Source organism: Bradyrhizobium sp. Unk1, from assembly GCF_059512345.1.
The window spans coordinates 57,672-170,420 of record NZ_JCAMOP010000017.1 but is presented as its reverse complement, the minus strand read 5'-3'; the positions used below and the strand labels follow the sequence as shown (position 1 = coordinate 170,420).

General features: G+C 64.3%; 102 protein-coding genes and 3 pseudogenes (2 of these 105 running past the window's edge). 53 read left to right on the top strand and 52 right to left on the bottom strand.

Features of this window, described 5'->3' with window-relative positions:
- Nucleotides 1-97 carry the 3' portion of a hypothetical protein gene (locus tag AC5ZFO_RS23060; protein WP_282520372.1) on the top strand. It extends 53 nt beyond the left edge of the window, so 97 of the gene's 150 nt are visible here — the last part of the coding sequence; the start codon falls outside the window, past its left edge; the stop codon is at nt 95-97.
- A 161-nt stretch (nt 98-258) separates the two neighbouring features.
- Nucleotides 259-2,418 carry a putative bifunctional diguanylate cyclase/phosphodiesterase gene (locus tag AC5ZFO_RS23055; RefSeq protein ID WP_282520373.1) on the top strand — a complete coding sequence of 720 codons (2,160 nt, stop codon included), beginning with the start codon at nt 259-261 and terminating at the stop codon, nt 2,416-2,418.
- A gap of 198 nt (nt 2,419-2,616) precedes the next feature.
- On the opposite strand, the gene AC5ZFO_RS23050 is transcribed toward AC5ZFO_RS23055, so the two are convergent.
- Entirely contained in the window at nt 2,617-3,768 is a 1,152-nt protein-coding gene (locus tag AC5ZFO_RS23050) for an acyl-CoA dehydrogenase family protein (RefSeq protein WP_282520374.1), read from the bottom strand.
- A 251-nt stretch (nt 3,769-4,019) separates the two neighbouring features.
- Here AC5ZFO_RS23050 and AC5ZFO_RS23045 point away from each other — a divergent pair, with 251 nt between their 5' ends.
- Complete coding sequence (locus tag AC5ZFO_RS23045; protein WP_282520375.1) at nt 4,020-4,709, top strand: aspartate/glutamate racemase family protein; 690 nt, start codon at nt 4,020-4,022, stop codon at nt 4,707-4,709.
- A 104-nt stretch (nt 4,710-4,813) separates the two neighbouring features.
- A complete protein-coding gene (locus AC5ZFO_RS23040; RefSeq protein WP_282520376.1) occupies nt 4,814-5,233 on the top strand; it encodes a RidA family protein in 420 nt (139 codons plus the stop codon).
- 135 nt (nt 5,234-5,368) lie between these two features.
- Here the strand turns inward: AC5ZFO_RS23040 and AC5ZFO_RS23035 are convergent, their stop codons facing one another.
- Both AC5ZFO_RS23035 and AC5ZFO_RS23030 read right to left on the bottom strand, forming a co-directional pair.
- Nucleotides 5,369-6,589 carry an MFS transporter gene (locus AC5ZFO_RS23035; protein ID WP_282520377.1) on the bottom strand — a complete coding sequence of 407 codons (1,221 nt, stop codon included), beginning with the start codon at nt 6,587-6,589 and terminating at the stop codon, nt 5,369-5,371.
- Between the two features lie 159 nt (nt 6,590-6,748).
- Complete coding sequence (locus tag AC5ZFO_RS23030) at nt 6,749-7,864, bottom strand: winged helix-turn-helix domain-containing protein (RefSeq protein ID WP_306664288.1); 1,116 nt, start codon at nt 7,862-7,864, stop codon at nt 6,749-6,751.
- Nucleotides 7,865-8,281: 417 nt separating this feature from the next.
- On the opposite strand from AC5ZFO_RS23030, the gene AC5ZFO_RS23025 reads away from it, so the two are divergent.
- The 3 genes from AC5ZFO_RS23025 to AC5ZFO_RS23015 are packed head-to-tail and all read left to right on the top strand — an operon-like array spanning nt 8,282 to nt 11,261.
- Nucleotides 8,282-9,199, top strand: coding sequence for a DUF1127 domain-containing protein (locus tag AC5ZFO_RS23025; protein ID WP_306664289.1), 918 nt, complete (start codon nt 8,282-8,284; stop codon nt 9,197-9,199).
- A gap of 46 nt (nt 9,200-9,245) precedes the next feature.
- Entirely contained in the window at nt 9,246-10,220 is a 975-nt protein-coding gene (locus AC5ZFO_RS23020) for a Bug family tripartite tricarboxylate transporter substrate binding protein (RefSeq protein ID WP_282520378.1), read from the top strand.
- 24 nt (nt 10,221-10,244) lie between these two features.
- Nucleotides 10,245-11,261, top strand: coding sequence for a methyltransferase (locus AC5ZFO_RS23015; protein ID WP_496122574.1), 1,017 nt, complete (start codon nt 10,245-10,247; stop codon nt 11,259-11,261).
- 59 nt (nt 11,262-11,320) lie between these two features.
- On the opposite strand, the gene AC5ZFO_RS23010 is transcribed toward AC5ZFO_RS23015, so the two are convergent.
- Nucleotides 11,321-11,611 (bottom strand): hypothetical protein, encoded by a 291-nt coding sequence (locus AC5ZFO_RS23010; RefSeq protein WP_282520380.1) that lies wholly within the window; start codon nt 11,609-11,611, stop codon nt 11,321-11,323.
- A gap of 84 nt (nt 11,612-11,695) precedes the next feature.
- Nucleotides 11,696-11,905, bottom strand: coding sequence for a hypothetical protein (locus tag AC5ZFO_RS23005; protein WP_282520381.1), 210 nt, complete (start codon nt 11,903-11,905; stop codon nt 11,696-11,698).
- A 308-nt stretch (nt 11,906-12,213) separates the two neighbouring features.
- Between AC5ZFO_RS23005 and AC5ZFO_RS23000 the strand changes: the two genes are divergently transcribed.
- A complete protein-coding gene (locus tag AC5ZFO_RS23000; protein ID WP_282520382.1) occupies nt 12,214-12,630 on the top strand; it encodes an SRPBCC family protein in 417 nt (138 codons plus the stop codon).
- Between the two features lie 203 nt (nt 12,631-12,833).
- Here AC5ZFO_RS23000 and AC5ZFO_RS22995 read toward each other — a convergent pair whose 3' ends face one another.
- Together AC5ZFO_RS22995 and AC5ZFO_RS22990 are read right to left on the bottom strand one after the other, a co-directional pair.
- Nucleotides 12,834-13,919, bottom strand: a complete 1,086-nt coding sequence (locus AC5ZFO_RS22995; RefSeq protein WP_496122581.1) for a heterodisulfide reductase-related iron-sulfur binding cluster — start codon at nt 13,917-13,919, stop codon at nt 12,834-12,836.
- Between the two features lie 33 nt (nt 13,920-13,952).
- Nucleotides 13,953-14,150, bottom strand: a pseudogene (locus AC5ZFO_RS22990) (4Fe-4S dicluster domain-containing protein); the annotation flags it as partial.
- A 475-nt stretch (nt 14,151-14,625) separates the two neighbouring features.
- On the opposite strand from AC5ZFO_RS22990, the gene AC5ZFO_RS22985 reads away from it, so the two are divergent.
- From AC5ZFO_RS22985 to AC5ZFO_RS22975, 3 genes are all read left to right on the top strand, one after another.
- On the top strand, nt 14,626-16,296 hold the full coding sequence (locus AC5ZFO_RS22985; RefSeq protein WP_282520384.1) for a glycoside hydrolase family 17 protein: 1,671 nt from the start codon (nt 14,626-14,628) through the stop codon (nt 16,294-16,296).
- A 320-nt stretch (nt 16,297-16,616) separates the two neighbouring features.
- Complete coding sequence (locus AC5ZFO_RS22980) at nt 16,617-16,835, top strand: DUF1127 domain-containing protein (protein WP_404979739.1); 219 nt, start codon at nt 16,617-16,619, stop codon at nt 16,833-16,835.
- A gap of 754 nt (nt 16,836-17,589) precedes the next feature.
- On the top strand, nt 17,590-18,126 hold the full coding sequence (locus AC5ZFO_RS22975) for a hypothetical protein (protein WP_282520385.1): 537 nt from the start codon (nt 17,590-17,592) through the stop codon (nt 18,124-18,126).
- Between the two features lie 184 nt (nt 18,127-18,310).
- Here AC5ZFO_RS22975 and AC5ZFO_RS22970 read toward each other — a convergent pair whose 3' ends face one another.
- Nucleotides 18,311-19,315, bottom strand: coding sequence for an ABC transporter substrate-binding protein (locus AC5ZFO_RS22970; protein WP_496122573.1), 1,005 nt, complete (start codon nt 19,313-19,315; stop codon nt 18,311-18,313).
- Nucleotides 19,316-19,653: 338 nt separating this feature from the next.
- On the opposite strand from AC5ZFO_RS22970, the gene AC5ZFO_RS22965 reads away from it, so the two are divergent.
- From AC5ZFO_RS22965 to AC5ZFO_RS22955, 3 genes are all read left to right on the top strand, one after another.
- Nucleotides 19,654-21,234, top strand: coding sequence for a winged helix-turn-helix domain-containing tetratricopeptide repeat protein (locus AC5ZFO_RS22965; protein WP_496122572.1), 1,581 nt, complete (start codon nt 19,654-19,656; stop codon nt 21,232-21,234).
- Nucleotides 21,235-21,782: 548 nt separating this feature from the next.
- Nucleotides 21,783-23,105 carry an epoxide hydrolase family protein gene (locus AC5ZFO_RS22960; RefSeq protein ID WP_496122571.1) on the top strand — a complete coding sequence of 441 codons (1,323 nt, stop codon included), beginning with the start codon at nt 21,783-21,785 and terminating at the stop codon, nt 23,103-23,105.
- A 656-nt stretch (nt 23,106-23,761) separates the two neighbouring features.
- Entirely contained in the window at nt 23,762-25,339 is a 1,578-nt protein-coding gene (locus tag AC5ZFO_RS22955; RefSeq protein ID WP_282520389.1) for a winged helix-turn-helix domain-containing tetratricopeptide repeat protein, read from the top strand.
- Between the two features lie 679 nt (nt 25,340-26,018).
- On the opposite strand, the gene lepA is transcribed toward AC5ZFO_RS22955, so the two are convergent.
- On the bottom strand, nt 26,019-27,830 hold the full coding sequence (lepA, locus tag AC5ZFO_RS22950; protein WP_071916919.1) for a translation elongation factor 4: 1,812 nt from the start codon (nt 27,828-27,830) through the stop codon (nt 26,019-26,021).
- Between the two features lie 126 nt (nt 27,831-27,956).
- Here lepA and AC5ZFO_RS22945 point away from each other — a divergent pair, with 126 nt between their 5' ends.
- A complete protein-coding gene (locus tag AC5ZFO_RS22945) occupies nt 27,957-29,582 on the top strand; it encodes a glycosyltransferase family 39 protein (protein WP_368860659.1) in 1,626 nt (541 codons plus the stop codon).
- A gap of 7 nt (nt 29,583-29,589) precedes the next feature.
- On the opposite strand, the gene AC5ZFO_RS22940 is transcribed toward AC5ZFO_RS22945, so the two are convergent.
- From AC5ZFO_RS22940 to AC5ZFO_RS22920, 5 genes are all read right to left on the bottom strand, one after another.
- The gene (locus tag AC5ZFO_RS22940) at nt 29,590-29,907 is read right to left on the bottom strand and encodes an HPr family phosphocarrier protein (RefSeq protein WP_014498546.1); all 318 of its coding nucleotides are present in this window, start codon (nt 29,905-29,907) and stop codon (nt 29,590-29,592) included.
- Nucleotides 29,904-30,305, bottom strand: coding sequence for a PTS sugar transporter subunit IIA (locus AC5ZFO_RS22935; RefSeq protein ID WP_007597752.1), 402 nt, complete (start codon nt 30,303-30,305; stop codon nt 29,904-29,906). Before AC5ZFO_RS22935 ends, AC5ZFO_RS22940 begins: the two co-directional genes overlap by 4 nt.
- Before the next feature lie 133 nt (nt 30,306-30,438).
- Nucleotides 30,439-30,963, bottom strand: coding sequence for an HPr kinase/phosphorylase (locus AC5ZFO_RS22930; RefSeq protein WP_282520391.1), 525 nt, complete (start codon nt 30,961-30,963; stop codon nt 30,439-30,441).
- Nucleotides 30,960-32,762, bottom strand: a complete 1,803-nt coding sequence (locus tag AC5ZFO_RS22925) for a sensor histidine kinase (protein ID WP_282520392.1) — start codon at nt 32,760-32,762, stop codon at nt 30,960-30,962. The genes AC5ZFO_RS22930 and AC5ZFO_RS22925 overlap by 4 nt, the downstream gene beginning before the upstream one ends.
- 117 nt (nt 32,763-32,879) lie before the next feature.
- Nucleotides 32,880-33,581, bottom strand: a complete 702-nt coding sequence (locus tag AC5ZFO_RS22920; protein WP_038952081.1) for a response regulator transcription factor — start codon at nt 33,579-33,581, stop codon at nt 32,880-32,882.
- A gap of 241 nt (nt 33,582-33,822) precedes the next feature.
- Between AC5ZFO_RS22920 and AC5ZFO_RS22915 the strand changes: the two genes are divergently transcribed.
- The 3 genes from AC5ZFO_RS22915 (at nt 33,823) to AC5ZFO_RS22905 (ending at nt 39,127) form a co-directional block, all read left to right on the top strand.
- The gene (locus AC5ZFO_RS22915; protein ID WP_496122570.1) at nt 33,823-34,557 is read left to right on the top strand and encodes a HugZ family pyridoxamine 5'-phosphate oxidase; all 735 of its coding nucleotides are present in this window, start codon (nt 33,823-33,825) and stop codon (nt 34,555-34,557) included.
- Nucleotides 34,558-34,635: 78 nt separating this feature from the next.
- A complete protein-coding gene (locus AC5ZFO_RS22910; RefSeq protein WP_282520394.1) occupies nt 34,636-37,227 on the top strand; it encodes a CHAT domain-containing tetratricopeptide repeat protein in 2,592 nt (863 codons plus the stop codon).
- 283 nt (nt 37,228-37,510) lie between these two features.
- Entirely contained in the window at nt 37,511-39,127 is a 1,617-nt protein-coding gene (locus AC5ZFO_RS22905) for a phosphoenolpyruvate carboxykinase (RefSeq protein WP_166345764.1), read from the top strand.
- A gap of 210 nt (nt 39,128-39,337) precedes the next feature.
- Here AC5ZFO_RS22905 and AC5ZFO_RS22900 read toward each other — a convergent pair whose 3' ends face one another.
- Together AC5ZFO_RS22900 and AC5ZFO_RS22895 are read right to left on the bottom strand one after the other, a co-directional pair.
- Nucleotides 39,338-40,153, bottom strand: coding sequence for an acyl-CoA thioesterase (locus AC5ZFO_RS22900; protein ID WP_496122569.1), 816 nt, complete (start codon nt 40,151-40,153; stop codon nt 39,338-39,340).
- 230 nt (nt 40,154-40,383) lie between these two features.
- Nucleotides 40,384-42,900 carry a glycogen/starch/alpha-glucan phosphorylase gene (locus AC5ZFO_RS22895; RefSeq protein WP_496122568.1) on the bottom strand — a complete coding sequence of 839 codons (2,517 nt, stop codon included), beginning with the start codon at nt 42,898-42,900 and terminating at the stop codon, nt 40,384-40,386.
- Between the two features lie 205 nt (nt 42,901-43,105).
- On the opposite strand from AC5ZFO_RS22895, the gene AC5ZFO_RS22890 reads away from it, so the two are divergent.
- Nucleotides 43,106-43,279: a hypothetical protein gene (locus tag AC5ZFO_RS22890; protein ID WP_496122567.1), complete on the top strand. Its 174-nt coding sequence runs from the start codon at nt 43,106-43,108 to the stop codon at nt 43,277-43,279.
- An 87-nt stretch (nt 43,280-43,366) separates the two neighbouring features.
- On the opposite strand, the gene AC5ZFO_RS22885 is transcribed toward AC5ZFO_RS22890, so the two are convergent.
- From AC5ZFO_RS22885 to AC5ZFO_RS22875, 3 genes are all read right to left on the bottom strand, one after another.
- Entirely contained in the window at nt 43,367-43,933 is a 567-nt protein-coding gene (locus AC5ZFO_RS22885) for a PAN domain-containing protein (RefSeq protein WP_496122566.1), read from the bottom strand.
- A 112-nt stretch (nt 43,934-44,045) separates the two neighbouring features.
- Nucleotides 44,046-45,416, bottom strand: a complete 1,371-nt coding sequence (locus AC5ZFO_RS22880; protein WP_038933719.1) for a glutamate--cysteine ligase — start codon at nt 45,414-45,416, stop codon at nt 44,046-44,048.
- Between the two features lie 101 nt (nt 45,417-45,517).
- Complete coding sequence (locus AC5ZFO_RS22875) at nt 45,518-46,012, bottom strand: MarR family winged helix-turn-helix transcriptional regulator (RefSeq protein ID WP_014498535.1); 495 nt, start codon at nt 46,010-46,012, stop codon at nt 45,518-45,520.
- 126 nt (nt 46,013-46,138) lie between these two features.
- Between AC5ZFO_RS22875 and gstA the strand changes: the two genes are divergently transcribed.
- Nucleotides 46,139-46,753, top strand: coding sequence for a glutathione transferase GstA (gene gstA, locus AC5ZFO_RS22870; protein ID WP_282520399.1), 615 nt, complete (start codon nt 46,139-46,141; stop codon nt 46,751-46,753).
- A gap of 230 nt (nt 46,754-46,983) precedes the next feature.
- Nucleotides 46,984-47,292 (top strand): hypothetical protein, encoded by a 309-nt coding sequence (locus AC5ZFO_RS22865; protein WP_166345746.1) that lies wholly within the window; start codon nt 46,984-46,986, stop codon nt 47,290-47,292.
- A gap of 537 nt (nt 47,293-47,829) precedes the next feature.
- Here the strand turns inward: AC5ZFO_RS22865 and AC5ZFO_RS22860 are convergent.
- The 4 genes from AC5ZFO_RS22860 to AC5ZFO_RS22845 form a co-directional block, all read right to left on the bottom strand.
- Entirely contained in the window at nt 47,830-50,043 is a 2,214-nt protein-coding gene (locus tag AC5ZFO_RS22860; RefSeq protein ID WP_496122565.1) for an FAD-dependent oxidoreductase, read from the bottom strand.
- Between the two features lie 203 nt (nt 50,044-50,246).
- Complete coding sequence (locus AC5ZFO_RS22855; protein ID WP_282520401.1) at nt 50,247-51,455, bottom strand: acetyl-CoA C-acetyltransferase; 1,209 nt, start codon at nt 51,453-51,455, stop codon at nt 50,247-50,249.
- Between the two features lie 69 nt (nt 51,456-51,524).
- A complete protein-coding gene (locus tag AC5ZFO_RS22850; RefSeq protein WP_282520402.1) occupies nt 51,525-53,315 on the bottom strand; it encodes an acyl-CoA dehydrogenase C-terminal domain-containing protein in 1,791 nt (596 codons plus the stop codon).
- A gap of 40 nt (nt 53,316-53,355) precedes the next feature.
- Entirely contained in the window at nt 53,356-53,742 is a 387-nt protein-coding gene (locus tag AC5ZFO_RS22845; RefSeq protein WP_282520403.1) for a nuclear transport factor 2 family protein, read from the bottom strand.
- 196 nt (nt 53,743-53,938) lie between these two features.
- Here AC5ZFO_RS22845 and AC5ZFO_RS22840 point away from each other — a divergent pair, with 196 nt between their 5' ends.
- Nucleotides 53,939-54,529 (top strand): PadR family transcriptional regulator, encoded by a 591-nt coding sequence (locus AC5ZFO_RS22840; RefSeq protein WP_282520404.1) that lies wholly within the window; start codon nt 53,939-53,941, stop codon nt 54,527-54,529.
- Nucleotides 54,530-54,542: 13 nt separating this feature from the next.
- Here AC5ZFO_RS22840 and AC5ZFO_RS22835 read toward each other — a convergent pair whose 3' ends face one another.
- On the bottom strand, nt 54,543-55,292 hold the full coding sequence (locus tag AC5ZFO_RS22835; protein ID WP_282520405.1) for an outer membrane protein: 750 nt from the start codon (nt 55,290-55,292) through the stop codon (nt 54,543-54,545).
- Between the two features lie 318 nt (nt 55,293-55,610).
- On the opposite strand from AC5ZFO_RS22835, the gene AC5ZFO_RS22830 reads away from it, so the two are divergent.
- From AC5ZFO_RS22830 to AC5ZFO_RS22820, 3 genes are all read left to right on the top strand, one after another.
- Nucleotides 55,611-59,108 carry a tetratricopeptide repeat protein gene (locus AC5ZFO_RS22830; protein ID WP_496122564.1) on the top strand — a complete coding sequence of 1,166 codons (3,498 nt, stop codon included), beginning with the start codon at nt 55,611-55,613 and terminating at the stop codon, nt 59,106-59,108.
- A gap of 320 nt (nt 59,109-59,428) precedes the next feature.
- A complete protein-coding gene (locus tag AC5ZFO_RS22825) occupies nt 59,429-60,346 on the top strand; it encodes a sulfite exporter TauE/SafE family protein (protein ID WP_071916904.1) in 918 nt (305 codons plus the stop codon).
- The gene (locus tag AC5ZFO_RS22820; protein ID WP_071916903.1) at nt 60,343-61,113 is read left to right on the top strand and encodes a TIGR02186 family protein; all 771 of its coding nucleotides are present in this window, start codon (nt 60,343-60,345) and stop codon (nt 61,111-61,113) included. Before AC5ZFO_RS22825 ends, AC5ZFO_RS22820 begins: the two co-directional genes overlap by 4 nt.
- Nucleotides 61,114-61,272: 159 nt before the next feature.
- On the opposite strand, the gene AC5ZFO_RS22815 is transcribed toward AC5ZFO_RS22820, so the two are convergent.
- Nucleotides 61,273-62,046, bottom strand: a complete 774-nt coding sequence (locus tag AC5ZFO_RS22815; RefSeq protein ID WP_496122563.1) for an MBL fold metallo-hydrolase — start codon at nt 62,044-62,046, stop codon at nt 61,273-61,275.
- Nucleotides 62,047-62,059: 13 nt separating this feature from the next.
- Entirely contained in the window at nt 62,060-62,971 is a 912-nt protein-coding gene (locus AC5ZFO_RS22810) for a DMT family transporter (protein ID WP_496122562.1), read from the bottom strand.
- Between the two features lie 98 nt (nt 62,972-63,069).
- Here AC5ZFO_RS22810 and AC5ZFO_RS22805 point away from each other — a divergent pair, with 98 nt between their 5' ends.
- Complete coding sequence (locus tag AC5ZFO_RS22805; RefSeq protein ID WP_063986047.1) at nt 63,070-63,933, top strand: LysR family transcriptional regulator; 864 nt, start codon at nt 63,070-63,072, stop codon at nt 63,931-63,933.
- On the opposite strand, the gene AC5ZFO_RS22800 is transcribed toward AC5ZFO_RS22805, so the two are convergent.
- The 5 genes from AC5ZFO_RS22800 to AC5ZFO_RS22780 all read right to left on the bottom strand — a co-directional run bounded on the left by AC5ZFO_RS22800 (nt 63,934) and on the right by AC5ZFO_RS22780 (nt 67,842).
- The gene (locus tag AC5ZFO_RS22800) at nt 63,934-64,500 is read right to left on the bottom strand and encodes a nucleotidyltransferase family protein (protein WP_282520408.1); all 567 of its coding nucleotides are present in this window, start codon (nt 64,498-64,500) and stop codon (nt 63,934-63,936) included. It abuts the gene before it with no gap.
- 12 nt (nt 64,501-64,512) lie between these two features.
- Nucleotides 64,513-64,854, bottom strand: coding sequence for an MmcQ/YjbR family DNA-binding protein (locus tag AC5ZFO_RS22795; RefSeq protein WP_282520409.1), 342 nt, complete (start codon nt 64,852-64,854; stop codon nt 64,513-64,515).
- Between the two features lie 133 nt (nt 64,855-64,987).
- Complete coding sequence (gene lepB, locus AC5ZFO_RS22790) at nt 64,988-65,764, bottom strand: signal peptidase I (protein WP_063980763.1); 777 nt, start codon at nt 65,762-65,764, stop codon at nt 64,988-64,990.
- The gene (gene tldD, locus AC5ZFO_RS22785; protein ID WP_282520410.1) at nt 65,761-67,188 is read right to left on the bottom strand and encodes a metalloprotease TldD; all 1,428 of its coding nucleotides are present in this window, start codon (nt 67,186-67,188) and stop codon (nt 65,761-65,763) included. Before tldD ends, lepB begins: the two co-directional genes overlap by 4 nt.
- Nucleotides 67,189-67,308: 120 nt before the next feature.
- A complete protein-coding gene (locus AC5ZFO_RS22780) occupies nt 67,309-67,842 on the bottom strand; it encodes an invasion associated locus B family protein (RefSeq protein ID WP_282520411.1) in 534 nt (177 codons plus the stop codon).
- Between the two features lie 447 nt (nt 67,843-68,289).
- Between AC5ZFO_RS22780 and coxB the strand changes: the two genes are divergently transcribed.
- The 9 genes from coxB (at nt 68,290) to AC5ZFO_RS22735 (ending at nt 75,503) form a co-directional block, all read left to right on the top strand.
- A complete protein-coding gene (gene coxB / locus AC5ZFO_RS22775) occupies nt 68,290-69,132 on the top strand; it encodes a cytochrome c oxidase subunit II (RefSeq protein ID WP_496122561.1) in 843 nt (280 codons plus the stop codon).
- Nucleotides 69,133-69,220: 88 nt separating this feature from the next.
- Nucleotides 69,221-70,846 carry a cytochrome c oxidase subunit I gene (gene ctaD, locus AC5ZFO_RS22770; protein ID WP_282520413.1) on the top strand — a complete coding sequence of 542 codons (1,626 nt, stop codon included), beginning with the start codon at nt 69,221-69,223 and terminating at the stop codon, nt 70,844-70,846.
- A gap of 61 nt (nt 70,847-70,907) precedes the next feature.
- Nucleotides 70,908-71,852 (top strand): heme o synthase, encoded by a 945-nt coding sequence (locus tag AC5ZFO_RS22765; RefSeq protein WP_282520414.1) that lies wholly within the window; start codon nt 70,908-70,910, stop codon nt 71,850-71,852.
- On the top strand, nt 71,849-72,025 hold the full coding sequence (locus AC5ZFO_RS22760; RefSeq protein ID WP_014498510.1) for a cytochrome c oxidase system small membrane protein: 177 nt from the start codon (nt 71,849-71,851) through the stop codon (nt 72,023-72,025). Before AC5ZFO_RS22765 ends, AC5ZFO_RS22760 begins: the two co-directional genes overlap by 4 nt.
- Nucleotides 72,026-72,030: 5 nt before the next feature.
- Entirely contained in the window at nt 72,031-72,693 is a 663-nt protein-coding gene (locus AC5ZFO_RS22755; protein ID WP_282520415.1) for a cytochrome c oxidase assembly protein, read from the top strand.
- 79 nt (nt 72,694-72,772) lie between these two features.
- Nucleotides 72,773-73,669: a cytochrome c oxidase subunit 3 gene (locus AC5ZFO_RS22750; protein ID WP_282520416.1), complete on the top strand. Its 897-nt coding sequence runs from the start codon at nt 72,773-72,775 to the stop codon at nt 73,667-73,669.
- Nucleotides 73,670-73,869: 200 nt separating this feature from the next.
- Nucleotides 73,870-74,271 (top strand): DUF983 domain-containing protein, encoded by a 402-nt coding sequence (locus AC5ZFO_RS22745; RefSeq protein ID WP_282520417.1) that lies wholly within the window; start codon nt 73,870-73,872, stop codon nt 74,269-74,271.
- On the top strand, nt 74,268-75,020 hold the full coding sequence (locus tag AC5ZFO_RS22740) for an SURF1 family protein (RefSeq protein WP_496122560.1): 753 nt from the start codon (nt 74,268-74,270) through the stop codon (nt 75,018-75,020). The genes AC5ZFO_RS22745 and AC5ZFO_RS22740 overlap by 4 nt, the downstream gene beginning before the upstream one ends.
- A 117-nt stretch (nt 75,021-75,137) precedes the next feature.
- A complete protein-coding gene (locus AC5ZFO_RS22735; RefSeq protein WP_282520419.1) occupies nt 75,138-75,503 on the top strand; it encodes a nuclear transport factor 2 family protein in 366 nt (121 codons plus the stop codon).
- On the opposite strand, the gene AC5ZFO_RS22730 is transcribed toward AC5ZFO_RS22735, so the two are convergent.
- The gene (locus AC5ZFO_RS22730; RefSeq protein WP_282520420.1) at nt 75,500-76,837 is read right to left on the bottom strand and encodes a histidine kinase; all 1,338 of its coding nucleotides are present in this window, start codon (nt 76,835-76,837) and stop codon (nt 75,500-75,502) included. The two genes, AC5ZFO_RS22735 and AC5ZFO_RS22730, sit on opposite strands and share 4 nt — an antisense overlap.
- 86 nt (nt 76,838-76,923) lie before the next feature.
- Between AC5ZFO_RS22730 and AC5ZFO_RS22725 the strand changes: the two genes are divergently transcribed.
- The 5 genes from AC5ZFO_RS22725 to AC5ZFO_RS22705 all read left to right on the top strand — a co-directional run bounded on the left by AC5ZFO_RS22725 (nt 76,924) and on the right by AC5ZFO_RS22705 (nt 82,252).
- Nucleotides 76,924-77,568: a response regulator transcription factor gene (locus tag AC5ZFO_RS22725; protein ID WP_014498503.1), complete on the top strand. Its 645-nt coding sequence runs from the start codon at nt 76,924-76,926 to the stop codon at nt 77,566-77,568.
- Nucleotides 77,569-78,144: 576 nt separating this feature from the next.
- Nucleotides 78,145-79,563 (top strand): threonine synthase, encoded by a 1,419-nt coding sequence (thrC, locus tag AC5ZFO_RS22720; protein WP_282520421.1) that lies wholly within the window; start codon nt 78,145-78,147, stop codon nt 79,561-79,563.
- On the top strand, nt 79,560-80,849 hold the full coding sequence (locus tag AC5ZFO_RS22715) for a M16 family metallopeptidase (protein ID WP_028148714.1): 1,290 nt from the start codon (nt 79,560-79,562) through the stop codon (nt 80,847-80,849). The genes thrC and AC5ZFO_RS22715 overlap by 4 nt, the downstream gene beginning before the upstream one ends.
- 39 nt (nt 80,850-80,888) lie before the next feature.
- Nucleotides 80,889-81,476 (top strand): GNAT family N-acetyltransferase, encoded by a 588-nt coding sequence (locus tag AC5ZFO_RS22710; protein ID WP_008139934.1) that lies wholly within the window; start codon nt 80,889-80,891, stop codon nt 81,474-81,476.
- Between the two features lie 119 nt (nt 81,477-81,595).
- Nucleotides 81,596-82,252 carry a hypothetical protein gene (locus AC5ZFO_RS22705; RefSeq protein ID WP_282520422.1) on the top strand — a complete coding sequence of 219 codons (657 nt, stop codon included), beginning with the start codon at nt 81,596-81,598 and terminating at the stop codon, nt 82,250-82,252.
- A gap of 217 nt (nt 82,253-82,469) precedes the next feature.
- Here the strand turns inward: AC5ZFO_RS22705 and AC5ZFO_RS22700 are convergent, their stop codons facing one another.
- The 5 genes from AC5ZFO_RS22700 to AC5ZFO_RS22680 form a co-directional block, all read right to left on the bottom strand.
- Nucleotides 82,470-82,955 carry a F0F1 ATP synthase subunit B family protein gene (locus AC5ZFO_RS22700; protein WP_282520423.1) on the bottom strand — a complete coding sequence of 162 codons (486 nt, stop codon included), beginning with the start codon at nt 82,953-82,955 and terminating at the stop codon, nt 82,470-82,472.
- A 5-nt stretch (nt 82,956-82,960) separates the two neighbouring features.
- Nucleotides 82,961-83,527, bottom strand: coding sequence for a F0F1 ATP synthase subunit B (locus AC5ZFO_RS22695; protein WP_282520424.1), 567 nt, complete (start codon nt 83,525-83,527; stop codon nt 82,961-82,963).
- A 60-nt stretch (nt 83,528-83,587) separates the two neighbouring features.
- Complete coding sequence (locus AC5ZFO_RS22690) at nt 83,588-83,815, bottom strand: F0F1 ATP synthase subunit C (RefSeq protein WP_092238250.1); 228 nt, start codon at nt 83,813-83,815, stop codon at nt 83,588-83,590.
- A 53-nt stretch (nt 83,816-83,868) separates the two neighbouring features.
- Nucleotides 83,869-84,618, bottom strand: coding sequence for a F0F1 ATP synthase subunit A (locus AC5ZFO_RS22685; RefSeq protein WP_282520425.1), 750 nt, complete (start codon nt 84,616-84,618; stop codon nt 83,869-83,871).
- Between the two features lie 111 nt (nt 84,619-84,729).
- Nucleotides 84,730-85,104, bottom strand: coding sequence for an AtpZ/AtpI family protein (locus AC5ZFO_RS22680; RefSeq protein WP_282520426.1), 375 nt, complete (start codon nt 85,102-85,104; stop codon nt 84,730-84,732).
- A gap of 75 nt (nt 85,105-85,179) precedes the next feature.
- Here AC5ZFO_RS22680 and AC5ZFO_RS22675 point away from each other — a divergent pair, with 75 nt between their 5' ends.
- The 3 genes from AC5ZFO_RS22675 to AC5ZFO_RS22665 all read left to right on the top strand — a co-directional run bounded on the left by AC5ZFO_RS22675 (nt 85,180) and on the right by AC5ZFO_RS22665 (nt 86,613).
- Nucleotides 85,180-85,422, top strand: coding sequence for a hypothetical protein (locus AC5ZFO_RS22675; RefSeq protein ID WP_496122559.1), 243 nt, complete (start codon nt 85,180-85,182; stop codon nt 85,420-85,422).
- Between the two features lie 41 nt (nt 85,423-85,463).
- Nucleotides 85,464-85,982: a hypothetical protein gene (locus AC5ZFO_RS22670; protein ID WP_282520428.1), complete on the top strand. Its 519-nt coding sequence runs from the start codon at nt 85,464-85,466 to the stop codon at nt 85,980-85,982.
- A gap of 157 nt (nt 85,983-86,139) precedes the next feature.
- Nucleotides 86,140-86,613, top strand: coding sequence for a secondary thiamine-phosphate synthase enzyme YjbQ (locus tag AC5ZFO_RS22665; protein ID WP_282520429.1), 474 nt, complete (start codon nt 86,140-86,142; stop codon nt 86,611-86,613).
- Nucleotides 86,614-86,678: 65 nt separating this feature from the next.
- Here AC5ZFO_RS22665 and AC5ZFO_RS22660 read toward each other — a convergent pair whose 3' ends face one another.
- Nucleotides 86,679-88,343, bottom strand: coding sequence for an MFS transporter (locus AC5ZFO_RS22660; protein ID WP_404979754.1), 1,665 nt, complete (start codon nt 88,341-88,343; stop codon nt 86,679-86,681).
- Nucleotides 88,344-88,687: 344 nt separating this feature from the next.
- Here AC5ZFO_RS22660 and AC5ZFO_RS22655 point away from each other — a divergent pair, with 344 nt between their 5' ends.
- Nucleotides 88,688-89,359, top strand: a complete 672-nt coding sequence (locus tag AC5ZFO_RS22655; protein WP_282520431.1) for a response regulator — start codon at nt 88,688-88,690, stop codon at nt 89,357-89,359.
- 146 nt (nt 89,360-89,505) lie between these two features.
- On the opposite strand, the gene AC5ZFO_RS22650 is transcribed toward AC5ZFO_RS22655, so the two are convergent.
- Nucleotides 89,506-92,361, bottom strand: coding sequence for an ATP-binding protein (locus AC5ZFO_RS22650; protein WP_496122558.1), 2,856 nt, complete (start codon nt 92,359-92,361; stop codon nt 89,506-89,508).
- A gap of 200 nt (nt 92,362-92,561) precedes the next feature.
- Here AC5ZFO_RS22650 and AC5ZFO_RS22645 point away from each other — a divergent pair, with 200 nt between their 5' ends.
- The 4 genes from AC5ZFO_RS22645 to AC5ZFO_RS22630 all read left to right on the top strand — a co-directional run bounded on the left by AC5ZFO_RS22645 (nt 92,562) and on the right by AC5ZFO_RS22630 (nt 95,523).
- On the top strand, nt 92,562-92,981 hold the full coding sequence (locus AC5ZFO_RS22645; protein ID WP_282520433.1) for an organic hydroperoxide resistance protein: 420 nt from the start codon (nt 92,562-92,564) through the stop codon (nt 92,979-92,981).
- Between the two features lie 35 nt (nt 92,982-93,016).
- Entirely contained in the window at nt 93,017-94,045 is a 1,029-nt protein-coding gene (locus AC5ZFO_RS22640; RefSeq protein WP_282520434.1) for an alpha/beta fold hydrolase, read from the top strand.
- A 72-nt stretch (nt 94,046-94,117) separates the two neighbouring features.
- A complete protein-coding gene (locus AC5ZFO_RS22635; RefSeq protein WP_282520435.1) occupies nt 94,118-94,681 on the top strand; it encodes a cytochrome P460 family protein in 564 nt (187 codons plus the stop codon).
- 17 nt (nt 94,682-94,698) lie between these two features.
- Nucleotides 94,699-95,523, top strand: a complete 825-nt coding sequence (locus tag AC5ZFO_RS22630) for an SDR family NAD(P)-dependent oxidoreductase (protein ID WP_282520436.1) — start codon at nt 94,699-94,701, stop codon at nt 95,521-95,523.
- A gap of 7 nt (nt 95,524-95,530) precedes the next feature.
- Here AC5ZFO_RS22630 and AC5ZFO_RS22625 read toward each other — a convergent pair whose 3' ends face one another.
- Together AC5ZFO_RS22625 and hemA are read right to left on the bottom strand one after the other, a co-directional pair.
- The gene (locus AC5ZFO_RS22625) at nt 95,531-99,040 is read right to left on the bottom strand and encodes a PAS domain-containing hybrid sensor histidine kinase/response regulator (RefSeq protein ID WP_282520437.1); all 3,510 of its coding nucleotides are present in this window, start codon (nt 99,038-99,040) and stop codon (nt 95,531-95,533) included.
- 360 nt (nt 99,041-99,400) lie between these two features.
- Nucleotides 99,401-100,630 (bottom strand): 5-aminolevulinate synthase, encoded by a 1,230-nt coding sequence (hemA, locus tag AC5ZFO_RS22620; RefSeq protein WP_282520438.1) that lies wholly within the window; start codon nt 100,628-100,630, stop codon nt 99,401-99,403.
- 288 nt (nt 100,631-100,918) lie between these two features.
- On the opposite strand from hemA, the gene aroQ reads away from it, so the two are divergent.
- Nucleotides 100,919-101,350: a type II 3-dehydroquinate dehydratase gene (gene aroQ / locus AC5ZFO_RS22615; RefSeq protein ID WP_212256176.1), complete on the top strand. Its 432-nt coding sequence runs from the start codon at nt 100,919-100,921 to the stop codon at nt 101,348-101,350.
- 59 nt (nt 101,351-101,409) lie between these two features.
- Here the strand turns inward: aroQ and AC5ZFO_RS22610 are convergent, their stop codons facing one another.
- From AC5ZFO_RS22610 to AC5ZFO_RS22595, 4 genes are all read right to left on the bottom strand, one after another.
- Nucleotides 101,410-102,471, bottom strand: coding sequence for an MBL fold metallo-hydrolase (locus tag AC5ZFO_RS22610; protein ID WP_282520439.1), 1,062 nt, complete (start codon nt 102,469-102,471; stop codon nt 101,410-101,412).
- Between the two features lie 193 nt (nt 102,472-102,664).
- Nucleotides 102,665-104,821, bottom strand: a complete 2,157-nt coding sequence (locus AC5ZFO_RS22605) for a methyl-accepting chemotaxis protein (protein ID WP_282520440.1) — start codon at nt 104,819-104,821, stop codon at nt 102,665-102,667.
- 165 nt (nt 104,822-104,986) lie between these two features.
- A complete protein-coding gene (locus AC5ZFO_RS22600) occupies nt 104,987-105,712 on the bottom strand; it encodes an outer membrane protein (RefSeq protein WP_282520441.1) in 726 nt (241 codons plus the stop codon).
- A gap of 224 nt (nt 105,713-105,936) precedes the next feature.
- Nucleotides 105,937-106,257: a hypothetical protein gene (locus AC5ZFO_RS22595; RefSeq protein WP_282520442.1), complete on the bottom strand. Its 321-nt coding sequence runs from the start codon at nt 106,255-106,257 to the stop codon at nt 105,937-105,939.
- Between the two features lie 119 nt (nt 106,258-106,376).
- On the opposite strand from AC5ZFO_RS22595, the gene AC5ZFO_RS22590 reads away from it, so the two are divergent.
- Both AC5ZFO_RS22590 and AC5ZFO_RS22585 read left to right on the top strand, forming a co-directional pair.
- Nucleotides 106,377-106,718 carry a hypothetical protein gene (locus tag AC5ZFO_RS22590; protein WP_282520443.1) on the top strand — a complete coding sequence of 114 codons (342 nt, stop codon included), beginning with the start codon at nt 106,377-106,379 and terminating at the stop codon, nt 106,716-106,718.
- 126 nt (nt 106,719-106,844) lie between these two features.
- The gene (locus AC5ZFO_RS22585; protein WP_282520444.1) at nt 106,845-107,132 is read left to right on the top strand and encodes a hypothetical protein; all 288 of its coding nucleotides are present in this window, start codon (nt 106,845-106,847) and stop codon (nt 107,130-107,132) included.
- Between the two features lie 31 nt (nt 107,133-107,163).
- Here AC5ZFO_RS22585 and AC5ZFO_RS22580 read toward each other — a convergent pair whose 3' ends face one another.
- The 3 genes from AC5ZFO_RS22580 to AC5ZFO_RS22570 form a co-directional block, all read right to left on the bottom strand.
- On the bottom strand, nt 107,164-108,099 hold the full coding sequence (locus AC5ZFO_RS22580) for an AEC family transporter (RefSeq protein ID WP_282520445.1): 936 nt from the start codon (nt 108,097-108,099) through the stop codon (nt 107,164-107,166).
- 104 nt (nt 108,100-108,203) lie between these two features.
- Nucleotides 108,204-108,413: a hypothetical protein gene (locus AC5ZFO_RS22575; protein ID WP_282520446.1), complete on the bottom strand. Its 210-nt coding sequence runs from the start codon at nt 108,411-108,413 to the stop codon at nt 108,204-108,206.
- Complete coding sequence (locus AC5ZFO_RS22570) at nt 108,410-108,610, bottom strand: hypothetical protein (protein ID WP_282520531.1); 201 nt, start codon at nt 108,608-108,610, stop codon at nt 108,410-108,412. Before AC5ZFO_RS22570 ends, AC5ZFO_RS22575 begins: the two co-directional genes overlap by 4 nt.
- Before the next feature lie 423 nt (nt 108,611-109,033).
- Between AC5ZFO_RS22570 and AC5ZFO_RS22565 the strand changes: the two genes are divergently transcribed.
- Nucleotides 109,034-109,306 (top strand): hypothetical protein, encoded by a 273-nt coding sequence (locus AC5ZFO_RS22565; RefSeq protein WP_282520448.1) that lies wholly within the window; start codon nt 109,034-109,036, stop codon nt 109,304-109,306.
- Nucleotides 109,307-109,338: 32 nt separating this feature from the next.
- Here AC5ZFO_RS22565 and AC5ZFO_RS22560 read toward each other — a convergent pair.
- From AC5ZFO_RS22560 to AC5ZFO_RS22550, 3 genes and pseudogenes are all read right to left on the bottom strand, one after another.
- Nucleotides 109,339-109,497 (bottom strand): annotated as a pseudogene (locus tag AC5ZFO_RS22560) (ABC transporter ATP-binding protein); the annotation flags it as partial.
- 40 nt (nt 109,498-109,537) lie between these two features.
- Nucleotides 109,538-110,292, bottom strand: a pseudogene (locus tag AC5ZFO_RS22555) (SDR family oxidoreductase).
- Nucleotides 110,293-110,344: 52 nt separating this feature from the next.
- Nucleotides 110,345-110,851 carry a DUF6130 family protein gene (locus AC5ZFO_RS22550; RefSeq protein WP_282520449.1) on the bottom strand — a complete coding sequence of 169 codons (507 nt, stop codon included), beginning with the start codon at nt 110,849-110,851 and terminating at the stop codon, nt 110,345-110,347.
- A 203-nt stretch (nt 110,852-111,054) separates the two neighbouring features.
- Between AC5ZFO_RS22550 and AC5ZFO_RS22545 the strand changes: the two genes are divergently transcribed.
- Nucleotides 111,055-111,942, top strand: coding sequence for a LysR family transcriptional regulator (locus AC5ZFO_RS22545; protein WP_282520450.1), 888 nt, complete (start codon nt 111,055-111,057; stop codon nt 111,940-111,942).
- Nucleotides 111,943-111,969: 27 nt separating this feature from the next.
- On the opposite strand, the gene AC5ZFO_RS22540 is transcribed toward AC5ZFO_RS22545, so the two are convergent.
- Nucleotides 111,970-112,749 carry the final stretch of an ABC transporter ATP-binding protein gene (locus tag AC5ZFO_RS22540; protein ID WP_282520526.1) on the bottom strand. Its footprint extends 840 nt past the window's final position, so only the last 780 of its 1,620 coding nucleotides appear in the window; the start codon falls outside the window, past its right edge; the stop codon is at nt 111,970-111,972.

The following is a 112,749-nucleotide window of genomic DNA, read 5'->3' as shown; positions in this document are numbered from 1 at the left end:
CAGCGCGCAATTTTGCGCCATCGCGTTCTTCGATGACGACGACGTGATGCGCTTGGCGCGCCCGGCGGCGCTGCCGCGCCTCGCAAATTGGCAATAAGGGCTGTTTTCCTGTGGCCACCAGACCGTGCGACCGACCGACAAGCCGCCCAAGATTACTTTTTTTTCAGACACTTGTCCCAAAACTTGCGGCCACTGGCGCGACTGGGACGGATCAAGTTGAGTTTGGGGTCTCGAAAAACAACAAAGCGAAAGGCAGGCGTGCTCGCCCGGGCTGGCCGACAGCCGCGCAAGCCGCGCTTCGCGCGCGCGCCTCGACCCGTTTCCGAACGCGACGAACTCCTGCGCAGCCGCGCCGAGGCGGAAGCCGCGATTGCCGAGGCCCGCAAATCCCATGAGCGCCTGCGCCAGGCCATCGACCTCCTGCCGCAGGGCATCGTGTTTCTCGATGCCGAAGGCCGTTACGTGCTCTGGAACAGGAAATACGCCGAGATCTACAGCAAGACCGCCGATCTGTTCGCGGAAGGCGCGCGCCTCGAGGACACGCTGCGCATCGGCGTCGCGCGTGGCGACTATCCCGAGGCGGCCGGCCACGAGGACGAGTGGATCGCCGAGCGGCTGCAAAAGCTCTATCAGCCCGGCGCGCGCCACGAGCAGATGCTCGCGGACGGCCGCGTCATCCTGATCGACGAGCGGCTGACCGACGATGGCGGCGTGGTCGGCCTGCGCGTCGACATCACCGAATTGAAGCAGCGCGAGGCCTCGTTCCGCCTGCTGTTCGACGGCAATCCGGTCCCCATGATCGTCTGTGCGCTCGACGACGAGCGCATCCTCGGCGTCAACGATGCCGCGATTTCCCATTACGGCTATAGCCGCGCCGAGTTCGAGAAGCTGAAGATCCGCTCGTTGCAGGCTTTCGACAGCGAGCCGCCCTGGACCACCGATCGGTCCAGCGAGGAGCAGGCCGCGCGCACCTGGAAGCACGTCAAGGCCGACGGCGCGCTGATCGACCTTGCGATCTATTCGCGCGAATTGACCTATGCCGATCGGCCCGCGATGCTGCTCGCGCTGATGGACATCACCGAGCGCAAGCGCGCCGAGGCGCGGCTCGCCTTCATGGCCCAGCATGACGGGCTGACCGGCCTGCCGAACCGCAATCTGCTGCGCCAGCAGGTCGACGAGATGCTGCTGCATATGCGGCGCAGTTCCGACAAGGTCGCGCTGCTGATGCTGGGGCTGGACAATTTCAAGGCGGTCAACGACACGCTGGGACACGCGGTCGGCGACAAGCTGCTGCGCGGCGTCGCCAAGCGGCTGCGCTCGACCTTGCGCGAGGAAGACGCGCTGGCGCGGCTCAACTCCGACGAGTTCGCCATCGTCCAGAGCGGCCTGACACGGCCCGAGGACGCGGTGATGCTGGCAAAACGCTTGCTGGAAGCCATCTCCGATCCCTATCTGCTCGACGGCCATTCGGTGGTGATCGGCGCCTCCATCGGCATCGCGATGGCGCCCGGCGACGGCGATGATTCCGAAAAGCTGCTCAAGAACGCCGACATGGCGCTGTCGCGCGCCAAGTCTGATGCGCGTGGCACTTTTGCGTTCTTCGAGGCCGCGCTCGATGCCAAGGCACAGAGCCGGCGCAAGATCGAGGTCGAGCTGCGCGACGCGATCCAGAACGACGTGCTGCGGCCGTACTACCAGCCGCTGGTCGACCTCCAGAGCGGCCGCATCACCGGCTTCGAGGCGCTGGTGCGCTGGCCGCATGCCGAGCGCGGCATGGTCTCGCCGGCCGAGTTCATTCCGGTCGCCGAGGAAACCGGCCTGATCAATCCGCTCGGCGGCCTGATGCTGCGCCGGGCGTGCCTGGACGCCGCGACCTGGCCCGACGATGTCCGCGTCGCCGTGAACCTGTCGCCGCTTCAGTTCCGCAGCGGCAACCTGCTCTCGGTGGTCACGGACGCGCTGAAGCATTCCGGCCTGCCGCCGCGGCGGCTCGAGCTCGAAATCACCGAGACGCTGCTGCTGGAGAAAAGCGCGCAGGTGCTGGCGACGCTGCATGCGCTGCGCACGCTCGGCGTCCGTATCTCGATGGACGATTTCGGCACCGGCTATTCCAGCCTCAGCTATCTGCGCAGCTTCCCCTTCGACAAGATCAAGATCGACCAGTCCTTCGTGCGCGATCTCGCCGCCAACCGCGAGGCCCAGGCGATCATCCGCTCCATCGTTAGCCTCGGCAAAGGCCTTGGCGTCACCATCACCGCCGAGGGCGTCGAGACCGAAGCCGAATTGAGCTGCCTCCGCGCTGAGGGCTGCGACGAGGGCCAGGGCTTTCTGTTCAGCAAGGCCCGGCCCAACGCCGAGATCATCAGCCTGCTCGCTGCCCAGCGCGGGATCGACGGCGAGACCGCGATGGTGGCGTAAGGCGGGCTGCCCCTTACCTCGCCCCGCTTGCGGGGAGAGGTCGGAATGCGCACGTAGCGCGGATTCCGGGTGAGGGGGTACAGGTCCCTCGATGATCTCATCTGTGGAGAGAGGCCCTCACCCTAACCCTCTCAGCGCGAGCGAAGCTCGTCGCGGCCCCGCGAAGGGCGGGGCGAGGGAGCGCATCGGCGCTCCGTGTCAGTTGCCCGCCAAAATCGCCTTCCCCACATCCTCATAATGCGTATCCCGCGCCTGGATCTGCTGCGCGATGGCGTGCATGTCGCGAAACCGCCGCTCGAACGGATTGTTGCGGAATACGGCGGTCGCGCCGGCCATGTGATAGGCGGTGTCGACCACCTTGGCCGATTGATGGATGGTCCAGGTCGCGGCGAGGCGAACGGCGCTGCGATGTGCGGCGCTGAATTGGCCGGTCGCGCAGAGGTCGTGCCACATCGCATGCGCCGTCGCATAGAGATAGGCGCGCGCAGCGCGTAAGTCCCCCTCGGTGCGGCCGATCAGGCCCTGGACCGCCTGGTTGTCGCGCATGGCGCTCGCTGCCAGCGACTGGTGCTTTGACCGCGACAAGGCGATGGCGGCATCCAGCGTCGCGCGCGCGACGCCCAACGAGACCGCGGCGAAGCCAAGACTGAAGGTCGAGCCGGTGCCGATCCTGTAGAGCGGGCCCGTCTCGCGTAGCGCGGACGGCACGTCACGAAACGCTGTGAAACGCTCGGGGATGAAGAGGTCGCTCACCTCATAGGAATCCGTGCCGGTGCCGGCGAGGCCGATGGCCTGCCAGACGTCATGCAGCACCGCGCTCGCAACGGGAAACAGGATAGTGCGAACCTCCGGCGAACCGTCGGCATTTTTCCGCGGCGTCCCGTCGGCTCCGACGATGCGAACATGCGCCCCCAGCCAGCTCGCCTGCCGCGAGCCCGAGGCGAAATCCCAGCGCGCCGTGACGCGATAGCCGCCCTCGACTGCCCGCGCCTCATGCGCGATCGCGCCCCAGGCGAGAATGCCGGGCGCGGTGTTGAAGATCTCATGCGCGGTGTGGTGGTCGAGCGAGGCTGCGATCATGGCGCAGACACTGCATTGGCCGAGACACCAGGCCGTCGAGGCATCTGCCTTCGCGATCTCCTCCAGCATCTGCATGAAGGTTTCGATGGGGGCTTCCGCACCGCCGAGGCTTTGCGGCAGCAGCGCGCGATAGAACCCATTTTCAATCAGTGCTGAGACGACAGCCGGCGTCAGTCGACGGGTGCGCTCGATCTCATCCGCCTCGCGCGCGATGAGCGGCGCGATGGCGCGGGCACGTTCGACGAGGTCAACTCCGGGAGTTGCGTCCATGCGCGTTTCCTCGCCCCTTCTGTCGTGAGCGGTCAGAGAGGCGATGGTGGGCCATTTGGCGGAGAGGATCAAGATCGCATGCGGGCGCGATCCGCATCCCGGTCCTGCAATTCCTCGTAGCCCGGATGGAGCGACGCGAAATCCGGGGCCTTTATGTCCGTGGCGACGAACCCGGATTGCGCTTCGATCGCGATGGCGGGCGTCGGCGTCTTCGTCTACGATTTGCGCGCGCAATTTGTGGAGATGCCGGAATGCAGACGATTGGCCTGATCGGAGGCATGAGCTGGGAGAGCACCGCGCTCTACTACAAGCTCATCAACGAGCGCGTCCGCGATCGCGTCGGCAAGCTGCATTCGGCCCCGTTGCTGATGTATTCCTACGACTTCCAGGCGATCAAGGAGATGCAATATGCCGGCCGCTGGGACGAGGCCGCGGCCAGCCTTGCCGAAGTCGCGCGGCGGCTCGAAAGCGGCGGTGCGCGCGCGATCGTGCTGTGCACGAACACGATGCACAAGCTTGCGCCCGACATCGTTGCGAAGCTGACCATTCCCTTCATTCACATCGGCGACGCAACGGCGGAACGCATCCGGTCAAGGGGATACCGGCGAGTCGGGCTTCTCGGCACGAAATTCACGATGGAGGAAGATTTCTACATCGACCGGCTGCGCGCCCACGGCCTCGATGTCCTCGTTCCGCCGGCGGATGCGCGGGCTGACGTGAACCGCATCATCTACGACGAGCTATGCCTCGGCAACGTCACCGCTTCCTCGCGCCGCCGCTATCAGGAGGTGATGGCCGCACTCGTCGCCGCGGGCGCCGAATGCATCATCCTCGGCTGCACCGAGATCACGATGCTGGTCGGCGCGCACGACACGTCGGTCGAGACGTTCGACACGACGGCGATCCATGCGGAGACGGCGGCCGATTTCGCGATCGGGTGAGGGTGGTCCCGGCGGACGCTCGACAGGTCGATTTTCTCCCTGCCGGCTTTCTGCTCTATTGGTGTCAGCGTCCGCTGACTGACGGGCTGGCCAAGGGAGCTCTCATGAGCCGAACGATGCATGTTCCTAGCGGAATCTTCGATAGCTTGCGCTACGGTTTCGCGCAGGTTGCTACCGTCCCCACACCGTTCGGTGACATCGTGTATGTGTCCGGCCAGGTTGCTTGGGACGCAGATCAGAACGTCGTTGGCGCCGGCGACGTCGGTCTTCAACTCGGCAAGAGCCTCGAAAATCTTGGCGTTGCGCTGGCGTCGGTTGGTGCGAAACTCGATCAGGTCGGTGCATTGCGGCTCTACATCAGGCAAAGCCACATGCACGAGGGCAAGGCCATCGGCGATGCTCTCAAAGCGGCGTTCGGCGATAACCCGCCGTGTACCACCTGGATTGGAGTGCCAAGCCTCGCCAGGGACGAGTTCCTCATCGAGGTGGAGCCTTCTGCGGTTTTCCTTGCGCGAAGCGGCTGATGGCAGTTCGCAGGATAGGCTTCGCTTCGCTCTGCCCATCCTACGAATTTTGGACCGGCGGCATCAGACGTCCTGCATCGGAAGCAGCTCGAGCGTCGCGGCCTGAGCGTTGCAGTGTGTTCCTGCGTGACCTCGTCAGGCCGCAGCGCGGCCAAGGTCGAACGGCTGCCTGCGTCTTGTCGGAAAACTCAGCGCCACCGCGACGGCGGCGAGCCCGATCGCGAAGGAGCCGGCGTGCAGCCATGTGTATTGCTGGAAATTGTCGAACACGAGCCCGCCGGCCCATGGACCGAGCGCCATGCCGAGGCTGGCAAAGGCCGACACCGCGCCGAACACGGTGCCCATGATGCGCGCGCCGAAGTACTCGCGGACCAGCACCGCATAGAGCGGCATCACCCCGCCATAGGCGAGGCCGAACACGACCGAGAGCGCGTAGAATTCGCCGAGTTGCGCCACCGCGAGATAGGTCGCGATGCACATCGCCTGCACGAACAGGCCGCCGACCAGCACGGGCTTGGCGCCGATGCGATCGGCAGCCGCGCCCAGCAGCAGCCGTCCGCCGAGCCCTGAGACGCCGGCGACGCTGTAGACCGTCACCGCGGTGAGCGGGGCGATGCCGCACACCATCGCATAGGACACCATGTGGAAGATCGGACCGGAATGCGCCGCGCAGCAGGCGAAATGCGCGGCTGCGAGCGCGATGAATTGCGGCGTGCGCAGCGCCTGCGCCGCGGTCAGCTCGATCGCCGGTGCCGCGTCGGTGCTTGCCGGGCCAGTCGCTTGCGGCGCCGGCCGCACCAGGAAGCAGGCCGGGATCAGCAGCGCCCATGCGGCGATGCCGATCACCAGCATCGCGGTGCGCCAGTCATAGGCCGTGATCAGCCAGCTTGCGGTCGGCGCGATCGTCACCGGCGACACGCCCATGCCGGCGGAGACCAGTGCCACCGCGAGGCTGCGGTTCTTTTCGATCCAGGCGCTCGCGAGTGCCATCATCGGCGCGTAGAAGCTGCCGGCGGCGACGCCGATCAGCACGCCGAAGAACAGCTGGAATTGCCACAGGCTGGTCGCCTGGCTCGCGGTGACGAGACCGAGGCCCAGCAGCAGGCTTCCGGCAAGCACCACGATGCGGGTGCCAAATCGATCCGACAGCGTGCCCCAGAAGAACGCGGCAACGCCCATGCAGAGGAAATCCAGCGTCGCCGCCGCCGACACGCCGGCGCGCGACCAGCCCATCGCTTCGGAGATCGGCTGCAGGAAGACCGCAAGCGACAGCATCGTGCCGAAGCCGACGCAGGTCATCAGCGCTCCCGCGGCGACCACGACCCAGCCATAGTCGAACCCTGACGGCTTGCTCATGCGTTTCCTCTGCGCTTTTGCTCTTGTTGATGGTGCGCGCGGGGATGGTGGCCCATCTGTCGGCGGAGGGCAAGGTTACGCGCAATGCGCGGGTACAGAGCTCGTTACCTTGCGGCGCCTTGAGCATTGGCGCGCGCCATGGGCCGCCGCAACGTCGACTTAGGAGGTGTTTTGTGCCGCAGTTTCGCTGCCCCCGCGTGCCAGGTCCATTTGCCCCGGCCACCCGTAAGCCGAGATCAGGCTCATATAGGCGTCAACATCCGTGCCGGTCATATTGAGGGAGCGGCTGCACTGTTGGAGGGCTTCCTCATATTGACGGAGGTGCAAGTGTGCGACGCAGAGAAGCCGCGCCGCGATGGTATCTTGCAGGACGGCCAGGTTTGCGAGGTCGCCGTCGAACCGATCCGACCAGATGTCGCGGGCGGTCTGAAGGTCGGTCAGAGATACGTTGACCCGCACCTGGTCTCCGTTGCGTCTCACCGCGCCCCGCACGGCCCAGCGGACGCGGAGATCCGTCCCGAGCTGCTGCAAATCGATCACCTTCTTCTTGTAGGTCAAGGCGGTGTCGCGTCCAACAACGAGAGTGGCGGGCGTTCGCGCGAGGTCAGTCGTCAAGCTTGTCGAGACGGAGTCGGCAAAGGAGTCCTGCGCCGGACCGTCGTTGAGGCTGGCGAAAGGCAACACCACGAGAGAGAGGCGAGGCGCGATCTCGGGCCTGACTGTCGGCTGTGCCTGGATATTTTGAGCTTCCCGTTGTGCGTCGGTACGGACCGTCTTCCAGGCATTCCAGTATCCGGCAACGCCACCGGCAATTGCGCCGATGGCGGCGACCGACGCCAGCACGCTGCCGACGAGCCTGAAACGGCCTCTGAGGTCCTCCAGCCGGCCGGCGGATCGCCGTTCGCCAACAGCGTTTGAAGCGGCAACCGGGACCGCAACTGCTGCCGCGGTTCCTGGTTGCCGATCCTCATCGTGCACGGCGCCCACGAAACGAAAGCCCTTTCGTGGAAATGTCTTGATAAGACGTTGTTGCTGACCGGAGTCACCGATCGCGCGCCGGACGGCGTTCAGCCGGGTCGTCAGCGCCGCATCGGATACGATCCGGCCATTCCAAATCGCGTTGACGAGATCGTCCTTGCTGACGACGCGATCCCTGCTGCGGATCAGATGTTCGAGCAGATCGAGAACCTGGGGTGTCGTGGGCACCACATCGAGCCCGCGCCGCAATTCGCGCCGCTCGGTGTCCAACGCACAGTCCTCGAAGAAATAGCGCATGGCACCATTCTCCAAGCCTGCCCTCTATCCTCCGAGGGCGCGGGGGCAATTATCCGTAGACAATAAGCCTTCGGTCGCGAAAATGTAAGCCGCGAACATCGATCCACCCCGTCAGGGGGTGGCAGAGCCGTGCTTTTCCGGAAGGCCCGCTCTCGCAGCGCATGATGCTACCGCGTCATAGCGGCCCGCCAGAAAATGCGCATCAGCCATGGCTCCCCGATCTGTGTCGAGCATGTAGTCATCAATGAGATGGCGCAACTTGCCACTCCTGCAGACACACATCCGCCGGATGACGCTGCCTCTGCACGGGTTGGGCCAAAAAAATAAGCCGTCGGTAAGGAAAATGTAAGCCGCACGTCAAGCGTGCGCGGCGAAGTCCTGACAGCCTGCCACCAGGAGAGGGAAGGGAAATCGCCGATGAGCATCATCTACGGCTCTACGCAGATGCGACGGACTGCCACATCCCTGCAGCAAGCCACCAGCCTTTTCCTGCGGGTCTGGAGCGCATGGCAGAAGCGCCGAAGACGGCTGAAGGTACAAACCGCTCTCTGTGCCCTCAGCGATCGGGAGCTGATGGATATCGGCGCGACGCGCGCCGAGATTGATTACATTGCCTTGCAGCAGGGCCGCGCAAAGCCCGATCGTCCGGCACCCTGGCGCATTGCTAGTGCGCTTGCGATCTGGTTGCTCGTCAACCTCTTCAGCTTGATTTCGGTCAATCGCACCGAGGCTCAATGCACGGCGCAGGATGTTTTGCGGAGACAGCTGGCGGTCAAGGTCGATCCGCCGGCTCCCAGATCGGAGATTCCGGTCAGCTCCGCTGCAGATATCCTGGTGTGGAAGACGATCCGGATAGGAACATTCACGGATACTTTCGCTCTTCGCAGCGCGATGAGTGCAATGGGATGCGGCCTCGGAAACGCGGCCGATGAGATACTCGCTCGACCGGCCTTTACCCTAAGTCGCAAGAGGGCGGAGGTTGAGCTTGTTGCCGTGTCGGTTGCCGAGCTCGGCTTTCAAGGCGAGGCTTCGCTGCGGTCGATCTATCTGCGTGCGCAACAGCTCGGTCTTGCGCTGGCGCCCGCCGAAATCGCGCCCCAGCTGAGGCTCCAGTATTTGGACCAGCCGATCGGTGAATTTCTCACCATCGGGATGGAGCCCATCGGGACGTGGGCGGGTGAAGCGGTCGTCCTGACGGTAGCGAACGGCGGAGCAGGCCTCATCCTGATCGGCCAGGATGGCCGTGAGGACGCGCAGATATCTGCGATATCCCGTTTCGTGTTCGTGCGGCCCAAGACATCCATGGCTCCGGAGACCGCAGCGATGGCCAGGTAGCATGCCGCGATCTCATTTGGTCTGGGCTCGATCAGGGAGACGGGTGATGATCACGCGTCGTGATGTGTTTTCGGCGGCCGCTGCCGCGTTCGCCGCTACGCATATTTCACCGCGGGCTCTCGCGCAGCCGATCGCGAGAACCGCGCATATCCTGACCGGCTTCACGCCCGGGCTGCAGGATGGGTTGGCGCGGCTCGTGGCCGGCCAGATGAGCGGCTATGCCGAAACCATCGTGGTCGAGACCCGGCCGGGCGCGGGCGGGCGCATCGCGGTGGAGGCGGTGAAGAGCGCCGACGCCGACGGGTCGGTCATGCTGTTCGCGCCGCTCGGCTTCATGATGTTCTTTCCGCACGTCTACAAGACGCTGAGATACCATCCGCGGGATTTCACACCTGTATCGACTGTCGCCTCGACCCCGACCTTGCTGACGGTCGGTCCCAGGGTACCGGCCGACGTCAAGACGCTGGCGGACTTCGTGGCCTGGTGCCGCGCCAATCCGAAGCAAGCCACCTTTGGCTCGCCGGGCGCCGGAACCACGCTGCATTTTCTCGGTGCGATGCTGGGCCGCACCGCTGGCTTCGATTTTCTTCACGTGTCCTATCAGGGCGGTGGTGCGATTCAGGATCTGGTCAAGGGCGTGATTGCCGCGACCGTCATGCCGATCGGCAGCTCGCTCGGACTCGTCCAGTCCGGCGATCTTCGCGCGCTGGCGACCACCGGACCGCGCCGCAGCCCGTTTGTTCCGGCGGTGCCGACGGTGCGGGAGGCCGGATATCCGTCGCTCGAGGACCTCACATGGTTTGCGTTCTACGTTCCGGCGAAGACGCCGGCGCCGATCGTCGATAAGCTCAACACCGCGATCCAGGCGGCCTTGCGCACTGACGAGGTCAAGGCCGGCATGGCAAAGCTGGCCGTCGAGCCCGACGCGATCGCCATGGAAGACTTCGCCCGGCTGATCGCATCCGAATCCGACCGGTGGAAGGCGATCGTGCAGGCAACGGGGTTCGTCCCGACCGATTGAAGTAGCATTGACAGGAGGCAACACATGAGCGGGCCGGCATCCGTGCATGATCTCGTGCAGTCGCATCGCATCACCGCGGTGATCTATGCGGCGGCGAAGCTCAATCTCGCCGAGACCATCGGCGATGAGGCGAAATCGGTGGCCGAGCTCGCCCGGCTGGTGTCCGCCGATGAAAGCGCGCTGCGCAGATTGCTGGTTGGCCTGACGACACTTGGCCTGTGCAGGCAGCCCGACCGCGACCGCTTTGCCATGACCGAGCTCGGCCGGCAGCTCGACGAGACCGCCGACCCCTCCTTCAAGGATTGGGTTCTCTTCGAGGGCGAGATGCTCGCGCAATCCTGGATCGGACTGGTCGAGTCGGTTCGCTCGGGCAAGAGCGCGGGCGAGCTGCGCGGCGATGGCGACGATCGCTATGCGGCGACGAGCAATGCGCCGGAATTCACCCGCCGCTTCAACGCCGCGATGGTCAGCCTGACGCGGAGCATCGTTCCAAGGATCGTCGCGGCCCACGACTTCGCGACCGCGCGCGTTGTCATGGATCTCGGTGGCGGTACCGGCGAATTGATCGGCGGCGTGCTCCAGCACAACCCGCATCTCGAGGGCATCGCCTTCGACCTCGCGCGCTGCGAGGCAGGAGCGTATGCGCATTTTGATCGGCTTGGCATCGCCGATCGCTGCCGGTTCGTCGCCGGCAGTTTCTTCGAGAAGATCCCGGGCGGCGCCGACACGATCCTGATGAAGAGCATCCTGCACAATTGGAAAGACGATCGTTGCGAGCTCATTCTGCGCAACTGCCGGGACGCGCTGCCGGCCAGCGGAACGTTGATCGTGATCGAACGGATCATGCCGGAACCCGCGACGACCGAGACTCAGGACCGGTCCTGCGTCATGAGCGACCTCAATATGCTGAGGGGACCTGGCGGCCGCGAGCGGACGGAAGCCGAGTACCGCAGGCTTGGCGTCCTGGCCGGCTTCGCCTTCGTCTGGACCAGCGGTATCGGCTCGTTCAGCCTGGTCGAATTCCGAAAGGTCGGACACTGACTGCCGTCCGTTGGGACGGCAGTCGAATCTGATCCCATCAGGCCTTGGCGCTGCTTCGATCAGCAGCCCCGGCAGACGCCGGAGATCTTGCGATCGACGTTGGCATCCTCTTGGTCGAGGAATTCCAGCGATCCCAAACCTGCCGAAGGCACGTCGGAGGCGTGGGGCTGGCGGTGACCGACCGGGGCCGTCCACGGCCTGGTGGTCGTTTCCTTTCCAGGCAGCGACGGGTGGAAGGGTTGCGCCGAAGCTGCGCCCATCGTCGATACGATCGTGACCACAATCAGCATCCTTGAGGTGATCATAGGTGTCTCCAAATGCATCCCGCCCTGCATGTGCGGTTCAGACATTCAGATTTGCATCGAGGACCTGCTATTCCCTGTCATCGCGCAGGCGTGATACCGCCGTGGTCGGGCCTTCCGGGACGACGTTGGTCAGACCGGCGCTTTCCTGCCGATCAGACCGAAGACGATCATGACGAGGCTGATGCCGCCGACAGCGCCCGAGATCTCTCCGACCGTGCGCATCAGGGCGGCAGGATCATTGGACCACGGCGTCATGTCCCGCATCGAGAGGAAGAACAGGACGGCGAGCACCAGCAGCACCGAGCCCGCGGCAATCAATCGCCAGTTTCGCTTTCGCATGACAGACACTCCCCCTTATCGCCCACGGATGGGCGGGGCGGTTCAGGACGCAGGGAGATAGTGTCGTCGAGCCCGGGTCGGGTTCAATCGAAACAGCGGGCTCTAGATCCAGCCGACAAATGTGACCCTCATCCCCGATTTGTTCGCGGCCGCTGGTGGGTGGCCAACAGACGTTTTGACTTTTTTGTGTTTTCAACGCTTTGACGGCTCGACCGTGTCGGCATGGACCAGTCTCGATCGTCCTTGGATCGACCCCGCACACGTCAGTGATGCCGTCACCTCGAAAATCGAACCAGGAGCTCATGTTCATGAGGATTACCGTCGAAACCACCGTCGCAGCCCCCATCGATCAGGTCTGGCGTGCCTATACGACACCTGCTGACATCGTGGAGTGGAACGCCCCGTCCGACGACTGGCATACGACCAAGGCGACGGTTGACCTGCGCGAAGGCGGGCTCTTCTCGTCGCGCATGGAGGCCAAGGACGGCAGCATGGGCTTTGACTTCGCCGGGACTTACACGACGATCGTCGAACACAAGCTGATCGAATATGCATTCGGCGATCGCAAGGCCGAAGTCGAGTTCGTGCCCGGGGCGAAGGGCGTCGTCGTCCGCGTCGTCTTCGATGCTGAAACGACGCACTCGGTCGAGCAGCAGCAGGGCGGCTGGCAGGCCATCCTCGACAAGTTCGCACAACACGTGCAGGCGAAGCAGAAGACGTCGTGAAGCCGTGCGGGGGCAGGAGATGGATGTCCCCGGCGGGCGTCGTCGGCTTTCCGCGCGGAGCATCTGACGGAAACTGAACAGTCAAGGAATAGCCGGCTTCGGGTGAGACCCCTCAGCCGGCGACCTCCGGTTTACACCGGGATCCGGACATGCCGCTGCGTTGCGCTCACCGACGCAACGGGCCAACAGGCGACGTCAAGCTGCTACGACGGCGCCACACCCCCCGCGCGCGTCTCTGGGGGCGCGCCACGCTTTAGGGGAAGCGGCTGGTCGCCAAGCAACACCCTCACCACCATGTCACGCGCATTGCCGGGATCAAGCGAGTGCTTTGCGATCAGGTCGCTACAGTCGGCGACGATCTGGTCGGCGTCCTGCAGGATCTTGAGCTCTTTGTAGCGATCGTGCCGATGCAGGCCCATGCTTTCGCCGACCACTTCAAGGATATTTACGATACGGAATGGCCAGTCGCGCTCGTGCGCGCACAGTTCGCGATGGTCGGAATGATAGACCGCGACCAGTGCATCGACACCTGCATCGCGCGCCGCCTCAAGCTCCATGAGTTGCAATTCGCGCTTGAAGTTTGGAAGCACGCCGACATCCACGCTCTGCAAACCCACCGCCGGCTGGTTCAGATCGATCAGTTCGATACCGGGTACCGCCGTCAAGATTTCAGCGGCGGCTTCCACGACGCCGGCCACGCCGGGATGCTTGTGCAGCGCGACCCGCATTTCGACCCTGCGCTGAAGGTGCGGCTTGAGCTGCGCCAGCCGGTCGTCGAGAAAGCGCATGAATGGGCTCATCTCGAACGGGCGCGACCCCTGCTGTCGCTCCACCGTTGGCAGGATGGTCTCCGTGTACTGGACGTAGCACGACGGGCACCAGGAGATCACATGCCCCGAGTTCGAGTGCGACAGCTTTTCCATCGTACTCGATCCCATGCGACCGGCCATCTCTGCGTCGCCAGACTTGAGCTGGAGAATGCCGCAACAATGGCTCGGTCCGCCCATCACCTGGTAACTGACGCCGAGCGCGTCCATGATATCGAGGGCAAGCAAGGCGATGTGCGGCGTCTTGAGCACATTGCAGCCGGTGTAAAACACGAAATCCGGCGTCTCAACGGGCGTGGCGACCGACGCCGAACTCTGACCCAGTCGTTCGAGCACGTCCGCGTCGAGTTGCAGGCGCGAAAGCACGTTCACACCACGACTGCCGTCGCGGTACTTCTCGACACCCCGCCGGCGCCGTTCGGCAAGCTCATTGTCCGACTTTGCGATGCCAAGCCGCGCCATGCTCAGCAGGAAGCGCGGATTGACGCCATAGGCGCACGCCTTGATGCATGCCCCGCTCCGCATGCAGGACTGCGCCCATTTGCGCGACGCTTCCGGGCCGTTGCCGGTACGGACCAGTTCGAGAATGCCGCCGATGATGTCTTCGGACTTTGTCGTCCTCGAGATGCCGGCCGGCTCGACACTCGGACAAGCCTCGACGCATTTCCCGCATCGCGTACAGGCGTCGAGCATGTTTCCGGCATATTCAGCCAGGGACGTCTCGAAGGGGACCTCGTTCATCGGCTGCATGACCAACTCCCAGGCCTGCTGGAGGATCAGCTATGTGCGGCACACGACAGCGCCGGAACCTAGCCCACAATTGGCGGGCTGTACACGAGCAGGCCGCAATCGGGATTTGTCGCCTTCGAGGCAACGCGTCTGCTACGCGCTGGGTGAGCCCGCTGTCGGTGTGCCCTTACTAACGGACCACCCGTGACCGACCTGGACTTCGTATTCGGGCCGACAGGCGACGTTCGTTGGCCGGCACGGCGACCGCCAGAGCAAGGCCGCTCTGCTGCCGGTCCCGGAAGGCCATCTCGGGAGATGGGGAAGATTATTTCTACCCGCCCTGCGGTAGCCCTAAGGCCCTCGTTGGATGTTGGCTCGCCTCTTGCGGCACGGACGCTCCGGCACCAGCTTTCACAGGTCAGGCAGGTACCGGCGGACGATGATTTCTGTTGTTGTCGGGTCACGACAACATGCCGGTGGACCGACGATCTCTACGTTGGAGGGTCGAACTATTTCGCCTCGCACGCCTCTGGCGCTTCTCATCATATCCCTGGGTGCGATCGCCGCGGTGTGGTGGTGGCTGGCCATACCGATCAACTTGGCGCGCGCACCGATCGATCCGAATGCCAAACTGCAATGCATATCCTACGCGCCCTTCCGCAACAACCAAACGTCGGAGTCGCCGACACCGGTGCCGCGGGACCAGATCGCGGAAGATCTCGCCCAACTTGCCAGGATAACCCACTGTATCCGTACCTATGCGACGGATCTTGGTCTCGATCAGATCCCCGAACTTGCGTCCACGGTGGGGCTGAAAGTCATTCAGGGAATTTGGCTCGATAGGGACCGACAGAAGAACGCGACGCAGATATCCACGGGCATACGCCTCGCCCGGCAATATCCGGAAACCATCACCGCACTCGTGGTCGGCAATGAGGTTCTGTTGCATCGGAAGATGACGCCTTCCGACCTTGCTGCCTTGATCCGCTCGGTCAAGGCACAAGTGCCGGTCCCCGTCACCTATTCCGACGTCTGGGAGTACTGGCTGCGCTATCGGGAGCTCGATGACGCGGTCGATTTCGTCACCGTTCATATCCTGCCATATTGGGAAAATGTCCCGGTCCCGGCGAAATCTGCCGCTGCTCACGTCGACGCCGTCCGAAAGCAGGTAGCGTCGGCGTTTCCGGGCAAGGAAATCCTGATTGGAGAAACAGGTTGGCCGAGCGAAGGGCGGATGCGCGATTCGGCGCTGCCATCGCGCACCAATCAGGCGCGAGTGATCTCTGAGGTCCTCGATCTTGCCCGGCGCGAGCATTTCCGCGTCAACCTGTTCGAGGCGTATGATGAATTGTGGAAGCATCAGTTCGAGGGCACCGTCGGCGGATCGTGGGGCTTATTCGATTCCGCGCAGCGCGCGCTGAAATATCCGCCCGGCATCCCCGTCAGCAATTATCCGCTCTGGAAACTGCAAATGAGCGGCGGAATGGCGCTCGCGATCCTGGTGTTCGGCGCTGCATGGCTGACCTCGCGCCGGAAGCTCTCGCCGCCCCGGCTCGTCTCATGGCTTGCGGTCGGAATATCGGCAACCACCGCCGGAGTCCTGTTTGGAGTGGCCGCTCAAAAGATGTTCTATGAAAGCAACGACGCGGGCAGCTGGCTTCTGTGGGGCGCACTTCTGGTGGCGGCAACTGCCTCGCCGCTGTTCGGCGCCAACGCCTTGATGTCCGGGCGCGCACCGCCCACATTTCTGGAATTGCTGGGTCCGAAGGACTACCGGACCCCATCGGGGCTGGCGATCATGCACGGATTGATCCTGATCGTAACCATCGTGATCGGCACGGCGACCGCGCTGGGCTTTATGTTCGACCCGCGCGAAAGGGATTTTCCCTTTGCGGCCCTCACTATGGCGGCGGTCCCTTTTGCGGCTATGACGCAGCTCAATCGCCCGAAGAAAGGAATCCGCCCCATGGCGGAAGCGATATTTGCCGGCGTATTCCTGGTGGCAGCCATCTATGCGGCGCTGAGCGAAGGACCGGCCAATTGGCAGTCGCTGTGGACTTGTGCCGCCTATATGCTGCTTGCGGTTACGCTGTGGCGGGCGCGCGCTTGAGAAAACCTGGCCGGCCGACTTCCGTTTTCGGTCAAAATGCGAAGAACTCGGAGTGCTCCTCAAAGTATGGGTGTCGAGCAGTAATACTGCCGTGAGCAAATCAAGTCCGCTCCGCCTCTGACAGGGGACCTCGGCAAGCCTCCCACAATTGTCGCGATGGGCCAACATCGGACTTCCCAAGAAGACATGACGCAAAGTGATTGCCAGCCGAAGCCGGGGCATCTCCGTTCCTCGGGCCAGAGATGCTACCCGCTGCTGACAGTATGCTGTCAGTAGCACAGCGATACAGTCCTCCCGAACTTATAGGGGGAGATAAAGCTGTGAAGTTTGCTTCAACACGCCTGATCTCCGCTGATATCGAGGCTCTCGTCAACCTCTACGAGGTTTGGGCCAGCGTTGGCGCGACCCTTCATCTCTGGCGGCAGCGTTATCGCGATCGCCGGGAACTCGCACGCTGGACCGAGCCCGACCTGCACGATATCCGCGTCTCCCGGAGCGACATCGCGCACGAGTTCGAAAAGCCGTTTTGGCGGGCCTAGCAACGGCAGCCGGGCCGGGTTAAGGGGATTCGAGGTTTAGCCGCCCCCATAAGGTACTGCCTGCACGTTCCCGAACCTGTTGAAGTTGTTCTCCGGATTATACCCGGAGTCGCGCAGGTTCTTGATGTACATGTCGCGGTCGTTGGAATTACCTGGGCCCACAGCATATGGGCTCAGCCCCCTCGACCCCTCGCTCGGCGACGGCGCAGGCGACGCGTGGCCATGATGGGTCCTCTGTGCGGCCAAAGCGCCAGAAGTAGAAATTGCGAGAATAGCAACGATGACAAGAATGCCTTTGGCCATAGATCAGCTCTTCGATAATCCACGGGACTGGCATGACCGGCACTCATCGGCCATGGTCGAGGGATGATTGCAATACCGTACCAGGGGCTCGCCCTGGCTCGCGTTTGACCATTGCGCCCTTCCGCCCAAGCAGGCGGCGCAAGCGCGGCAATCGCCAGTAGTCTGGTCTTTTCGTGGCTGGCGGTTTCTGATCACTATACGATGGGGACGACCGCTCCGTCTGGCAATACGAGGTCCTTCAAACTAGCGCGAGGACCAGTCGAGCCTAAGCCCAATGCCTGCGCGGCGAACGGGTGGTCCGGTCTGGGTCAAAATGCGAAGAACTCAGAGTGAGCAAAGTCAGTCCGCTCTACCCCAGCAAGCGGACCTCAATGAAAGGTGTCGCCACTTCGCTGATGGGTCAGAAGCGGACATTCCCGTTCGTAGCCTGAGTGTGCTAGCCTGAGGCACCATGCCCACACCTGCCGAAGCCGTAAGAACCTACATCTTGGCCAAGGACGGCAACCGACCGTTCTTGATGAGGCAGGCGTTCTCTGAAGACGTTGCACTCGAAATGGTGGTCAAGACCGACGCCATTTCGTTCCCCAACACGGCTTCCGGCTTGAACGCCGTGGAAGAAATTCTGGTGCGTCGTTTTGGGATCGAATACGAGAACATCTACACGTTCTGCCTGTCGCAGCCTTCCGAGACTGACCGAGCGCGCTTTCAGTGCCATTGGTTGGTGGGGATGTCCGCTAAGGCCAGCGGGCAACCGCTGCGCGTTGGGTGCGGGCGTTACGACTGGCATTTCAACGAGCACGGAAAAGTGGTGAGGCTGGTGATCACCATTGAAGTCATGAAAGTCTTATCGGGCGCCGAACTCGATGGCGTGATGCGCTGGCTATCTTCGCTTCCCTATCCGTGGTGCAGTCCGTCCCAGGCTCTCCTGTCATTTCCTCCGCAGAACGACCTGCGCGAGGTTGAAGCCTACTTGAGGCAGGTTCAGTAATCTTCGCGGTCGAACTACCATTGGCCAATAGGGGTTGACGTCCCGAAGTTGAAGCTTGCCGTATGTCGCCTTCGGGTCAATCGCGTATGCTATGGCCGCGTGCTGCTTTCTTCCGGTCTACCCCTGTGAACGGAAATCGTCAGACTGCACCGGCATGTCACCCGCGGGCCATAACCGGACCTGTTCACTCGATGACCTTGTCGGCACTGGCCGAGAGTGCAGGAGAGACGGAAAGGCCCAGCTGCCTGGCCGTCTTCAAGTTGATGGACAGATCGAATTTGGTCACTTGGTAGAATGGAATATCGCCAGCTTTTGCTCCGCGGAAAATTGCGTCGATGTTGTTGGCAGCGCGCTTATACAATTCGACTAGATCAAAGGAGTAGGCCATTAGGCCCCCGGCTTCGACGGATTCGGTGAACGCGAAAATCGCCGGAAGTCTCGCGTCGGTCAGCAACTTGGCGATCAAAGCGCTGTTTTGAAAAGTTTCAGGGGAGTCGACCACCATGACTGCATTTGCGCCTTCGCCGGAAAGGCTCGCTATCGCTGCCCGCCAGTCATTTTCTTGAGCACCAACATCCAGTAGCGACACCGCGATAGGTAGGCCAGCCTCCTGGGCCGCTGCGGGGATAGGCGAACCCTTGACGAGCCCGCTGTATTGGATGTGAAGAGCGAGCAAGCCAAGTTTTGATATTGAAGGAAAGATTTCGCGCAGCAGTGCAATTCGCTTTCCATGAATTGATGGACCGGCGTCGATGCTGGCTCCCGTGAAATTTCCGCCCGGGCGAGCCAGACTTTCGGCAATCCCCAGTCGAACGGGGTCGGCAGTTATTGTTACGATTGGAATACGCGATGTCAGTTTTTTGAAGATGAGTGCGCCAGGACCACCGAGGAGAATGACGTCCGGGTTGCTGCTAACGATTTCCATCGCCAAGGCCTCGAGGCCGGACGTGTTTTGCTCTCGTCCATAACTTTCGACTTTGAGGTTTTGTCCCTCGATCTGTCCCAACCGTCGCAGCTCGGCGAAGAGGGCTCGAGGATACCTTTTCCCGCTAAGCTCGTGCCAGTCCGCGCTCGGCTCTGACGGCACGAAAATAGCAAGACGTTTCTTCTTGGCGCTCTCCGCCGCCGCAGCCAGCCGCGGCAATGCTACCGCACCACAAACGGCACCGAGAAAAGCACGCCGCCTCATGTTCGCCCCCTAGCTAGAGTCTAGGTCAACGCATCTTAGCGTCTAAGAGGCGATACTGAAAATCAAAGGTGGCTCTGCGATGTCCGGGTTGGGTCAAAAGCGTCGGTTTGGCGCTCAGGGGCAAACTTCCGCTCTGCCGCCATCACCCGATATAGCTGCACCGCGTCAACGGAAGCGATGGGGCACGAGCGGAAGTGCCTAGCCGCTCCATATCGGCCGCCGTCGGTCATCTCTGAACGAACAGCTTACTTTTCTCTCGTCTCCGGCCTATTCTTGGCGTCGTTCTGCGATGAGCGTGTTTGCGATGAAATGAGGTCTATCGGGCGGAGAAGACGGCCGTGCGCTATCTCTTCGAGGATTACGCATTGGACACGGACCAGCGCGAGCTGCGCTGCGGAACCGAGCTGATTGCGACTGCGCCACAAACGTTTGACTTGCTCCTATACCTCATTCGCAACAGGGAGCGGGTTGTCAGCAAGGACGACCTCCTCGGTGCTGTCTGGAGTGGTCGCATCGTCTCGGATGCCGCGCTCACGACGCGCATGAATGCAGCTCGCAGCGCAATTGGCGACACGGGCGAGAAACAGCGCCTGATCAAGACGATGCCCCGCAAGGGTTTCCGCTTCGTTGGCGCGGTGCAGGAGGCGCAAAGGCCCATAACCGTCCCCCTTGGCGATGTGGCGCAGAACGATGATGCAGCACAGAGGTCGCTTTCACCACCTCGCCCTTCCATCGTTGTGTTGCCCTTCGTCAATCTCAGCAGCGCCCCCGAGCAGGACTACTTTGTCGATGGTGTAACCGGGAGCCTCACCACGGATTTGTCACGCATCAGTGGCTCATTTGTTATCGGCCAACACACCGCGTTCACCTACAAAGGCAAATCGGTCGATGTCAGGCAGATTGGTCGTGAGTTGAATGTTCGCTACGCGCTTGAAGGCTCGGTGCAGCGTTGTGATAATCGTCTCCGGGTGAATGTTCAATTGATCGACGCGACGACGGGCAATCATCTGTGGGCCGACCGCTTCGACAAGCCGTTCGCCGATCTGCTCGATATGCAGGACGAAATCGTAGCCAGGATTGCGCGGACCTTAGACAACCAGCTCATCGTGGCCGAGGCGCGTCGCGCGGCGAGAACGTTGAATCCCGATGCCATGGATCTCTATTTCCAAGGCCGCCATTCTTGCAATAGGGGGGTGACACTCGAGAATTTGACAGAAGCCCGCAATTCTTTTGAACGGGCTCTGGCGACTGATCCGCAAAATGTTGACGCCATGAGTTGGAGAGCGTTGGTCGAGACAGTGCTTGTCGCGGCGTTCTTGAAAGACAACGGGCCTCCGTATTTGGCAGCGGCAGAGACCATGGTGCTGGAGGCGCTCCGCCTCGCTCCGGACCATGCCTGGGCTCATTTCACCTTGGCCACGGTGCTCATCTATACGAACCGGACGGCCCAAGGCGTGGCTGAGTGCGAGCGAGCCTTGGCCCTGGATCGCAATTTGGCTGACGCTCACGAGATGATGGGTCAGGCCAAATTTTATATGGGTTGCGGTGCGGATACCGAGTTCCACGTCAACGAAGCACTGCGCCTTTCCCCTCGCGATATCTCCGCCTTCCGATGGATGAATACGGCGGGCTTTGCCAAGCTCCAGATCGCAGCAGACGCTGAAGCGGCCGCTTGGTGTGCCCGAGGAATCGAGGCCAACCGAAACTATCCGCTGCTGCATTTCGGGTACGCTGCAGCGCTCGCGCTTCTTGGGAGGCCGGACGAGGCGCAAGTGGCCGCCAAAACCGGACTTGCACTTGATCCAACATTTACGATCCGTCGCGTCAGAAACGTTCCAGTGCGCGGCGACGCGAATTTCGTTGCAGGAGCCAGGCGCTTGGTTAGGGGATTGTACATCGCCGGAGTACCGGAGGGGTGATGCCGGCGATGAGGCAAAAGGCGAAGAACTCAGAGTGAGCAAAGTCAGTCCGCTCCGCCCCACCAAGCGGACCTCAATGAAAGGTGTCGCCACTTCGCTGATGGGCCAGAACCGGACTTCCCGCGCGCCCCATGCTGGGTCCGCTTGGGCCAGAACCGAAAACGCGTTGCACGATACTTGAGATCAGTCCCGAAGCGACACTGCCGCTTAGGAAAGCGGGTGACTATTGAGTCTCCAAATACTCGACGTCATTTATTTGAGGCGACCATGCGTAACGCTTGGGTGGCCCAGCGCAGCCCAAGGCGGCAATCTCTTCGAAAGATATTGCCCCCAACGTCATCAGATGGTGGGTGGATTCTACTATATACTGCTTGTAGCACGGTCCCTGTTATATACCGTTCGTAGCACGGTCACTGGGCAGTATCATCCGAATAGTCGCTCATACGCTTGGCCCTAGGCACAGCTGCAATCATTTTTAAAGTTCGAAGCTGGCCGACGCATCGCAGTTCACTGGTCTAGGAGCGGGCTTGTAGACAAGGAGGCCTAACATGACTGCAATCTCCTCCTCACCCACCCGGCGAAGCCTCCTCGCAGGGTCAGCAGCAACTGGTGCCGTCAGCTTGCTTCCAATACATTTCGTCGCCGCACGCGCGCAATCGAAGCAAGGAGGGTCCCCGCTTGGTACGACCAAAGCCGACGCAATTCTTCCCTTCCGCATCAATGTCCGGGGTGAAGACCTCGCTAATCTCCGCCGGCGCCTCGCGTCCACGCGCTGGCCCACCAAAGAGCTCGTTGAGGATCGGTCGCAGGGTGTGCAGCTGGCGACGCTGCGAGCGCTCGCCCGCTACTGGTCGACTGAGTATGACTGGCGCAAGTGCGAGGCACGGCTGAACGCGCTGCCACAGTTCACGACCGTGATCGACGGGGTGAAGATCCATTTCATCCACGTCAAGTCCCGGCATGAGAACGCGCTGCCGCTGATCACGACGCACGGCTGGCCTGGCTCGGTCATCGAACTCCTCGATACCGTCGGTCCCCTGACTGACCCGACCAAGTATGGTGGCACTCCCGACGATGCATTTCACCTGGTGCTGCCGTCCTTGCCTGGCTACGGCTTCTCGGGTGAGCCGACCGAACTCGGCTGGGACACCGCCCGCATCGCGCGTGCGTGGGCGATGCTGATGGATCGCCTCGGCTACACGCGCTACGTCGCCCAGGGTGGCGACGTAGGAGCCGCAGTAACGGATGCGATGGGGCGCCAGGCACCCAAGGGACTTCTCGGCATCCACGTCAACTTGCTCGCGGGTGTGGCGGCAATGTCCGACAAGCTGCCCGCAGAATCCGAGAAGGAACGCGCGGCGCAGAAGGCAGCCGCGACGTTTAGGGCGAGTGGCTTTGGCTACTTCCTGGAGCAGTCGACGCGGCCACAGACGATCGGCTACTCCCTGCTGGATTCACCCCTCGGGCTCGCGAGCTGGATGCTCGACCATGACACGGACAGCTACTACAAGATTTCCCGAGCGTTCGTGGAGGGTATGCCCGCGGGCAGTCTCACCCGGGACAGCATCCTCGACAACATCACGCTGTACTGGCTGATGGGCACTGGGGCCTCGGCCGCACGGTGGTACTGGGAGGCCGGACAGGCCGCAATTCGTGCGGCCGGCAAGTCTCCTCCAGCGGTCGCGGTTCCCGTGGGATTTACGACGTTCCCCGGCGAAATCTTTGCTGCGCCCCGAAGTTGGGTCGAGATTATGTATCCCGGCCTCGCCTACTTCAGCGAGGTCGAACGTGGCGGACATTTCGCCGCCTGGGAGGAGCCGAAGCTGTTTTCAGATGAGGTATGCGCAGCCTTCCGATCATTGCGCAAATAACGGACCAGAGGCTCGACGCCGACGATGTTGAGCACGCGCGTCAGATTGTAGGTCAGCGCACACCGCGCCATCTCCGTGGCGACCTTCGGCAGCGTCTTGCACAGGAAGTTCGCCCGGCTAGGCGGCAGGAATGCATGTCTGCAGATTCTAACAGCGGACGTCCGGCTCAAGTCAACTGAAACAAGTTTGTTGCGGGGACTAGGGCGCGACGAAGTGAAGGGCAAAGGCAGCCGCGACACAGAGCGCGACGGCAATGGAGGCGGACCACCATTTAGCGGGGTAGCCACCGAATGTAATTCCAACCAAGGCTGCGCCTAACACCCATCTGATCAAGGCCACGGGGTTGCTCCGCGTCATATCCTATCAATATGCGCTTGGAGTCGCCCCGTTTCCAGCCCGTCCGGCTGCCATAATCAAACCGACCCACTACCCAAAAGCTGCCCTCAGCCGGTGCACTGCCCATCGTCAGCTTCGGGTCAAGCTCGGAAGTCGGCGGGTCCATGGTAGATGGTCTGCTCTGCCACTGTGAGCGGACATCACCGGATCCGCGGTTCAGGTCCGCGAAGGGCCCAACAGGCGACATCGCCTTACAGCACCCGATCATCTAGGATGTTTCAAACGCTGGACGGTCGGCGGCCACCCAAGGAATTGGCAGCTTGCGGTATCTGTTTGAGGAGTACACATTCGACACCAGCCTGCGCGAGCTGCGTCGCGGGGCCGAGGTCGTCTTCGTCGCGCCGCAGGTATTCGACGTGCTCGATTACCTGATCCGCAACAGGGAGCGCGTCGTTAGCAAAGACGACCTCATCAACGCCGTTTGGAACGGACGTATCGTTTCCGATTCCGCGCTGACAACCCGTCTGAATGCCGCTCGCAGCGCCATTGGCGACACGGGCGAGGAGCAGCGCCTGATCAAAACTTTGCCGCGCAAGGGCTTCCGCTTCATTGGTTCGGTCCAAGAAATGCGGGGGCCTGCAACCCACTTCGGCGTCCTGAGTGAGCACAGCCACAACCCGCCCACGTTAACTTCACCGCCTCGCCTTTCCATCGTTGTCTTGCCGTTCTCCAACCTGAGTGGCGATCAAGGGCAAGACTACTTCGTCGATGGTGTGACCGAGAGCCTGACCACGGACCTCTCCCGTATCAGCGGCTCGTTCGTCATTGGCCGACACACCGCGTTCACCTACAAGGGCAAGGCGGCTGACCTCAAACAAATCGGTCGCGAATTGAACGTTCGCTACGTGCTGGAAGGCTCTGTACAGCGCAGCAGCAATCGGCTTCGGGTCAACGTCCAACTTGTTGATACCGAAAGCGGTAATCACCTTTGGGCCGAACGCTTCGATAAGCCGATCGCCGATCTATTCGATATGCAAGACGAAATCGTGTCGCGGCTCGCCAATTCGCTGGACGCCCAACTCGTTGAGGCTGAGGCAAGACGGGCGGAACGTTCGCTACATCCCGACGCGATGGAGTTGTATTTCCAAGGCATGGCTTGCTTTAACAAGGGAAGGACCGCCGAATACACGACACGGGCGCGTGGCTTTTTTGAACGTGCCTTGGCGCTCGATCCCAAAAATGTCGAGGCGCTGGTCACCATGGCGGAGGTTGATGAAGCAACTGGTACCAGTTTTTTGGCCGATGACCGGGCCGCACGCTTCGCGGCGGCTGAGACGGCCTTGATCAAGGCTCTGTCGCTGGCTCCACAGCACGCGCGGGCCCACTGGCTCCTGGGACGCGTCAAGATGTTCACCAACCGCGCGGTCCAAGGCATTGCTGACTGCGAGCAGGCATTGGCGCTGGATCGAAACTTGGCCAACGCGCACGGGGAGATCGGTCACGCTAAGTATTTTCTTGGTCGCGGCGCGGAGACCGAGGCTCATGTCCAAGAGGCACTCCGCCTCAGTCCTCGCGATACGGACGCCTTTGTTTGGATGATGTTCGCGGGCCTCGCCAAGCTGCAGATAGGGGCCGACGACGAGGCGGTCGTGCGGTTTCTTCGCTCGGTCGAGATCAACCGAAATCATCCACGTACGCATTTCTTTCTCGCCGCCGCGCTGGCGCATCTCGGTCGGCTTGATGAGGCGCGGTCCGCGGTCCAAGCGGGGCTTACGCTTAATCCAAATTTCACCATCCGCCGCTTCCGCGCCGGCGCATTGGGTGACCATCCGACTTACCTCGCCGGGCGCGAGCGTACCTATGAGGGCCTGCGCATGGCCGGGGTGCCCAAGGGGTGATGTCCCAGATGGGTCAAGCTCGGAAGTCGGCGGGTCCATGGTAGATGGTCTGCTCTGCCACTGTGAGCGGACATCACCGGATCCGCGGTTCAGGTCCGCGAAGGGCCGATATTGTTGCAAAAGTCGATTTTCGCCGATGACCAATATTCTACGGGCCGTGGGCGCGAGTTTCGCGTACAAGATGCGAGGGACCTCACGGCCCAACGCAAAATTCACAGGCGACTTCGGTAACGCGATTGAGGTCATACGAATCAGCGATCGCTCGCTGCTTAGTATTTTCGCGAAAATTCTTGAGCCCTGCAACTTTCGACTTTTGCAACACAATCGGCCAAAAGCGGACTTCGAGGAGCAGTGCTTGGCAGGTCGGTTGACGGGCCAGAAGCCGACGCAAGCCGTCACCGACATGGCGCCTGGATATCGAATTCAGAGGTTGCCAACCGGTCGGCGGTCGAGATGGTGCGTCTTGATGGACGCCTGCTGCACACCCGCTGCCATGATGACATTCTGCCGGTGTTTTGCCCGACGGGTCAAATAGATTTCGTAAAATCGGAAAAGCCCAATGCCGACAAGGGCCCGGCTACTGTGCATGGGGTTGTTTTCGCGAATCTTGTTTGTCGGCCCCGGATATCCGGGCCGGGCCCCCGATCTCGTCGGGTCCGGAGTGGCCTGAGCATTCGCCTCAGCTGTCCACCTTCAGCGCGGCAATGAAGGCTTCCTGCGGGATGTCGACCTTGCCGAACTGCCGCATCTTCTTCTTGCCTTCCTTCTGCTTCTCCAGAAGTTTCCGCTTACGCGTGATGTCGCCGCCGTAGCACTTGGCGGTGACGTCCTTGCGCAGGGCGCGCACCGTCTCGCGCGCGATCACCTTGCCGCCGATCGCCGCCTGGATCGGGATCTGGAACATGTGCGGCGGGATCAGCTCCTTCATCTTCTCGACCATGGCGCGGCCGCGCCCCTCCGCGCGGGTGCGATGCACCAGCATCGACAGCGCATCGACCGGCTCGTTGTTGACCAGGATCTGCATCTTGACGAGATCGGCCACCTTGTAGTCGGTCAAGTGATAGTCGAACGAGGCGTAGCCTTTCGAGACTGATTTCAGGCGGTCGTAGAAGTCGAACACGACTTCGTTGAGCGGCAGATCGTACTTCACCATGGCGCGGGAGCCGACATAGGTCAGCTCCTTCTGCGCGCCGCGGCGGTCCTGGCACAGCTTCAAAACGCTGCCGAGATATTCGTCTGGAGTGAGGATGGTGGCCTCGATCCAGGGCTCCTCGATATCGGCGATCTTGACCACGTCGGGCATGTCGACGGGATTGTGGATCGAGATCTCCTGGCCGTCGGTCAGGTGCATCTTGTAGATCACGCTTGGCGCGGTCGCGATCAGGTTGAGGTCGAATTCGCGCGACAGCCGCTCCTGGATGATCTCGAGGTGCAACAGCCCGAGGAAGCCGCAGCGGAAGCCGAAGCCCAGCGCCGCCGAGGTTTCCATCTCGTAGGAGAAGCTCGCGTCGTTGAGGCGCAACTTGCCCATCGCCCCGCGCAGCGTTTCGAAGTCATTGGCGTCGGCCGGGAACAGGCCGCAGAACACCACCGGGATCGCCGGCTTGAAGCCCGGCAGCATTTCGGTGACGGGCTTCCTGTCGTCGGTGATGGTGTCGCCGACGCGGGTGTCGGCGACTTCCTTGATCGCCGCGGTGATGAAGCCGATCTCGCCGGGGCCGAGTTCGTCGACCTGCTCCATCTTCGGGGTGAAGAAGCCGACGCGCTCGACGTCATAGGCCGCGCCCGTGCCCATCATGCGGATGCGCTGGTTCTTCTTCATGACGCCGTCGACCACGCGGATCAGCACGACCACGCCGAGATAGACGTCGTACCAGCTGTCGACCAGCAGCGCCTTCAAGGTCGCGTCGCGGTCGCCCTTCGGCGGCGGCAGGCGGGTGACGATGGCTTCCAGCACGTCGGGGACGCCGAGGCCGGTCTTGGCCGAGATCATCACGGCGTCGGAGGCATCGATGCCGATGACGTCCTCGATCTGCTGCTTGATCTTCTCGGGTTCGGCCGCGGGAAGGTCGACCTTGTTCAGGACCGGGACGATCTCGTGATTGTTGTCGAGCGCCTGGTAGACGTTGGCGAGCGTCTGCGCTTCGACGCCCTGGCTGGCGTCGACCACCAGCAGGGAACCCTCGCAGGCCGCCAGCGACCGCGAGACTTCGTAGGCGAAGTCGACATGGCCGGGCGTGTCCATCAGGTTGAAGATGTAGTCCTTGCCGTCCTTGGCGTGGTAGGCGAGGCGCACCGTCTGCGCCTTGATGGTGATGCCGCGCTCGCGCTCGATGTCCATGGAATCGAGCACCTGCTCCTTGCCCGCCATTTCGCGGTCGGTGAGGCCGCCGGTCATCTGGATCAGGCGGTCGGCCAGCGTCGACTTGCCATGGTCGATATGGGCGACGATGGAGAAATTGCGGATGTTGGAAATGGGGACGGTCGTCATGGGCGCGGGATACCACTCACATCCCCGTGCGGCAACCATATTGCTGTATTTTCAGGGCCTTTCTTCACGCCAAGCTGATTCCACGAGGGCCCAAAACGCGCTACGCAACGGCCCATGTCCAGGCTCATGTCCACGACCTCGATCCCCTCCGCCCGAACACGCGTAAAAGCCCGGGTGAGCTTTAACCGCTTCCGGGCCTGGCTGGTCGCCTGCGCGATCCGCCCCGAAGCGCGGCTCTGGCTGGTGATCCAGCTCGCCATCCTGCATGCGGTGATCTGGACCTTCATCCTGATCAATCTCAAGGCAGCGCAGGACGTTCACATGGACGTCGCAGAAGCCTATGGCTGGGGCCAGCAATTCCTCTGGGGCTACGGCAAGCACCCGCCGCTGTCGGGCTGGGTCGCCGGCCTCTGGTTCAAGGTGTTCCCGGCGGCGGACTGGGCGACCTATGCGCTGGCGATGGCGACCGTCGGCGTCGGCATGGTGATCTGCTGGCTGCTGAGCTTGCGCGTCGTGGACGCGCGGCGCGCGTTCCTGGTCGTGGTGATGGTCGCGCTCTACCCGATCTTCAATTTCAAGGGTTTCAAGTACAACCCCGACCTGCTCCAGCTCGTCACGCTGCCGCTGCTCGTGCTCGCCTATCTCAACGCCTTCGAGAAGCGGACCTGGCAATCCGGCATCTGGTTCGGGCTCGCCGGCGCGCTGGCGCTGATGACCAAATACTGGGTGCTGACCATGATCGGCGCCATCGGCCTTGCCGCGCTGATCCATCCCGACCGGCTGCGATTCCTGCTGTCGCCGGCGCCGTGGGTGGCGATTGCGACGATGGCCGTGGCGATGATCCCGCACATCGTCTGGCTTGCGGGCGTGCATTTCGTGCCGCTGACCTATGCCGGCGATACCTACAGCCTCGATGACAGCCGCCAGGTCCATCAACTCGTGGCTGGCTACGCCCTGCATAATTTCGCGCTGCTGGCGCTGCCGGTGGCGCTGGCCGCGCTCGCAATGGCGCTGGTGCCGCATTGGTTCACCCTGCTGCTGCGCGCACCGATACGCATCGTCACGCGCGCCTGGGGGCGCGGCGCCAACGCGAGCGTCAATGTTGCGCAGGCGTTGAACGTCTGGATCATCCAGATCATCGTCGCGATCGGCCCGCCGCTCGGCGCGCTGGCCTTCAGCATCTACATGAAGACCGATTGGGGCATCTCGCTGTTCTTCCTGGTGCCCTTGGCGCTGGTCGCGATTCCGGCGCTGCGGGTGCAGAGTGCGGCCCTGTTCAACATCGCCGCGATCTGGCTCGTGCTCAGTGTCGCCACGCTCGCCGCCTCGCCCTGGATCGCCGCGCGCGAGATGGCGGCCAATGCCGGCAACACGGCGACCTACGGCGCGCGCTCGGAGCTGGCGCATGAATTGACGCAGGCCTGGCACACGCGTTTCGGCTCGCGTTGGGCGGTCGTCGCCGGCACCATGGAGTCGATCCAGCCGATGGTGTTCTACAGCCCGGATCATCCGGCCGCGCTGATGCCGCTCGAAGCCTGGGATTCCGGGCTGACGTCGCGCGACGATGCCAGGAAATACGGCTTCATCGGCGTGTTCGATCCAACCGATGGCCGCCTGCCGGCGTTCGAGAAATGGGTCGCGGAGATCGCGCCGAACGCTGAGCGCATCGTGATGACGACGCGCCGCTTCACCCACGGCAAGGCCGGCCCGGCGATGAGCTGGAACATCTACATCGCGCCGCCGGCGAAGTGACCGAGGATTAAATCCCTTCCTCGTTGAACTTGCTTTCAACGAGCTCGGTGATCGCCGCAAGCGCGGCTTCCGCTTCGGTGCCGGCGGCGGCGACCGTGATCGTCGTGCCGGGACCCGCGGCGAGCATCATCAGGCCCATGATCGAGGTGCCGCCGACGGTCTCGCCGCCGCGCGTCACCCACACCTGCGCGTCGAAGCGCTCGACCGCCTGCACGAACTTCGCGGAAGCCCGCGCATGCAGGCCGCGCTTGTTGATGATCAGGAGCTCCTTGGAGATCGCGCCCGCGGGCACGCCCGTCCCGGCTTGCGGCGCGTCGTCGCTCATTTGCCGGCGAGCACGCGGCTGGCAATGGTGACGTATTTGCGGCCCGCTTCCTGGGCCATCGCGATCGCGTCGGGCAGCGGACGCTCCTCGCGCACCTTGGCAAGCTTCACCAGCATGGGGAGGTTGATGCCCGCGAGCACCTCGACCTTCGGCCGGCTCATGCAGGATATTGCAAGGTTGGACGGCGTGCCGCCGAACATGTCGGTGAGGATCGCAACGCCGTCGCCGGAATCGACGCGGTTGACCGCCTCGATGATGTCGCTTCGGCAGAGATCGGAATCATCTTCGGCACCGATCGTGATCGCTTCGATTTGCTTTTGTGGGCCCATGACATGTTCAAGCGCTGCCTTGAATTCGTCGGCAAGGCGCCCGTGGGTCACAAGTACTAGACCAATCATCGGAAAACTCCTCGCGGGCGCTTTTGGTGCACCGCACGAACGCGCCACTTTGACCATCCAGAGCCCCCGCGCAAGAGGGGATGTTGCGTATCTCCCTGAATCTAGACGGATGGATGAGGGGAGCTGCGCCGGTCTATTCGGTCGCGATAGTGGGGTTCATATGGTTACCATTTCCCTTCAAACAATCGCCTGAAGGGTTAACGGAAGATGAACTCTTGGTAGTGGTCAAGGCCGCAACAACCAAAGGGAGGGGCGAATAGTCGCGCCCGACGGGGATTCGCGGTATTTCGACACCAGAAATGCTTGTTTTCAGCGATTCCGCCGCAGGCAGGCGTTCCGCGTCGGCGGCGTCCAGATCGACCACGAGACCGACGGTCGCATGCTCCACGAAGTCGCAGCGGCGGATTCCCAGTCCCCGAATCTCGATCAGGCCGGCCAACAGCGGCGCGGGGCGGACTTCAATTTCATCGCCGACTGTCGCCAGATGGACACGGTCATCGCCGACCAGAACGGCTCTTTCGACCACGCCGGCGCGCCCCGCCATGATCAAATCGAAGGCAAGGCGCGACTTGCCGGAGCCTGAGGGTCCGCGGATCAGCACCGCCAGAGTCCCGACCTTGACTGCGGAGGCGTGAACGCTGGGGCCACCGCCGCTCATAGCGCCGGCAGCCGCACCACGAAACGCGCGCCGACAACCGTAGGCGCGCCGTCCTCGTCCGCCGGGCCCGGGCGGTTCTCGGCCCAGATGCGTCCGCCATGGGCATCGACGATCTGCTTGGAGATCGACAGGCCGAGGCCGGAGTTCTGGCCAAAGCCCTGGTGCGGACGGTCGGTGTAGAAGCGCTCGAAGATGCGCTCCAGCGCGTCGTCGCGGATGCCGGGGCCGTCGTCGTCGACCACGATCTCGATCTCGGAGCGGACGCGGCGGCAGGTGAGGCGCACCTTGCTGCCGGGCTCGGAGAACGACTGCGCGTTGGAGAGCAGGTTGGAGACCACCTGCCCGAGCCGTGAATCGTGGCCCGTCACGGAGAACGCGTCGGTCGCGCTGCGGCCCTCGTAGCGGGTCTCGACCGCGACGTCATGGCCGAGCTTGGTTTCATTGGCGACCGATACGAGCGTCGTCAGCAGGCGGCGCAGGTCGACCCGGACCGCATCCTGGCGCTGCAATTCGGCGTCGAGCCGGCTGGCGTCGGAGATGTCGGAGATGAGGCGGTCGAGCCGCTTGACGTCATGCTCGATCACCTCGAGCAGGCGCGCGCGGCTGGTCTCGTTGCGCGCCAGCGGCAGCGTCTCGACCGCGGAGCGCAGCGAGGTCAGCGGGTTCTTCAGTTCATGCGCGACATCGGCGGCGAACATCTCGATCGCCTCGATGCGGCTGTAGAGCGCGCTGGTCATGTCGCGCAGGGCGCCGGAAAGGTGACCGATTTCGTCGCGGCGCCGGGTGAAGTCGGGAATCTCGATGCGCGCCTTGATACGGCGGCGGACACGCTCGGCGCTGTCGGCGAGCCGGCGCACCGGACCTGCGATCGTGCTGGCGAGCAGCAGCGACAGCATGATCATGACCGCGGCAGCGACGCCGCCGACCTTCAGGATCGCCAGGCGCTCGGCGGTGACCATCTGGTCGATGTCGTCGCCCTGCGTCGACAGCATCAGGGCGCCGTGGATGGCGCGCGAGCGCAGCACGGGGACTGCGACCGATACAATCACCTCGCCGCGCGAATTGACCCGCACCATCGAACGTTTCTGGCCCTGGAGCGCGTCGCCCACTTCCGCGTAGCCATTGCCGTTCTCGCGCCCGAGCTCGCGATACAGCGGCAGGTCACCGCGGTTGATCCAGAGGCGCACCGAGGTCAGGCCGCGCTCGATCACGCCGGGCTTCTGCGATGGCGGCGGCAACGGGAAGATCAGCACGTTCTCGAGGTCGCGGCTGTCGAGCAGCACCGTCCCGTTCGGATCGAATATCCGCGCGCGGGTCTTGGTCGGCGAGATCAGCGTGCGCAGCACGGGGGCGACGCGCTCTGGGCTGATCGGGAAGTTCAGCGCCGAATAATCGTCGGATTCGCCATAGCTGTCGCCGAGCTTCAGATCGAGCAGGCGGTCAGGATCGACCGTGATCGCGTTGGTCTGCACGGTCGCCGAGGCTCCGATGGCACCGGCGATGATCTCGGCCTGCACCAGCAGACTCTGCGCACGCGCGTCGATCAGGCCGGCGCGGAACTGCGAGAGATAGAGAATGCTCGCGACCAGCGCGACGAGGCCGGCGAGGTTGAGCGAGACGATGCGGCGGGTCAGGCTCGAGAAGGAGAGCGCGAAGAAATACTGACCGGCGCGCGTCAGCCAGGAGAACGGTCGCCAGCCTTGCGCGGACGGCTTGTCGTCGGCGACGTGCTCCGAAACGCCGTCGGATGCGACATCCCCGGCGTTCTGGTTCTCGTCAGGCTGCGTTCGGTCAAGCAATGCTTACGCCCGCGTTAGGACATCTCGTGCGAAGGGTCCCCGCATCCTAGAGCCATCCCGGTCCCGATGGAACGAGAACCGGCGATGCTCTCAGTCTTTCGTGAAGGCGCGTGAGCCTCAGGCTTCCTTGAAGCGGTAGCCGACGCCGTAGAGCGTCTCGATCATCTCGAACTCGTTGTCGGTCACCTTGAACTTCTTGCGCAGCCGCTTGATGTGGCTGTCGATGGTGCGGTCGTCGACATAGACCTGGTCGTCATAGGCGGCGTCCATCAGCGCGTTGCGGCTCTTCACCACGCCGGGCCGCGTCGCCAGCGCCTGGAGGATCAGGAATTCGGTGACGGTCAGCGTCACCGGCTCGTTCTTCCAGGTGCAGGTGTGCCGTTCGGGGTCCATGCGCAGCAGGCCGCGGTCGAGCGCCTTGGCATCGTTCTCCTTCGGCGCGACGGTCGGGTCCTTCGGCGCCGAGCGGCGCAGCACGGCCTTGACACGCTCGACCAGCAGGCGCTGCGAGAACGGTTTGCGGATGAAGTCGTCGGCGCCCATCTTGAGGCCGAACAGTTCGTCGATCTCTTCGTCCTTGGAGGTCAGGAAGATCACCGGCAGGTCGGACTTCTGCCTGAGACGGCGCAGCGTTTCCATGCCGTCCATGCGCGGCATCTTGATGTCGAGAATGGCAAGATCGGGCTGGGTGGTGCGGAAGCCGTCGAGCGCGGAGGCGCCGTCGGTGTAAGTCATGATGCGGTAGCCTTCGGCCTCCAGCGCGATCGAGACGGATGTGAGAATGTTGCGGTCGTCGTCGACCAAAGCGATTGTGGGCATGAGCCTCTGCTTTCTGCTTTCCGTTTGGGTCGTGGCTTGAAACGGCGAGCAATCCACTGATGCGCCGCATACATGGGTGCCGAAGTCGGCGGTCGAACCTTGTCACCGAGCAATGCAAGCTGGGCTGAAGTGTGACCAAGTTCCACGAAGCGCGGCAGATTCGCCGCGTTTCGACCCATAACCTGACCCCCGTTTACCCGAAAAAAGACCTCCCTTGCAACCACCTGACCCGAGAAAGCCGATGCAACCGACCCCCGATTTCGACCCCGGAACGCTCGCCAAATCGCTGCTCAGGCGCTCGCGCCAGGGGGCGCTGGCAACGCTGATGGCCGGCAGTGGCGATCCCTATTGCTCCCTGGTCAATCTGGCGAGCCACCCCGACGGCTCGCCGATCCTGCTGATCTCGGGCCTCGCCGTGCACACCAGGAACATCCTGGCAGATCACCGGGTCTCCCTGATGCTGGACGAACGCGCGGCCGGCGATCCGCTGGAGGGCGCCCGAATCATGCTGTCCGGCCGGGCGGAACAGGCCGATGCCGACAAGGATCTGCTCCAGCGGCGGTATCTCAATGCCCATCCATCGGCCGAGGCCTTTGTTTCGTTTCAGGATTTCTCTTTCTTCAGAATTCGGCCCACGGGAACCCATCTGGTGGCCGGCTTCGGCCGCATCGTCGATCTCAAGCCCGAGCAGTTCCTGACGGACCTTACCGGCGCCGAGGATCTGCTGGCGGCCGAGGAGGGGGCGGTCGCGCACATGAATGCCGACCACCGCGACGCCATGGGCCTCTATGCAACAAAACTCCTCGGCGCGGCGGAGGGCGACTGGCGCTGCACCGGCTGCGACCCCGAAGGCCTCGACATGCAGGATGGCCAGACTGCGCTGCGGCTGGACTTCCCGGAGCGGGTGACTGACGGCACGGCGCTGCGCAAGATGCTGGTCCGTCTTGCTGGCGAAGCGCGCGCGAAGGTGGACTAGCGCGCAACAATTTGAACGCCGCCCCCCATCGCTGCGACCCAAGACCGTAATGGTTCGAAGTCGGCAGCGAGAGGGTTCATGAGACGCCGTCGTTTGACGCTGGTTGCGGGTTTGGCGCTCGCGATCACCGCATCGCTTGCCACGCCCAGCTTTGCCCAGAAGGGTCTCGCCGCGGAGAGCGCGCGGATCAACGCACTCCGAAGCGCCGGCAAATATTCGGAGGCGCTGCCGCTGGCGCAGGCCATGGTGGCGTCTCTCGAGAAGACCACCAACAATCGTGATCTCGCGGGCGCGCTCAACAACCTCGCGCAGATCTACGCCGATCAGGGTCACGACGACCAGGCCGAGCCGCTCTACAAGCGCGCCATTGCACTGATGGAGAAGGGGACCGGTCTCGACAGCGTCGAGATCGCACCGGTGCTGAACAATCTCGCCGCGCTTTATCAGAGGCAGAGCCGCTTTGCAGAGGCCGAGCCGCTGTTCAAGCGTGCGCTCGCCGTTCGTGAGAAGGCGCTGTCGCGCGAGCATCCCGACGTCGGTCAGTCCCTCAACAATCTCGCCACATACTATGTCAAGCAGCAGCGTCAGGTCGAAGCCGAGCCGTTGTTTCAGCGCGCGCTTGCGATCTACCAGAAGGCCGGTGGCCCCGAGCATCCGGCGGTCGCGACGCTCCTGAACAATCTCGGCCAGCTCGATCGCGACCTCAACCGCGATGCGGATGCCGAGGCGCCGATCAGGCGCTCGCTCGCGATCCGCGAAAAGGTGCTGGGACCGGACCATCCCGACGTCGCGCGCTCGCTGAACAATCTCGCCGGTCTCTACGAGCACCAGCGGCGCTATGCCGATGCGGAGCCGCTGTATCGCCGTGCGCTGTCGATCCGCGAACGTGCGCTCGGTCCCGATCATCCTGATGTCGCGACCTCGACCAGCAATCTCGCTTATTTCCTCTACGTCTCCGGGCGGAACGCCGACGCGCTGCCGCTCGCGGAAAAGACGCTTGCGAGCAATCGCGCGCAGCTGCGCGTCGTGCTGCCGGTTCTGTTCGCCGCGCGAGAGCAATATCTGCTGGCTGACGACAAGGCGCTGGACGAGGCGCTCGCCGCGATCCAGCGCGGCACGCAATCCTCCGCCGCGTCCGCCGTGAACAAGCTGGCCGTGCGCCTTGCTGCCGGCAGCGACCGGCTCGCCGAGCTCGTGCGCCGGGACCAGGATCTTGCGGCCGAGTCCGAGGCGCTCGACAAGGCGATCATCGCCGCGGTGTCGAAGCAATCGGCCCAGCGCGACGTCGCGGCCGAGCAGCGCAGCCGGGTGCGGATCGCGGCGATAGCGAACGAGCGCACGGGCTTGCAGAAGACGCTCGCGGTCGAGTTTCCCGACTACGCGTCGCTCTCCAACCCCCTGCCGCTGGCGGTCAAGGATATCCAGCCCTTGCTGTCGCCCGACGAGGCGATGGTGCTCTACTCCGTCGTCGACAAGCAGAGCTATGTCGTCGCGATCACGCGCGAAGGCGTCGAATGGAAGGAGATTCCTCTCGGCGCGGATGCGCTGACGCAGAAGGTGACTGCCTTCCGCAAGGGGCTCGATGTCGGCAAGGCGCGCGATGCCTCCGGCAAATCAGGATTGTTCGATCTCGGGCTCGCCAACGAGCTCTATGTCGCGCTGCTCGGCCCGGTCGAAGCGCTGACGAAGGACAAGCGCAACCTGCTGGTGGTGCCGTCGGCCGCGCTGACGGCGTTGCCGTTTCATCTGCTCGTCACGGAGACGCCGCAAGCCGCGATCCCGGACACGCTCGAAGGCTATCGCAGCGCCGCCTGGCTGTTGCGGCGTCAGGCGGTGTCGGTGCTGCCCTCGGTGGTCAGCCTGAAATCGCTGCGTGCCGTCGCGCGTCGGGAGCAGGGCGTGAAGCCGATGACCGGCTTTGGCGATCCCGTGTTCAATCCCGCGCTGGAAGGGCCGGCCGATCGTCGCGCGGCAGGCGGCAAGGTCGCCGCACGCAACATTGCAACAATTGCCTATAGCGATTTTTGGCGCGGTGCCGGCGTCGACCGCGCGCGGCTTGCGCAGGCGCTGCCGCAACTGCCGGATACCGCGGACGAGTTGAACGCCGTGGCCAAGGATGTCGGCGCGGCCGAGGCCGACATCCATCTCGGCCGCGATGCCAGCGAAACGACGCTGAAGCGTGCAGCGCTTGCTCAATACAGCATCATCTACTTTGCCACCCACGGTCTCGTCGCCGGCGATATCAAGGGATTGGGCGAGCCCTCGCTTGCGCTCTCCATTCCCGATCGGCCGACCGAGCTGGATGACGGCTTGCTCACGGCAAGTGAAGTCGCTCAGCTCAAGCTCAACGCGGATTGGGTTGTGCTGTCGGCCTGTAACACCATCGCCGGCGACAAGCCCGGCGCCGAGGCCCTGTCGGGACTGGCGCGCTCGTTCTTCTACGCGGGTGCACGCGCGCTGCTGGTTTCGCATTGGGCCGTGGATTCGGAAGCTGCCACCCGCTTGACCATTTCGACTTTCGAACTGCTCAAGAACGAACCAAAAATCGGCCGTGCCGAAGCCTTGCGCCGCGCGATGTTAACGTACGTCGATGACACCTCGTCACCGCGCAACGCCTATCCCGCGATGTGGGGCCCGTTCGCGCTCATCGGCGAAGGCGAGGTACGATAGGACGGCCCTGCGATTGTGCGTCGCAATAACCACAGGAAACGCCGAATTGCGCATTTGGTTGCGCGATCATTCGTATTTTTTTGATGCGCTCGCTCAGAGCTGACATGCGCGACGTTTGGCGCGGTCCTTGAATAAACCAAATCCTGCGGGATCGGCTTGGCAACGCCAGCGTTCACCATTATTACGTCGTTCAACCGAGGCCGGACGGCCTATAATTCACGGTGACCGCGATGGCGCCAAAGCTTGGTCGCGCTGAGTGTCGCGGGTTCTAGGAGGATTTTTCGTGCAAGAGACGGGCGTGCGCAACGGTGCCTTCGGTGCCGACAAATTCGGCTTAAAGAATCTCAAACGGGTTCACTGGAACCTCGGCGCGCCGCAACTCTATCAATACTCGCTTTCCGCGGGCGAGGCGGTGCTGTCGGCAGACGGTTCGCTTTGCGCCGACACCGGTGAGTTCACCGGTCGCAGCCCGAAGGACAAGTTCACGGTGCGTGACGCCACCACCGACAAGAAGATGTGGTGGGCGGGCAACCAGTCGATCACCGCCGAACAGTTCGAGACGCTCTACCAGGACTTCCTCAAGCACGCTGAAGGCAAGAGCCTGTTCGCGCAGGATCTCTATGGCGGCGCCGATCCGGCCTACCGGATCAAGACCCGCGTCTTCACCGAGCTCGCCTGGCACTCGCTGTTCATCCGTACGCTGCTGATCCGCCCCGAGGCGGTCGAGCTGCCGAGCTTCACGCCGGAGCTCACCATCATCGATATGCCGAGCTTCCGCGCCGATCCGAAACGCCACGGCTGCAAGTCGGAGAACGTCGTCGCGATCGATTTCGCCCGCAAGATCGTCCTGATCGGCGGGTCTTATTATGCCGGCGAGATGAAGAAGTCGGTCTTCACCACGCTGAACTATTATCTGCCCGAGCGCGGCGTGATGCCGATGCACTGCTCGGCCAATGTCGGTGCCAATGGCGACACCGCGATCTTCTTCGGGCTATCAGGCACCGGCAAGACCACGCTGTCGGCCGATCCAAACCGCACGCTGATCGGTGACGACGAGCATGGCTGGGGCCCGAACGGCGTCTTCAACTTCGAAGGCGGCTGCTACGCCAAGTGCATCAAGCTCTCGCAGGAAGCCGAGCCCCAGATCTACGCGGCATCGACGCGCTTCGGCGCGGTGCTCGAGAACTGCGTGCTCGACGAGGATACCCGCGTAGTCGATTTCGACGACGGCTCCAAGACCGAGAACACGCGCTCCGCGTATCCGCTCGACTTCATCCCGAATGCTTCGCGCACCGGCCGCGCGCCGCAGCCGAAGAACGTGGTGATGCTCGCCGCCGACGCCTTCGGCGTATTGCCGCCGATCGCAAAACTCTCGCCGGCGCAGGCGATGTATCACTTCCTGTCCGGCTACACCGCCAAGGTCGCCGGCACCGAGCGCGGTCTCGGCAACGAGCCGCAGCCGGAATTCTCGACCTGCTTCGGCTCGCCGTTCCTGCCGCTCGATCCGAGCGTCTACGGCAACATGCTGCGCGACCTGATCGCCCAGCACAATGTCGATTGCTGGCTGGTCAACACCGGCTGGACCGGCGGCAAGTATGGCACAGGCTCGCGCATGCCGATCAAGGTGACGCGCGCGCTGCTCACCGCCGCGCTCGACGGCTCGCTTCGCAACGTCGAATTCCGCACCGACAAATATTTCGGCTTCGCGGTCCCGACCGCGCTGCCAGGCGTGCCGGCCGAGATCCTCAACCCGGTCAACACCTGGAAGGACAAGGACGAGTTCGACAAGACCGCCCGCGCGCTGGTCGGCATGTTCCAGAAGAACTTTGCCAAGTTCGAAGCCCAGGTCGACGCCGAGGTGCGCGCAGCCGCGCCGGACGTGAAGCTCGCGGCGGAGTAATCGCTCGCATCATTCGAAATGCAAAAGGGCGGCCGCGAGGCCGCCCTTTTTGTTTGTGGATCTCCGCCTCTCCCCGCGTGCGGGGAGAGGCCGACGCGCGTAGCGCGGCGGGTGAGGGGACTCTCCGCGAATCCGTCTCTCACCGGGCCCGCGGAAGCGGCCCCTCACCCCAACCCTCTCCCCGTAAGAACGGGGAGAGGGAGAAGAGAGTCACGCCTTGAAATACGCGATTTGCGTGGTGGTCGCGAGCAGCCTGCCGTTCGGCGACCACAGCTCCGCATTCTGATCGGCATAGCTCTTGTGCATGATTTTCGAATCGGCCGTCGCGAGCACGCGCGTGATGTCTTCGGCCGCGAGCTCCTCGCTGTCGGTATGAAAATACGTCGTCAGCGACACCGTGCCGAACGGCACCAGCTCGCGCCTGACGTGGAAGATGCGGCCGAAGAAGGCGTCCGACATCGACATCAGCGACAGCATGTCGAGCTTGCGCGGCGTGCGGTCGCCAATCCAGAGCTTGGAATAGGTGCCAGCGAGCTCGGTCTGCGGTGGGCCAATCCGCATCTCGCCCTCGACGAAGCGGAATTCATACTGGTTGGCCCAGGACGCCGCGATCTTGGGGAAGGGCAGCGTTGCCTCGAACGCCGTGGCGTCCGGATATTGCGCCACCCTGTGCTCCCAGGAGGGCCGGCGCTCGGCGAACACGGCGGTGGCGAGCGTTGCGACCTCTCCGCCGCCCTGCGACAGTTCGACGCTCCAGTGCTGGCTGGAGCGATTGGCCTTCACCAGCCGCACGTCCAGATCGAACGGCCCCTTGGCGATCGGCGCGCAGTAATTGACGGTCAGCGCCAGCGGATCGCCGGCACGCTGTGGATGGTCGATCAGCGCACGCAGGATGGTCGCGGCCGTGGCGCCGCCGAACGGGCCGACAAAGGCCCAGTAGTCGTCGCTGGTATGCCCCTGCCAGCTGGAGTCACCGGCGCTGATGCGGGTGGCGTCGTCGAACGGGTGCGGGAGCTTGGCGTGCATTGTTGGTCCTCGGTGTCTCCCCGTTCGTCATTGCGAGCGAAGCGACTTGTCCGCCGAAGCCTTGGCGAAGGCGGAAGCAATCCAGAGTCCTTCCGCAGAAAAAGTCTGGATTGCTTCGTCGCTGCGCTCCTCGCAATGACGAGCGGTGTGCGCTGACGGTCATCATATGACAGTCGGCACCGTCTTGTTCAATGACGTCGCAGATAATGGAAGTCCGCGCTACGGAAAAATCAACCCGCGACGTCGCGCAGATCCGGCAGCAACGGCGTGGTCGGATTGACCGGCACGTTCCAGATTTCCTCGGCATATTCGCGGATGGTGCGGTCCGAGGAGAACCAGGCCATGCGCGCGACATTGAGGATGGAGGCGCGCGTCCAGGCCGGCGCCACCTGCCAGCGTGCGTCGACGCTGCGCTGCGCTTCGTAATAGGAATCGAAATCGGCGGTGACCATGTAGTGGTCGAGATAGCGCAGCGCGTGCGCGATGGATTCGAAGCGGCCGGGATCGCCGGGCGAGAACTCGCCGGTGCCGATCGCATTGATGGCGCGCTGGAGCTTTGGCGAATTGCGGATCACGTCGGAGGCGTCCAGCCCCTGCTTGCGGCGGATCATCACGTCGCCGGCCTCCATGCCGAAGATCGCGATGTTCTCCGCGCCGACATGGTCGCGGATCTCGATGTTGGCGCCGTCGAGCGTGCCGATGGTGAGGGCGCCGTTCAGCGACAGCTTCATGTTGCCGGTGCCGGAGGCCTCCATGCCGGCGGTCGAGATCTGCTCGGACAGGTCGGCCGCGGGAATGATCACCTCCGCGAGGCTGACATTGTAGTCGGGCAGGAAGACGACCTTGAGCTTGCCGCCGATCGCGGGATCGTTGTTGACGACCTCCGCGACGTCGTTGATCAGCTTGATGATCAATTTTGCGTAGCGGTAGCTCGCCGCCGCCTTGCCGGCGAAGATCTTCACCCGCGGCACCCAATTGCCGTTCGGATCGTCCTTGATCGACTGGTACAGCGCGACCGTCTCGATGACGTTGAGGAGCTGGCGCTTGTATTCGTGAATGCGCTTGATCTGCACGTCGAACAGCGCGGTCGGATCGACCTTGATGCCGAGCCGCTCGCCGATCAGGCGTGCCAGCGCGGTCTTGTTGTGAAGCTTGACGCTGCGGAACTTCTTCTGGAATTCGACGTCACTGGCGCGGGCTTCGATCAGGCTGAGCTGGGTCGGATCGTCGAGCACGGCTTCGCCGCAGGTCTCGCGCAAGAGGTCGGTCAGCTTCGGATTCGCCAGCATCAGCCAGCGGCGGAAGGTGATGCCGTTGGTCTTGTTGGTGATGCGGCCGGGATAGAGATGGTTGAGATCGTGGAACACGGTCTCGCGCATCAGGTCCGAATGCATCGCCGAGACGCCGTTGATGCGGTGCGAGCCGACGAAGGCGAGCTGGCCCATGCGCACGCGGCGTCCGCTCCTCTCGTCGATCAGCGAAACCGAGGCACGGAAATCGATGTCGCCGGGCGCGCGCGCTTCGGCCAGCGCGAGATGCTGCACGTTGATGCGGTAGATGATCTCGAGATGGCGCGGCAACAGCCGTTCGAACAGTTCGACCGGCCAGGTCTCCAGCGCCTCGGGCAACAGCGTGTGGTTGGTGTAGGACAGCGTCGCGACCGTGATCTTCCAGGCCTCGTCCCAGCGGAAATTGTGCAGGTCGACCAGGATGCGCATCAGCTCGGTGACGGCGAGGCTCGGATGCGTGTCGTTGAGCTGGACCGCGACCTTCATCGCGAGGCTGCGAAGCTGGCCGTCGGAGGTCAGGTGGCGATTGACCAGGTCCTGCAGCGAGGCGGAGACGAAGAAATACTCCTGGCGCAGCCGCAGCTCGCGTCCCGCCGGGCTCTCGTCGTTCGGATAGAGGAATTTGCAGATCGCTTCCGCGCGCGACTGCTCGGCGCTGGCGCTGACATAGTCGCCCTTGTTGAAGGCGTCGAGCTTCAACGGATCGGGCGAGCGTGCCGACCACAGGCGGAGCGCGTTGACGTGCTGGCCGCGCCAGCCGACGATCGGCGTGTCATAGGCGATCGCCTGCACGGTCTCGGCCGGATGCCAGATTGCGCGGTCGCGGCCCTTGTCGTCGACATGCTCGACGCCACCGCCGAAATGGACGTGATAGATCACCTCGGGCCGCTGCAATTCCCAGGGATTGCCGAAGCTCAGCCATTCGTCCGGATATTCCTGCTGCCAGCCCTGATTGATGATCTGGCGGAACAGGCCGTAATCGTAGCGGATGCCGTAGCCGATCGCGGGGATCGAGAGCGTGGCCATGCTCTCCATGAAGCAGGCGGCGAGCCGTCCCAGGCCGCCATTGCCGAGCGCGGCATCCGGCTCGCATTTGCGGAGCTCAGGCAGCGACACGCCGAGATCGCCGAGCGCGACCTCGAAGATCTTGAGCAGCCCCATGTTGTTCAGCGCGTCGGTGAAGAGACGGCCGATCAGGAATTCGAGCGAGAGATAATAGACGCGCTTGCGTCCCGCATCGTAGCTGTGCTTCTCGGCCGTGAGCCAGCGATGCACGATGCGGTCGCGCAGCGCGAGCGCTGCGGCCTGGTACCAGTCGTGCTTGGTCGCCATGCCCGCATCCTTGCCGATGGCAAGGCGCAGCTTCGCCAGGATCGCGCCCTTGACGTCAGCCAGCGCGAGCTCGTCGATGGGCTGGCTGGAGGCCGGCAAACTTGGCTGGAACGATTGATCTTGCAAGGCCGTCACTTCCTGGTCGCGAGAACACCACTAACTCTACGCGTCTTGCCACGGCACCGGAACCATCGCTGGCGCGGCTGTGCACTGCGCTGGCGTAAATTTATGCAAGGAACGGGCCGATTTGGGAACCCGGAAGCGTACGGGGAGATGCGGATTCGGTGCTAGATTGAGGGCAGATTCAGCCCTCAGTGTGGAGGAAACGTCCATGAGACTGCTGATCGAAATCGCCGCCGCGGCCTTCCTCGTCATCTGCATCACCGCTTCCAGCGCCGCCTTTGCCGCCGGCAAGCCGGGCCGCAGTGCCGACGGCCTGAGCTGCCGCTTCAGCGTTCCGGAAAGTGTGTCTCCCGCGGTGCGCTGCGCCGCCATCAAGCGCTAGTGCGGCGGCAAGTTCTACGCGAATGCGTGCGGGGACAGGCTGGTGTCGGCGGCGAATTGAGGAGCGGGCCGCTGGCTTCGCTGTGCGCTATCTGATCACGCCCGACGTGAAGCCCGCCTTGCGGCGCGGCGGTTTGATTTCCTTTTTCAGGAAGCAGCGCGCTTCACGCCCGGTGTAGCCGGGACGGGAATAGGTGAAGGCGCGGCACTTGTTGTCGGCGGTGCAGGCGGCCTTGCAGGCCTCTTCGCCTTCGCCGTCCTTGATCTCGAAATTGCGCAAGTCGCCGCCGGGGCGGTCGATCGACGTTTCAACGCCTTCGATCCGCGGCTCGATCACGCCGGCGCCACGCACGCCGGAGATGCAGCAGCTGCCCGGGACGCGCGGCGGCACCGTGTTCTTGAGCCAGCACACTGCCGAGCCGCCTTCGACGTCGGGATAATTGAAGCTCCAGGAGCGGCAGCGGCGGTCGCGCTCGCAGAGCAGCGCACAATCCTCGGGGTCACCTGACGTCACCGGCGAGCTGAAATAGTCGCCGCCGGGCCGGTCGAACGCCGTCTGGGCGCGCGCAGGCACGCTCGCAAACACGAGCAAAAGCAACGTGGCGCAGGCCACGACGTTTGCCATGACGGCCCCACGCAGGCGGCCCTTCCCCATCGGAACAGCTTTCGAGTTATTGACGGCGCTCAGGTTTTTTCAGCCGGTCATTTGATCGCCGCAAACCTGTATGGGCGATGAACGGCTCCGGTCCTGGTCGTCGGCCTCTGGCCTAGAACGCGTATTCCGCGTAGGCCGGTTCCACGGAGCCGTTCCAGGCGCCGTTGAACTTCTCCAGCATCTCCTCGGCCGGCGTCCGGCCGGAATCGATGATGCGATCGAGCGGCTCCAGATGCCGGGTCTCGTCGCGGCCGAGCTGGTCGATCCGGCCGCGGCGGCGCAGGCCGGCATGGGCCAGAACGAGGCATTCCTTGGCGATCTCGAACAGATAGCGGTCCTTGATCCGCGCCTTGAAGCCGAACCGCGGCACGTCGTCGCGCAGGGCCTGGCGCTCATGCGCGGTCCAGTGCTTCACGAGGTCCCAGGCGGCATCGAGCGACACATCGTCGTAGAGCAGCCCGGCCCAGAACGCCGACAGCGCCGGCAGGCGGCCCCACGGGCCACCATCGGAGCCGCGCATCTCGAGATAGCGCTTGAGGCGCACTTCCGGGAAGATCGTCGAAAGATGATTGGCCCAGTCCGACAGCGTCGGACGTTCGCCGGGCAGATTGTTGTTGCGGCCGTCGAAGAAGGCGCGGAACGAGGAGCCCGAGACGTCGATGTAATCCTCGTCGCGCTTGACGAAATACATCGGCACGTCGAGCGCGTAGTCGACATAGCGCTCGAAACCCATGCCGTCCTCGAATGCCCACGGCATCATGCCCGAACGCGCATTGTCGGTGTCGCGCCAGATCTCGGAGCGGAACGACAGGAAGCCGTTCGGCTTGCCCTCGGTGAACGGCGAATTGGCAAACAGCGCGGTCGCGACCGGCTGCAGCGCGAGCGAGACGCGCAGCTTCTTGACCATGTCGGCTTCGGAGGAGAAGTCGAGATTGGTCTGCACCGTGCAGGTCCGGTACATCATGTCGAGGCCGTATTGGCCGACCTTCGGCATGTAATTGGTCATGATCTTGTAGCGGCCCTTGGGCATCACCGGGATGTCGGCGCGCGACCAGGACGGCGTCATGCCGAGCCCGAGGAAGCCGATGCCGAGCGGAGTCGCGATCTCGCGCACCTGCGCCAGATGCGCCATCAGCTCGCTCTGGGTCTGATGCACGTTCTCGACCGGCGCGCCGGAGAGTTCGAACTGTCCGCCGGGCTCGAGCGAGATGGCGCCGCCGCCGGTGACGTCGTAGAGGCCAATGATGTTGCCCTTCTCCATGATCGGCTCCCAGCCGAGCAGGAGCTTCATGCCTTCGAGCAGCGCGCCGATGCCCCGCGCACCCTCGTAAGGCACCGGACGGTGGCCTTCGAGCGTGAACGGCGTCTTCTCGTGCTCAGTGCCCATGCGGAATTCGGACGGGTCCTTGCAGCCGGCCTCGAACCACGCGACGAGTTCGTCGCGCGATTGCAGCGGCGTCATATCGATCTGGTCTCGCGCCATATCAAACTCTAATCAAAAAGGGCGCTTCGATCGAAGGCGCGCGGGTGACGGGGTGGTCCGCGAACCCAGGGGGTGCACGGACGAGCTGGTGTGCCGCACGATCATCGCGACGGCGTGGTTTCGTTGACGTGGACGGGCGGCAGTTTCATCTCGCCGCACGAGCAGCCGAGACGGTCGAGCAGACCGCTGAGCTTGACGGCATCCGCATCGGACAGTTTCGAGCCGACATACTTTTCGATCGCGGCCGAATAGGCGCCCCACATCCGCTTCTGCAACTCGCGGCCGGCTTCCGTGATCTCCACGAACTGGCCGCGCTTGTCGATCTTGCATTCGCGCCGGGAGGCGAGTCCCTCGTCGACCAGGCGGTCGATCAGGCGCGAGGTGGAGTATTGCGGGATCAGCATCTGCCGCTCGAGTTCCACCGGCCGCAGCTCACCCGAGGGCGCTCGCGACAATTCGAGCAGCGCGTCGTACCATGCCAGCGGCGGGAATCCCGCCTTCTTCAAGTCCTGCTCGACGCAATCGAGCACGCGGCTCTGCACCCGCATCAGGCGGATCCAGGCGGAAGTAGCCTCGGTCGATGGTTTGCGTTTCATGGTCCCGCTCAAGCTCGTCGCCCGTCTCTTACCCTACTCGATGCACCTGCATCAATCTTGACTATTGGATGCAGGCGCATGTAGTCGTTCTTTCGCCCTAACCAAGCGTCAAGAGGAGGAAATTCCATGAAACTCTATTACACGCCCGGCGCCTGCTCCCTGTCTCCCCACATCGCGCTCCTGGAAGCCGGCCTGCCCTATGAGCTGGTCAAGGTCGATATCCGGGCCAAGAAGCTCGAAAATGGTGAGGATTATCTGAAGCTGAACCCGAAGGGCCAGGTCCCTGCGCTCGGCCTCGACAGCGGCGAGATCGTGACCGAAGGCCCGGTCATTGTCCAGATGATCGCGGACCAGGCCGCCGCAAAGGCGCTGGCGCCCGCCCACGGCAGTTCCGAGCGCTACAAGCTGCTGGAGTGGCTGAACTTCCTCACCTCGGAGGTGCACAAGAGCTTCGGCCCGCTGTTCGCGCCGGCGCTGAACGACGAGGCCAAGGCCTTCTTCAAGGACCGCGTCATGGGCAAGCTGACATACATCGACAGCCAGCTCGCCGGCCGCGACTACCTCATGGGAAAGCAGTTCACGGTGGCCGATGGCTATCTCTTCACGATGCTGACCTGGGGCGACCGGATGAAGTTCGACCTCTCGGCCATGCCGAACCTGACCGCCTACAAGGCTCGCGTCGCAGCGCGGCCGCAGGTGCAGGAGGCGCTGAAGAAGGAAGGCCTTGCGCAGGCGAGGTAAGCGCATCGCAACGTGCAACACGCGATAGGCCGGATCGACGATCCGGCCCCTTCGTATTCTGCCCCGAGCGGGGTGGGTGCGAACCCATCTCGCCGGATCATCGTACCTATCATTAGACTTATGAACTACTGTTCGCCAAATGTAAGTAGTGCTGTCTTGTCAGTACCCGTAAAGCGCGCGAGCTTGGCGGAATTGTTAGAGGATTGTTTGTACTTTCATCGGAGTTGAACTTGACGATTGCCTTGGTCCTGATCGTCGCAAGTGCTTTGGTGGGAATAGCGACAGGTTATGTTTTCAGGATCTGGGCGCTGATATTGATTGCGCCGGCGATCGCAGTTTTCTCGGCAATCATTCTTCGCGTTTACGAATTCGGAATGATGGCGGGTGTGACCGTCATCGCCATCTGTCTTGCCGCCTGCCAGCTCGCCTACTTCGCGGCGGCCTACCTGCTGCACGCGCGGGGGGTCTCAGCCCATGACGAAGTCGACGGCGAGCCAGGCGAGGGAAGCCAGCATAAAATCCGCCGCCAGCACAAGTAACGCCAAAGCGGCCCAAAGCATCGGTCCCTTGCGGCGCAGGCGCGCCGGCTTCTGTTGCGGGGAGAGGCGGGGAGTGGCGGGTTCAACAGCATACTTCGCGGTGAGATCGCGACCGAGCGCGGTCTTCCGCAGCACCAAAGAGTTCATCAAGGATACTTTCTTATTTTGTCTTCAACCTGCCGATGGCTCGGCAAGTGTCCCGACCGGGTTCGTGGCCCTGACCCAGAGCAAGACTAGTGCCAGGGCCGAGCAAAAGAACGGCGCAGCTTTGACACGCCTATGACAATTGCGCGACGCTGCGGCAGCAGGGACTCTGGCACGGTTCCTACGCGAATTCTGTGACTGGTTCCACAAGCCGGGAACAAATCTGACGCAACCGTGATGATGTCTCCCCAAACAAAAAGGCCGGATCGACGATCCGGCCTTTCGGTTCCTGGATGCGTAGCCCGGATGGAGCGAAGCGTAATCCGGGGTCTTTGCATCTGGTGAGATCGTCCCGGATTTCGCTGCGCTCCATCCGGGCTACGAAGAAAGCGGTCAGGCCGCAGCCTTCTTCGGCGCGAATCGGCCGTAGAAGGTTTCTCCCTTGGCAGCCATCTCCTCGAGAAGCTTCGGCGGGGTGAAGCGCGAGCCGTACTTCGCCTCCAGCTTGTGGCAGAGCTCGACGAATTTCTTCGTTCCCATGAAGTCGATGTAGGACAGCGTGCCGCCGGTGAACGGCGCGAAGCCGAAGCCGAGGATCGAGCCGACATCCGCCTCGCGCGGGTCGGTGATGACGTGGTCTTCGACCGTGCGCGCGGCTTCCACCGCCTGCACCACCAGGAAACGCTGCTTCAGCTCTTCGATGTCGAGCGTATCGGGGTCGAGCTGCTTCGGCTGGAGCGCCGACAGCCCCGGCCACAGGCTCTTCTGGCCCTTGCCCTTCTCGGGGTAGTCGTAGAAGCCCTTGCTGTTCTTGCGGCCGAGACGGCCCTGCTTCTCGACCATCTCCACCATCAGCTTCTTCTGATCGGGATTGATGGCGTTCGGTCCGAGATCGGCTTCCGTCGCCTTCATGATCTTGAGGCCGAGGTCGAGTGCGACTTCGTCCGAGAGCGAGAGCGGGCCGACCGGCATGCCGGCCAACTTGGCGCAGTTCTCGATCATCGCAGGCGGCACGCCTTCCAGGAACATCTCGTTGCCTTCGGCGACGTAGCGGCCGACGCAGCGGTTGGCGAAGAAGCCGCGGCTGTCGTTGACGACGATCGGCGTCTTGCCGATCTGCCGGACGTAGTCGAGCGCGGTCGCGAGTGCGACATCGCCGGTGTTTCTGCCTTTGATGATCTCGACCAGCATCATCTTCTCGACCGGCGAGAAGAAGTGGATGCCGACGAATTTGCCCTGGTCCTTGAAACCTTCGGCCAGCGAGGTGATCGGCAGCGTCGACGTGTTCGACGCGAAGATCACGTCCGGCTTCAGATATTCCTGCGCCTTGGCGAAGGTCTCGGCCTTGACCTTGCGGTCCTCGAACACGGCCTCGATAACGAGGTCGACGTCCTTCAGCGCAGCGTAGTCCGCAGTCGGCGTAATGCGCGCGAGCAGCGCATCGGCGTCACCGGGCTTGGCGCGGCCCTTCTTGATCTGCTCCTCGATCACCTTCTGCGCATGCGCCTTGCCCTTGTCGGCACTCTCCTGGTCGCGGTCGATCAGGACGACGTCGAGGCCGGCACGGGCCGAGACGTAGCCGACGCTCGCACCCATGAAGCCGGCGCCGATCACCGCGATCTTCTTCACCTGGGTCGGGGCTACGTCCTTCGGACGGCGCGCGCCCTTGTTCAGCTCCTGCATCGACAGGAACAGGCTGCGGATCATCGCGGCCGCTTCCTTCGAACGCAGCACCGAGGTGAAGTAGCGCGACTCGACGCGCAGTGCCGCGTCGATCGGCAGCTGCAGGCCTTCATAGACGCAGCTCATGATCGCACGCGCGGCGGGATAATTGTCGTAGGTCTCGCGGCGATAGATCGCGTTGCCCGCCGGGAACATCATCATGCCGGCCTTGGAGAACACCGGACCGCCCGGCGGCTTGAAGCCCTTCTCGTCCCAGGGCGCGACGGCCTTGCCGCCGCCCTTGATCCAGTCTTTCGCTGCCTTGACGAGATCAGCCGCAGGGACGATGGCGTGAATGAGATTCAGCGCCTTGGCTTTCTCGACCGTGACCGGATCGCCCTTGAGCAGGATCGTCATCGCGTCCTGCGGCGGTACCAGGCGCGGCACGCGCTGCGTGCCGCCGGCGCCGGGGAACAGGCCGACCTTGACCTCGGGCAGGCCGAGGCGCGTCTTGGGATTTTCCGCCGCCACGCGGTAGTGGCAGCACAGCGTGATCTCGAAACCGCCGCCGAGCGCGAGGCCGTTGATCGCGGCCGCCCACGGCTTGCCGGAGGTCTCGATCGAGCGCAGCACCTGCGAGAAGCGCCGGCTCTGGTCGAACAGCATCTGGTTCGCGGCGGTCTCGTCCTGCTCCTTCAGGACCTTGGCGTAGGCCTGGTTCATGCCCTCGAGCATCGACAAATCGGCGCCGGCGCAGAACGCTTCCTTGGCGGAGGTGATGACGACGCCCTTCACCGCGGCGTCGGCCGTGGTTTCCTTGACGATCGCATCGAGCTCACTGGTCGAGGTCTCGTCGAGCACGTTCATCGAACGACCCGGGATGTCCCAGGTGACGAGCGCGATGCCGTCGGAATCGGTTTCAACCTTGAAGTTCTTGTAAGCCATGTTGGTTGCTCCTCGGTGCCGCAGCCGATCTCAGGCGCGGCGGTTGACTTGAGATCTCGTCTTACCCTCTCCCCTTGTGGGAGAGGGTCCGAGCGAAGCGAGGGGGTGAGGGGTCTGCATCCGCGGAGACAGACCCCTCACCCGGCTCGAACCCGCTCCGCGTGTTCGCGCCACCCTCTCCCACAAGGGGAGAGGGTAAGAAATCAGACCCGCTCGATGATGGTCGCGGTGCCCATGCCGCCGCCGATGCACAGCGTCACAAGGGCGGTGGACTTGTTGGTGCGCTCGAGCTCGTCGAGCACGGTGCCCAAAATCATCGCGCCGGTGGCGCCAAGCGGATGGCCGAGCGCGATCGCGCCGCCATTGACGTTGATCCTGGCGTTGTCGATGTCGAACGCCTGGATGTAGCGCAGCACCACCGAGGCAAAGGCTTCGTTGAGCTCGAACAGGTCGATGTCCGACTTCTTCATGCCCGAACGCGCGAACAGCTTTTCGGTGACGTCGACCGGACCGGTCAGCATCATCGCGGGCTCGGAGCCGACGTTGGCGAAGGCGCGGATTTTTGCGCGCGGCTTCAGGCCGTATTTCGCACCCGCTTCCTTGCTGCCGAGCAGCACGGCGCCGGCGCCGTCGACGATGCCCGACGAGTTGCCGGCGTGGTGCACGTAATTGACGCGCTCGATTTCCGGGTGCGACTGCACCGCGACGCCGTCAAAGCCGCCCATCTGCGCCATCATCGTGAACGACGGCTGGAGCTGTGCCAGCGACTGCATCGTCGTCGAGGGACGCATGTGCTCGTCCTTGGCGAGGATGGTGAGGCCGTTGATGTCCTTCACGGGCACGATGGACTTGTTGAACCGGCCCTCATCCCAGGCCTTGCCGGCGCGCTGCTGGCTCTGCACGGCATAGGCGTCGACGTCGTCGCGCGAGAAGCCATATTTCGTGGCGATCAGATCGGCCGAGACGCCCTGCGGCATGAAGTAGGCCGGCACCGCCATCGACGGGTCCATCGGCCAGGCGCCACCGGAGGCGCCGATGCCGACGCGGCTCATGGATTCGGCGCCGCCGCCGATCACGAGCTCATGCTGGCCGCTCATCACCTGGGCTGCGGCAAAATTCACGGCGTCGAGGCCGGAAGCGCAGAAGCGGCTGATCTGCACGCCGGGCACGGCTTCACCGAGGCCGGCCTTGAGCGCGGCGAAGCGCGCGATGTCGGAGCCGGCTTCGCCGACGGGGTCGACCACGCCGAGCACGACGTCGTCGACGGAATCTTCCGGCAAATTGTTGCGGTCCTTCAGCGCCTTCAGCGGCACGGTAGCGAGCGCGAGCGCCGTCACCTCGTGCAGCGCGCCGTCCGCCTTGCCGCGGCCGCGAGGGGTTCGGACGTGGTCGTAGATATAGGCATCTGCCATGGGAGCCTCCTGATTGCAGTTATTGGTTACGACCGCGGCGCGGTCGGATCATTGGCGAAGCGGGAAGCCTCAGAAAGCTTCCGCCGGCAGTTCCATGATGGTGGCGCAGCCGGCCTGGATGCGCGCGAGATTGGCGGCGGTCTCCGGCAGCATGCGCTCCATGAAGAAGCGGCCGGTGACGAGCTTGGTCGAGAGATAGGGCGTCGCTCCGCTCGCGGCAATCTTCGCCTGCGTCACCTTGGCCATCTTCGCCCACATGTAGCCGAGCGCGACGAAGCCGAAGAGATGCAGGTAATCGGTTGCGGCAGCACCGGCATTGTCCGGCTTCGCCATGGCATTCTGCATCAGCCACGTGGTGGCCTGCTGGAGATGGCCGAGCGAAGCCGAGAGCGGCGCGATGAAGGGTTTTAGTGCCTCGTCGCCGCCGTTCTCCTTGGCGAAGGCCATGACCTCGCCGAAGAAGGCCATGATGGCACGGCCGCCGTCGCGCGGCAGCTTGCGGCCGACCAGGTCGAGCGCCTGGATGCCGTTGGCGCCTTCATAGATCATCGCAATACGCGCATCGCGCACGAACTGCTCCATGCCCTGCTCGGCGATGTAGCCGTGGCCGCCATACATCTGCTGCGCCTGCACCGCGTTGGCAAAGCCGTAGTCGGTGAGGAAGCCTTTCAGTACCGGCGTCATCAGGCCCATGTGATCGTCGGCGGCCTGCCGGTCCTTGGGATCCTCGGAGCGATGGGCGACGTCGCTCTTCAGCGCGGTCCACATCACGAAGGCGCGCGCGGCCTCGTTGAAGGCGCGGATCGAGAGCAGGGTGCGGCGCACGTCGGGATGCACGATGATCGGGTCGGCCTGCTTGTCCGGCGCCTTGACGCCGGTCAGCGAGCGGCCCTGGATGCGGTCGCGGGCATAGGCGACCGCGTTCTGATAGGCGACCTCGGACTGCGCGAGACCTTGAACGGCGACGCCGAGGCGGGCCTCGTTCATCATCACGAACATGCCTTGCATGCCCTTGTTCTCTTCGCCGATCAGCCAGCCGGTGGCGCTGTCGTAGTTCATCACGCAGGTGGAATTGCCGTGAATGCCCATCTTGTGCTCGATCGAGCCGCACACCACGCCGTTGCGTGCGCCGACCGAACCATCGGCATTGACCAGGAATTTCGGCACCACGAACAGCGACACGCCCTTGATGCCGGCCGGTGCGCCCTCGATGCGGGCGAGCACGAGGTGGATGATGTTGGGGGCGAGGTCATGCTCACCTGCCGAGATGAAGATCTTCGTGCCCGTGATCTTGAAGCTGCCGTCGGGCTGGCGGATCGCCTTGGTGCGGAGCATGCCGAGATCGGTGCCGCAATGCGGCTCGGTCAGGTTCATGGTGCCGGTCCACTCACCCGCCACCATCTTCGGCACGTAGGTCTGCTTCTGCTCGGGCGAGCCGTGCACGATCAGCGCCGCGGTCGCGCCCATGGTGAGGCCGCCATACATCGAGAACGCCATGTTGGCGGAGATCTGGAATTCGTTGACCGCCTGGCTCAGCGTCACCGGCAGGCCCTGGCCGCCGAACTCGGTCGGCGCCGACAGGCCAAGCCAGCCACCCTCTGCCACTTGCTTGAAAGCGTCCTTGAAGCCCGTCGGCGTGGTGACGCTGCCGTCATCGGCGCGCTTGCAGCCTTCGAGATCGCCGACGCGGTTGAGCGGCTGCAGCACTTCTTCCGCGAGCTTCGCGGCTTCGCCGAGAATGGCTTCGCGCACGTCGCTCGACGCATCGGAGAAGCCGGCCAGATTGTCGTAGCGATCGATCTGGAAGACGTCGTTGAGCAGGAAGTTCACGTCTTCGACGGGGGCTTTATAGATCGGCATGGTGGTCTCCCGGCAGGCGGTCTGAAGTGATGATGTTGGCTTAGGATTGCGCGGCGGCCAACTGCTCCGCCATCAGGCGGTGCAGCATGTTGATCGCCTTGAGCGGACGCACCATCACCTTGAAATGGGTGATGCGTCCTTCGGCATCGAAGGTGATGATGTCGACACCGTTGATCTCGATGCCGTCGATGACATTCTTGAATTCGAGCACTGCGCCGTCAGCGCTTTTCCACTCGCCGACATAGGTGAAGCCGGGACCGCCGAGCACCTTCTCGGCACTGGTGAGATATTTGAAGGTGATGTCGCGGCCGCGCTGTGGCGAATGCACCACGGGGCTTTCGAACACGGCGTCAGGATGGAGCAGGTCCCAGAGCGCGGCGCGGTCGTGGGACTTCATAAAGGCGTACCAGGAATCGAGGCCGGTCATTCTCAGGTGCCTCCCTTGATCAAAGGCCTTCCTGATCGAAAGGCCTTGGCAAAAACGCGAAAACAACCCCATGCACAGTAGCGCGATGGCCGATAAGGGCGGGTCTGAAGCCCGCCTCATATGCACATTGACGCATATGCACCGATGCGCATAAAGTCAAGTCAATTGGTCGGGACCTCGAAAGGGAGCTGGTGTCATGGCGCTCGGCGACGCAATCCTCGCATGCCTGACGGAACGTCCGATGACGGGCTACGAGCTCGCCAAGACATTCGATTCCTCGATCGGCTTCTTCTGGAAAGCCGACCACCAGCAAATCTACCGCGAGCTCTCGAAGCTGCGCGACCGCGGCTTCATCCAGGGGCGCGAGGTCGTGCAATCGGGCAAGCCCAACAAACTGATTTATACGCTGACTCCCGAGGGCCGAACAGCGCTGCGGCACTGGGCCGCGCGGCCGAGCACACCGCCCTCGATCAAGGACGACCTGCTGGTGCGGCTGCACGCGCTCGACAGCATCGACATCGAGCCCATGCGCACCGATCTGATGGCCCGGCTGGAGCACCACCGCGACCGGCACGAGAACTACGAACGGATTCTCAAGAAACGATTCCCGGACGGCTCGGCGTCGGGCGTGCTCGACCTCGGCAATTTGCTGCTGCTTCAGCTCGGTGCCCGCCACGAGCAGATGGTGGCCGATTTCTGCGAAGAGGCGCTCCAGGCGCTATCGGCGATGAGCGGCAAGGGCACGGTCGTGCCGCTGGAGGACGGCAAGCGCGAGGGGAAAGGCTAGCTCGTCAGCGGCCCTAGTACTTCGTGACGACAGGCTTATCCCAGTTGAACCGGACATTGACGCCGGCGCGGACGATGTCGTCCGTCAGCCTGACGTCGCGCGTGACGGCGCCGCTGATCGGCGGATCGACATATCGTTTGCTGCCAAAATCGACGTGCACATATTCGAGCTTGAGGGTCACGGCGCCCCAGGTATCGACATAGGCCGCCCATTCACCACCGAGCCCGGCCGCCAGGCCGGTGCGGGTCTGGGAGCTGGTGACCTGCACCACTTGGTTGGACACGGTGACCTCGGTGCCGGCGAAGGCGATACCGGCCGTGCCATAGATCAGAAACTGATCGAGCGCGTAACCGACACGGCCGCGGAACATATCGATCCATTTTTCCCGCGTGCCGCTCGTCACCCCGACATTGAAGGGCGGCAGATCCTGCACCTTGCCGTGCTGGTTGGTCCATGACGCGTCGTTCTCGAAGCCGAGCACGGTCTTTTCGATCTGGAAATCGCAGCCGAAGACTCCGCCCGCGACGGCAGCGCCGCTGAGATTGAAAGTCCCTGTGATCGTCGGCCCTGAGGCGTCGCCGACGCGCCGGACATGCTCGCTCTTGCCCCAGTTGCCGCCGCCCTGGATGCCGACATAGCAGCTGGTCCAATTGTATCCCGCGGGCGCCGGCGCCTTCACCGCAGGCGCCGCCGCCGGGGCATCGGCGGCAACAGCATGCGATGCCAGTCCGGCCGCCATCGCGGCCACGAGCAACCTTTTCATGTCAGCCAACAATCCAGTCAGGCAAGAACCTGCCCGTGGATCGGGCCGTTCTCTATCCATTGAGACGTGCGGATCGGGCGAGTGGCGAAATCTTTGTCGGGGCGCGGCTTTGGGGCCGGTGCCTGGCGGCAAGCAGGTTCCCGGCGCCCAACTTTAAGACACCGTCAACGGGTTCCTTAACCCGTTATTTACCGTAACAGACAAAAGTCGGTTTTCGAGGCAGACGACCCGCGCCAAATCCGATTGTCTTTACAACCGGCACGCGTGGGGAGGCTGGAGGCGCCGGGTGGGGCGCCGGAGTCGGAACCGGACAGAGTCATGAATTCGCGCGTATCGTGGAGTGTTGACGGCATCGATCCATCCGTCAGGGAGCGGGCCGAAGCTGCTGCGCGTCGCGCCGGCATGTCACTCAACGATTGGCTGAACTCCACACTCGGCGAGACCGCCCCGCCGAATTTTCGCGGACCTTACGATCAACGCCAAGAACAACGCCAAGAACAGCGTCAAGAGCAGCGCCCGCAACAGATGCCGAGCCAGGAGAGCCGCGACGTCGCCGACATCCACCAGCGGCTCGACGCGATCACCCAGCAGATCGAACGGATTTCAAAGCCCGCGCCGCGCCAAGATGCTTCACGACAGGACGCGTCGCGGCCAGACGTCTCGCGCGAGCAGGGCGTCGCGCGCCAGCTCAACGACGCGATCTCGCGGCTTGATGCCCGGCTGTCGCAAATCTCAAAGCCGCAGCAGCCTCAGCGGCCGGCACCGGCTCCGGCACCCGTCGAGACGCGCCAGCGCCAGGCCGATATGGTCGAGCGCGCGGCCGCACAAGTCTATCGCAATTCACCTCCGTTGAGCCCGGCGTCGTTCGACGTTGCCGTCGCCGAGATCACGGCCCGGCAGAGCGAGCTCGACGGCTTTGCGCCGCGACAGATGCCGCCCCGTGCCGCGCCGTCGATTGCACCGGCGGCAGCTCCTTTCGCGCCCCCGATGGCGCCGCCCGCGCCTGCCTACGCCCCGCCGCCCCCGCAGCCGGGGCCGGATTTCACGTCGCTCGAGCGCCATTTGCTCAAGATCACGAGCCAGATCGAGTCGCTCCAGCGACCTGACAACACCGAGCAGGCGATCAACGCGTTCCGCAGCGAGCTCGCCGAGATCCGCCACGCCATCACCGAGGCGATGCCGCGCCGCGCGATCGAATCGATCGAGAACGAGATCCGCTCGCTGCACCGTCGCATCGACGAGACCCGCTCGTCCGGGACGGACGGCCAGGTCCTGTCGGGCATCGAGCACGCGCTGTCCGAGATCAAGCAGGTGCTGCGCACGCTGACGCCGGCCGAGCAGCTCACCGGCTATGACGAGGCGATCCGCAACCTCGGCGCCAAGCTCGATCTGATCCTGCGCGCCAATGACGACCCGTCGACGGTGCGGCAGCTCGAAGGCGCGATCTCGGCGCTGCGCGGCATCGTCTCCAACGTCGCCTCCAACGAAGCCCTGGCGCGTCTTTCCGAAGACGTGCAGCTGCTGTCGTCCAAGGTCGACCAGGTCACCCGCTCGTCCGGCCCCAGCGACAGCTTTGCGGTGCTGGAGCAGCGCATCGCGGCGCTCACCGCCGCGCTGGAAACGCGCGAGCGGCCGGCGCCCACCGAGAGCAGCGAGCATCTCGAAGCCGCGATCCGTGCGCTGTCGGACCGTTTCGACCGCATGCAGGTCGGCAACGATTCCGCCTCGACCTTTGCGCATCTCGAACAGCGGGTCTCGTATCTGCTGGAGCGGATCGAGGCCGCCTCCGATCCGCGCAACGGCAATCTAAGCCGCGTCGAGGATGGACTGCACGACATCCTGCGGCATCTGGAGCGGCAGCAGGCGACCTATTCCGCCCTCGCCGAAAGCCGCAATTCGGCACCGTCTGCCGATTCCGGCATGGTCGATCTGGTCAAGCGCGAGCTCTCCGACATCCGCTTCAGCCAGGCCGAGACCAACCGCAGCACCCAGGATTCGCTCGAGGCCGTGCACAGCGCGCTCGGCCATGTCGTCGATCGCCTCTCAATGATCGAGGGTGATCTGCGCGCGGTGCGCACGGCGCCGGCGGCACCCGCACCGCAGCCGATGCCCATGTCGACGTCCATGTCGATGCCGATGGCCGCGCCCATGGAGCCCGCGCCTGTCGCGCGCGAGCCGTGGCAGCAGCCACAGCAGCAGCCGAAATACGATCCGAAGCCGGAGCTGCAGAACCCGGCCGCCGCGCAACAGCCGCCACAGGGCGCTTTCGTTGCCGCGCCGCGCGAATTCCATGCCGCCGCACCGGCCGCGCCGCCGCCGGTGCCAGCGGCACCGCCCGTTCCGCCGCGTGCGATCAGCGAGATCCTCGAGCCGCACACGGCGCCCGCGCGCGCCGCGCTCGCACCGGAATTGCCGCCGGACCATCCGCTCGAGCCGGGCACACGGCCGGGCGGCCGCGTCGCCACGCCGTCGGAGCGCATCGCCGCGTCCGAAAGCGCGATCAGCGAAATCCCCGCCGCGCCGAAAGAGCCGGTGTCGTCGTCGAGCTTCATCGCGGCCGCGCGCCGCGCCGCGCAGGCCGCCGCCGCGCAGCCGGAAAAGCCGGCCCGCGGCGCCAAGGCAAGTGCGAAGGCAGCCGCCAAGGCGGCCATCGCAGGCCGCGCCAAGGACAAGGGCCAGGAAGGCGGCTCGACCATCACCTCGAAGATCCGTTCGCTGCTGGTCGGCGCGAGCGTGGTCGTGATCGTGCTCGGCACGTTCAAGATGGCGATGAATCTGCTCGATGGGGGCGGTCCGCCGCCGTCACCGCAGGCGATGGAGAATTCGTCGCCCGCGCCCATGCCGCAGGCTCCGCCGCCGGTCGAGACCAAGCCCGCCACGCCCGAGCAGGTTACGCCGTCGATGACCTCGCCGACGCCGATCGGGAAGCAGTCGCTGAATAATCCCGCGCCGGCTCCCGTGGCAGGGGCGGGTGGCTCGGCTTCGGTCGAAATCCCGCCGGTCCCCGCGACGCCACCACCGCCTGCGGCGAGCAACGACATCACTGGCGCGCTGTCGGGCACGAGCCGCGCGAAGCTCGGCATGATCCAGGTGCCGCCGAGCGAGAAGCTTCCTGACGGCATCGGCGGTCCGGTGCTGCGCACCGCCGCGATGAAGGGCGATGCGACCGCGGCCTACGAGATCGGCGTGCGCTTTGCCGAGGGCAAGGGCGTCGCTGCGAATTACGATGAAGCCGCCAAATGGTACGACCGCGCGGCGCAGGCCGGCGTGGTGCCCGCGACCTTCCGCCTCGGCACGCTCTACGAGAAGGGCCTCGGGGTGAAGAAGGACGCCGACATCGCCCGCCGCTACTACACGCAGGCCGCCGAGCGCGGCAACGCCAAGGCGATGCACAATCTCGCCGTGCTCGACGCCGACGGCGGCGGACGCGGCGCCAATTACAAGAGCGCGGCGCAGTGGTTCCGCAAGGCCGCCGATCGCGGCGTCGCCGACAGCCAGTTCAACCTCGGCATCCTCTATGCCCGCGGCATCGGCGTCGAACAGAACCTCGCCGAATCCTACAAATGGTTCACGCTTGCGGCCGGCCAGGGTGACGCGGATGCGTCCGGCAAGCGCGACGACGTCGCCAAGCGACTCGATCCGCAGTCGCTCGCCGCCGCCAAGCTCGCGATCCAGACGTTCAGCGCGGAGCCGCAGCCCGACGACGCCGTCAATGTCACGGCGCCCGCCGGCGGCTGGGACAGTGCGCCGCAGGCAAACGCAAAGCCCGCGCCGAAGCCGGTCGCGACCAAGCGCTCGGCCTCGGCGGCGCACTAAACAGTTTTGGTACGGACTTTCCTCTTGTCGTCGCCCGGCTTGACCGGGCGACCCAGTATTCCAGAGACGCCGGTTTGATGCGGAGAGGCTGCGGCGTACTGGATGCCCCGGTCAAGCCGGGGCATGACAGCGAAGCAAGTGGCGAAATCCCAGGCTCGCAGAGAAACAGCGACCTGATCCATCTTAGGCCGTTCACCACGCATCAAAATTCCTGATCCGCGTCCCCGCGAATTCCGCTATTGAGGGGCGCGGCAATCGTTCCGACCGTCCGGCGAGCATTTCCGCGCAATCGATCCATTTCGCCGGAGTGTGGTCCTTCGATGCAGCTCTATCTCCCGATCGCCGATCTGCCGGTCAACATCTTCCTGGTGCTGGCGATGGGCGCGGCGGTCGGCTTCGTCTCCGGCATGTTCGGGATCGGCGGCGGCTTCCTGATGACGCCGCTTCTGATCTTCATCGGAATCACGCCGGCGGTCGCGGTCGCCTCCGTTGCGAGCCACATCGCGGCTTCCTCCTTTTCCGGCGCGCTCTCTTATTGGCGGCGGCGTGCGATCGACCCGGCGCTGGCGAGTGTGCTGTTATGCGGCGGCGTCACCGGCACGGCGCTCGGGGTGTGGACCTTCACGCAGCTTCGCGCGCTCGGCCAGCTCGATCTGATGATCGCGTTGTCCTACGTGGTGCTGCTCACCACGGTCGGCAGCCTGATGTTCTCCGAGGGCCTGCGCGCCCTGATGCGGACCCGTCGCGGCGCGGTGCCGCCACGGCGCACGCACAGCTGGATTCACGGCCTGCCGCTGAAAATGCGGTTCAAGCGCTCGAAGATCTACCTCTCGGTCATTCCCGTCGTGATCGTCGGCATCGTGATCGGTTTCATCGGCGCCATCATGGGCATCGGCGGCGGCTTCATCCTGGTGCCGATCATGATCTATCTGCTGCGGGTGCCGACCTCGACGGTGATCGGGACCTCGATGGTTCTGACGCTGGTCACGATGCTGTTCGCGACCTTGCTGCATGCGGTGACCAATCACCTCGTCGACGCGGTGCTGGCGCTGATCCTGATGGTCGGCGGCGTCACCGGCGCGCAGTTCGGCGCCCGCGCCGGCCAGAAGATCCGCGGCGAGCAGCTGCGGCTGTTGCTGGGCCTGCTGATCCTTTCAGTCGGCGTCCGCTTCGCCATCGAGCTGGTGATCCGGCCCGAGGATCTCTTCACCATCCGTGAATTGGGAGTGAGCGGATGATGCGCGCAGCTCTCGCGATCCTTCTCGTCCTGCTGCTCGGCTCGGCCGCGCGTGCCGAGCGACTGATCGTGTCGGTCTCCAACCATCGCGTCACGGTGACGCCGAACTATTCCGGCGAGGAACTGGTGCTGTTCGGCTCGGTCGAGAAGGACGCCTCCACGCCCGCGGACCGCAAGAGCTACGATCTCGTCGTCACCGTGATGGGCCCGCGCGCCGACATGGTGACGCGGCGCAAGGAGCGCACCTTCGGGATCTGGATCAACACCGACTACCGGCAGTTCCTGGCGGTGCCGAGCTATCTCGCGCTGTTCGCCAACCGCCCCTTCGATGTCATCACCTCGCCCGAGATCGCGCGGCGGCAGCAGATCGGGCTCAACAACGTGCTGCTAACCCAACGGGTCAGCGGCGACTATGCCGACGTGGTGCCGAACGATGCGTTCCGCTCGGCCTTCATCCGCCTGCGAACCCAGAAAGGTCTCTACCGCGAGGACCCGAGCGCGGTGACGTTCCTGACCCCGACGCTGTTCCGTACCGGCATTCCCCTGCCGGAGGAGGTGCCGATCGGCACCTATGAGGTGGAAATCAAGCTGTTCGCGAACGGCGCGTTGGTCACCAAGACCGAGACCGCGTTCGAGATCGTCAAGGTGGGCTTCGAGCAGTTCGTCGCGACGAGCGCGCGGCAGCACGGGCTGATCTATGGCCTCGCGACCGCCGCGATGGCGCTGATGACGGGGTGGATGGCGTCGATCGTGTTTCGGAAGGATTAGCGTCCGTCATTGCGAGGAGCACCGCTCTCTCCTCCCGTCATCGCCCGGCTCGACCGGGCGATCCAGTATTCCAGAGGCCTTCGTCGAATAGCTCGCTCTCGCAACGACCGCCGCGGCGTACTGGATGCCCCGGTCAAGCCGGGGCATGACAGCTGAGCCTCACGGCGCCTCAACCACCGTCGGCACGCCCGGCACCAGCAATCGCAACCGGGTCCCGAAGCCGAGCACATCAAAGGTCTTGCGCAGATCCTCGCTGTTCTGGCGGAAATGCGCCCAGCCCTCGGTATGCACCGGCACGATCATCGCATCCGGAAAGGCGCGCGCGGTCTCGATGGTGTCGTTGGTGTCCATGGTGAGGTGGAACGGTCCGCGCGTTTGCGCGGCGCCGGCGAACGGCAGCACGACGCCGCATTTGAAGCGGCGCGCGACCTCGGTGACGCCGTCGAACCAGGTGGTGTCGCCGCTGATATAGACGTCGCTCGTGTCCGTCCGGCTCGAGGACACCACGAAGCCGATGACGTCGCCCGACAGCGGCTCGATGCCGGCCGGGCCGTGGCGCGCCGGTGTCGCGGTGATCGTCAGCGTGTTGCCGTCACGGTCCTTCAGATGCGAGGTCGCCCAGGGCGCGAGGCCCTCGACATGGCCGCCGAGACGTTTTGCGCCGGCCTCGGTCGTCAGCACGCGCTTTGCGTGCTTGAGATACGCGCGGCCGGAATTGTCGAGATTGTCCGAGTGCTGGTCGTGGCTGAGCAGGACGGCATCGATCGGGCCGATCGCGTCGGCCTTCATCGCGGGACCAATGGTCTTCTCCAGCGTCACATGCGGCAGCTGGTAGGCGCCGGGCGCATCGAAGGTCGGATCAGTGAGCAGGCGAAAGCCGTCGATCTCGATCAGCGCGGTAGGGCCGCCGATCAGGGTGATGGAAATGGGCATCAGAAAGCTCCTCTTACGCGACGGGCTTTGCGGGGCGCGTCACCAGGTAAATTCCGAGCGCGACCGGGATGATGCCGAGCAGGTCGCGGGCCTCGACATGCTCGCCGAGCACGATGTAGGCGAACAGCATGCCGAGCGGCGGCATCAGGAAATGATAGGCGCTCGCAGCCGTTGCGCCACACACTTTCAGGAGATGAAACCAGAGCCAGTAGGCGAGGATCGAGCCGCCGAGCACGAGGAAGGCGAAGGCGCCGACCAGGCCCGGGGTGAAATCGATCGCGTGCACGTCGGCGAAGGTGAACGCGACCGGCGTCAGCACGATGCCGGCGGCGAGGTTCTGCACGCCATTGCCGATCCACAGGCTTCCCTTCGGCGCGAGCAGCTTGAACAGAATCGTGCCGGCGACGATGGAGGCGAGCGAGGCCAGCGTGAAGACGATGCCGTGCAGGGAGTCGGTACCGACCGACAGGCGATGCCAGACGATCAGGGTCACGCCGATGATGCCGAGCAGGAGACCGCCCGCCTTGCGCCAGCTCATGCCTTCGCCAAGCAGCAATGCGGCGAGCGCCGCCGTGAATACCGGATTTGCCGAGACGATCAGGCCGCCGAGGCCGGCGGAGACTGATTGCAGGCCGGTGTAGCCGAGCCCGAGATAGAGTGCGTTGTTGGCGATGCCGAGCACGGCGAAGATCGTGGCATCGCGCCAGGACAATGACCAGCCATCACCGCGGATCAGCGTCGCACCGAGGATCAAAATGCCGGCGAGCGAGAAGCGCGCGGCGAGCAGGATCAGCGGCGGGCAATGGGTGACGCCGATCTTGCCGGCGACGAAGGCATAGCTCCAGAGCAGGCAAAACAGCCCGATGGCGAGCGGCAGCGTGTTGAACCGGCTGCGGGGGACGGACATCGAGGGGGCGAGGGACATGAGGGCATTCTCCTGAGCCTTCGATCTAGGGAGCCGGCTTGTCATTTGGAAATTAAATGATTAACTTCCAATCAGTGGATTTTCGAATGGAGGCGGCCATGCTCGACCTGGAGCTCCTGCGCAGCTTCGTCTCGGTGGTCGAGGCCGGCGGCTTCACCCGCGCCGGCGAGCGGGTCCACCGCACGCAATCGACCGTCAGCCAGCAGATCAAGCGGCTGGAGGAGGACGTCGGCCAGGTCCTCTTGCACCGTGACGGCAAGGACGTGCGCCCCACTGAGGCCGGCGAACGGCTGCTGTCCTATGCCCGGCGGCTGCTCACGCTCGCCGAGGAGGCGCGCGACGTGCTGCGCGAGCCCGACAGTGAAGGCGCGATTCGGCTTGGCATCCCCGAGGATTTTGCGGCGTACCGGCTGGCAAAACTGCTCGGCGCCTTCTCGCGCTCACATCCGGGTCTGCGAATGGATGTGCGCGCCGACCAGAGCAAGAACCTGTCCCGCGACCTCGAACGCGGCGAGCTCGACCTGGCGCTGTTCAAGCGCGAGGCCGGCGCGAAAGGCGCCATCGCGGTTTGGCCGGAGCGGGTGCACTGGGTCACCAGCAAGAGCCATCCGGTCGACGTCAACGCCTCGTCCGTGCCGCTGATCGGATTTCCGCTCGGCTGCCTCTACCGCGCCGGCGCCATCCACGCGCTGGAAAGCGCGGGCCGCGCCTGGCACATGTCTTACTCGTCATCGAGTCTCGCGGGCATCCAGGCTGCGGTCGCCGCCGGCATGGGCTTAAGCATTTTGTCGGAGATGTCGATCCAGTCCGACCATCGCGTGCTGACCGCGAAGGACGGTTTTGAGCCGATCAACCGGACCGAAGTGGCGCTGATGGCTTCGCCCGGTGCCAGCCCCGCAACGCTGCGGCTTGCCGATCGGCTCGCGGAGTTCTGCGACAATGTACAGGCGAAGGCGGCGTGATCACTCCGCGGCAATCACCGTGAGCTCCGGCCACAGCGCCTTCCATCGCACGGCCTTCACCGCGTAGCTCGCCGCTGAAAAATTCGGACCCGGATTGGGCCGCGCGATCAATCCTGCAATGTCGTCGAAGCCGTGCGGCGCGTAGACCTCAAAGCCGTCGCCTGCGCGCCTCACGCCGACCTGCGTGTTCTGGGTGAGGAAGCGGTCGATGCCGCCGGTCGAGCATGTCAGGGGCGGGTAGGGCAGGCCGTGCTTGCCGGGATACCAAAGGTGCACGCGCGCCTGGTTGCGGGTCTCGATCTTGACGCCGAGATGCGAGAGCCGCGCGTGCAGCGTGCGGATCACCGTGTCCTCCGCCTCCCATGAGGTGTCAGGATCGAAATAGAACACGTCGTAATCGGCGATGCCATGATCGACCGCGCGGTCCGTGAGTACGTTCCACGCCGTCTGCACCAGACACCCTGACACGAGCCACGCATCGGGCAGCGCGAGCGAGGCGAGCTCGCCGATGATTGCAACATTGACCGGGTTCTTCAGCGCCAGCGTGAGGAAGCGGTCGCGATCCATCGCAGCCATCATTCACGCGCTGGCATCGAACGTGGCGCGTGCCGTCTTCGAGGCGAGGCCGCGCCAGCGCCGCCGCAGGAACAGCTCGACGATCGCGCGCTTCGCCTTGGACAGGCGGATCAGCACGATCGGATAGTCGGCGTAGTGATCGGTGAAATAGAAGATCTTTGGCTGGCTCTCGACCAGCATCGCGCGCTCGTCGATGGGAACGTCGGGCATGACAAGGGTGTCGCCGTCCTCCTTCAGCCGCGCCAGCATCTTCTTGCGCACTTTCAGCGCGGGCGTGCCGTAGGAGGTGCCGTCCTCGACCTCCGGCCACGTCAGCGCAAATTTTCTGACGTCGTCGAAGGTCATCTGCCGTCTCCGCAATTGACGCCCTCATCCTGAGGAGCCCGCGAAGCGGGCGTCTCGAAGGATGGCTGCTCGAGAGATCGGGGCTTCATGGTTCGAGATGGCGCTTCGCGCCTCCTCACCATGAGGGCCTTCGTCAGTGCACCGCGGTGAAGAACCGCGCGAGCCGGAAGCCGGAGAGCCAGGTCCACACCGGCTGGCCGCGCATGCCGAGATCCCAGGATCCGAGCACGGCATCCGCGCGTCCGACCAGATTGTCGATCGGCAACAGGCCGACGCCGCCGGAGCGGAGGGGCACGCGGCTGTCGGCGGAATTGTCGCGGTTATCGCCGAGCACGAAGAGGTGGCCGGGCGGCACCGTCACTTCAGGCGTGTTGTCGAGCGGACCGTTGTCGCGCATCTTGAAGATCAGATGCGACACGCCGTTCGGCAGCGTCTCGATGTAGCGGTAGGCGGGCTCGCTGCCGCCATTGTCGTCTTCGGCGGCGCCAACGCCATCCGGCTTCAGCTCGGCGGGACGGTCGTTGATGAAGAGCTGGCCCTGCCGCATCTGGATGCGGTCGCCGGGCAGACCCACGACGCGCTTGACCCAGGCCTGTGAGCGATCGCCGGGCCAGCGGAACACGACGACGTCGCCCTGCTTCGGCGTCTCCGCGAAGACGCGGCCGCTTTCGGGCAGGTTGATCTGGATCGGCAGCGACGAGGTGCCGTAGCCATAGGGGAATTTCGAGGCGAGCAGCGCGTCGCCGATCAGGAGCGTCGGCTCCATCGAACCCGACGGCACGTAGAACGGCTCGGCGAGCGCGCCCTTGGCGATGAACACGGCGGCGACGATGCCGGCGAGCTGCATCAGCTGACCAGCCCAGCCGCTGCTCTTCCGCTTGGCGGTGACAGTTACCTTCTCAACGCTCATGCGCCCGTTCCACCTACAGTAATACGTTCCATCAGAAGCGACGGCTGGCCGACGCCGACGGGCACGCCCTGACCGTTCTTGCCGCAGGTGCCGATGCCGGTATCCAGCGCGAGATCGTTGCCGATCATGCGGATGCGATGCAAATCGGTCGGCCCGTTGCCGATCAGCATGGCGCCCTTCAGCGGCGCGCCAATCTTGCCATTCTCGATCTTGTAGGCCTCGGTGCACTGGAACACGTATTTGCCCGAGGTGATGTCGACCTGGCCGCCGCCGAAATTCGCGGCGAACACGCCGTTCTTCACGGACGCCAGGATCTCGGCCGGATCGCGGTCGCCCGCGAGCATGTAGGTGTTGGTCATGCGCGGCATCGGCACATGGGCATAGCCCTGGCGGCGGCCGTTGCCGGTCGGCTTCATGTTCATCAGGCGCGCGTTCTGGCGGTCCTGCATGTAGCCGACCAGAATGCCGTCCTCGATCAGCACGGTGCGGTTGGTCGGCGTGCCCTCGTCGTCGATCGACAGCGAGCCGCGGCGAGAGGCAATGGTGCCGTCGTCGACCACGGTGACGCCCTTGGCCGCGACCTGCTGGCCCATCAGGCCGGCGAACGCGGACGTCTTCTTGCGGTTGAAATCGCCTTCGAGGCCATGGCCGACCGCCTCATGCAGCATCACGCCGGGCCAGCCGGCACCAAGCACGACGTCCATCTCGCCGGCGGGGGCGGGGATCGATTCCAGATTGACCAGGGCCTCGCGCAGCGCGCCGTCGGCGGCATCGCGCCAGTTCTTGCTCTCGATGAATTCGGCATAGCCGGCGCGGCCGCCATAGCCCTTGCTGCCGCTCTCCTGGCGGTCGCCCTGTCCGGCGACAACGGAGACGTTGACGCGCACCAGCGGGCGGATGTCGCGATAGCTCTCGCCGTCGGGCCGCAGGATCTCGACCACCTGCCAGGTCGCGCCCAGGCTGACGCTGACCTGCCGCACCCGCGGATCCTTGTCGCGTAAGTAGGCGTCGATCTCGGCGAGCAGCTTCACCTTGGTCTCGAAGCCCGGCGCATCCAGCGGATTGTCGTCGGCGTAGAGCCGCACATTGGTGCGCGGGGGCGGGGCCGCAAAGCTGCCCGAATAGCCGCCGCGCACGGCGGCGACTGCGTCGGCGGCGCGAATCAGCGCCGGCAGCGACACGTCGGAGGAATGGGCATAGCCGACCGCGTCGTCCTTAACGGCGCGCAGGCCAAAGCCCTGCGATGTGTCATAGGTCGCCTGCTTCAGCCGCCCATTGTCGAACATCAGCGCTTCGGTCTGGCTGTATTCCAGGAACAGTTCGCCGTCGTCGGCACCGGCAAGCCCGCGTGCGACCTCGTTGCGGACCTGGTCGCGGTCGAGATTGGCGCGGTCGAGCAGGGAAGTTGTGGCTGGATTGGTCATGCGTCCGTCCATTATCGGAAGATGTAGGGCAAGATAATGGTTTCCCGGCGGTTCCGCGAGGGTGCCAGGTGCCACATTACGAAACGATAGGATTCGCCGCGTGCGGACGCGCCTGCCGCCCTACGGCAGCTTGTCATAGCCCTCGCCGAGCCCGTTCAGGCTGAGCGGGAAGCCGATGCCTTCTTCCGGGGTCTCGAAGATGATGAAGGTCGCGGTCTTGGCGGTGCGGAGCTGGCCGAGCAGCTTGTCGTCCATGACGACCTCGGCGACGCAGCCATTGGGCAGGCAGCGGACGAAGCCGGCGCGGCCGACGTCCTGATTGTCGAGCTTCAGCCCGAGGCCGGAGGGCAGCAGCACGCCGAGCGGGGCGACCACCCGCATCAGCCGGCTCTTCTGGTCGGCGGTCTTGAGCACGATCACGGTGAGGCCGGCATTGGAGCGGTCTTCGGCCACCACGCTCTGGATCAGAGCGCATTGCTCGGCCTGGGCGCCCGGCGGGGTGTCGCAGCGGATCTGCCAGTCGCCATGGACGGAGCGCACCGCGCCCTGCGCATGGGCGAGGCCCGGCAGCGCCATGACGACGACCGCGGCCAAGAGGGCGGCCAGCATCGTGAGGCCGCTAGCCCGCCTTGCCATGCTTCTCGAAAACCCCATCGGGTCGGTCCCTCTGCTCGCCTGGGTCGCTCGCGCCTGGCGGACTGATACGGGAATGACGGCGTCTTGAAGGCGATTCGCAAGCAAATTCCGCGCCGCCCACACCGCCATCGCCCGCACGAATCAGGTTCCTGCGCGGCTCTCTGCCAGTGCCTACCGCGGGCAATGCCGCTGTCAAGCCGCGGCATCCCGGGAAACGGTATTTTTCTCTGATGTTACTAGGAAATATCTTGCGGGTGATGGCTGACAGACGGGGCTCAAGACTGCATTGCGATAGATCAAGAATTATGGTTTGAGAGGCTTGATTTCGGCGTTCTAGCGATCTGGCCCCAATTCCTCTTAGAGGTATTCTTGCGCGGCGGTTTGTCAGACGGGCGGATCGAATAAGCGTTTCCCGGAAATAGGGGGATGCACTTGGGGTGATTTCGTTAGGGGAGCGCGAACGGCATGAGGATGTCGATGGGCCAGGTGGGCCGGCACTTGCTGGGATTGGCCGTGGCGGGTCTGACGCTGGCGACGGGCGGTGCGACATTCGCCGCTGAACTCGGGCAACCGGCGCCGTGGGAATGGACGCTTCAGCAATCCGCCTCCCCGGTGATGGACAACATCGTCTGGTTCCACAATTTCCTGTTCGTGCTGATCACGCTGATCACGCTGTTCGTTCTGGCGTTGCTGGTGATCGTGGTCATGAAGTTCAACGCGAAGGCCAATCCGGTGCCGTCGCGGACCACGCACAACACGCTGATCGAGGTGGCCTGGACGCTCGTTCCGGTGCTGATCCTGGTCGGTATCTCGGTGCCGTCGTTCCGCCTGCTGTTCCTCGAGCTCGACGTGCCGAAGGCGGATTTGACCATCAAGGCCACCGGCAAGCAGTGGTACTGGTCCTATGCCTATCCTGATAACGGCAAGTTCGAGTTCGACTCGCTTATGGCCCAGGACAAGCAGCCCCGTCTGCTCGGCGTCGACAACGAGATGGTGGTGCCGGTCAACAAGGTGGTTCGTGTCCAGGTCACCGGCGCGGACGTCATCCACGCCTTTGCGCTGCCGGCTTTCGGCGTCAAGATCGACGCCATTCCGGGGCGGCTGAACGAGACCTGGTTCAAGGCCACCAAGACCGGCATGTTCTACGGCCAGTGCTCGGAGCTCTGCGGCAAGGACCACGCCTTCATGCCGATCGCGATTCGCGTCGTGGAGGACAAGGACTTCGCCTCCTGGGTCGAAACGGCAAAGAAGAAATATGCGAGCGGCGGCACCAGCACTTTCGCCTCCGCGGCCGGCCCGACGCAGTAAGCGCCGGGCGACGGCTCGAGGGGACTGAAAGCGACATAAAGGGCGGGACCGCACAAGGTCCGAACGGGACGCAAGGCAGGATTTGAAAATGGCAACGAGCGCAGCGGCACACGGCGATCACGCGCAAGACCACGGACATGACGAGCACGCCCATCCGACCGGATGGCGGCGCTATGTCTATTCGACCAACCACAAGGACATCGGTACGATGTACCTGATCTTCGCGGTCATCGCCGGTGTCATCGGTGCCGCGATGTCGATCGCGATCCGTGCCGAGCTGATGTATCCGGGCGTGCAGATCTTCCACGAAACGCACACCTATAATGTGTTCGTGACCTCTCACGGCCTGATCATGATCTTCTTCATGGTCATGCCCGCGATGATCGGCGGCTTCGGCAACTGGTTCGTGCCGCTGATGATCGGCGCGCCGGACATGGCGTTCCCGCGCATGAACAACATCTCGTTCTGGCTGCTGCCGGCCTCTTTCGCGCTGCTGCTGATGTCGACCTTCGTCGAGGGCGAGCCGGGTGCCAACGGCGTCGGCGCCGGCTGGACCATGTATGTGCCGCTGTCGAGCTCCGGCCATCCGGGCCCGGCCGTCGACTTCGCGATCCTGTCGCTGCATCTGGCGGGCGCCTCGTCGATCCTCGGCGCCATCAACTTCATCACCACGATCTTCAACATGCGCGCACCGGGCATGACCCTGCACAAGATGCCGCTGTTCGTGTGGTCGATCCTGGTGACTGTGTTCCTGCTGCTGTTGTCGCTGCCGGTGCTTGCTGGTGCGATCACCATGCTGCTCACCGACCGCAATTTCGGCACGACGTTCTTCGCGCCCGACGGCGGCGGCGATCCCGTGCTGTTCCAGCATCTGTTCTGGTTCTTCGGCCACCCCGAGGTGTACATCCTGATCCTGCCCGCCTTCGGCATGGTCAGCCAGATCGTCTCGACCTTCTCGCGCAAGCCCGTGTTCGGCTATCTCGGCATGGCCTACGCCATGGTCGCGATCGGCGGCATCGGCTTCGTGGTGTGGGCGCACCACATGTACACGGTCGGCATGTCCTCGGCGACGCAGGCCTATTTCGTCGCCGCGACCATGGTCATCGCGGTTCCGACCGGCGTGAAGATCTTCTCGTGGATCGCCACGATGTGGGGCGGCTCGATCGAGTTCCGTGCCCCGATGATCTGGGCGGTCGGCTTCATCTTCCTGTTCACGGTCGGTGGCGTCACCGGCGTCGTGCTGGCGAATGCCGGCGTCGACCGCGTGCTCCAGGAGACCTACTACGTCGTTGCGCACTTCCATTACGTGCTGTCGCTCGGTGCGGTGTTCGGGATCTTTGCCGGCTGGTACTATTGGTTCCCGAAGATGTCGGGCTACATGTACAATGAGACGCTGGCCAAGGCGCACTTCTGGGTCACCTTCATCGGTGTGAACCTTGTGTTCTTCCCGCAGCACTTCCTCGGCCTGTCGGGCATGCCGCGCCGCTACGTCGACTATCCCGACGCGTTCGCCGGCTGGAACCTGGTCTCCTCGGTCGGCTCCTACATCTCCGGTTTCGGCGTGCTGATCTTCCTCTATTGCGTGTTCGACGCCTTCGCGAAAAAGGTGCCGGCTGGCGACAATCCGTGGGGTGTGGGTGCGACCACGCTGGAATGGACGCTGCCTTCGCCGCCGCCCTTCCATCAGTTCGAAGTGCTGCCCCGCGTGCAGTAAGCCAACGCTCGCGGCGCCCGTGACGGGCGCCGCGGCTCTTTACCGAAGCGAGTCAAAACTAGTGTCCGTCCTCGACCATAACGCCATCGACATCGATCCCCGCATCTCCGAAGCGGAGGTGGGCGACTACATTGCGCTGCTCAAGCCGCGGGTGATGTCGCTGGTGATCTTCACCGCGCTGGTCGGACTGGCGATGGCGCCCGGGCATTTCCACCCGGTGCTGGCCATCACCTCGCTGCTCTGCATCGCAGTCGGTGCCGGCGCTTCCGGGGCGCTCAACATGGCGCTCGAAGGCGATATCGACGCCAAGATGTCGCGCACGGCAAACCGGCCGATACCGCGCGGCCGCATCACCCGTCCCGAGGCGATGGCGTTCGGCATGACGCTCGCCTTCTTCTCGGTGATGACGCTCGGCATCCTCGTCAACTGGATCGCGGGCGCGCTGCTCGCCTTCACCATCTTCTTCTACGTTGTCATCTACACGATGATCCTGAAGCGCCGGACCGCACAGAACATCGTGATCGGCGGCGCCGCCGGTGCGCTGCCGCCGGTGGTGGCGTGGGCCGCGGTCACGGGCACGGTCGACGTCGAGCCGCTGCTGCTGTTCGCCATCATCTTCTTCTGGACGCCGCCGCACTTCTGGGCGCTGGCGCTGTTCCGCTCCGACGACTACGCGCGTGCCGGCATTCCGATGCTGCCCAACGTCGCCGGTCCCGACGCGACGCGGCTTCAGATCCTGCTCTACACCATCGTGCTGATCGCGGTCGCCGCCGCCCCGTGGGTGCTCGGCTATTTCGACGCCATCTACGGCATCGTCTCGCTGATCCTCGGCGCCGGCATGCTTGTGCTCGCGATCAACGTCTATATGCGCCGCGAGCGCAGCCAATCGCTGCGCGCGACCCGCAAGCTGTTCGCCTTCTCCATCCTGTATCTGTTCGCGCTGTTTGCGACCCTGCTGGCCGAAGTCGTGTTCCGGGCGCTTGCTCCGATGGTAGGGGGCGCATGATCGCTGGAATGGCCGACAAACCTGAGATGAATGGAATCGTCCTCACGGAGGCGCAGAAGAAGAGCCGCCGCCAGCGCTCGATTGCCATTGCTTTGGCGCTCGGCGTGCTCGTGGTGTTGTTCTTCGCCGTCACCATCGTCAAGGGACCGGCAGTCCTCGTCCGGCCGATGTAGGAAACATGGATCGAGAGCCCACCATATCGCGGGATCAGAGCCGGACAGCCAAGCAGGAGCGCGGGCCTTCCAAGGGGCTTGCCAAGGGTCTTGGCCGCGACGTGCTGGTCGCCTCGATCTGCGGCGGCGTGGTGGCGCTGATGGTCGGTGCCTCCTACGCGGCGGTGCCGTTCTACAACTGGTTCTGCCGCGCCACCGGCTTCAACGGCACGACGCAGGTCGCGACGTCCGCGCCCGCCACCGGCCCGATCGCGCGCAAGATCGCGGTGCGCTTCGATTCCAACGTCGCGCCCGGCCTGCCCTGGAAGTTCGAGCCGGAGCAGAGCGAGATCGAGGTCAATATCGGCCAGGTCGTGACCGTCTTCTACACCGTGACCAACCAGGCTGCGCGCACCACCGCGGGCCAGGCGGCCTACAACGTCGCGCCCCTGACGGTCGGCTCCTACTTCCAGAAGATCAACTGCTTCTGCTTCACCGAGCAGACCATGGCACCCGGCGAGAAGCGCGAGATGCCGGTCGTGTTCTACGTCGATCCGTCGATTGCCGACGATCACGAGAACGACGGGCTGAACACGATCACGTTGTCCTACACGTTCTATCCGGTGCGCGATCCCGTGGTGAAGCCGCTGGCGTCGGGCGAAGGCGACAAACGCAAGGGAAATCTCTGACCGCCGGGCTCATGCCGCGGGGGTTGGACACAAGGGGATAAGTGCCGGACAGGCACGGGATTGAGGAGAGAGACCGCAAATGGCAACGGCGCACACCAAGCATCACGACTACCACCTGGTCGATCCCTCCCCGTGGCCCGTCGTCGGCTCCATCTCGGCCTTTGTCATGGCGGTCGGTGCGATCACCTGGATGCACCACATGTTCTCGGCCGCGCCGATCATCTTCGGTGCCGGCACCGTCGGCGTGATCTACACCATGGCGAGCTGGTGGGGCGATGTGATCAAGGAAGCCCAGTACAAGGGCGATCACACCCGCGTCGTGCAGCTGCATCACCGCTACGGCATGATCCTGTTCATCGCCTCCGAGGTGATGTTCTTCGTCGCCTGGTTCTGGGCCTATTTCAACGCGGCGCTGTTCCCGGCCGACGCCGTCCACGCCACGCGCGACGCCGTGTTCGGCTGCGGTCTCGGCACCGCGGCTGGCGCCTGCGCCGTGCCCGGCACCTGGCCGCCGCATGGCATCGAGACCTTCGATCCCTGGCATCTGCCGCTCCTGAACACGCTGATCCTGCTGACATCAGGCACCACCGTGACCTGGGCGCACCACGCGTTGCTCGAGAACGATCGCCAGGGCCTGAAATACGGCCTGATCCTCACCGTCGTGCTCGGCGCGCTCTTCACCTGCGTGCAGGCCTATGAGTACAGCCACGCGGCGTTCTCGTTCGGCGGCAACGTCTATGGCGCGACCTTCTTCATGGCGACCGGCTTCCATGGTTTCCATGTGCTGGTCGGCACCATCTTCCTGCTGGTCTGCCTGTTCCGCGCCTATGCCGGCCACTTCACCCCGACACAGCACCTCGGCTTCGAGTTCGCCGCCTGGTACTGGCACTTCGTCGACGTGGTCTGGCTGTTCCTGTTCCTCTGCATCTATGTGTGGGGACACGGCGCCGAGACCATGGCCCACGGCGCGCACTGAGCCGCCTTGGACCGATCAGAAAGGGCGGCCGCAGGGCCGCCCTTTCGCTTTTGGGCCGCCGGAAGCCTTGGCGGAAACTGTGATTGAGCGTTTTCGAGCGAAGTGGATACCGGTTCGCGTGAAGAAAACGCGTCAAAACAAGAATCCAGAGCTTCGGTTCTGATTCAATCAGAACCGATAATGCTCTAGAGTGCGTCATCATGAACGATACCGCCGGCCCATCCGAGCCCGAGACGACCGTCCTGCAAAGCGCGCTGCGCGGCCTTGCCTGCAAGTGCCCGCGCTGCGGCCAGGGCAAACTCTATGCGGTCTTCCTGACGCTCGCGCCCAGCTGCGACCGCTGCGGCCTCGACTATGCCTTCATCGATACCGGCGACGGTCCTGCGATCTTCATCATCATGCTGGCCGGCGGGATCGTCGTTGCGTGCGCGCTGATCGTCGAGATCAAATACCAGCCGCCGTACTGGCTGCATGCCGCGCTGTGGCTGCCGATGATCCTCGCCACCACGCTCTTGCCGCTGCGCGCGATGAAGTCGCTGCTGATCGCGCTGCAATTCCACCACAAGGCGGCGCCGGGCCGGCTGGTCGACCGCGCGAAATGAACGAGACCGCGCGCAAGCCCCGCGTGGCCGGCTTCGCGCTGTTCACGCTTTTCCTGGCCGCCGTCTTGGTCGCGCTCGGCGTCTGGCAATTGCAGCGCCGCGTCGCGAAACATCAGTCGATCGCCGCATTGACCGAGCGTCTCGCGGCGGCACCTGTTGCGTTGCCGCCGCCGTCGCAATGGAGCACGCTGACGCCGGAGCGGGACGAATTCCGTCGGGTCACATTTACGGCGACCTACGAGTCCCGTCTGGATGCGATGGTCTACAGTTCCGGCTCCGCCATCCGCTCCGACATTTCCGGCCCCGGCACCTGGGCTTTCCTTCCCGCACGGCTGCCTGGCGGCGATATGGTCGCGGTCAACGCGGGCTTCGTGCCGAACACCCAACAGGACCGCGCCCTGCAGGATCGGGCGGTCGCGCGACTTATTACCAACAAGCCGGCGATGTTGACCGGCTACGTCCGTTTCCCCGAAATAGCCAGCGTGCTGATGCCTGACGCTGAGCGTGACAAACGGCTGTGGTTCACCCGCGATCATCTCGCCATGTCCCGGGCGCTCGGCTGGGGCACGGTCGCGCCGTTCTACATCGACCTGGAGCGGCCGGTGCCCGAGAACGGCATTCCGCGTCCCGGCCCGCTCGACGTGCATCTGAAGGACGATCATCTGCAATACGCCATCACCTGGTTCGCGCTCGCCGGCGCGGTGCTGATCGCATTCGGCGTCTGGGCGAGGGGACGGCGTCCGGCCTGAAAATTTCCGTAGGTTCCCGGAGGGAACCCGGTATCGCCCGGGGTTTATTATTCAGGACATATTCACGAGGGTGGTCCTAAGCCGCGCGCAAATTTTCGCGGCAGACAGGATTTTGGTGTGAGCGATTTCGACCAGATGGGAATTGTCGTCGACTGGGTGGACGCCTGCCGGAAGGGCGACCTCGCGACGCTACTCGATCTCTATGCGGACGACGCCCGCGTCGAATGCATGTGCAACGGCAAGCGGCATTATCGCGGACGGCGCGAGCTCGAAACCTATTGGGGACCGCGGCTCAGCACCTTCTCGTCGGCAGGCTTCGGCCTGGAGGAGATCAATCCGGTGCCGCATGGCATCGATCTCGAATATTCCGTCGCGGGTTCGCTGCGTATCCACGCCTCGTTTCGCTTCAGTCCCGAAGGCAAGATCTACAGCACCCTTTGCGAGCCGGCGGAGCAGACGCCGCACGACGGCTGCGCGTGCTAGCCGGCCCTCGGCTCGTCTCGCGCCGTCTCGACCGGCAGGCGGCAGCGCACATAGGTTCGCTCGTCCGCGCGCAGCAGCGACAGCGATCCGCTGAGCGCGCGCACGCGCTCGTGCATGCCCGTCAGGCCGCGGCCGAAGACGTTGTCGGCGGGAAAGCCGCCACCGTCGTCGGAGATCTCAATCGTGAGCAGCTCGCCGGCAATGCTCGCCAGCACATGGGCATTGTTCGCCCCGGCGTGGCGCAGCACGTTGGTCAGCGCCTCCTGGATCAGGCGATAGACGGTCTGGGCCAGCGGTCGGTCGATCTCGTTCAGTCCAGGATCGATCGTGGCCGTCAGGCTGATATGCGGCGCCTGTCTGCGAAAGTTCTGGAGCAGCGTCTGCACGCTGGTCTCGAGCCCCAATTCCTCGATGTAGAGCGGCCGCAGTCGGTCGAGGATGCGGCGGTTGGTCTGCTGGAGCGCCTCGACCGATCGCATCACCTCCTGCGCCCGGTTGCCGAGATTTCCCGCCGGCGAGGCCTCGCTCAGCGCGATCGTGCCGGCGCGGATGCCGAACAGCAGCGGCCCGAGCTCGTCGTGCAGCTCGCGCGCGAGATCGCGCCGCTCGTCGTCCTGGAGCGACACCAGGCGGTGCAACAGGTCGCGATTATCCTGACTCAATTGTGCGAGCGTCATCGCCAGCGCATTGGCTTCCTCGCAGCTCTGCCGGATCTCCTGCGGTCCTGTGACCGGAATAGGCGTTGCATAATCGCCGCGCCGGATTCGCGTGAGGCCTGCGCCGAGATCTTGGAGGGGACGCAGCGCCGATCCCGCAAAGAGATAGGCAATGGTCCCAGTCAGGATCATCAGCACGGCGATGAGGCTCGTCAGCGCCAGGAAGCCGACCCATTTCTCGAACAGATCGGCTGACAGGTCCGGCATGAACACGATGTCGCCGATGCGCCTGCCGTCGATGATGACGGGAGATGCCGCGTCCATCTCCGGGATGGCGATCAGGTCCACGAACCAATGCGGCACGCCATGCAGATCGCGCAGGCTGTCCTTTGGAGAGGGCGCGGGACCTGCTTCCGCTGGACGGAATTGAATATCCGAGGAGCTGTCCAAAGAATGGACAAATGCATCGAGTATCTTCCGCGGGTCGTCCGAGGCCCTCAGGCTGTTGTTGAGCGCCTCGGCGACCGTCCGGGTCGAGCGTCGGCCCGGCTCATTCTCGTCGGCAAGCTGCCCTGTCGCGAACGTCTGGAGCAGCACCCCGCCCATGACCAGCGCGGCAAGGAAGCTCAAGCCGAGCGGAAGAAACAATTGTGTTCTGAATGAGAGCCGCTGCCACATTAGGTCAATTCTAACGCGCATTGGCGGGATTTGCTCTTTCCATTTGTTCCCGCCGGTCTATGAGTCGAAAAACGAGAGAGCGCGCGATGCAAGATACCGCCAAGCCGGCGACCCGAGTTCTGATCGTCGACGACCACCCTGTGGTGCTGTCAGGATGCCGCACCCTTTTCGCGTCCGACCACTCGATCCGTATCGACGAGGCGACCGACGCCAAATCCGGGCACCGCGCCTATATCAGCAAGCGGCCCGACGTCACTGTCATCGACATCAGCCTGCCCGACGTCTCCGGCTTCGAGCTGATGCGGCGGATCCGCAAGGACGACCCTGATGCCAAGATCATCATGTTCAGCATGAACGACGATCCGGCCTTCGTGGTGCGGGCGGTCGAGCTTGGCGCGCAGGGCTATGTCTCCAAGGGCGACGATCCCCGGATTCTGCTCAAGGCGGTGCGCAAGGTGGTCGCCGGCGACAATTTCATCTCGCCGCAGCTCGCGGAGGCGGTCACGTTCTCCGGTGCAGCGATCAAGGCCAATCCGGCCTCGCAGATGACGCCGCGGGAGCTCGAGATTCTCCGCCTGCTCGGCCGTGGCGACAAGATCGTCGAGGTCGCCGAGGCGCTCGGCATCTCCTACAAGACGGTCGCCAACACCACGTCCCTGCTCAAGCAGAAGCTCGGCGCCAAGAACCATTCCGACCTGATCAGGATCGCGGTGGAAATCGGGATGAGCTGACGCGCGGGGCACTGGCGGCCCGGACACTGGCGGCCCGGCGCCGAACCGGCTGCTCCAGGATGCAGCCGGTCCGGCCGGGCGGATCGGGTCTCGGCGCGTAGCCGGGCAATGCATGGACAGCGCCGACACCATCCGCCGACACAATGGGCCGGAGTGATATTCGTTCCTGAATCGCCCACAAATTCGGGAAAAAGCGGCAATGGTGCGCGAGCCCTCGCAGGGATGCCTTTGCGAAACCCGAAACGTGCCGGGAAAAATAGGAACATTTTCTTGCTCTCGCCGTTTTGGCTCTTGACGATTTCGTGACGGGCGCCGAGAACTTGGCCGACAGTTTTGGCGGGCCAGCAACCCGCACGAGGCAAACCGGTCTGCACAAATCAACGACAGACCTTCCAAGAGAAGGGCTGCGGCATCGCCGCAGCCCTTTTTCGTTGAGCGGGGCACGGACGGGAAGCGGTTTCCCGATGCCGCAAAACACTTTATGGTGGCTCAACGCCTCTGGCCGTTAACAAGTAGTTTCATAAAATCAAAGGCTTATGGATCTGGCTCAGGGCCGGCCGGCCTTTGGAGGGCAGTTTGACTCGCTATATCTCGACCCGGGGCGAGGCCCCAGAACTCGGCTTCTGCGACGTGATGCTGACTGGGCTCGCCCGCGACGGCGGCCTGTACGTGCCAGCGACCTGGCCGCAGCTCTCGACCGAGGCTATCGCTGGCTTCTTCGGCCGCCCCTATTGGGAGGTCGCGGTCGACGTGATCCGTCCGTTCGTCGGCGGCGAGATTTCGGATGCCGAGCTCGGCCGCATGGCGAACGAGGCCTATGCCACCTTCCGCCATCCGGCGGTGGTGCCGCTGCGCCAGATGACGCCGCATCAATTCGTGCTGGAGCTGTTCCACGGCCCGACGCTCGCCTTCAAGGACGTGGCGATGCAGCTGATCTCGCGGCTGATGGACCATGTGCTCGCCAAGCGCGGCCAGCGCACCACCATTGTGGTCGCGACCTCCGGCGACACCGGCGGCGCCGCGGTCGATGCGTTTGCGGGACTCGAGAATGTCGATCTCATCGTGCTGTTTCCGCACGGCCGCATCTCCGATGTGCAGCGGCGGATGATGACGACGACGGGCGCGGCCAACGTTCATGCGCTCGCCATCGAGGGTAATTTCGACGACTGCCAGGCGCTCGTGAAGGGGATGTTCAACAACCATCGCTTCCGCGATGCGACCTCGCTGTCCGGCGTCAACTCCATCAACTGGGCGCGCATCGTCGCCCAGGTGGTCTACTACTTCACCTCCGCCGTCGCCGCCGGCGCGCCGGCGCGCACGGTGGATTTCGTCGTGCCGACCGGAAATTTCGGCGACATCTTTGCCGGTTATGTCGCCAAGCGCATGGGGCTGCCGGTGCGCACGCTGCGCATCGCCGCCAACGTCAACGACATCCTGGCGCGCACGCTCAAGACCGGGATCTACGAGGTGCGCGAGGTGCACGCCACCGCGTCGCCATCGATGGACATCCAGATCTCCTCGAATTTCGAGCGGCTGCTGTTCGAGGCCGGCCGGCGCGATGCGGCCGGCGTGCGCCGTCTGATGGACTCGCTGAAGCAGTCGGGGCGCTTCGTGTTGCCTGACGCGACGCTGGCCGCAATCCGTGAAGAATTCGACGCCGGCCGGGCCGACGAGACCGAAACCGCAGCCGCGATCCGCGCCGCCTGGCGCGAGGCGGGCGAGCTGGTCGATCCCCATACGGCGGTCGCGCTCGCGGTCGCCGACCGCGACACCACCGACACGACGGTGCCCAGCATCGTGCTCTCCACCGCCCATCCGGCCAAATTCCCCGATGCGGTCGAGGCAGCCTGCGGCCAGCGGCCGCAATTGCCCGCCTGGCTCGACGGTCTCATGACCAAATCCGAACACATGAAGGTGATGAAGAACGATCAGGCCGAGGTCGAGCGGTTCGTGCTGTCGGTCAGCCGTGCCGCAAAACAGGGAGTTGCCGGATGAGTGTCGAGATGTCCAAGCTTGCCTCCGGCCTGACCGTCGTCACCGACGAGATGCCCCATCTCGAGACCGCGGCGCTCGGCGTCTGGGCCGGCGTTGGCGGGCGCGACGAGAAGCCGAACGAGCACGGCATCTCGCATCTGCTCGAGCACATGGCCTTCAAGGGCACGACCAAGCGCTCCTCGCGCGAGATCGTCGAGGAGATCGAGGCGGTCGGCGGCGACCTCAATGCCGGCACCTCGACCGAGACCACGTCCTATTATGCGCGGGTGCTGAAGGCCGATGTGCCGCTCGCGCTCGACGTGCTCGCCGACATCCTCGCCAATCCCGCTTTCGAGCCCGACGAGCTCGAGCGCGAGAAGAACGTCATCGTGCAGGAGATCGGTGCCGCGCAGGACACGCCCGACGACGTCGTGTTCGAGCATCTCAACGAGCTCTGCTATCCCGACCAGCCGATGGGCCGCTCGCTGCTCGGCACCGCCAAGACCCTGCGCGCCTTCAACCGCGACATGCTGCGCGGCTATCTGTCGACGCATTATCGCGGCCCCGACATGGTGGTGGCGGCAGCCGGCGCGGTCAATCACAAGCAGGTCGTCGCCGAGGTCGAGAAGCGCTTTGCGAGCTTCGAGGGGACGCCGGGTCCGAAGCCGCAAGCCGCCCAGTTCGGCAAGGGCGGCGCCAAGGTGGTGCATCGCGAGCTCGAGCAGGCGCATCTGACGCTGGCGCTGGAAGGCGTGCCGCAGAGCGATCTGTCGTTGTTCTCGCTCCAGGTCTTCACCAACATCCTCGGCGGCGGCATGTCGTCACGGCTGTTCCAGGAGGTGCGCGAGAAGCGCGGCCTCTGCTACTCCATCTACTCGTTCCACGCGCCCTACACCGACACGGGCTTCTTCGGCCTCTACACCGGCACCGATCCGGCCGACGCGCCGGAGATGATGGAGGTCGTGGTCGACATCATGAATGATTCGGTGGAGACGCTGACCGAAGCCGAGATCGCGCGGGCCAAGGCGCAGATGAAGGCGGGCCTCCTGATGGCGCTGGAGAGCTGCTCCTCCCGCGCCGAGCAGCTCGCCCGGCATGTGCTGGCCTATGGCCGGCCGCAGACGGTCGAGGAGCTGGTGGCCCGGATCGACGCCGTCAGCGTCGAATCAACCCGGGACGCCGCGCGTGCGCTGCTTTCGCGGAGCCGCCCTGCAGTTGTCGCATTAGGCAGTGGCAGGGGTCTGGACACGGCGGTATCTTTTGCGGAAGGATTGACCAGGGCACGTGCCAAGGCGCGGCTGCATTAGGAGCGGCGCACGGGCTGATCTGCCCCGGGAAGCATCACCATGGCCCTGTTTCGCCTGCCATCCAGTGGACCCGCCGCCCTCGCGCCGCGCGGCAACGGGCTATTGCTGCGCGCGCCGCAGATGTCGGACTTCTTGCAGTGGGCGCATTTGCGCGAGTCCAGCCGCGATTACCTGACGCCCTGGGAGCCGATCTGGCCGTCGGATGATCTGACCCGGTCCGGCTTCCGCCGGCGCCTGCGCCGCTATTCCGAAGACATCGCCGCGGACCGCTCCTATCCCTTCCTGATCTTCCGTGAGCTCGACGGCGCCATGGTCGGCGGCATCACGCTCGCCAATGTCCGCCGCGGCATCGTCCAGGCCGGCACCATCGGCTATTGGGTCGGCAAGCCCCATGCCCATCGGGGCTACATGACGGCGGCGCTGCGGGTGCTGCTGCCGACGCTGTTCGGCGAGCTCAATCTGCACCGGGTCGAGGCCGCCTGCATCCCCACCAATGCGCCGTCGATCCGGGTGCTCGAGAAGTGCGGCTTCTCCCGCGAAGGCTTGGCGCGCCGCTATCTCTGCATCAACGGGGTCTGGCAGGACCACCTGCTGTTCGGCCTGCTGCACGAGGATTTCCGCGGCTGAGCTGCCCCTCGTGCTGCCAAAGTCTCCTTGTTTGCTGCCTTGGGTTCGCCGATTTTGGCGATATAAACCGCTGGCCGGCCGGCAATCGTTCGGACAATTGTCATGGAGTATGGGCGTTGATGGTGAAGAAGCTTCGGTCATCGCGGAATGCGTTGCAGCGGGGGACGGGGATCGCGTTGGCGTTGTCGGTTGCGCTCGCCTCCGTCTCGCCGGTGGCGGCCCAGTCCTTGACTGACCGCTTCAAGAGCCTGTTCGGCGGCAAGTCCGACGAGCCGGCCCCGCCCAAGCCGGCGCCCGCGCCCGGCCAGCCGGCGGCCGATGACGACGTCGATTGCCCGCAGGTTACGGTGCGCGCCGGGGCCTCGACCTACGCGGTCGGCGCCGCTGGCAAGCCGGCCGTCGGCAATGAGATCCGCTTCCAGGCCACGATCACCAAGATGGCGCGTGAATGTGCCCGGAGCGGCGGCGATATCACCGCCCGGATCGGCATCCAGGGCCGTGTCATCGCCGGTCCCGCCGGTGCGCCTGCGACCGTCGAGGTGCCCTTGCGCATCGCCGTGGTGCAGGGCGGCGTCGGGGAGAAGGTGATCGCCTCGAAGGCCTACCGGACCACGGTCGAGATGTCGGAGGGCGGCAGCGTGCCCTTCACCTTCGTCGCCGAGGATCTGGCCTATCCGATGCCTTCGGCCAAGGTCGCCGATTCCTACGTCTTCTATGTCGGCTTCGACCCGCAGGCGCTCGCGCCCGAGCCGAAGGCGCGAGGGAAGAAGAAATAGCGCTTCAGGCTCCGCTGTCATGCCCCGCCTAGTGCGCAATTGCGCACGGGGGGCCGGGCATCCAGTACACCGCGGCTTCTCCGTATGCCATTGCTGTCTCTGGAATACTGGATCACCCGCTTTCGCGGGTGATGACATCCAATTTCTGGCTACAGACCGCCAAACAAAAAAGCCGGCGCTCATCGCGCCGGCTTTTTGATTGGTGAGGCGTTCGTCCTCAGTTCAGCTTCTGCCGAACCTCGGTGATGCCCTTGGCGAGCAGGTCGTCGGCGACCTGGCCCTTGACCGACTGCGACAGGATCGTGGAGGCGGCCTGGACGGCGGCTTCCGCGGCTGCGGCGCGGACGTCTGCGACGGCCTGGGCCTCGGCGAGCGCGATCTTGCTCTCCGCGGTCTTGGTGCGGCGGGCGACGAAGTCTTCCATCTTCGCCTTGGCTTCGGTCGCGATGCGCTCGGCTTCGGACTTGGCGTTGGCGATGATGTCGGCAGCCTCGCGCTCGGCGGTGGCACTGCGCGCCTTGTAGTCGGCGAGCACCTTGGCCGCTTCCTGCTTGAGGCGCGTCGCGTCGTCGAGTTCGGCCTTGATGCGGGCGGCGCGATGATCCAGCGCCGTCATCGCCGACTTGAAGACCCCAAGATAGCCGAACACGACCATCAGGACCACGAAGGCGACGGCGACCCAGGTTTCAGGATCGAAGAACATATCGACTAACCCTTCAAGGACGCATCAACGGCGGCATTGACCGACGCCGCATCCGGAACGACGCCGGCGAGCTGCTGCACGATCTGGCCTGCCGCATCGGCCGCGATGCCGCGGACGTTGCTCATGGCGGCCGTGCGGGTCGAGGCGATGGTCTTTTCCGCCTCGGCGAGCTTGGCCGCCAGCTGCTCTTCCAGCGTCTTGCGCTCGGCTTCCGCCTGCGCATTCGCCTTGTCGCGGGATTCGTTGCCGATCGCCTGTGCCCGCGTGCGCGCCGAAGCGAGCTCGCTTTCATAGGCCTTCAGCGCCGCGTCGGACTGGTCCTTCAGCGTCTGGGCTTCGGCGAGGTCACCCTCGATCCTGTTCTGCCGCGCCTCGATCGCACCGCCGACGCGGGGCAGGGCGAGCTTGGACACGATCACGTAAAGCAGGACGAAGAAGATCGCGAGCGACACCAGCTGCGAAGCAAAGGTGCTGCTCTCGAACGGCGGAAAGCCGCCGCTGTGATGACCGCCATCGGCTTCAGTGTGGGCGTTGGTCGCTGGACCTTTCGCCCCGCCATGACTCTCGGCCATGGAGTACTCCTGTTGCTGTCACGCGCCGCTTCGGATGAAGCGGCGCGAAAGAAGTCGTTCTCAGAAAACGAACAGCAGAAGCAGCGCGATCAGCAGCGAGAAGATGCCGAGCGCTTCGGTCACGGCGAAGCCGAAGATCAGGTTGCCGAACTGGCCCTGAGCGGCCGACGGATTGCGGACGGCTGCAGCAAGGTAGTTGCCGAAGATCACGCCGACGCCGACGCCCGCGCCGCCCATGCCGATGCATGCGATGCCCGCGCCGATAAGTTTTGCTGCTGTCGGATCCATTTTAGACTCCTTGGAAGAAAGATTGGGTTTTGGGTGGAAATTCCCCGGACCGCTCAGTGTCCCGGATGAATGGCGTCGTTGAGGTAGATGCAGGTCAGGATCGCAAACACATAGGCTTGCAGGAACGCGACCAGAATCTCGAGCGCATACAGCGCGACCGTGAGCGCCAGCGGCAGCACACCGCCGACCCAGCCGATGGCGCCGAGCGAGAAGCCCAGCATGGCGACGAAGCCCGCGAACACCTTCAGCGCGATGTGGCCGGCCAGCATGTTGGCGAAGAGACGAATGCTGTGGGAGACCGGCCGCAGGAAGAACGACAGGATCTCGATGAACATGACCAGCGGCAGGACGTAGCCGGGGACGCCATGGGGAACGAAAATCGAGAAGAATTTCAGGCCGTTCTTGGCGACGCCGTAGATCAGCACGGTGAAGAAGACCAGCAGCGCCAGCCCTGCGGTGACGATCAAATGGCTCGATACCGTGAAGGTATAGGGGATGATGCCGACCAGGTTCGAGACGCAGATGAACATGAACAGCGAGAAAATCAGCGGGAAGAACTTCATGCCTTCCGCGCCGGCCGTCGAACGGATGGTCGAGGCCACGAATTCGTAGGAGATCTCAGCGACCGACTGGAAGCGTCCGGGAACCAGCTGCGTGCCGCTGGCGAGCATCAGGATCGAGATGATCGCGACCGCCACCAGCATGTAGAGCGACGAATTGGTGAAGGCGATCGTCTGATTGCCGATATGGCCCAGGGTAAAGAGAGGCTCGATGTTGAACTGGTGGATCGGATCGATTTTCATCAGCGCGGCATCTCTTGGTCTGCCGGGCAATGCCGGCGGGTCTCGGTCTGCCGGCCGGGCCGGCCCGTACCGGCAGGACCGGTACGATCATTCCTCTGTTGTGCGGATAGCTTAAGAACCACCGCGCCTGCTTTGACCCGCGCCTGCCGATCTCACCACATTCACGACGCCGGCCACGAAGCCCAGCAGCAGGAACACGATAAATCCGAAAGGCGACGTCGACAGCAAGCGGTCGAAACCCCAGCCAATCCCCGCTCCGACAACGACCCCGGCGACCAACTCGGAGGATAACCGGAAACCAAGCGCCATCGCCGAAGCTCTGGCCGCTCTGTCTTCACCGTCACCTGCGGGTTGCTCGGTCTTGATTCGTCGGTCCCGGAATTCGGACAACCGCTGATCAAGATTTCCGAGCCGTTCGGAAAGCGCAGCTTCCTCGGACGATTTATCGCGATCCCCATTCTCGCCGTGTCCCGTGCCCTGTGTCATGCAACGAAGACCCGAAACGCCACGGCTGAATGGAAATTACGCCCGCCACCCTCAAAAGCCGCGCGGACCATACTGATGGCCCATAATCAAGTCAAGCCAAGTCACGATTGCGTCGCGTTCTATTATGTATCTGATTTACCTGATGATATTGGCACGCTCGGCAACGCTGCACACAGCGTGACGCCGCACCGCAGCAGCTCTCTTCATGATCGGCGAATGCGACCGCCATTTCGTCCTGCTGGCGGGATCAAAGGGATTGTTGCGATCGTTGATATCGGTGGCGCGTTTTGGGCGGCGGATCGCCTCGCCGGGGTGTAGAATTGAAGGGAAGCCGCAGAAGCGCCATGGCGGAGAGCGCGATGAGACCAGCAAATTCATCCACAGCATCATGGCTTGCCGTGGCGGTATTCGCCGCGGTGATGACCATCGGCGGCGGCCTCGTTGCCGCACAGTCCGCACCCGACAGCGAAAACGGCCGCTACAGCATGACGCCCATCCCCGAAGGCGTGCTGCGGCTCGACACCCGCACCGGCACGGTGTCGACCTGCACCAAGAATGGCGCCGGCTGGGCCTGCTACGCGGTGCCCGACGAACGCACCGCGCTCGACGCCGAGATCGGCCGGCTCCAGGCCGAAGTCGAGAAGCTGAAGGGGCAGATCGCGGCGGGACCGACCGTATCAGGCAAGATCGACGAGGCGCTGCCGAAATCCGATCCGCTCAAGAAGGACCCGAAGTTCGCCGAGGGGGACCGCAAGATCGAGATTCCGCTGCCCAGCGACCAGGATGTCGATCGGGTGATGTCGTTCCTGGAAAAGGCCTGGCGCCGGCTGATCGACATGGCCAATCGCGTGCAGAAGGACGTCTCGGGGAAGATCTGAGGACCCCTTCGCGCTATCCACGCGTTGACCTGCCGTAGGGTGGGCAAGGGCGTTCTTACGCCGTGCCCACCATGTTTCCATGACGTAAGAAGACGTGGGCACGTCGCTACGCGCCTTTGCCCACCCTGCGGCAGTGTTCGATCAATCGAGACATTTGATGACATCAGGCAAATCCGTCACGCGCTCGGCGCCATCGTCGGTGCAAGCCACCACCGTCGCATCGTCACTGCTGACCGTGCAGACGCCCGGCCGCGGCTTCACCGATCTCACCAGCGAAGCCGCGAAGTTCATCAATGAGGTTCAAGCGCGCGATGGCGCGCTGACGCTGTTTATCCGGCACACCTCGGCCTCGCTGACGATCCAGGAGAACGCCGATCCGTCCGTGCTCGTCGATCTCACCACGGCACTGTCGCGGCTCGCGCCCGAGAACGCCGGCTGGACGCACGACACCGAGGGGCCGGACGACATGCCGGCGCACGTCAAGACCATGCTGACGCAGACTTCGCTTCAGGTCCCGGTCCTGAACGGCAAGCTCGCGCTCGGCACCTGGCAGGCGATCTACCTGATCGAGCACCGCAAGCGCCCGCACCAGCGCGAGGTGGTGCTGCAATTCATCGGCAGCAATCAGTAAACCCCAAAAACAAAACCGGCCGCGGATCGCTCCGCGGCCGGGTCTATCGACGTCTTGCGACGTTATTAGGTCTTGCTGATGTCGACGTCTTTCGTCTCCGGGACGAAGAAGAAACCGACCACGGCGGTGATCGTCGCGAAGATGACCGGGTACCACAGGCCGGAGTAGATATCGCCGGTCGAGGCGACGATCGCGAAGGCGGTCGCGGGCAGCAGGCCGCCGAACCAGCCGTTGCCGATGTGATACGGCAGCGACATCGAGGTGTAGCGGATACGGGTCGGGAACAGTTCGACCAGCATTGCCGCGATCGGGCCGTACACCATGGTGACGTAGACCACGAGGATGAACAGCAGCCCGATGACGGCCGACACCTGCGGACGGAAGATGTCGAACGGATGCGACATCTTGACGATGCCGGCATCACCCGGCTTCGGATAGCCGGCCGCCTGCACCGCCGCGGTGACCGCGGGGTTCGACGTCTTGGCATCCGTGTACGGCACGTCCTTGTCGTTGACTACGATCTTCACCGCGCCCGCCGGTCCCGGAACGGTGGAGTACTTCACCGACGACTGGGCGAGGAAGGCGCGCGCCGTGTCGCAAGGCGTCGTGAAGACGCGCGTGCCGACCGGGTTGAACAGATCGCCGCAGCTCGCGGGATCCGCCACCACCTGGACCTTCACGTTCTCGTAGGCCTTCTCCAGCGCCGGGTTGGCGTTGCTCGAGATCATTTTGAAGATCGGGAACAGGGTCAGCGCGCCGATCAGGCAGCCCGCCAGGATGATCGGCTTGCGGCCGATCTTGTCGGACAGCGCGCCGAACACCAGGAAGAAGCCTGTGCCGAGCAGCAGCGACCAGGCGATCAGGAGGTTGGCGGTGTAGCCGTCGACCTTCAGGATCGATTGCAGGAAGAACAGCGCGTAGAACTGGCCCGTGTACCAGATCACCGCCTGGCCCATGGTCAGGCCGACCAGCGCCAGGATCACGATCTTGGCGTTGCTCCAGGTGCCGAAAGCTTCGGTCAGAGGCGCCTTGGAGCCCTTGCCCTCGTCCTTCATCTTCTGGAAAACCGGCGATTCGTTCAGGCGCAGACGGATCCAGACCGAGATGCCGAGCAAGGCGACCGACACCAGGAACGGAATACGCCAGCCGCCCCAATAAGCGCCGGGTGCACCGGCAAAGGCAGCCTCGCCGGTCGCGGAGCGGGTGAACAGGATCACCAGCAGCGACAGGAATAGACCAAGCGTCGCGGTGGTCTGGATAAAGGAGGTGTAATAGCCACGCTTGCCCTGCGGCGCGTGTTCCGCGACGTAGGTTGCAGCACCGCCATATTCACCACCGAGCGCGAGGCCCTGCAGCAGCCGCAGGCCGATCAGGATGATCGGCGCCGCGATGCCGATCTGTGCCGCGCCCGGCAACAGGCCGACGATGAAGGTCGAAAGACCCATGATGAGAATGGTGACGAGGAAGGTGTATTTGCGGCCGACGATGTCGCCGACGCGGCCGAACACGATTGCGCCGAACGGACGGACGAGGAAGCCCGCAGCAAAGGCCAACAGCGCGAAGATGTCGCGCGTGGCCTGATCGAACATCGGCTTGCCGTCGGCACCGGCGATCGTGAAGAACTGCGTGCCGATGATGCCGGCCAGCGATCCGTAAAGGTAGAAATCGTACCACTCGAAGACGGTGCCGAGCGACGATGCGAGGATGACGAACCGCTCATCCTTCGTCATGCCGCCGGATCGTGCCGAGGTTGCAGCTATTGTGGACATATTGAGTTGGCTCCCCGAATTTCGTTTCCTCGCGCCCCAGATGTCCGGACGGGCCGGATCAACCTAGGTCTTGCCCCAAAGGTAACATCGGCGTGAAACCGGCCCCAATACGACTTTCGGCCTTGCGCACTGACGCGCACCTGACGCCGCGGACCCTTCAATCCGGCACGATCGCGCTCGCCGTGGGTTAACCCCGTTCCCGCAAAGGGATATTGCCCACTTGCATGCCACGGCCGGTCGGGAAAGAATTGACCAAGGCCCCCGGGCCGGCCTACTGGCCTGGTGTGAATGCCAGCAAGAGAACGATGAGCGCTCCTTCGACCCATCTCGTCATTGCCGATGACCATCCCCTGTTCCGCGACGCGTTGCGGCAAGCGGTGGCGGGCGTCCTGACCTCGGCCAGGATCGACGAGGCCGGATCATTCGAGGATCTCACCAAGCTGCTGGAACAGACATCCGACGTCGATCTGGTCCTGCTCGACCTCTCGATGCCCGGAATCTCCGGCTTTTCCGGGCTGATCTATCTGCGCGCGCAATACCCGGCCATCCCAGTGGTGATCGTCTCGGCCTCTGACGACAGCGCCACGATTCGCCGTTCGCTCGATTTCGGCGCCTCCGGCTTCATCCCGAAGCGATTCGGCGTCGAGACCTTGCGCGACGCGATCCTCAAAGTGATGGAGGGGGACGTCTGGGTTCCCACCGACACCGATCTATCGGCCGCCGCCGATCCCGACATGACGCGCCTGCGCGACCGCCTGGTGACGCTGACGCCGCAGCAGGTCCGGGTCTTGATGATGCTGTCGGAAGGGCTGCTCAACAAGCAGATCGCCTATGAGCTCGGCGTCTCCGAAGCCACCATCAAGGCGCATGTCTCGGCGATCCTGCAAAAGCTCGGCGTCGAGAGCCGCACGCAGGCGGTGATTGCCGCGGCGAAGATCGCCGGCGGCCAGTGGAAGCAGGGCAGCCCGACGGGGTGAGCCTCACGGTACAATCAGCTCCGTCTCCGTCATCCTGAGGTGCTCGCGAAGCGAGCCTCGAAGGATGAACGGCCCCGGCTGGCACCTCGGCCGTTTCATCCTTCGAGGCTCCGGCCGCGATGCCTTTGCATCGCGCCACTCGCACCTCAGGATGTCGGAGCCGATGATGTCCCTAGTAGCTCGTTGGCGGCCCTGATATCCGCAGTCTCGGAGCCCTCGGCAAAGCCTTCGAGCGCCGATTGAAGCAACCGCTTCGCTTCCTCGCACTGGCCACGTTCAGCAAGGAACTCGGCAAGATCGATCGCAGCCCGCAGCCCCCAGGCTTTTGCACCGTTGCGACGGCTCAGTTCCAACGATCGCATCAGGTGGTTTTCGGCCTCTCCACGGTTCGGCTGCGGCAGTGACAGCAACACCTTGCCCTTCATGCGCAGCAACTCGGGCATGTAGAGATGATCGCCGCCTTGCTTGACGAGGCCGATCGCGCCGTCGATCAGGCGCGCACTCCGCTCGGTCTGCCCGAGCGCCAACAAGCCATGCACGAGTGCGATGTTGAACGTCGTGGTGAGCAGCTCGTAGCCGGCGTCGTGGAGCTCGCGCAGACAGGCCCGTATCGTCTCGACGCCGCGGGCGGCGTCGCCGCGTCGGATCGCCAGCTCGCCTTTGACGCCACGGCCGACCGCGAGATAAGGGCCCATCGAGCGCGTTTCGGCATGTGCGATGAAGCGGTCGATGTTCTCTTCCGCGCCGTCGAGATCCCCGCTCCAGAGATCGATCGAGACCGCCCAGATCAGCGCGATGCAGAGCGTGATCGGATGGTCCATCTGCGCGGCCTCGGTGACCGTCTGCAGCGCCAGTTGCCGCGCATCCGTCGGACGGCCCTGCAACCAAAGCTCGCGCGCGAGCGCGATGCCGGCCCGGTTGCGGTGGTCGAAGCCGTGGACCGTGCTGATCCGTTCCGTGCCCGGCCCGTGCCAGGCGGCCTCCAGCATGCGCAGTGCGTCGCGATGCTCGCCGGCCAGATGCAAGGAGACACCCAGCAGCGAACGGGCGAGGGCGATGGAGGCGGCATCGCCGAGCGTCTCGGCGACCGCGAGGCTCTGCTGCGCATAACCGAGCGCGGCGTCGAACTGTCCCATCCGCTCGTGGAAGATGTGCATGCGGCCGAGCAGCTGGAGCTGGTTCGGCGCGTCGCCGCGCGCCTCGGCGATCGCCAGGCTCCGGCTCAGGGCGGCACGCGCAGCTTCGCTGCCGCCACGCGTGAACATCAAGGTCAATCCGAGGGCGGCCTGGATGTGCATTTCCTCGGCGCTGCCGCGCGAGGGCGGATCGATCGCAAGCAGCGCCCGTTCCGACCAGCGCCGGCATTCGATCAGCAGCGACATCGCGAGAAAGATCGGAGCCGCCGCGGCGGCCAGCGCAATGCCGATGCCGATATCGCCGCCCGTGCCGAAGCACCAGTCCAGCGCGGCGCGCACGTTGTGAAGCGCGGAGAAATGGATCGCGCGTTCGTCGGCGCTCGGCACCGTCGCCCATGTCGTGCCGGCCTGCTCCAGCCATCGCCGGTAGTAGGTTGCGTGGCGGGCGGCCAGCGCGGTCTCGTTCGGCTCGATCTCGAGCAGATAGGCGCGCGTCGTGTCGAGCAGACGGTAGCGCATCATGGCGCCGATCGGTCGCGGCGCGACCATCGACTTGGCAACCAGGCTGTCGATAGCATCGAACAGGCGCGAGCGGTCGACGCGCTCGTCCGGCACGATTTCGAGCGCGGCGTCGATGGTGAAGTGACCGGCGAAGACGGCAAGCCGGCGCAGCACGAGGCGCTCGGCGTCGGACAGGAGCCCGTAGCTCCAGTCCAGCGTCGCCTGCAACGTCTTCTGCCGCTGCGGCGCAGTGCGCTGGCCCTGCCAGAGCAGATTGAGGCGTTCGTCGAGCAGTGCGGCCGTCTGCTCCAGGCCGTAGGCCTCGACCCGGCCGGCGGCGAGCTCGATCGCCAGCGCCATGCCGTCGAGCTTGCGGCAGATCCCGGCGACGATCGCGGCATTGGCATCGTCGAGCGCGATCTGCGCGCCGCCGGCCATGGCGCGTTCGAGGAAGAGCTGAAGCGCGGGATAGGTTTGCGCGGCAGCCGCGGTCAGCCCGGGGCTATCAGGTGGAACGGCGAGCGGCGCTAACCGGTAGACCTGCTCGCCCTCGACGCGCAGGGCTTCGCGGCTCGTGGCGAGGATATGGACATGCGGCGCGGCGTGAAAGATTTCGGCTGCCAGCGGCGCTGCGGCGGCGATGACGTGCTCGCAATTGTCGAGGATCAGCAGCATCCGTTTGTCGCCGAGATGCGCGAGCAGTGCAGGCAGGGGATCGTCGGTCTGTGCCGGCAAGCCCAGCATCAGCAGGATCGAGGTGATCACGAGGTCGGGATCGCTGAGCGCGGCAAGGTCGACGAAATGCGCGGCGTCGGAAAAAGTCTCGAGCAGGTCGTGCGCGATCGCCACCGCAACGGCGGTCTTGCCGACGCCGCCCGGGCCGACGATCGTGACGAACCGCGAGCCGATGAGCTTGTCGGAGACGGCGGCGACCGCATCGTCGCGCCCGACCATCCGTTGCAGCCGGTTAGGTAGTTTTACGGGCGGCGGGTTCACCCGCGGTGCGGGATGCGGCTTCGCTGCAACGTCCGTTCGCGAGATCGGCGCGACGAAGCAATAGCCGCGGCCGGAGAGCGTGGTGATGTAGCGAGCGCCGTCCTTGCCGTCGCCGAGCGCCTTGCGCAGGGCTGCGACGTGAAAGCGCAGGTTGGTTTCCTCGACGGCCAGGCCGGGCCACACCAGCGCCATCAGATCCCATTTGCTGACGACCTCGTTCGGCCGCGACATCAGCGCGATCAGCGTGTCGAAGGCCTTCGCGCCGAGCGGCAGCGCGACGCCGCCGCGCATCACGAGCCTTTCGTGCGATGTCACGGTGAATGGCCCGAACGATAGGGTTCCCGTTGCAGTGCCGGCCGGCTCGGTCATGGCGAAATCGTGATCCTTTCAAACGGACCGGATAGCCAGATGATCGCAATCCGGCAAGGCCGCACCTGCATCGGCATCAGACCGCTGATGCAGGCCTCGTGGCGGGACTGCGAGCCGGGGCCTCACAACTTCTCACAAGTCCAAACGGGTGTCCCGCCGACGCCGCTGCTAGTCAGTTGCGCGACGGCAAGGAGACCTTCATGACGCAAGCGGCAAAACTGCTCTACACGGCCAGGACCCACACCGGCGGCGGACGACAGGACGGCATATCGCGCAGCTCCGACGGCCGCCTCGACGTCAAGCTGTCGCCGCCGGGCGGCACAGGCATCGGCACCAATCCCGAGCAATTGTTCGCGGCCGGCTGGTCGGCCTGCTTCGAAGGCGCGATGGAGATCGCGGCCCGCAAGCGCAAGATCGAGCTTCCCCGGAAATGCGCGATCGATGCGGAGATCGATCTCGTGCTCGACGAGGGCGCCTATTCGCTCAGCGCGCGCCTCAACGTCAGCCTGCCGGGCCTCGATCGCGAGATCGCGCGCGGCATCGTCGATGAGGCGCACCAGACCTGCCCCTATTCCAAGGCCGTCCGCGGCAATATCGACGTCACGGTCGCGCTGATCTGACGGACATCACCAACCATCAACAAGGTAGCACCACCATGAAACAGATCATCGACCAGCACCGCCGCAAGTTTCTTGGCGTCGCCGCGGGAACCGTCGCCGTCGGTCTCGGCGTGATCGACCTCGCCCGTGCCGAAACGGACGCGCCGCGATCCCCGGCATCGAACGCGTCCTTCGGTCCGATCAAGCAGATCGACGCCGGCGTCCTCAATGTCGGTTATGCCGAGGCAGGTCCCTCGAACGGTCCCGTGGCGATCCTGCTGCACGGCTGGCCCTATGACATTCACGCCTTCGTCGACGTCGCGCCGATCCTGGCAAAGGCGGGCTATCGCGTGATCATCCCGCACTTGCGCGGCTACGGTTCGACGCATTTTCTTTCCAGCGAGACGCCGCGCAACGGCGAGCCCGCGGCCATGGCCGTCGACATCATCGCGCTGATGGACAAGCTCGACATCAAGAAGGCGGTCATCGCCGGCTTCGACTGGGGCGCGCGCACCGCCGATATCATCGCTGCGTTGTGGCCGGATCGCTGCCGAGCGCTGGTGTCGGTCAGCGGCTATCTGATCTCCAGTCAGGCCGCGGGCAACGCGCCGCTGCCGCCGTCGGCCGAGCTGCAATGGTGGTACCAGTTCTATTTCGCGACCGAGCGCGGCCGCGCCGGTTACGAGAAATACACGCATGATTTCGCAAAACTGATCTGGAAGCTGGCCTCGCCGCAATGGAAGTTCGACGACGCGACCTTTAACCGGAGTGCGGCGGCGCTGGACAACAAGGATCATGTCGCGATCACGATCCACAATTACCGCTGGCGGCTCGGCCTCGCCCAGGGCGAAGCGAAATACGAGGAGCTCGAAAAGAAGCTCGCTGCAGCTCCGGTGATCAGCGTCCCGACGATCACGATGGAGGGCGACGCCAACGGTGCGCCGCATCCCGACCCCAGCGCCTATGCCAAGAGGTTCTCAGGCCGGTACGATTTCCGCCTGATCACCGGCGGCATCGGCCACAATCTGCCGCAGGAGGCGCCGCAAGCGTTCGCCAAGGCCGTCATCGACGCCGACGGCGCCTGAGCGTTCATTCGATGCCTCGGTCCAGCGCGGCTGGACCGAGGCTATGCCGCCATCCCAGCACGAAGGAACGTCATGACGTCCATCGAACCTGAAAAGAACAAGCGCTCTCATGCGACGGCTATCACGCTTGCCGCGCTCCTTCTCGTCGTTCTCCTGACTTGCGTGCCCTATCTGGTCTCGATCGCTCTCGCCGAGGGACCGGCACAAGGCAACACGGCAGACGCCTCGCCGATCTTCGGCGTCACGATCCCTGCCGGCTACAAGCAGTGGGAGCTGATCGCGCCGGCCGAAGAGGCGGCACCGCTCGACGAGCTTCGCGCCGTTGTCGGCAACCAGACCGCAATCGATGCTTATCAAGACGGAAAGCTTCCGTTCCCCGACGGCACCATTCTGGTCAAGCGCGCCTGGAAACGGAAACAGTCGCCGGAATTCGCATCCGCGACGATCCCCGGCGCGGCCACCACGGTTCAGGTGATGGTCAAGGATTCCAGGAAATATGCGTCCACCGGCGGCTGGGGGTTCGGCCGCTTCATCAATGGCAAGCCGGTCGACGAGGCCCAGCATCGCACCTGCTTCGCCTGTCACGACGCCCGCGCCAAGAGCCGTGACTACGTCTTCACCCGGCTTGCGCCTTGAGCGGTCAGGAGCCCGCCGTGTCAAAGATCTGGTTCATCAGCGGCAGCTCACGCGGGCTCGGACGCGCCATCACGGAAGCCGCACTTGCGGTGGGAGATCGTGTGGCGGCTACGGCCCGGGACACGAATCCGCTCGAACCGTTGCGTGAGCGCTTTGGAGAAAGACTGCGGCTCGCAACGCTCGACGTGACCGACGAGGCGGCCGCGCAAGCGGCCATCGGCCTCGCCGTGGCGGCATTCGGCGGCGTCGATGTGGTCGTGAACAATGCCGGCTATGGCGATCTCGGATCGGTCGAGGACACGAGCCTGGCCTCGTTCCGTCAGCAGATCGAGGTCAATCTGCTCGGCACCATCATCGTCACGAAGGCGGCGATCCCCGTGCTGCGCCGGCAGCGCCGCGGGCATATCGTGCAATTCTCATCCGTCGGCGGACGGATCGGAGCCCCGGCACGCGCGGCCTATTCGGCCGCGAAATGGGGTATCGAGGGCTTTTCGGAATCGCTGGCGCGCGAGATGGCGTTGATCGGCGTGCACGTGACGATCGTCGAACCCGGCGGCTTTCGTACGGGCTTTGCGCAGTCAGCGCATGCGACCGGCGAAGGGCGGGGGGAGTACGATGCCGTCGTTGGAGCGGCCGTCAGGATGCAGCGCGATTATGATGGCCGCCAGCCGGGCGATCCGGCGAAGGCCGCCGCACTTGTGCTGAAGCTCGTCGACATGGACAGCCCGCCGCTGCGGATCGCGCTCGGCAGCGACGCCGTGAACGCCATCGCGGCGACGGACCGGCAACGCCTCGACGAGCTCGAGAGGTGGCGCGCGCTCAGCATCTCGACCGACTACTGACCGCGTCTTACTCCGCCGCCACCATTTGCTGCGTGCGCCACTGTCCCAGCAGGGCGCGGAGCGAGGCCGGCTTCACCGGCTTGTTGAGCACCGCGATTTTTTCCTCGCGCGCAGCGACCTGCACCGCGGGGCTGCGGTCGGCGGTGATCAGGATCGCAGGGATGCCGTCGCCGAAGCGGCGGCGAATGTCGCGGATGGCGGCAATGCCGTTGCCGCGGTCGAGGTGATAATCGACCAGCAGGCCGGTGACACGGCGTCCCGCGCCTTCGATCGCGGCGATCGCGCCCTCGGGGTCGGCGACCGCGATCACCTCGGCGTCCCAGGCCTTCAGCAGCGTGCGCATGCCGTCGAGGATCGCCGCGTCGTTCTCGATGCAGACGATGAGGGCGCCCGAGATCGGCGTGCGCGCCAACGGCGTCGCGCTGGTCACGGCCGCGGTGTGGGTGACCGCCTTCGCCGTCGGCACCGTCACGGAGAAGACCGAGCCGCCGCCGACATTGGCGTCGATGGCGATGCCGTGGTTGAGCACGCGCGCGAGCCGCTCGACGATCGACAGGCCGAGGCCGAGGCCGCGGGCGATCCGCGCGCCCTGCTCGAGGCGGTGGAATTCCTTGAAGATCTCGCCGCGCTTCACCGGCGGAATGCCGACGCCGGTGTCGTAGACGCAGATCTTGAGCGAGGCGCCGCGGCGGCGGCAGCCGACCAGCACGCGTCCGCGCGGGGTGTATTTGATCGCGTTGGAGATCAGGTTTTGGAGCAGGCGCCGCAGCAACAGCCGATCGGACTCGACCGGCAGCGAGCAGGGCACGAAGGCGAGCTCGAGGTTCTTGGCGCGTGCGATCGGTGCAAACTCGATCTCCAGCGAGCGCATCAAATCGGCCATCTTGAAGCTCGATGTCGAGGTCGTCATCGCGCCGGCATCCAGCCGCGATATGTCGAGCAGTGCGCCGAGGATCTCCTCGATCGCCTGGAGCGATTCGTCGATGTTCTCGACCAGCCGCGTCTCCTCGCCGCTGTGCTGGCGCTCGACCAGGCTGGTGACATAGAGCCGCGCCGCGTTCAGGGGTTGGAGGATGTCGTGGCTGGCTGCCGCCAGGAAACGCGTCTTGGAGATGCTGGCATCCTCGGCCGCGCTCTTGGCCAGCGCCAGCTCGGAATTCAGCCGGGTCAGCTCCTCGGTGCGGTCGCGCACCCGCTTTTCGAGCGTCGCGTTGGCGCGCTCCAGCGCTTCGGCGGCCTCGAACGTGGGGGTGACATCGGTGAAGGTGATGACGAAGCCGCCGCCGGGCATGCGGTTGGTCAAGATCTCGATCACCATGTGGCGGTCGGGGAGGCGCTCGAGATAAGGCTCGCTGTCGGTGGTGTAAGCCGCGAGCCGCCGCTCCAGCATGGCTTCGCGCTCGACCGGATTGTCCGGCTCGCTCACACCCATGAATTCCAGGATTTCACGCAATGGCGTGCCGAACTGGATGAAATGCGGCGGCACGTTCAGGAGATCGCCGAACTGCCGGTTGGAGCAGATCAGCTGCAGGTCGGCGTCGAACACGGCGATGCCCTGGCGGACATGGTTGAGCGCGGTCTGGAGGATCTCGCGATTGAAATGCAGCGCGGCGTGGGAATCGTCGAGCAGTTTCAGCGCCGCTTTCGCCGAGACCGTCCGCTTGCGCAGCAGCAGCGACATCACGAGCCGCGAGGAGGCCGCGCCGATCGAAGAGGCGATCAGGTGCTCGGCGTGTTGCAGCAGCTCGAAATCGGCGGGCGCACCTGATTCCAGGCGCATATTGCGCCGTACCGAAAATGCCTCGAACGAATGCCGGGCGCGGTCGGGCCCGAGATATTGCGCGACCGTGGTCTGGATGTCCTGCACCGTGACGGTGGTGCGCCAGCGGCGGAAGTTCGGGGAGATCGGCGCGAGCGTGTTGGGTACGAACAGATCGGCTTGCACCAGCTCGATCGAGGATGGCCGCCGCGCCAGCGACAGCAGCACATAGGTCAGGATGTTCAGCGACAGCGACCAGATCACGCCGTGCATCAGCGGCGGCAGGTCGGCGCCGAACAGCGCCTGCGGCCGCAGCGCCTCGATCCCGAACGGGCCGTGCTGGAGCAGCAGGATGCCCGCCGTCGAGGAATCCATGAAGCTCGGGATGAACAGCGTGTAGAGCCACACCGCGAAGCCGACCAGCATGCCGCCGATGGCGCCGCGTGCGGTGGCGCGCCGCCACAACAGCCCGCCGAAGAAGCTTGGCGCGAGCTGGGCGATGGCGGCAAAGGAGAGCAGGCCGATCGCCGCGAGCTGGGTGTTGCCGAGCGCGCGGTAGTAGAAATAGGCCATCACCATGATGGCGAAGATCGCAAGGCGCCGCGAGCGCAGCAGGAAGTCGCTGAAATCGGCGCCGCCGGTGCGCCCCTCCGGTCGCCGCTGCAGCACCAGGGGCACCACGAGGTCGTTCGAGACCATGATGGAGAGCGCGACGCATTCGACGATCACCATCGCGGTCGCCGCCGACAGGCCGCCGACGAAAATGGCGACGCTGAGCAGCTCCCCGCCGCCCTCCATCGGCAGCGCCAGCACGTACATGTCGGGATCGGCCGCGCCGAACGGAAAGGTAACGAGGCCGGCGAGTGCGATCGGGATCACGAACAGATTGATGGCGACGAGATAGAGCGGAAACAGCCAGCGCGCGCGGCCGACCTCGGCATCCGAGGAGTTTTCGACCACGCTGACGTGAAACTGGCGCGGCAGCAGCATGATCGCGCAGAGTGACAGCAGCGTCATGGTGAGGAAGTTGCCGATCGACGGCGAATAGTTGATGGCGCGCACCGCCTCCGGCGTCTTCATGGCGCGCTCGATCAATTCGTGCGGCGAGAACATCCAGAAGGTGACGAAGATGCCGGCGGCGAGGAAGGCGATCAGCTTGATGATGGATTCGGTCGCGACTGCCAGCATCAGGCCGTGCTGGTGCTCGGTGGCGTCGGTCTGCCGTGTGCCGAACAGCACGGCGAAGGCCGCCATCGCCAGCGTCACCATCAGCGCCATGTCGCCGAGGATCGGGATGTGGGAGAACGCCTGGTCTTCGCTCAGAATGACTTCCAGCGAGGAGGCGACCGCCTTGAGCTGGAGTGCGATGTAGGGCACCGAACCGATGATCGCGATCAGAGCAACGGTGGCCGCCACTGCCTGGCTCTTGCCGTAACGCGCGCCGATGAAGTCGGCGGTCGAGGTGATGTTGTGGGCTTTGGCCAGCTGGATCACGCGGCGCAACACGCCCGTGCCGAGCCCGATCATCAGGATCGGACCGACATAGATCGCGAGGAAGTCGGTCGAGGTGCGCGTGGCGAAGCCGACCGAGCCGAAGAAGGTCCAGGAGGTGCAGTAGATCGCCAGCGACAGCGGATAGATCAGCCCGGACGCACGGCCGCGCCCGGCCGGCGAGCGGCGGTCGCCGTGGCTCGCCACCAGGAACAGAAAGCCGATATAGCCGAAGGCGGCAGCGATCACGCCCCAGTCGTGCAGCATGGCGAGCGCGCTTCTCCCTGGGCGCGAGGGCGCCCGAACTCATTTTCCCTGCAAATCTAGCGCGTTGGGCGGGCGCAAGCGACAGCGAAATGCCGTGCCGGGGCGGGAACTGGGGTTGTCGTTAAGGTGCGTTGTGGCTCACCGAGAGAGTCCCCGTGTGGCACCCCCCTCCCTGGCCCTCCCCGCAAGGGGGGAGGGAACGGAGAGAGCGTCGATTGTCGCGACAAGGACGAAACAGAGTTGGGTGGGAGATCAACGTGAGGCGCGCACAGCTGTCTCGCTCCCTCCCCCCTTGCGGGGGAGGGCTGGGGAGAGGGGTAGCCCCGGGCTCGACGAGAATTAGTCGGGAAGAGGGGAAGCCTACTCCGCCGCCAGCGACTTTTGCTTGAGCGGCAGACCCAGGCGGTCCCACACCTGCAAGAGCGCTTCGGCGAGCTGATCGATCAAGCCGTCGTCGTGATAAGGCGAGGGCGTGATGCGCAGGCGTTCGGTGCCCTTGGCCACCGTCGGATAGTTGATCGGCTGAATGTAGATGCCGTGCTGTTCCAGCAGCAGGTCGGACGCCTGCTTGCACTTCTCGGCATCGCCGATGAACAGCGGCACGATATGGGTGTCGCTCGACATCACCGGCAGGCCGGCGGCGTTGAGGATCGCCTTGACGCGGGCGGCGCGGTCCTGGTGGCGCTCGCGCTCCCAGCTCGACGTCTTCAGATGCTTGATCGCGGCGGTCGCGGCCGAGCAGATCGCCGGCGGCAGCGCGGTGGTGAAGATGAAGCCCGGCGCGTAGGAGCGCACGGCGTCGATGATCTGGCCGTTGGCGGCGATGTAGCCGCCGAGGCAGCCGAACGCCTTGGCCAGCGTGCCTTCGAGAATGTCGATGCGATGCATGACGCCGTCACGCTCGGCGATGCCGCCGCCACGCGGGCCGTACATGCCGACGGCATGGACCTCGTCGACATAGGTCATCGCGCCATATTTCTCGGCGAGATCGCAGATCTTGGCGAGCGGGGCGACGTCGCCGTCCATCGAATAGAGGCTCTCGCACGCGATCAGTTTCGGCCGGTTCGGACCTGCGGCCTGCAACTTCTCTTCGAGGTCGGCGAGGTCGTTGTGGCGGAACACGACGCGCTCGCAGCCGGACTGGCGGATGCCCTCGATCATCGAATTGTGGTTGAGCTCGTCCGACAGGATCAGGCAGTTCGGAATGAGCTTGGCGATGGTCGCGATGCCGGTCTGGTTCGAGACATAGCCCGAGGTGAACAGCAGCGACGCTTCCTTGCCGTGGAGATCGGCGAGCTCGGCCTCGAGCTGCACCAGCGGATGATGCGTGCCGGCGATGTTGCGGGTGCCGCCCGCGCCGGTGCCGACGCGGGTTGCGGTTTCGACCATGGCGCCGACCACCTTCGGGTGCTGGCCCATGCCGAGATAATCGTTGGAGCACCAGATCACGACGTCGCGCTTGCCCTTGGGCGAGTGCCAGAGCGCATGCGGGAACCGGCCGGCGATGCGTTCGAGATCGGCGAACACGCGGTAGCGCCGCTCGGTGTGGAGACGATCGAGGGCGGTATTGAAGAACTGGGCGTAATCCATCGGCAAAACCTAAGACGGAACTGACCAAAAGGGCCGCATCTTCTTAGAGCTTTTCCAGCTCTAGAGTCTATGCGCTATCCCACATTTGGGTGTGAGGGGCATTTGGGCAAAATGCCCTATCGTGCGATTTGAAACTTGATCCCGATCAAGCCGCTCACGGTCTTGTGTAATGTTGCTGTGCGGTAGGCACCGCGAGGGGCCGGTGTGACCGCCTCGGCCCGGCTGCGGGACCTCGGCCGGCCCCGGGCCGACAAACGGTTCGGTCGATAGCTTTTGAAAGGACCCTCCATGAAGCGCGTGATGATCCTCAACGGTCCCAACCTCAACATGCTCGGCATCCGCGAGCCGCACATCTACGGCACCACGACGCTCGCGGAGGTCAATGCGAGCTGCGAGGAAGCGGCCGCCAAGCTCGGGCTCAAGCTCGCCTTCCACCAGTCCAACCATGAAGGCGTGCTGGTCGATCTGATCCAGTCGGCGCGACAGGATGCCGATGCCATCGTCATCAATCCGGCCGGCCTCTCCTTCACCTCGGTCTCGATCATGGACGCGATCAAGACGTTCGAAGGCCCGGTGCTAGAGGTCCACATCTCCAACATCCACGCCCGCGACGAATATCACCGGCATTCGAAGATCTCGTTCGTGGCGACCGGTGTGATCTGCGGGCTCGGCCCGTTCGGCTACGTCGCGGCGCTGCACGCGATCGCGAATATGAAGTGAGCTGGTAGTCGCGGCGGAGGTCTGCTCCCTCTCCCCGCAGGCGGGGAGAGGCGAAAAACTCACGTCGTCCGGAACTGGAGCACGCCGTCCTTCGTCTCCGCCGTCAGCCGGCCCTCGACGATCATGTAATTGACGTGGGCAACGAGTTCGCCGGCGGCAAAGCCCATCTGGTGCTCGTCCAGCACGTGCTTGTTGAACACGACAGGTACCAGGGCGCGCGAGGTCTGCGGCACCTCGCGGCAGGCTTCCGCGATCAGGCTGCAGCGCTCCTCGTGGTGGTCGGCGAGCTGCTTGATGCGGGTCTTCAGACCGTAGAACGGCACGCCGTGGCCGGGGAGCACCAGCAGATCGTAGGGCAGGGTGGTGGTCAGGCTCGCGAGCGAGGCCAGATATTCCCCGAGCGAGTTCTGGTCGGGTTCGACAGCCCAGACGCTGACATTGGGCGAGATCCTGCTCAGCACCTGGTCGGCGGAGAGGAACAGCTTGTCGTCGGCGCAATACAGCATCACCTGGTCGAGCGCATGCCCGCCGCCGGTGATCACCTTGAAGCGGCGGGCGCCGATCACGACCTCGTCGCCATGCGAGATGCGGCGGTAGGACGGCGGCAGCACCGAGACGCGCTTGAGATAATCCTGGCCGCGGCCGAGCAGCTTTTCGGTGAGCGATTCGTCCATGCCGTGGCGGCGGAAGAACAGCCGCTGGGCTTCGCGCCGCTCCTCGGTGCCGCGGTTCTGGTGGTAGACCGATTGCAGATATTCGACCTGCGACATCACCAGCGGGCAGTTGAACCGCTCGACGATCCAGCCCGCGAGGCCGACGTGATCGGGGTGCGAATGCGTCACGATCAGGCGCGTGATGTTGACGCCCTTCAGCGGCCCCTCGAACAGTCTGGTCCAGGCCTCGATCGTTTCCTCGTTGCCGAAGCCGGCATCGACCATGGCATAGCCGTCGCCGTCGGCGAGCAGGTAGATGTTCACGTGGTTGAGGCGGAACGGCAGTTTCAGGCGCGCCCACAACACGCCGGGACGCACCTCGACGATCTCTTCGGGGCCGGGATGCTGTTCCCAGGGATAGCGCAGGGCCTCGGCCGAGGACTGCACGGTGTCGGTTTTCGGGTTCATGCTACCGGCTTAAACCCGCCGCGCGCGGGGCGCCAGCCGAAAAAGGCCGGGCCGTGGTCTCCGCATGGCGGTCATACCCGCAGTTTTCCGTAGCCCGGATGGAGCGAAGCGAAATCCGGGGCCTTCGCGCTTGTGGCACGATCCCCGGATTACGCTTCGCCCCATCCGGGCTACGGGGATACGGGCCGGCGGCTTACGCCGCCCGCATATTGTTGAGGAATGCGTCGATCTCTCCGCGCAGCATGTCGGCTTCGCGGCGGAGCGCGTCGGAGGCGCCCAGCACTTCGCTCGCCGCCGCGCCGGCTTCGGCCGAAGCCGTGGAGACGCCGATGATGTTGCTGGAGACCTCGCTGGTGCCGCCGGCGGCATGCTGGATGTTGCGGGCGATTTCACGGGTGGCTGCGCCCTGTTCCTCGACCGCGGCGGCGATCGTCGTCGTCACGTCGTTGATCTCGCCGATGATGCGGCCGATGCCCTGGATGGCGCCCACCGCCGAGGTGGTGACTTGCTGCATGCTGGCGATCTGGGTGCGGATCTCTTCCGTCGCCTTGGCGGTCTGGCTCGCGAGGCTCTTCACCTCGGAGGCGACCACCGCGAAGCCGCGGCCGGCTTCGCCCGCGCGCGCCGCCTCGATGGTGGCGTTGAGCGCGAGCAGGTTGGTTTGCGAGGCGATGGTCTGAATCAGGTCGACCACGACGCTGATGCGGCTGGCGCTGTCGGCAAGGCTCTGCACCGTGGTGTCGGTGGCGCCGGCCTCGTCGACCGCCTTCCTGGCGATCGCGGCCGAGGTCACGACCTGCTTGCTGATCTCCTCGATCGAGGACGACAGCTGCTCGGTGCCTGATGACACGGTCTGCACGTTGACCGAGGTCTCCTCGGCAGCGGAGGCGACCGCGTTCACCAGCGCGTTGGACTGGTCGGCGGTGTTCGACATGCTCTGCGCGGTGGACTGCATCGAATTGGCCGACTGCGCGAGATTGTCGAGCGCGCTGCGTACCGCGCCCTCGAACTCGGCGATCTTCGCTTCCATGCGCGCGGCACGCTCGGCCTTGGCGACGCGATCCTTGTCCTGCTCGCTCGACATCGCGCGGGCCTCGATCATGCTCTCGCGGAACACCTGCAGCGTGTTCGCCATCACCGAGATTTCGTCATTGTGGTGCTTCGAGCGGTAGATCTCGGTCTCGAGGTCGCGGTTCGCGAGCAGCTGCATCGACTGTTGCAGGGCGCCGATCCGGCGCAGGATGTTGCGGCCGACATAGAGCCAGACGAACAGCGCCGAGCCGACCAGCATCAGCGCCCCCAGCGCCAGCATCGCGGTGGTGGCGAGCGAGATCTCCTGGCGCGCCTGGAAGGTCGACGCGTTGGTCTCCTTCTGCACGCCGTCGACGAGCTGCTGCACGCTGATGCCGAGACCGACATTGAGCTTGCGGGTCTCGTCCAGAATGGTCTGGCCGTAGTCGATGGCGTCGAGCTCCTTCTGGCGGATCTTGAACACGCCGGTCTTGCCCTCGCCGAAGCCGAACAGCTTCTGCACAGCGTCGCGCACCGTCTGCATCGAGGGCATGTTCGGGAGGTCTTCGAGGTTCGACTTGACGCGGTCGCGCGTCGCCTTGAACTCCTTCTCGATCGCCTCCAGCGTGTCGCTGTTGTTGGCCGACAGCGCCGCCATCATGTCGGCGGCCATCAGATTGCCGTTGGTGGAGATTGTCGCGACCTGGGAGACGGTGCGGGCAGCCTCAGTCGCATCATCTGCGGAAACTTCCGCCGCGCCGAGGATCGCGTTCAGGCGCGTCTGTGCGTCCAGCATCGCAGGACCGGCCGCGCCGACGAAGGTGAGCTGGGCCTTGCGCAACGCCTCATACTGCTTGTCATGCAGCGCGCCGGTCTCGAGCCGCTCGCGCGCGGCCGACACCAGGCTCTGGGTCGCCTCGTCGATGCTCTTGGCGGTGTCGCGCAGCGCCGTTGCGATCTGCTTGTCGGCGCCGAGCTCGATGATCTCGCCGAGCTTGGCCATGGCGAGCTGCTGGATGTCCTTCACGCTCTTGGTGCGTTCCTTCAGCGCCTCGTCGGAGGGCGATGCCAGCAGGCCCGGGCCTTGCGCCGCGAGCGTCGCGCTTTGCGAGGCGAGCTGCAGGCTGGCGGAGAGGCGCGGGATGTCGCGGCCGCTCAGATCCATCATGGTCGCGCCGAGGTGATTGAAGACGAAGCCGGCGCCGGCTGCGATCACGAGACCCATGCCCGCGATCAATGCGAAAGCGGCGAACAGGCTGCCGCGCACGCCCCACCTTGGCATCTTGAAACGAGGCTTGAGACGGCCAAGGACACGGCCAGCACCCAGACGGATCGCCATCGAACTTCCCCCACGCGTGATCTTTATATTTTCGCCGCGGAGTATCCTTCGGCCGGGTTAAAAAATCGCAAGTTGCACAATTGGTTGCGCTGTTCCGCACAGCGAAAAAAGAAAGGGCCGGCAGAGTTGCCGGCCCTTGATCATGAAGAGATTTTTGAGGCGCGATCAGTAGCGCGCGACCGCCGAATTGGCCCAGTTGAAGCGGTAGTTGACGCCGGCCTTGATGGTGTGGTCGTCGGTGGTGAAGCTGCCGGTGCCCGCCAGCGGACCGCCGGTGAAGCTCGCGTCGCCGAAATTGTAGTACTGGTACTCGGCCTTGGCCGACCAGTTCGGGGCGAACATGTATTCGAGGCCGGCGCCGACGGTGTAGCCGTTGCGGTGATCGCCGGTGATGAGGAAGGCGGTCGGCACGCCGCCGACGGTCACCTTCTCGTTGTTGTCGGAGAAGGCGTAGCCGCCCTTCACGTAGAGCAGGCCCGGACCCCAGGTGTAGCCAACGCGGCCGGTGATAGAACCGAGACCACGCTGGTCGTTGGTGTAGGCGATGCCGCCCGGAAACACAGCGCCGACGCTGCCGGAAAGCCAGGAATACTGGCCTTCGACGCCGACCACGAAGCTCGGGTTGAACTGCCAGTCCGCACCGACCTGCACGCCGCCGAGGAAACGGCCGTTGCCGTTGTTGCCGGTCGAGAGGCCATTGAAATTGTTGTCGCTGGAGAACGCGCCGCCGACATGGCCGCCGATATAGAAGCCTGTCCAATTGTAGATCGGCGCGGCATAGGCCGGCGCGGGCGCCTTGTAATAGTTGCGGTTGCCGAGATCGGCGCCGATGGCCGGCGCGGCAGCGCCCACCACGAGCAGGGCAACGGTCGCAAACAAAATCTTCTTCATCGTCTTGAACTCCAGCACTTTGGTCCCCGGCAGGCGCGCTGTCCGCGCCGTCGTTGGTTTTGCAGATAGCTCGCTTTTGACGAAAATGCTGTCACATGCATGGCACAACGACAGCCAACCTAACTTATTGGGCTACAAATGATTTTCGTGCTTAATGCCGGCTTAAGAAGTGGTGAAGGAAGGCTTAACTTCGCAGGTGTCGGGTAACTTGCGCGCGTCTCTCGTTAACCAAGTCGCCGCCGCGCCTCGTCGCGCATCTGCTCGCGGAAGGCCGCGCGCCTTGCGGGCCGGTCCTCCTCGCGGACGTCGTGGCGATCGAAGACGTCGAACTTCTCCATGATCGGATAGCGCTCGCTCGCCATCGCGAGCACGCGCAGCACCTTGGTCGCGGACGGCGTCGGCCCGCTTACCTCCCAGCGCCGGATGGTATCGGCGCCGCCCTTCTCCGGCAGTCCGCAAAGCTTGGCCATGTCGGCCGCGGTGAGCTTGCGCTCGAGCGCGTCGGAAAGGTCGTTGCGGAGCCGCTTCAGTTCGGGGCCGGTCATGCTGTTTGCGTCCAGGAAGTCACCGAAGCCAATGCACTAGCGCTGATTCGGGTCCATCCGAAGGCGGGTGGTCGTGATAGTGTGTCCGTGCCGGTCGAGCATCAGCGAGGCGAAATCGCATGCCTGTGTTCAAGCTGCCCCTGTCGGGGGATGTCGTCCAGTCCATTTATCCGTCGTTCTTCAGTCCCACCGGCGGCCAGTTCGGCCTCGTCAACATCACGGTGGGACAATCCTCGGCGCCAGATGTCGAGAAGGACGTGCTGTCGGATGTCGCCGGTTACGGCAAGCAGATCGGACAGATCGCGGACGCGCTGCTGGCCGTGGTCGAGCATCTGGAGTCGCGGCCCGACCACGCGCTCGCTGACGATCCGGCGATCGCCGCCTTCAAGGAGCTGATGCACTCAGTCGCGACAGTTAAGGAGCGACATGGCCGCAAGGCGTGTCGCCCGAAGCGACGATGACCACGGCAGCGGTGTCTGGGTCAGGCACATTCGGGCGTGCACGAAGTTATGAACGGGTGCCCGTGGAAATTCCGCGTTGAATGAACACATGGCACAGTGGGCTCGCAGCCAATGAAGGGAACCCACATGACAAGCATCAAACCCGCCATTGCCGCACTTATCACTGTCGGACTGCTTGCCGCGCCCTTCGCAGCCGAAGCGAAGAAGGCCCGGCCGAGCCGGCATCACTACAGCACGGGCGTGGTGGCCCCGACCTATGGCGCCGCCGCATTGCCGGTCGCGCAGCCCAGGACCTCCTACGGGTCGTCCGGACAGACGGTCGGGACGGTCACGGCGCCCTCGATCGGATCGTACAATTGGCCGTCGGTCGGCGTGACCAATGCGGTGCCGACCTGGAGCAACACCACGAGATAGAGGGCACGTCGCCAGGGCGCGCCGGTGACCGTCAACGCATGCCGGGCGCGAGGCCGGAGAGCAGGTAGAGCGCGACCAGCAATGTCGCGACCGACAGCATCGTCGTGACCGAGACGGTGGCCGCGACCAGCTTCTCCTCGACCTTGTGCTCGTGTGCCAGCACATAGACGGTCTTCGCCGTCGGCACGGCCGCGCATATGACGGCGGCGATCGTGTAGAGCGGATTGAGGCCAGTCAGCACGCAAAGCCCGTAGACGATCAGCGGCATCACCACCAGCTTCACGGTCGCGAGCGCGAACGATGCCTTCAGGTTGGATCGCAGACCGTCAACCGACAGGCCAAGCCCGATGGCAAACAGCGCGCAGGGCGTGAGTGCGGCGGCAATGATGTTCAGATAGGCCGCGACCGGCGCCGGAATCGGCAAGCCCGTGATCGCCCAGACGAGACCGATGAGCGTCGACAGAACCATCGGATTGAGCAGGATCTGCTTCACCAGCCCGCTGGCATGCACAGGGCCGCGCACGTCCCTTTCCAGCAGGATGACCGTGAGCGGAAACATCACGCCGGCGACGAACACCGTCGCCACCGCGGCGGGCAAGACGGCGGGCTGGCCGTAGATCGCGTGCAGGATCGGGAGCGCCACGAAGCCGGTATTGGTCATGGCCGCCGCCATGCCATGGATCGTGCTGCTGGCGAGGTCGTGCTTGCCGCCCGCGCGGACGGCCAGGAACACCAGTGCGAAGCAGAGGAGGGAGCCGCCTCCGAACGCGAGCAGGAAGCGCCATTCCAGCAGGTTGCGCGCCGGCTCCTGGGCGATCGTGACGATCAGCAGCGCCGGCATCGCCACGTTGTAGGCAAAATGCACCAGCGCGTCCGCAAGCGAGCGGGAGAGATAACCTGATACACCGGCAAGCCAGCCGGTGACGATGATTGCGAACACGGGAAGAACGAGGCTGGCGACCTCCATCCGGCGTCCCCCTCTGCCAAGCAGCGACGCCACTCTAGCCTGGCGATGCACGCTCGTCACGGTTCAACTGGATGGCGCCGTCCTCGATCAGGCGGCCTGTGGCCTCAGGCGCCTCTGCCGGTCTGTTGACCGAACACGCAGCGCCATCCAGCCAGGCGTTCGGCCGGATGCTGGTTCATCCATTCAGCGAGCTGCGGCGCGCCCATCAGGCAGGACTGCATCGAGACGTTGGCGAAGTCCGAGGTGGTGACGATCTGCTCGTGACAATTCCCCGGAGAGGAGAGGCTGCAGAGCACCGCGATGATCTTGATCACGCCAGATTTCCCACGTCGCCGTTGGCCGCGCGGCCGATCGTCGCCTTGTCCTGCTGCTCGCTCGGATCAGCAGGCGGAAAAATGCTGTCGTAGATCGCGCGTGCCTCCTGAATGAGGCGAGCGCGCTCGCGCTCGGATTTCGAGACAAACTGAATAACCTGGCCCATATCGGCTCCAATGGATCGGAAATCCATCATCAGATGATGGAAATCATTCCATGCGAATCTGGGGTGCCGACTTCGGCTTTGCAGCTGTGCAGGCGGTCACGAAGGATAAAAAGCCCGTGACCGTTCCGTTCCTGCGCGGAACGGAATACCGGACCGATGTGCCGACCTCGCGCCACCGACCCGCGCTCCCGTGACTGACGCCATCGGCGCACGCAATTCATGCGTGCAAGCTTGGGGCAGCAGGAGTTCGCCCCCGGCGAGTTGAGGTTGCCGCGCGTGCGTCCCTGTCCGGCTGGAGCCGCTTGTGGTGGCATCGTGACAGAGTGTTGAGATCCACTGCATGCCCTGTTGCGGCACGTTTTCGCGCACGCGGAGTTGTAAGGTTGCTCAGTGCAGCGGTTCGACAACCGAATGGCTGACGCGACTGAGCGACCGCGATCGAAAGGATCACCCATGACAAGGATGAGACGCTCCCTTGCTACACTTATCGCTCTCGGATTGGCGGCAGCGCCATTCGCTGTCAGCGCGCAGACGTCGGGGACGAGCACACAAGGCCGCACGAGCGGAAGCTCCGGAGCACCGGCACAGCAGGGTGCGACTTATGGAAGCTCCGGACAGACAGTCGGGACCGTTACGGCGCCGTCGGTCGGAACGTCTAACCAACCTTCGGTCGGCGTGACCAACTCGGTCCCGACCTGGAAGAACACCAACCCTCCGGCCAAGTAGCGACCGCGATCGGCCGACCCACGCCGCCGGCGCGCGCGCTCTTTCCGCCCGGGCACCGCCGCCAGCAATTCGCGCGTATAGGCGTGCTCCGGCGCGGCGAACAGCTGCGCGGTCGGCTTCAACTCGACAATGGCGCCGCGCTGCATGACCGCGATGCGGTCGCAGATTTGCGCGGCGACGCGCAAATCGTGCCGTTTCGAACACGTATTGCGTCGTTCGATCGGGGCCGCCTCAAAGTTCGGCGAACCCACCATCGACCACCAATTCCGATCCGAGCATGTAGCTCGAGGCATCGCTGGCAAGGAACAGCACCGCAGCGGCAATTTCGTCGGCCCTCCCGAGTCGGCCGATCGGAATCAGTTTGCTGACGCCTGCGAGATAGTCGCGAAACTCGGCTTCGGTCTGCCCGGGATGTTCGGATTGACCGACGCCGCGAAGGATGGGCGTCTCGATGAGACCCGGACTGACCGCGTTGACGCGAATGCGTCGGCCAAGCAGCTCCGCCGACAGGGTACGAGCGAACGAGCGGACCGCGGCCTTCGAGGCCGAAAGGAACCCGGCACGCCAACCTGATTCAACCAGGCCGTATTCACGATGATGGAGCCGCCCTCACGCATGACCGGTTCGATTGCCTGGATCGAGAAGAACACGGATTTGACGTTCGTATTCATGAGCCCGTCGTATTGTGCTTCGTCGGTCGTCGCCAGCGGCGTGACATAGGCGACACCCGCGTTGGCGAAGAAGATGTCGAGCGTGCCGAACGCCTGTCGCACATCCGAAGCCATCTTCCGGAGAGCCTCGCGCGAACGCACGTCGGTCTGAAATGTCACCACGTCGTCCCCGATGATCCGGCGTGCCCGATCGAGAGCATCCGGCTCGCGTCCCGAAATAGCGATTCGCGCGCCGTTGTCGTGCAGCAGCTTCGCGGTCGCGAGGCCGATGCCCGAAGTTCCGCCGGTAATGAGCGCCGTCTTTCCATGAAGCATGGAGTCCTCCTTGTCGGTCAGGTCCAATCGATCTGGCATGAGCGGCATCTGGCTAGTTGTTGCTCTTTTCGGCGCGGCTCTGCTTGTCGTGACCGCCGTGACTCATTGCGTCGTGTTTGGGCACGGTGAATGTCAGCGTCACGACCTGCCCGGGGAAGACATTGTGGTCAGCGTCGACCAGCGCGATCTTCACCTTGTGCGGGCCGGCAGGCAGCCCGGCAATGTCCACCGTATTGTTGTCGCTCGCATCCGCCCACCACCAGGGCAGGTCGTCGACGGTTATGTGCAGATGCCCGACGCGAGGCGAGACCTGGCGGGCACCTGCGCCGAACACTTGCATGATGCGCAGGTTTTCCACGCGGTACTGCGCCCAGAAGACACCCTGCGCCAGCGCCTCTGGCACCGGGGGATCCACGATCAGCTTGGGCGCGGGTTCGTTTTCGATCGCGATATAGGGCGAGGCGCCGCGGATCTCCCGGGCGGTCTGGGCGAAGGCGCTCGTGGCAAGCACGACACCAGCCGCAACCGCGCCGGCCGCAAGCGTTTTGATGAGAGGCATGGCAAAGTCTCCTTTGACGAGTTCAGGACCGCAGTCCTTCGGATCAGTTTGCGAACTGGCCGGAAGGGTCACGCCGCGCGCGACATGGCATGCGGCTGGATCAATCGAGCGGCGGAGCGACCTCACGCCGCTTGCACGTCGCAATCTGAGACCTCGCCAAACCGTCCACTAGCTGGCAAAATCGGGAAATACTGTCCAAGATTTTGGTCAATGCCGACATGGACGCAGTCACGGTCTTCGTGAAAGTCGTGGAAGCTGGAAGTTTCGCGGCCGCCGCGAGACGCTTGGGCATGCCCAAGACGACGGTGAGCGCCAAGGTCGCGGGACTGGAAAAGCGCCTCGGTGTCAACCTGATCCAGCGCACGACCCGCAAACTGCGCATGACCGACGCAGGCGAGATCTACTTCCATCACTGCGCTGTCGCGGCTCGCGAAATCGAGCTGGGCGAAGCCGCACTCCAGTCGGCAAAGGTGAAGCCCTCCGGAGTTCTCAAGGTGACGGCGCCGGTCGACCTGGGACATGCTCTTCTCCCGCGCATCGCACGGGCCTACACGGTGAAACATCCGGACGTGTCGCTCGAACTCTTGCTCACGAACCGGGTCGTTGATCTGGTGGAGGAAGGTGTCGACCTTGCCATTCGCTGGGCAGGCGCGTTGAAGGACTCCTCGCTCATCGCTCGACGCTTCATCGAAACAAACTCCAACCTGTGGGCGTCGCCGAAATATTTGAAGGGGCTAGGGAAGCCCATTCACCCGCGCGACCTCGCAAATGCGGCGTTCTTGGCCCATCCCGTTCTGAAGACAGTCTTGCTCACGAACGGGAAGTCGGATTTCGAGCTTCAGTTGAACGGGCGGATCTTCGTTGACGACCTGGAGGTCGTCACGAGCCTGATCTTGCTGGGAGACGGCATCGCATGGCTGCCCGACTTCCTGGTCAGGGACGCGGTGGCAGTCGGGAAGCTCGTGCCCGTCCTGCCGCAATGGCGGCCCAAGAAGCACCAGAATTGGACTTACCACTTCGTCTATCCCGGTCGCCGGTACACCTTGCCGAAGGTGGAGAGCTTCATCCAAACGGCACTGAGCCAGGTTTAGCGGGACGAGCGTGCGACCGATGATTGCTCACGCCGCCGGCGCGCGCTCTTTCCGCCCGGGCACCGCCGCAAGCAATTCGCGCGTATAGGCGTGCTCCGGCGCGGCGAACAGTTGCGCGGTCGGCTTCAACTCGACGATGGCGCCCCGCTGCATCACCGCGATGCGGTCGCAGATCTGCGCTGCGACGCGCAGATCGTGGGTGATGAACAGCATCGAGAGGCCGAGGCGCGCCTTGAGGTCTTCGAGCAGTCGCAGCACCTGCGCCTGCACGGAGACGTCGAGCGCGGAGACGGCTTCGTCGGCGACGATGATCTCGGGTTCGAGCGCGAGCGCGCGCGCGATGCCGATGCGCTGACGCTGGCCGCCGGAGAATTCGTGCGGGTAGCGGTCGAGCGCGCCAGCGTCGAGGCCGACCATCTTGAGCAGATCGCGGGCGCGGTCGAACGCCACCTTCGGATCGGTCCCGGCGGCGATCGGACCGTCGGCGATGATGTGGCCGACCTTGCGGCGCGGATTGAGCGAAGCGAACGGATCCTGAAAGATCATCTGGATGCGATGGCGCTCGGCGCGCAACGCCTTGCCCGACAGCGAAGTGAGATCGGTCTCGCCGATCCGCACCGTGCCGCGGTCGGCTTCGATCAGTCGCATCACCAGCCGCGCCACCGACGATTTGCCGGAGCCGGATTCGCCGACGAGGCCGAGCGTCTCGCCCTTGAGAATGTTGAAGTTGACCTCGCGCGCGGCATCGACGCGGCGGTCATCGCGAAACCAGCCGCCTGAGGTGACGTAGGTCTTGTCCAGCCCGAT

Excerpts from the sequence above, each read along its gene's own strand:
- AC5ZFO_RS23050 (WP_282520374.1), bottom strand. The coding sequence starts at position 3,768 with ATGGACGCAACTCCCGGAGTTGACCTCGTCGAACGTGCCCGCGCCATC.
- AC5ZFO_RS22880 (WP_038933719.1), bottom strand. The coding sequence starts at position 45,416 with ATGGCGCGAGACCAGATCGATATGACGCCGCTGCAATCGCGCGACGAA.
- AC5ZFO_RS22745 (WP_282520417.1), top strand. The coding sequence starts at position 73,870 with ATGAACGATACCGCCGGCCCATCCGAGCCCGAGACGACCGTCCTGCAA.
- coxB (WP_496122561.1), top strand. The coding sequence starts at position 68,290 with ATGAGGATGTCGATGGGCCAGGTGGGCCGGCACTTGCTGGGATTGGCC.
- AC5ZFO_RS22550 (WP_282520449.1), bottom strand. The coding sequence starts at position 110,851 with ATGCCTCTCATCAAAACGCTTGCGGCCGGCGCGGTTGCGGCTGGTGTC.
- aroQ (WP_212256176.1), top strand. The coding sequence starts at position 100,919 with ATGAAGCGCGTGATGATCCTCAACGGTCCCAACCTCAACATGCTCGGC.
- AC5ZFO_RS22750 (WP_282520416.1), top strand. The coding sequence starts at position 72,773 with ATGGCAACGGCGCACACCAAGCATCACGACTACCACCTGGTCGATCCC.
- AC5ZFO_RS23030 (WP_306664288.1), bottom strand. The coding sequence starts at position 7,864 with ATGCGCTATTTCTTCGAGGACTGTGCGTTGGACACCGAGCGGCGCGAA.
- AC5ZFO_RS23000 (WP_282520382.1), top strand. The coding sequence starts at position 12,214 with ATGAGGATTACCGTCGAAACCACCGTCGCAGCCCCCATCGATCAGGTC.
- AC5ZFO_RS22855 (WP_282520401.1), bottom strand. The coding sequence starts at position 51,455 with ATGGCAGATGCCTATATCTACGACCACGTCCGAACCCCTCGCGGCCGC.
- AC5ZFO_RS23005 (WP_282520381.1), bottom strand. The coding sequence starts at position 11,905 with ATGCGAAAGCGAAACTGGCGATTGATTGCCGCGGGCTCGGTGCTGCTG.
- AC5ZFO_RS22975 (WP_282520385.1), top strand. The coding sequence starts at position 17,590 with ATGCCCACACCTGCCGAAGCCGTAAGAACCTACATCTTGGCCAAGGAC.
- AC5ZFO_RS22580 (WP_282520445.1), bottom strand. The coding sequence starts at position 108,099 with ATGGAGGTCGCCAGCCTCGTTCTTCCCGTGTTCGCAATCATCGTCACC.
- lepA (WP_071916919.1), bottom strand. The coding sequence starts at position 27,830 with ATGACGACCGTCCCCATTTCCAACATCCGCAATTTCTCCATCGTCGCC.
- AC5ZFO_RS22840 (WP_282520404.1), top strand. The coding sequence starts at position 53,939 with ATGGCGCTCGGCGACGCAATCCTCGCATGCCTGACGGAACGTCCGATG.
- AC5ZFO_RS22860 (WP_496122565.1), bottom strand. The coding sequence starts at position 50,043 with ATGGCTTACAAGAACTTCAAGGTTGAAACCGATTCCGACGGCATCGCG.
- AC5ZFO_RS22885 (WP_496122566.1), bottom strand. The coding sequence starts at position 43,933 with ATGGGGAAGGGCCGCCTGCGTGGGGCCGTCATGGCAAACGTCGTGGCC.
- AC5ZFO_RS22590 (WP_282520443.1), top strand. The coding sequence starts at position 106,377 with ATGCCTGTGTTCAAGCTGCCCCTGTCGGGGGATGTCGTCCAGTCCATT.
- AC5ZFO_RS22695 (WP_282520424.1), bottom strand. The coding sequence starts at position 83,527 with ATGGCCGAGAGTCATGGCGGGGCGAAAGGTCCAGCGACCAACGCCCAC.
- AC5ZFO_RS22730 (WP_282520420.1), bottom strand. The coding sequence starts at position 76,837 with ATGTGGCAGCGGCTCTCATTCAGAACACAATTGTTTCTTCCGCTCGGC.
- AC5ZFO_RS23010 (WP_282520380.1), bottom strand. The coding sequence starts at position 11,611 with ATGTCTGAACCGCACATGCAGGGCGGGATGCATTTGGAGACACCTATG.
- tldD (WP_282520410.1), bottom strand. The coding sequence starts at position 67,188 with ATGACCAATCCAGCCACAACTTCCCTGCTCGACCGCGCCAATCTCGAC.
- AC5ZFO_RS22805 (WP_063986047.1), top strand. The coding sequence starts at position 63,070 with ATGCTCGACCTGGAGCTCCTGCGCAGCTTCGTCTCGGTGGTCGAGGCC.
- AC5ZFO_RS22825 (WP_071916904.1), top strand. The coding sequence starts at position 59,429 with ATGCAGCTCTATCTCCCGATCGCCGATCTGCCGGTCAACATCTTCCTG.
- hemA (WP_282520438.1), bottom strand. The coding sequence starts at position 100,630 with ATGGATTACGCCCAGTTCTTCAATACCGCCCTCGATCGTCTCCACACC.
- AC5ZFO_RS22815 (WP_496122563.1), bottom strand. The coding sequence starts at position 62,046 with ATGCCCATTTCCATCACCCTGATCGGCGGCCCTACCGCGCTGATCGAG.
- gstA (WP_282520399.1), top strand. The coding sequence starts at position 46,139 with ATGAAACTCTATTACACGCCCGGCGCCTGCTCCCTGTCTCCCCACATC.
- AC5ZFO_RS22930 (WP_282520391.1), bottom strand. The coding sequence starts at position 30,963 with ATGAGCGGCGGTGGCCCCAGCGTTCACGCCTCCGCAGTCAAGGTCGGG.
- AC5ZFO_RS22700 (WP_282520423.1), bottom strand. The coding sequence starts at position 82,955 with ATGTTCTTCGATCCTGAAACCTGGGTCGCCGTCGCCTTCGTGGTCCTG.
- AC5ZFO_RS22685 (WP_282520425.1), bottom strand. The coding sequence starts at position 84,618 with ATGAAAATCGATCCGATCCACCAGTTCAACATCGAGCCTCTCTTTACC.
- AC5ZFO_RS22970 (WP_496122573.1), bottom strand. The coding sequence starts at position 19,315 with ATGAGGCGGCGTGCTTTTCTCGGTGCCGTTTGTGGTGCGGTAGCATTG.
- AC5ZFO_RS22820 (WP_071916903.1), top strand. The coding sequence starts at position 60,343 with ATGATGCGCGCAGCTCTCGCGATCCTTCTCGTCCTGCTGCTCGGCTCG.
- AC5ZFO_RS22565 (WP_282520448.1), top strand. The coding sequence starts at position 109,034 with ATGACAAGGATGAGACGCTCCCTTGCTACACTTATCGCTCTCGGATTG.
- AC5ZFO_RS22945 (WP_368860659.1), top strand. The coding sequence starts at position 27,957 with ATGTCCACGACCTCGATCCCCTCCGCCCGAACACGCGTAAAAGCCCGG.
- AC5ZFO_RS22595 (WP_282520442.1), bottom strand. The coding sequence starts at position 106,257 with ATGACCGGCCCCGAACTGAAGCGGCTCCGCAACGACCTTTCCGACGCG.
- AC5ZFO_RS22645 (WP_282520433.1), top strand. The coding sequence starts at position 92,562 with ATGACGCAAGCGGCAAAACTGCTCTACACGGCCAGGACCCACACCGGC.
- AC5ZFO_RS23025 (WP_306664289.1), top strand. The coding sequence starts at position 8,282 with ATGAGCATCATCTACGGCTCTACGCAGATGCGACGGACTGCCACATCC.
- AC5ZFO_RS23015 (WP_496122574.1), top strand. The coding sequence starts at position 10,245 with ATGAGCGGGCCGGCATCCGTGCATGATCTCGTGCAGTCGCATCGCATC.
- AC5ZFO_RS22910 (WP_282520394.1), top strand. The coding sequence starts at position 34,636 with ATGAGACGCCGTCGTTTGACGCTGGTTGCGGGTTTGGCGCTCGCGATC.
- AC5ZFO_RS22845 (WP_282520403.1), bottom strand. The coding sequence starts at position 53,742 with ATGACCGGCCTCGATTCCTGGTACGCCTTTATGAAGTCCCACGACCGC.
- AC5ZFO_RS22830 (WP_496122564.1), top strand. The coding sequence starts at position 55,611 with ATGAATTCGCGCGTATCGTGGAGTGTTGACGGCATCGATCCATCCGTC.
- AC5ZFO_RS22760 (WP_014498510.1), top strand. The coding sequence starts at position 71,849 with ATGATCGCTGGAATGGCCGACAAACCTGAGATGAATGGAATCGTCCTC.
- AC5ZFO_RS22690 (WP_092238250.1), bottom strand. The coding sequence starts at position 83,815 with ATGGATCCGACAGCAGCAAAACTTATCGGCGCGGGCATCGCATGCATC.
- AC5ZFO_RS22705 (WP_282520422.1), top strand. The coding sequence starts at position 81,596 with ATGGTGAAGAAGCTTCGGTCATCGCGGAATGCGTTGCAGCGGGGGACG.
- AC5ZFO_RS22725 (WP_014498503.1), top strand. The coding sequence starts at position 76,924 with ATGCAAGATACCGCCAAGCCGGCGACCCGAGTTCTGATCGTCGACGAC.
- AC5ZFO_RS22890 (WP_496122567.1), top strand. The coding sequence starts at position 43,106 with ATGAGACTGCTGATCGAAATCGCCGCCGCGGCCTTCCTCGTCATCTGC.
- AC5ZFO_RS22900 (WP_496122569.1), bottom strand. The coding sequence starts at position 40,153 with ATGCACGCCAAGCTCCCGCACCCGTTCGACGACGCCACCCGCATCAGC.
- AC5ZFO_RS22915 (WP_496122570.1), top strand. The coding sequence starts at position 33,823 with ATGCAACCGACCCCCGATTTCGACCCCGGAACGCTCGCCAAATCGCTG.
- AC5ZFO_RS22985 (WP_282520384.1), top strand. The coding sequence starts at position 14,626 with ATGATTTCTGTTGTTGTCGGGTCACGACAACATGCCGGTGGACCGACG.
- AC5ZFO_RS23045 (WP_282520375.1), top strand. The coding sequence starts at position 4,020 with ATGCAGACGATTGGCCTGATCGGAGGCATGAGCTGGGAGAGCACCGCG.
- AC5ZFO_RS22780 (WP_282520411.1), bottom strand. The coding sequence starts at position 67,842 with ATGGGGTTTTCGAGAAGCATGGCAAGGCGGGCTAGCGGCCTCACGATG.
- AC5ZFO_RS22665 (WP_282520429.1), top strand. The coding sequence starts at position 86,140 with ATGACATCAGGCAAATCCGTCACGCGCTCGGCGCCATCGTCGGTGCAA.
- AC5ZFO_RS22600 (WP_282520441.1), bottom strand. The coding sequence starts at position 105,712 with ATGAAGAAGATTTTGTTTGCGACCGTTGCCCTGCTCGTGGTGGGCGCT.
- AC5ZFO_RS22835 (WP_282520405.1), bottom strand. The coding sequence starts at position 55,292 with ATGAAAAGGTTGCTCGTGGCCGCGATGGCGGCCGGACTGGCATCGCAT.
- AC5ZFO_RS22995 (WP_496122581.1), bottom strand. The coding sequence starts at position 13,919 with ATGGCGCGGCTTGGCATCGCAAAGTCGGACAATGAGCTTGCCGAACGG.
- AC5ZFO_RS22875 (WP_014498535.1), bottom strand. The coding sequence starts at position 46,012 with ATGAAACGCAAACCATCGACCGAGGCTACTTCCGCCTGGATCCGCCTG.
- AC5ZFO_RS23035 (WP_282520377.1), bottom strand. The coding sequence starts at position 6,589 with ATGAGCAAGCCGTCAGGGTTCGACTATGGCTGGGTCGTGGTCGCCGCG.
- AC5ZFO_RS22940 (WP_014498546.1), bottom strand. The coding sequence starts at position 29,907 with ATGAGCGACGACGCGCCGCAAGCCGGGACGGGCGTGCCCGCGGGCGCG.
- AC5ZFO_RS22740 (WP_496122560.1), top strand. The coding sequence starts at position 74,268 with ATGAACGAGACCGCGCGCAAGCCCCGCGTGGCCGGCTTCGCGCTGTTC.
- AC5ZFO_RS22795 (WP_282520409.1), bottom strand. The coding sequence starts at position 64,854 with ATGACCTTCGACGACGTCAGAAAATTTGCGCTGACGTGGCCGGAGGTC.
- AC5ZFO_RS22935 (WP_007597752.1), bottom strand. The coding sequence starts at position 30,305 with ATGATTGGTCTAGTACTTGTGACCCACGGGCGCCTTGCCGACGAATTC.
- AC5ZFO_RS22675 (WP_496122559.1), top strand. The coding sequence starts at position 85,180 with ATGGCCCATAATCAAGTCAAGCCAAGTCACGATTGCGTCGCGTTCTAT.
- AC5ZFO_RS22850 (WP_282520402.1), bottom strand. The coding sequence starts at position 53,315 with ATGCCGATCTATAAAGCCCCCGTCGAAGACGTGAACTTCCTGCTCAAC.
- AC5ZFO_RS22680 (WP_282520426.1), bottom strand. The coding sequence starts at position 85,104 with ATGACACAGGGCACGGGACACGGCGAGAATGGGGATCGCGATAAATCG.
- AC5ZFO_RS22920 (WP_038952081.1), bottom strand. The coding sequence starts at position 33,581 with ATGCCCACAATCGCTTTGGTCGACGACGACCGCAACATTCTCACATCC.
- AC5ZFO_RS22800 (WP_282520408.1), bottom strand. The coding sequence starts at position 64,500 with ATGGATCGCGACCGCTTCCTCACGCTGGCGCTGAAGAACCCGGTCAAT.
- AC5ZFO_RS22605 (WP_282520440.1), bottom strand. The coding sequence starts at position 104,821 with ATGGCGATCCGTCTGGGTGCTGGCCGTGTCCTTGGCCGTCTCAAGCCT.
- AC5ZFO_RS22640 (WP_282520434.1), top strand. The coding sequence starts at position 93,017 with ATGAAACAGATCATCGACCAGCACCGCCGCAAGTTTCTTGGCGTCGCC.
- AC5ZFO_RS22755 (WP_282520415.1), top strand. The coding sequence starts at position 72,031 with ATGGATCGAGAGCCCACCATATCGCGGGATCAGAGCCGGACAGCCAAG.
- AC5ZFO_RS22610 (WP_282520439.1), bottom strand. The coding sequence starts at position 102,471 with ATGAACCCGAAAACCGACACCGTGCAGTCCTCGGCCGAGGCCCTGCGC.
- AC5ZFO_RS22655 (WP_282520431.1), top strand. The coding sequence starts at position 88,688 with ATGAGCGCTCCTTCGACCCATCTCGTCATTGCCGATGACCATCCCCTG.
- AC5ZFO_RS22710 (WP_008139934.1), top strand. The coding sequence starts at position 80,889 with ATGGCCCTGTTTCGCCTGCCATCCAGTGGACCCGCCGCCCTCGCGCCG.
- lepB (WP_063980763.1), bottom strand. The coding sequence starts at position 65,764 with ATGAGCGTTGAGAAGGTAACTGTCACCGCCAAGCGGAAGAGCAGCGGC.
- AC5ZFO_RS22715 (WP_028148714.1), top strand. The coding sequence starts at position 79,560 with ATGAGTGTCGAGATGTCCAAGCTTGCCTCCGGCCTGACCGTCGTCACC.
- AC5ZFO_RS22660 (WP_404979754.1), bottom strand. The coding sequence starts at position 88,343 with ATGACGAAGGATGAGCGGTTCGTCATCCTCGCATCGTCGCTCGGCACC.
- AC5ZFO_RS22585 (WP_282520444.1), top strand. The coding sequence starts at position 106,845 with ATGACAAGCATCAAACCCGCCATTGCCGCACTTATCACTGTCGGACTG.
- AC5ZFO_RS22650 (WP_496122558.1), bottom strand. The coding sequence starts at position 92,361 with ATGACCGAGCCGGCCGGCACTGCAACGGGAACCCTATCGTTCGGGCCA.
- AC5ZFO_RS23020 (WP_282520378.1), top strand. The coding sequence starts at position 9,246 with ATGATCACGCGTCGTGATGTGTTTTCGGCGGCCGCTGCCGCGTTCGCC.
- AC5ZFO_RS22625 (WP_282520437.1), bottom strand. The coding sequence starts at position 99,040 with ATGCTGCACGACTGGGGCGTGATCGCTGCCGCCTTCGGCTATATCGGC.
- AC5ZFO_RS22810 (WP_496122562.1), bottom strand. The coding sequence starts at position 62,971 with ATGTCCCTCGCCCCCTCGATGTCCGTCCCCCGCAGCCGGTTCAACACG.
- AC5ZFO_RS22635 (WP_282520435.1), top strand. The coding sequence starts at position 94,118 with ATGACGTCCATCGAACCTGAAAAGAACAAGCGCTCTCATGCGACGGCT.
- AC5ZFO_RS22960 (WP_496122571.1), top strand. The coding sequence starts at position 21,783 with ATGACTGCAATCTCCTCCTCACCCACCCGGCGAAGCCTCCTCGCAGGG.
- ctaD (WP_282520413.1), top strand. The coding sequence starts at position 69,221 with ATGGCAACGAGCGCAGCGGCACACGGCGATCACGCGCAAGACCACGGA.
- AC5ZFO_RS23040 (WP_282520376.1), top strand. The coding sequence starts at position 4,814 with ATGAGCCGAACGATGCATGTTCCTAGCGGAATCTTCGATAGCTTGCGC.
- AC5ZFO_RS22670 (WP_282520428.1), top strand. The coding sequence starts at position 85,464 with ATGAGACCAGCAAATTCATCCACAGCATCATGGCTTGCCGTGGCGGTA.
- AC5ZFO_RS22570 (WP_282520531.1), bottom strand. The coding sequence starts at position 108,610 with ATGATGGATTTCCGATCCATTGGAGCCGATATGGGCCAGGTTATTCAG.